This is a genomic window from Streptomyces sp. NPDC042336 (genome assembly GCF_055581985.1).
On the sequence record NZ_JBVJEA010000007.1, the window covers coordinates 109,048 to 222,715 of the forward strand.

At 72.2% G+C, this 113,668-nt stretch carries 98 protein-coding genes and 3 pseudogenes (2 of these 101 running past the window's edge); 55 read left to right on the forward strand and 46 right to left on the reverse strand.

The window, feature by feature from the left end:
• The 3 genes from otnK to ACZ6IM_RS17355 form a co-directional block, all read left to right on the forward strand.
• Positions 1-1,099 carry the 3' portion of a 3-oxo-tetronate kinase gene (gene otnK / locus ACZ6IM_RS17345; RefSeq protein WP_469557356.1) on the forward strand. 185 nt of this gene lie to the left of the window's left edge, so only the last 1,099 of its 1,284 coding nucleotides appear in the window; its start codon lies beyond the left edge, outside the window; it ends in the stop codon at positions 1,097-1,099.
• Positions 1,096-1,740: a class II aldolase/adducin family protein gene (locus ACZ6IM_RS17350; protein WP_052838718.1), complete on the forward strand. Its 645-nt coding sequence runs from the start codon at positions 1,096-1,098 to the stop codon at positions 1,738-1,740. Before otnK ends, ACZ6IM_RS17350 begins: the two co-directional genes overlap by 4 nt.
• A gap of 605 nt (positions 1,741-2,345) precedes the next feature.
• The gene (locus tag ACZ6IM_RS17355; protein WP_469557358.1) at positions 2,346-3,866 is read left to right on the forward strand and encodes a catalase; all 1,521 of its coding nucleotides are present in this window, start codon (positions 2,346-2,348) and stop codon (positions 3,864-3,866) included.
• A 22-nt stretch (positions 3,867-3,888) separates the two neighbouring features.
• Here the strand turns inward: ACZ6IM_RS17355 and ACZ6IM_RS17360 are convergent, their stop codons facing one another.
• Positions 3,889-4,395 carry a cupin domain-containing protein gene (locus ACZ6IM_RS17360; protein ID WP_052838720.1) on the reverse strand — a complete coding sequence of 169 codons (507 nt, stop codon included), beginning with the start codon at positions 4,393-4,395 and terminating at the stop codon, positions 3,889-3,891.
• Between the two features lie 138 nt (positions 4,396-4,533).
• On the opposite strand from ACZ6IM_RS17360, the gene ACZ6IM_RS17365 reads away from it, so the two are divergent.
• The 13 genes from ACZ6IM_RS17365 (at position 4,534) to ACZ6IM_RS17425 (ending at position 17,449) form a co-directional block, all read left to right on the forward strand.
• On the forward strand, positions 4,534-4,983 hold the full coding sequence (locus ACZ6IM_RS17365; protein ID WP_052838721.1) for an RrF2 family transcriptional regulator: 450 nt from the start codon (positions 4,534-4,536) through the stop codon (positions 4,981-4,983).
• Positions 4,980-5,915 (forward strand): DsbA family oxidoreductase, encoded by a 936-nt coding sequence (locus tag ACZ6IM_RS17370; RefSeq protein WP_469557361.1) that lies wholly within the window; start codon positions 4,980-4,982, stop codon positions 5,913-5,915. Before ACZ6IM_RS17365 ends, ACZ6IM_RS17370 begins: the two co-directional genes overlap by 4 nt.
• 465 nt (positions 5,916-6,380) lie before the next feature.
• On the forward strand, positions 6,381-7,952 hold the full coding sequence (locus ACZ6IM_RS17375; RefSeq protein ID WP_469557363.1) for an ABC transporter substrate-binding protein: 1,572 nt from the start codon (positions 6,381-6,383) through the stop codon (positions 7,950-7,952).
• Entirely contained in the window at positions 7,949-8,923 is a 975-nt protein-coding gene (locus tag ACZ6IM_RS17380) for an ABC transporter permease (protein ID WP_469557365.1), read from the forward strand. Before ACZ6IM_RS17375 ends, ACZ6IM_RS17380 begins: the two co-directional genes overlap by 4 nt.
• A gap of 3 nt (positions 8,924-8,926) precedes the next feature.
• Positions 8,927-9,817 carry an ABC transporter permease gene (locus tag ACZ6IM_RS17385; protein WP_469557367.1) on the forward strand — a complete coding sequence of 297 codons (891 nt, stop codon included), beginning with the start codon at positions 8,927-8,929 and terminating at the stop codon, positions 9,815-9,817.
• A complete protein-coding gene (locus ACZ6IM_RS17390; RefSeq protein WP_052838726.1) occupies positions 9,814-10,716 on the forward strand; it encodes an ABC transporter ATP-binding protein in 903 nt (300 codons plus the stop codon). Before ACZ6IM_RS17385 ends, ACZ6IM_RS17390 begins: the two co-directional genes overlap by 4 nt.
• On the forward strand, positions 10,713-11,546 hold the full coding sequence (locus ACZ6IM_RS17395; protein ID WP_469557369.1) for an ABC transporter ATP-binding protein: 834 nt from the start codon (positions 10,713-10,715) through the stop codon (positions 11,544-11,546). Before ACZ6IM_RS17390 ends, ACZ6IM_RS17395 begins: the two co-directional genes overlap by 4 nt.
• Before the next feature lie 103 nt (positions 11,547-11,649).
• Entirely contained in the window at positions 11,650-13,011 is a 1,362-nt protein-coding gene (locus ACZ6IM_RS17400; RefSeq protein ID WP_469557371.1) for an NtaA/DmoA family FMN-dependent monooxygenase, read from the forward strand.
• Positions 13,001-14,041 carry an LLM class flavin-dependent oxidoreductase gene (locus ACZ6IM_RS17405; protein WP_052838729.1) on the forward strand — a complete coding sequence of 347 codons (1,041 nt, stop codon included), beginning with the start codon at positions 13,001-13,003 and terminating at the stop codon, positions 14,039-14,041. Before ACZ6IM_RS17400 ends, ACZ6IM_RS17405 begins: the two co-directional genes overlap by 11 nt.
• A gap of 2 nt (positions 14,042-14,043) precedes the next feature.
• Positions 14,044-14,832, forward strand: a complete 789-nt coding sequence (locus ACZ6IM_RS17410; RefSeq protein ID WP_052838730.1) for a serine aminopeptidase domain-containing protein — start codon at positions 14,044-14,046, stop codon at positions 14,830-14,832.
• A gap of 48 nt (positions 14,833-14,880) precedes the next feature.
• Positions 14,881-15,438 carry an NADPH-dependent FMN reductase gene (ssuE, locus tag ACZ6IM_RS17415; protein WP_052838731.1) on the forward strand — a complete coding sequence of 186 codons (558 nt, stop codon included), beginning with the start codon at positions 14,881-14,883 and terminating at the stop codon, positions 15,436-15,438.
• 185 nt (positions 15,439-15,623) lie between these two features.
• Positions 15,624-16,403, forward strand: a complete 780-nt coding sequence (locus ACZ6IM_RS17420; protein WP_052838732.1) for a hypothetical protein — start codon at positions 15,624-15,626, stop codon at positions 16,401-16,403.
• A 125-nt stretch (positions 16,404-16,528) separates the two neighbouring features.
• Positions 16,529-17,449: an SDR family oxidoreductase gene (locus tag ACZ6IM_RS17425; RefSeq protein WP_052838733.1), complete on the forward strand. Its 921-nt coding sequence runs from the start codon at positions 16,529-16,531 to the stop codon at positions 17,447-17,449.
• Between the two features lie 14 nt (positions 17,450-17,463).
• On the opposite strand, the gene ACZ6IM_RS17430 is transcribed toward ACZ6IM_RS17425, so the two are convergent.
• Entirely contained in the window at positions 17,464-18,753 is a 1,290-nt protein-coding gene (locus tag ACZ6IM_RS17430; RefSeq protein ID WP_469557599.1) for a phosphatase PAP2 family protein, read from the reverse strand.
• Positions 18,754-18,935: 182 nt separating this feature from the next.
• The gene (locus tag ACZ6IM_RS17435; RefSeq protein WP_469557375.1) at positions 18,936-20,009 is read right to left on the reverse strand and encodes an alkene reductase; all 1,074 of its coding nucleotides are present in this window, start codon (positions 20,007-20,009) and stop codon (positions 18,936-18,938) included.
• Between the two features lie 116 nt (positions 20,010-20,125).
• On the opposite strand from ACZ6IM_RS17435, the gene ACZ6IM_RS17440 reads away from it, so the two are divergent.
• Positions 20,126-20,491, forward strand: a complete 366-nt coding sequence (locus ACZ6IM_RS17440) for a MerR family transcriptional regulator (protein WP_052838736.1) — start codon at positions 20,126-20,128, stop codon at positions 20,489-20,491.
• 60 nt (positions 20,492-20,551) lie between these two features.
• Entirely contained in the window at positions 20,552-21,124 is a 573-nt protein-coding gene (locus tag ACZ6IM_RS17445; RefSeq protein ID WP_052838737.1) for a TetR/AcrR family transcriptional regulator, read from the forward strand.
• 38 nt (positions 21,125-21,162) lie between these two features.
• Here the strand turns inward: ACZ6IM_RS17445 and ACZ6IM_RS17450 are convergent, their stop codons facing one another.
• Positions 21,163-23,082 carry a glycoside hydrolase family 9 protein gene (locus ACZ6IM_RS17450; protein WP_469557377.1) on the reverse strand — a complete coding sequence of 640 codons (1,920 nt, stop codon included), beginning with the start codon at positions 23,080-23,082 and terminating at the stop codon, positions 21,163-21,165.
• A gap of 136 nt (positions 23,083-23,218) precedes the next feature.
• Between ACZ6IM_RS17450 and ACZ6IM_RS17455 the strand changes: the two genes are divergently transcribed.
• Positions 23,219-24,436 (forward strand): AAA family ATPase, encoded by a 1,218-nt coding sequence (locus tag ACZ6IM_RS17455; RefSeq protein ID WP_469557379.1) that lies wholly within the window; start codon positions 23,219-23,221, stop codon positions 24,434-24,436.
• 20 nt (positions 24,437-24,456) lie between these two features.
• Complete coding sequence (locus ACZ6IM_RS17460) at positions 24,457-26,103, forward strand: VWA domain-containing protein (protein ID WP_469557381.1); 1,647 nt, start codon at positions 24,457-24,459, stop codon at positions 26,101-26,103.
• A 29-nt stretch (positions 26,104-26,132) separates the two neighbouring features.
• Here ACZ6IM_RS17460 and ACZ6IM_RS17465 read toward each other — a convergent pair whose 3' ends face one another.
• Both ACZ6IM_RS17465 and ACZ6IM_RS17470 read right to left on the reverse strand, forming a co-directional pair.
• On the reverse strand, positions 26,133-26,948 hold the full coding sequence (locus ACZ6IM_RS17465) for an SAM-dependent methyltransferase (RefSeq protein WP_052838741.1): 816 nt from the start codon (positions 26,946-26,948) through the stop codon (positions 26,133-26,135).
• Between the two features lie 56 nt (positions 26,949-27,004).
• Complete coding sequence (locus tag ACZ6IM_RS17470; protein ID WP_052838742.1) at positions 27,005-27,880, reverse strand: helix-turn-helix domain-containing protein; 876 nt, start codon at positions 27,878-27,880, stop codon at positions 27,005-27,007.
• A 330-nt stretch (positions 27,881-28,210) separates the two neighbouring features.
• On the opposite strand from ACZ6IM_RS17470, the gene ACZ6IM_RS17475 reads away from it, so the two are divergent.
• On the forward strand, positions 28,211-28,681 hold the full coding sequence (locus ACZ6IM_RS17475; protein WP_469557383.1) for a hypothetical protein: 471 nt from the start codon (positions 28,211-28,213) through the stop codon (positions 28,679-28,681).
• 21 nt (positions 28,682-28,702) lie between these two features.
• Here ACZ6IM_RS17475 and ACZ6IM_RS17480 read toward each other — a convergent pair whose 3' ends face one another.
• A complete protein-coding gene (locus ACZ6IM_RS17480) occupies positions 28,703-29,812 on the reverse strand; it encodes a glycoside hydrolase family 43 protein (protein WP_469557385.1) in 1,110 nt (369 codons plus the stop codon).
• 254 nt (positions 29,813-30,066) lie between these two features.
• On the opposite strand from ACZ6IM_RS17480, the gene ACZ6IM_RS17485 reads away from it, so the two are divergent.
• Together ACZ6IM_RS17485 and ACZ6IM_RS17490 are read left to right on the forward strand one after the other, a co-directional pair.
• Positions 30,067-31,260 carry a glycoside hydrolase family 64 protein gene (locus ACZ6IM_RS17485; RefSeq protein ID WP_469557387.1) on the forward strand — a complete coding sequence of 398 codons (1,194 nt, stop codon included), beginning with the start codon at positions 30,067-30,069 and terminating at the stop codon, positions 31,258-31,260.
• 100 nt (positions 31,261-31,360) lie between these two features.
• A complete protein-coding gene (locus tag ACZ6IM_RS17490) occupies positions 31,361-32,218 on the forward strand; it encodes a glycoside hydrolase family 16 protein (protein ID WP_052838746.1) in 858 nt (285 codons plus the stop codon).
• 112 nt (positions 32,219-32,330) lie between these two features.
• On the opposite strand, the gene ACZ6IM_RS17495 is transcribed toward ACZ6IM_RS17490, so the two are convergent.
• Together ACZ6IM_RS17495 and ACZ6IM_RS17500 are read right to left on the reverse strand one after the other, a co-directional pair.
• The gene (locus ACZ6IM_RS17495; RefSeq protein ID WP_052838747.1) at positions 32,331-32,477 is read right to left on the reverse strand and encodes a hypothetical protein; all 147 of its coding nucleotides are present in this window, start codon (positions 32,475-32,477) and stop codon (positions 32,331-32,333) included.
• Positions 32,478-32,616: 139 nt separating this feature from the next.
• Entirely contained in the window at positions 32,617-33,168 is a 552-nt protein-coding gene (locus ACZ6IM_RS17500; protein ID WP_052838748.1) for a YciI family protein, read from the reverse strand.
• A 114-nt stretch (positions 33,169-33,282) separates the two neighbouring features.
• Between ACZ6IM_RS17500 and ACZ6IM_RS17505 the strand changes: the two genes are divergently transcribed.
• The 3 genes from ACZ6IM_RS17505 to ACZ6IM_RS17515 all read left to right on the forward strand — a co-directional run bounded on the left by ACZ6IM_RS17505 (position 33,283) and on the right by ACZ6IM_RS17515 (position 36,820).
• Positions 33,283-33,627 carry an STAS domain-containing protein gene (locus ACZ6IM_RS17505; protein ID WP_052838749.1) on the forward strand — a complete coding sequence of 115 codons (345 nt, stop codon included), beginning with the start codon at positions 33,283-33,285 and terminating at the stop codon, positions 33,625-33,627.
• An 89-nt stretch (positions 33,628-33,716) separates the two neighbouring features.
• Positions 33,717-35,966 (forward strand): alpha-N-acetylglucosaminidase, encoded by a 2,250-nt coding sequence (locus tag ACZ6IM_RS17510; RefSeq protein WP_052838750.1) that lies wholly within the window; start codon positions 33,717-33,719, stop codon positions 35,964-35,966.
• A gap of 32 nt (positions 35,967-35,998) precedes the next feature.
• A complete protein-coding gene (locus ACZ6IM_RS17515; RefSeq protein WP_469557391.1) occupies positions 35,999-36,820 on the forward strand; it encodes a glycerophosphodiester phosphodiesterase in 822 nt (273 codons plus the stop codon).
• A gap of 14 nt (positions 36,821-36,834) precedes the next feature.
• On the opposite strand, the gene ACZ6IM_RS17520 is transcribed toward ACZ6IM_RS17515, so the two are convergent.
• The 4 genes from ACZ6IM_RS17520 to ACZ6IM_RS17535 all read right to left on the reverse strand — a co-directional run bounded on the left by ACZ6IM_RS17520 (position 36,835) and on the right by ACZ6IM_RS17535 (position 42,195).
• A complete protein-coding gene (locus ACZ6IM_RS17520; protein ID WP_052843682.1) occupies positions 36,835-39,759 on the reverse strand; it encodes an FAD-binding and (Fe-S)-binding domain-containing protein in 2,925 nt (974 codons plus the stop codon).
• A gap of 89 nt (positions 39,760-39,848) precedes the next feature.
• Positions 39,849-40,256, reverse strand: coding sequence for a RidA family protein (locus tag ACZ6IM_RS17525; protein WP_052843683.1), 408 nt, complete (start codon positions 40,254-40,256; stop codon positions 39,849-39,851).
• On the reverse strand, positions 40,253-41,380 hold the full coding sequence (locus ACZ6IM_RS17530) for a mandelate racemase/muconate lactonizing enzyme family protein (RefSeq protein ID WP_052843684.1): 1,128 nt from the start codon (positions 41,378-41,380) through the stop codon (positions 40,253-40,255). The genes ACZ6IM_RS17525 and ACZ6IM_RS17530 overlap by 4 nt, the downstream gene beginning before the upstream one ends.
• Before the next feature lie 23 nt (positions 41,381-41,403).
• A complete protein-coding gene (locus ACZ6IM_RS17535; RefSeq protein ID WP_469557394.1) occupies positions 41,404-42,195 on the reverse strand; it encodes a creatininase family protein in 792 nt (263 codons plus the stop codon).
• A gap of 41 nt (positions 42,196-42,236) precedes the next feature.
• On the opposite strand from ACZ6IM_RS17535, the gene ACZ6IM_RS17540 reads away from it, so the two are divergent.
• Entirely contained in the window at positions 42,237-43,193 is a 957-nt protein-coding gene (locus ACZ6IM_RS17540) for an ROK family protein (protein WP_469557396.1), read from the forward strand.
• Positions 43,194-43,204: 11 nt separating this feature from the next.
• Here the strand turns inward: ACZ6IM_RS17540 and ACZ6IM_RS17545 are convergent, their stop codons facing one another.
• From ACZ6IM_RS17545 to ACZ6IM_RS17565, 5 genes are read right to left on the reverse strand one after another with little or no spacing between them, the layout of a single operon-like run.
• On the reverse strand, positions 43,205-44,134 hold the full coding sequence (locus ACZ6IM_RS17545; RefSeq protein WP_469557398.1) for an ATP-binding cassette domain-containing protein: 930 nt from the start codon (positions 44,132-44,134) through the stop codon (positions 43,205-43,207).
• Positions 44,131-44,997, reverse strand: a complete 867-nt coding sequence (locus ACZ6IM_RS17550) for an ATP-binding cassette domain-containing protein (RefSeq protein ID WP_052843689.1) — start codon at positions 44,995-44,997, stop codon at positions 44,131-44,133. The genes ACZ6IM_RS17545 and ACZ6IM_RS17550 overlap by 4 nt, the downstream gene beginning before the upstream one ends.
• Positions 44,994-45,908: an ABC transporter permease gene (locus ACZ6IM_RS17555; RefSeq protein ID WP_469557400.1), complete on the reverse strand. Its 915-nt coding sequence runs from the start codon at positions 45,906-45,908 to the stop codon at positions 44,994-44,996. The genes ACZ6IM_RS17550 and ACZ6IM_RS17555 overlap by 4 nt, the downstream gene beginning before the upstream one ends.
• Complete coding sequence (locus ACZ6IM_RS17560; RefSeq protein WP_052843692.1) at positions 45,905-46,897, reverse strand: ABC transporter permease; 993 nt, start codon at positions 46,895-46,897, stop codon at positions 45,905-45,907. Before ACZ6IM_RS17560 ends, ACZ6IM_RS17555 begins: the two co-directional genes overlap by 4 nt.
• A complete protein-coding gene (locus tag ACZ6IM_RS17565; protein WP_052843694.1) occupies positions 46,894-48,471 on the reverse strand; it encodes an ABC transporter substrate-binding protein in 1,578 nt (525 codons plus the stop codon). Before ACZ6IM_RS17565 ends, ACZ6IM_RS17560 begins: the two co-directional genes overlap by 4 nt.
• A 54-nt stretch (positions 48,472-48,525) precedes the next feature.
• On the opposite strand from ACZ6IM_RS17565, the gene ACZ6IM_RS17570 reads away from it, so the two are divergent.
• From ACZ6IM_RS17570 to ACZ6IM_RS17585, 4 genes are all read left to right on the forward strand, one after another.
• Complete coding sequence (locus ACZ6IM_RS17570) at positions 48,526-49,362, forward strand: IclR family transcriptional regulator (protein WP_469557403.1); 837 nt, start codon at positions 48,526-48,528, stop codon at positions 49,360-49,362.
• Complete coding sequence (locus ACZ6IM_RS17575) at positions 49,359-50,420, forward strand: serine hydrolase domain-containing protein (protein WP_052843698.1); 1,062 nt, start codon at positions 49,359-49,361, stop codon at positions 50,418-50,420. Before ACZ6IM_RS17570 ends, ACZ6IM_RS17575 begins: the two co-directional genes overlap by 4 nt.
• A 4-nt stretch (positions 50,421-50,424) precedes the next feature.
• Complete coding sequence (locus tag ACZ6IM_RS17580) at positions 50,425-50,958, forward strand: nucleotide triphosphate diphosphatase NUDT15 (protein WP_469557405.1); 534 nt, start codon at positions 50,425-50,427, stop codon at positions 50,956-50,958.
• A gap of 248 nt (positions 50,959-51,206) precedes the next feature.
• Positions 51,207-52,403, forward strand: coding sequence for a glycoside hydrolase family 64 protein (locus ACZ6IM_RS17585; RefSeq protein ID WP_052843702.1), 1,197 nt, complete (start codon positions 51,207-51,209; stop codon positions 52,401-52,403).
• A 77-nt stretch (positions 52,404-52,480) separates the two neighbouring features.
• Here the strand turns inward: ACZ6IM_RS17585 and ACZ6IM_RS17590 are convergent, their stop codons facing one another.
• From ACZ6IM_RS17590 to ACZ6IM_RS17605, 4 genes are all read right to left on the reverse strand, one after another.
• Positions 52,481-53,920, reverse strand: a complete 1,440-nt coding sequence (locus tag ACZ6IM_RS17590; RefSeq protein WP_052843703.1) for a GH1 family beta-glucosidase — start codon at positions 53,918-53,920, stop codon at positions 52,481-52,483.
• Positions 53,921-53,974: 54 nt separating this feature from the next.
• Positions 53,975-54,898, reverse strand: a complete 924-nt coding sequence (locus ACZ6IM_RS17595; protein ID WP_052843704.1) for a carbohydrate ABC transporter permease — start codon at positions 54,896-54,898, stop codon at positions 53,975-53,977.
• A 12-nt stretch (positions 54,899-54,910) separates the two neighbouring features.
• Positions 54,911-55,906 (reverse strand): carbohydrate ABC transporter permease, encoded by a 996-nt coding sequence (locus ACZ6IM_RS17600; protein WP_052843705.1) that lies wholly within the window; start codon positions 55,904-55,906, stop codon positions 54,911-54,913.
• Positions 55,907-56,010: 104 nt separating this feature from the next.
• Positions 56,011-57,321 carry an ABC transporter substrate-binding protein gene (locus tag ACZ6IM_RS17605; protein ID WP_052843706.1) on the reverse strand — a complete coding sequence of 437 codons (1,311 nt, stop codon included), beginning with the start codon at positions 57,319-57,321 and terminating at the stop codon, positions 56,011-56,013.
• Between the two features lie 336 nt (positions 57,322-57,657).
• Here ACZ6IM_RS17605 and ACZ6IM_RS17610 point away from each other — a divergent pair, with 336 nt between their 5' ends.
• Positions 57,658-58,671 (forward strand): LacI family DNA-binding transcriptional regulator, encoded by a 1,014-nt coding sequence (locus ACZ6IM_RS17610; protein ID WP_052843707.1) that lies wholly within the window; start codon positions 57,658-57,660, stop codon positions 58,669-58,671.
• 146 nt (positions 58,672-58,817) lie between these two features.
• Here the strand turns inward: ACZ6IM_RS17610 and ACZ6IM_RS17615 are convergent, their stop codons facing one another.
• Positions 58,818-59,780, reverse strand: a complete 963-nt coding sequence (locus ACZ6IM_RS17615; protein ID WP_052843708.1) for a zinc-binding dehydrogenase — start codon at positions 59,778-59,780, stop codon at positions 58,818-58,820.
• Between the two features lie 97 nt (positions 59,781-59,877).
• Between ACZ6IM_RS17615 and ACZ6IM_RS17620 the strand changes: the two genes are divergently transcribed.
• The 4 genes from ACZ6IM_RS17620 (at position 59,878) to ACZ6IM_RS17635 (ending at position 62,258) form a co-directional block, all read left to right on the forward strand.
• A complete protein-coding gene (locus ACZ6IM_RS17620; protein ID WP_469557409.1) occupies positions 59,878-60,495 on the forward strand; it encodes a TetR/AcrR family transcriptional regulator in 618 nt (205 codons plus the stop codon).
• 65 nt (positions 60,496-60,560) lie between these two features.
• On the forward strand, positions 60,561-60,764 hold the full coding sequence (locus tag ACZ6IM_RS17625) for a hypothetical protein (protein WP_052843709.1): 204 nt from the start codon (positions 60,561-60,563) through the stop codon (positions 60,762-60,764).
• A gap of 169 nt (positions 60,765-60,933) precedes the next feature.
• Positions 60,934-61,788: a glycerophosphodiester phosphodiesterase gene (locus ACZ6IM_RS17630; RefSeq protein WP_469557411.1), complete on the forward strand. Its 855-nt coding sequence runs from the start codon at positions 60,934-60,936 to the stop codon at positions 61,786-61,788.
• Positions 61,789-61,913: 125 nt separating this feature from the next.
• Positions 61,914-62,258 carry a hypothetical protein gene (locus ACZ6IM_RS17635; protein WP_052840256.1) on the forward strand — a complete coding sequence of 115 codons (345 nt, stop codon included), beginning with the start codon at positions 61,914-61,916 and terminating at the stop codon, positions 62,256-62,258.
• On the opposite strand, the gene ACZ6IM_RS17640 is transcribed toward ACZ6IM_RS17635, so the two are convergent.
• Genes ACZ6IM_RS17640 through ACZ6IM_RS17665 form a run of 6 tightly spaced genes read right to left on the reverse strand, consistent with a single transcriptional unit; the run spans position 62,233 to position 68,757 of the window.
• On the reverse strand, positions 62,233-63,222 hold the full coding sequence (locus tag ACZ6IM_RS17640) for a formylglycine-generating enzyme family protein (protein WP_052840257.1): 990 nt from the start codon (positions 63,220-63,222) through the stop codon (positions 62,233-62,235). The genes ACZ6IM_RS17635 and ACZ6IM_RS17640 overlap by 26 nt on opposite strands.
• Positions 63,223-63,254: 32 nt before the next feature.
• Positions 63,255-64,796: a sulfatase-like hydrolase/transferase gene (locus ACZ6IM_RS17645; RefSeq protein WP_469557414.1), complete on the reverse strand. Its 1,542-nt coding sequence runs from the start codon at positions 64,794-64,796 to the stop codon at positions 63,255-63,257.
• Positions 64,793-65,794 (reverse strand): aliphatic sulfonate ABC transporter substrate-binding protein, encoded by a 1,002-nt coding sequence (locus ACZ6IM_RS17650; RefSeq protein WP_052840258.1) that lies wholly within the window; start codon positions 65,792-65,794, stop codon positions 64,793-64,795. The genes ACZ6IM_RS17645 and ACZ6IM_RS17650 overlap by 4 nt, the downstream gene beginning before the upstream one ends.
• 20 nt (positions 65,795-65,814) lie before the next feature.
• Positions 65,815-66,627 carry an ABC transporter ATP-binding protein gene (locus ACZ6IM_RS17655; protein ID WP_469557416.1) on the reverse strand — a complete coding sequence of 271 codons (813 nt, stop codon included), beginning with the start codon at positions 66,625-66,627 and terminating at the stop codon, positions 65,815-65,817.
• Complete coding sequence (locus tag ACZ6IM_RS17660) at positions 66,624-67,505, reverse strand: ABC transporter permease (protein ID WP_052840260.1); 882 nt, start codon at positions 67,503-67,505, stop codon at positions 66,624-66,626. The genes ACZ6IM_RS17655 and ACZ6IM_RS17660 overlap by 4 nt, the downstream gene beginning before the upstream one ends.
• Positions 67,492-68,757 (reverse strand): ROK family transcriptional regulator, encoded by a 1,266-nt coding sequence (locus ACZ6IM_RS17665; protein ID WP_052840261.1) that lies wholly within the window; start codon positions 68,755-68,757, stop codon positions 67,492-67,494. The genes ACZ6IM_RS17660 and ACZ6IM_RS17665 overlap by 14 nt, the downstream gene beginning before the upstream one ends.
• Positions 68,758-68,994: 237 nt before the next feature.
• Between ACZ6IM_RS17665 and ACZ6IM_RS17670 the strand changes: the two genes are divergently transcribed.
• From ACZ6IM_RS17670 to ACZ6IM_RS17680, 3 genes are all read left to right on the forward strand, one after another.
• Complete coding sequence (locus ACZ6IM_RS17670; RefSeq protein ID WP_469557419.1) at positions 68,995-70,353, forward strand: family 43 glycosylhydrolase; 1,359 nt, start codon at positions 68,995-68,997, stop codon at positions 70,351-70,353.
• Positions 70,354-70,485: 132 nt separating this feature from the next.
• Positions 70,486-72,648, forward strand: coding sequence for a SpoIIE family protein phosphatase (locus ACZ6IM_RS17675; RefSeq protein ID WP_469557421.1), 2,163 nt, complete (start codon positions 70,486-70,488; stop codon positions 72,646-72,648).
• Positions 72,645-73,316 (forward strand): CBS domain-containing protein, encoded by a 672-nt coding sequence (locus ACZ6IM_RS17680; RefSeq protein WP_052840264.1) that lies wholly within the window; start codon positions 72,645-72,647, stop codon positions 73,314-73,316. The genes ACZ6IM_RS17675 and ACZ6IM_RS17680 overlap by 4 nt, the downstream gene beginning before the upstream one ends.
• Before the next feature lie 87 nt (positions 73,317-73,403).
• Here the strand turns inward: ACZ6IM_RS17680 and ACZ6IM_RS17685 are convergent, their stop codons facing one another.
• Positions 73,404-75,641 carry an MMPL family transporter gene (locus ACZ6IM_RS17685; protein WP_469557423.1) on the reverse strand — a complete coding sequence of 746 codons (2,238 nt, stop codon included), beginning with the start codon at positions 75,639-75,641 and terminating at the stop codon, positions 73,404-73,406.
• A gap of 225 nt (positions 75,642-75,866) precedes the next feature.
• Between ACZ6IM_RS17685 and ACZ6IM_RS17690 the strand changes: the two genes are divergently transcribed.
• Positions 75,867-76,601, forward strand: a complete 735-nt coding sequence (locus ACZ6IM_RS17690; RefSeq protein ID WP_469557425.1) for a TetR/AcrR family transcriptional regulator — start codon at positions 75,867-75,869, stop codon at positions 76,599-76,601.
• A gap of 13 nt (positions 76,602-76,614) precedes the next feature.
• Here the strand turns inward: ACZ6IM_RS17690 and ACZ6IM_RS17695 are convergent, their stop codons facing one another.
• Entirely contained in the window at positions 76,615-77,562 is a 948-nt protein-coding gene (locus ACZ6IM_RS17695) for a LysR family transcriptional regulator (protein WP_052840267.1), read from the reverse strand.
• Positions 77,563-77,668: 106 nt separating this feature from the next.
• Here ACZ6IM_RS17695 and ACZ6IM_RS17700 point away from each other — a divergent pair, with 106 nt between their 5' ends.
• Entirely contained in the window at positions 77,669-78,982 is a 1,314-nt protein-coding gene (locus ACZ6IM_RS17700) for an aspartate aminotransferase family protein (RefSeq protein WP_052840268.1), read from the forward strand.
• 55 nt (positions 78,983-79,037) lie between these two features.
• Here ACZ6IM_RS17700 and ACZ6IM_RS17705 read toward each other — a convergent pair whose 3' ends face one another.
• The gene (locus ACZ6IM_RS17705) at positions 79,038-81,257 is read right to left on the reverse strand and encodes an MMPL family transporter (protein WP_052840269.1); all 2,220 of its coding nucleotides are present in this window, start codon (positions 81,255-81,257) and stop codon (positions 79,038-79,040) included.
• 437 nt (positions 81,258-81,694) lie between these two features.
• On the opposite strand from ACZ6IM_RS17705, the pseudogene ACZ6IM_RS17710 reads away from it, so the two are divergent.
• Positions 81,695-81,904 (forward strand): annotated as a pseudogene (locus tag ACZ6IM_RS17710) (MerR family transcriptional regulator); the annotation flags it as partial.
• 205 nt (positions 81,905-82,109) lie between these two features.
• Here the strand turns inward: ACZ6IM_RS17710 and ACZ6IM_RS17715 are convergent.
• Together ACZ6IM_RS17715 and ACZ6IM_RS17720 are read right to left on the reverse strand one after the other, a co-directional pair.
• Positions 82,110-83,209, reverse strand: a pseudogene (locus tag ACZ6IM_RS17715) (winged helix DNA-binding domain-containing protein).
• Positions 83,206-83,628, reverse strand: coding sequence for a VOC family protein (locus ACZ6IM_RS17720; protein WP_052840272.1), 423 nt, complete (start codon positions 83,626-83,628; stop codon positions 83,206-83,208). The pseudogene ACZ6IM_RS17715 and the gene ACZ6IM_RS17720 overlap by 4 nt, the downstream one beginning before the upstream one ends.
• Positions 83,629-83,758: 130 nt before the next feature.
• Here ACZ6IM_RS17720 and ACZ6IM_RS17725 point away from each other — a divergent pair, with 130 nt between their 5' ends.
• Positions 83,759-84,760, forward strand: coding sequence for a helix-turn-helix transcriptional regulator (locus tag ACZ6IM_RS17725; protein WP_469557428.1), 1,002 nt, complete (start codon positions 83,759-83,761; stop codon positions 84,758-84,760).
• A 16-nt stretch (positions 84,761-84,776) separates the two neighbouring features.
• Here ACZ6IM_RS17725 and ACZ6IM_RS17730 read toward each other — a convergent pair whose 3' ends face one another.
• The 4 genes from ACZ6IM_RS17730 to ACZ6IM_RS17745 all read right to left on the reverse strand — a co-directional run bounded on the left by ACZ6IM_RS17730 (position 84,777) and on the right by ACZ6IM_RS17745 (position 91,453).
• Complete coding sequence (locus ACZ6IM_RS17730; RefSeq protein WP_469557601.1) at positions 84,777-85,988, reverse strand: Cmx/CmrA family chloramphenicol efflux MFS transporter; 1,212 nt, start codon at positions 85,986-85,988, stop codon at positions 84,777-84,779.
• Between the two features lie 99 nt (positions 85,989-86,087).
• Complete coding sequence (locus ACZ6IM_RS17735) at positions 86,088-88,382, reverse strand: FdhF/YdeP family oxidoreductase (protein ID WP_052840274.1); 2,295 nt, start codon at positions 88,380-88,382, stop codon at positions 86,088-86,090.
• Positions 88,383-88,424: 42 nt separating this feature from the next.
• The gene (locus tag ACZ6IM_RS17740; protein WP_469557430.1) at positions 88,425-88,943 is read right to left on the reverse strand and encodes an SRPBCC family protein; all 519 of its coding nucleotides are present in this window, start codon (positions 88,941-88,943) and stop codon (positions 88,425-88,427) included.
• Entirely contained in the window at positions 88,940-91,453 is a 2,514-nt protein-coding gene (locus ACZ6IM_RS17745; protein ID WP_469557432.1) for an ATP-dependent Clp protease ATP-binding subunit, read from the reverse strand. Before ACZ6IM_RS17745 ends, ACZ6IM_RS17740 begins: the two co-directional genes overlap by 4 nt.
• 308 nt (positions 91,454-91,761) lie before the next feature.
• Between ACZ6IM_RS17745 and ACZ6IM_RS17750 the strand changes: the two genes are divergently transcribed.
• The 4 genes from ACZ6IM_RS17750 (at position 91,762) to ACZ6IM_RS17765 (ending at position 95,450) form a co-directional block, all read left to right on the forward strand.
• A complete protein-coding gene (locus tag ACZ6IM_RS17750) occupies positions 91,762-92,841 on the forward strand; it encodes a serine hydrolase domain-containing protein (protein ID WP_469557603.1) in 1,080 nt (359 codons plus the stop codon).
• Between the two features lie 70 nt (positions 92,842-92,911).
• Positions 92,912-94,126, forward strand: a complete 1,215-nt coding sequence (locus ACZ6IM_RS17755; protein WP_469557434.1) for an MFS transporter — start codon at positions 92,912-92,914, stop codon at positions 94,124-94,126.
• A gap of 159 nt (positions 94,127-94,285) precedes the next feature.
• Positions 94,286-94,867: a sugar O-acetyltransferase gene (locus tag ACZ6IM_RS17760; RefSeq protein WP_052840280.1), complete on the forward strand. Its 582-nt coding sequence runs from the start codon at positions 94,286-94,288 to the stop codon at positions 94,865-94,867.
• A 10-nt stretch (positions 94,868-94,877) separates the two neighbouring features.
• Positions 94,878-95,450 (forward strand): TetR/AcrR family transcriptional regulator, encoded by a 573-nt coding sequence (locus tag ACZ6IM_RS17765; protein WP_052840281.1) that lies wholly within the window; start codon positions 94,878-94,880, stop codon positions 95,448-95,450.
• A gap of 49 nt (positions 95,451-95,499) precedes the next feature.
• On the opposite strand, the gene ACZ6IM_RS17770 is transcribed toward ACZ6IM_RS17765, so the two are convergent.
• The 4 genes from ACZ6IM_RS17770 to ACZ6IM_RS17785 form a co-directional block, all read right to left on the reverse strand.
• Positions 95,500-96,798 carry a YeeE/YedE family protein gene (locus ACZ6IM_RS17770; RefSeq protein ID WP_469557436.1) on the reverse strand — a complete coding sequence of 433 codons (1,299 nt, stop codon included), beginning with the start codon at positions 96,796-96,798 and terminating at the stop codon, positions 95,500-95,502.
• Positions 96,799-97,096: 298 nt separating this feature from the next.
• Positions 97,097-99,019 carry a molecular chaperone HtpG gene (htpG, locus tag ACZ6IM_RS17775; RefSeq protein WP_469557438.1) on the reverse strand — a complete coding sequence of 641 codons (1,923 nt, stop codon included), beginning with the start codon at positions 99,017-99,019 and terminating at the stop codon, positions 97,097-97,099.
• A gap of 85 nt (positions 99,020-99,104) precedes the next feature.
• Positions 99,105-99,641 (reverse strand): DUF4303 domain-containing protein, encoded by a 537-nt coding sequence (locus tag ACZ6IM_RS17780; RefSeq protein ID WP_052840284.1) that lies wholly within the window; start codon positions 99,639-99,641, stop codon positions 99,105-99,107.
• Positions 99,642-99,721: 80 nt separating this feature from the next.
• Positions 99,722-100,219: a DUF2975 domain-containing protein gene (locus ACZ6IM_RS17785; RefSeq protein WP_052840285.1), complete on the reverse strand. Its 498-nt coding sequence runs from the start codon at positions 100,217-100,219 to the stop codon at positions 99,722-99,724.
• A gap of 182 nt (positions 100,220-100,401) precedes the next feature.
• On the opposite strand from ACZ6IM_RS17785, the gene ACZ6IM_RS17790 reads away from it, so the two are divergent.
• The 7 genes from ACZ6IM_RS17790 to ACZ6IM_RS17820 all read left to right on the forward strand — a co-directional run bounded on the left by ACZ6IM_RS17790 (position 100,402) and on the right by ACZ6IM_RS17820 (position 107,680).
• Positions 100,402-101,274, forward strand: a complete 873-nt coding sequence (locus ACZ6IM_RS17790; RefSeq protein ID WP_469557441.1) for an SGNH/GDSL hydrolase family protein — start codon at positions 100,402-100,404, stop codon at positions 101,272-101,274.
• A gap of 31 nt (positions 101,275-101,305) precedes the next feature.
• Positions 101,306-102,262: a GlxA family transcriptional regulator gene (locus ACZ6IM_RS17795; protein WP_052840287.1), complete on the forward strand. Its 957-nt coding sequence runs from the start codon at positions 101,306-101,308 to the stop codon at positions 102,260-102,262.
• 135 nt (positions 102,263-102,397) lie between these two features.
• Positions 102,398-103,396, forward strand: coding sequence for a type I glyceraldehyde-3-phosphate dehydrogenase (gap, locus tag ACZ6IM_RS17800; protein WP_052840288.1), 999 nt, complete (start codon positions 102,398-102,400; stop codon positions 103,394-103,396).
• Positions 103,397-103,445: 49 nt separating this feature from the next.
• The gene (locus ACZ6IM_RS17805; RefSeq protein ID WP_052840289.1) at positions 103,446-103,943 is read left to right on the forward strand and encodes a peptidylprolyl isomerase; all 498 of its coding nucleotides are present in this window, start codon (positions 103,446-103,448) and stop codon (positions 103,941-103,943) included.
• Positions 103,944-104,092: 149 nt separating this feature from the next.
• Entirely contained in the window at positions 104,093-105,571 is a 1,479-nt protein-coding gene (locus ACZ6IM_RS17810; protein WP_052840290.1) for a glutamate-cysteine ligase family protein, read from the forward strand.
• A gap of 40 nt (positions 105,572-105,611) precedes the next feature.
• Entirely contained in the window at positions 105,612-106,445 is an 834-nt protein-coding gene (locus ACZ6IM_RS17815; RefSeq protein WP_052840291.1) for a class II glutamine amidotransferase, read from the forward strand.
• 296 nt (positions 106,446-106,741) lie between these two features.
• Positions 106,742-107,680: a TauD/TfdA dioxygenase family protein gene (locus tag ACZ6IM_RS17820; protein WP_469557445.1), complete on the forward strand. Its 939-nt coding sequence runs from the start codon at positions 106,742-106,744 to the stop codon at positions 107,678-107,680.
• A 51-nt stretch (positions 107,681-107,731) separates the two neighbouring features.
• Here ACZ6IM_RS17820 and ACZ6IM_RS17825 read toward each other — a convergent pair whose 3' ends face one another.
• The 4 genes and pseudogenes from ACZ6IM_RS17825 to ACZ6IM_RS17840 all read right to left on the reverse strand — a co-directional run bounded on the left by ACZ6IM_RS17825 (position 107,732) and on the right by ACZ6IM_RS17840 (position 112,857).
• Positions 107,732-109,552, reverse strand: coding sequence for a glycoside hydrolase family 2 protein (locus ACZ6IM_RS17825; protein ID WP_052840293.1), 1,821 nt, complete (start codon positions 109,550-109,552; stop codon positions 107,732-107,734).
• Between the two features lie 66 nt (positions 109,553-109,618).
• Complete coding sequence (locus ACZ6IM_RS17830) at positions 109,619-110,518, reverse strand: carbohydrate ABC transporter permease (protein WP_052840294.1); 900 nt, start codon at positions 110,516-110,518, stop codon at positions 109,619-109,621.
• A 2-nt stretch (positions 110,519-110,520) separates the two neighbouring features.
• Positions 110,521-111,462: a carbohydrate ABC transporter permease gene (locus tag ACZ6IM_RS17835; RefSeq protein ID WP_052840295.1), complete on the reverse strand. Its 942-nt coding sequence runs from the start codon at positions 111,460-111,462 to the stop codon at positions 110,521-110,523.
• A gap of 21 nt (positions 111,463-111,483) precedes the next feature.
• Positions 111,484-112,857, reverse strand: a pseudogene (locus ACZ6IM_RS17840) (extracellular solute-binding protein).
• 154 nt (positions 112,858-113,011) lie between these two features.
• Between ACZ6IM_RS17840 and ACZ6IM_RS17845 the strand changes: the two are divergent.
• Positions 113,012-113,668 carry the 5' portion of a LacI family DNA-binding transcriptional regulator gene (locus ACZ6IM_RS17845; RefSeq protein WP_052840297.1) on the forward strand. 387 nt of this gene lie beyond the right edge of the window, so only the first 657 of its 1,044 coding nucleotides appear in the window; it begins with the start codon at positions 113,012-113,014; its stop codon lies beyond the right edge, outside the window.

A 113,668-nucleotide genomic window follows, 5' to 3' on the forward strand; every position in this document is an offset into this window, starting at 1 on the left:
CGTGGCGGAGGCGGTGGAGGACTCGCTCCGGGCACTGCGCGCGCTGCGGGCGATCGGCTGCCGGCGCTTCTATTTCAAGTACTGCTCGACGTTCGACTCCACGCCTCGCGGCAACATCGGACCTGTGGCGGACGCGCTGCTGGCGGAGACCGGCGAGCGGCGCACGGTGGTGGTCCCTTCGTTCCCCGCGACCGGGCGGACCGTGTACCGGGGGCGGCTCTTCGTCCACGACGACCTGCTCGACGAGAGCCCCATGCGCCACCACCCGCTCACCCCGATGCTCGACTCCCGTGTCGACCGGCTGCTGCGGCCGCAGACGGACCACCCGGTCGCCCGTATCGGCCTGGACACGGTCCGGGCCGGTGCGGCCCGTCTCCGCGCGGCCCTGGACGACGAGGCCCACTCCGGGGCGCTGACGGTCGTGGACGCGGTCGACGACGAGGACCTGCGCACCATCGCCGCCGCCACCGAGGACTTCGGCCTGGTGACCGGCGCCGCCGGACTCGCCGTAGGACTGACCGGCCCGCACCCGGACCAGGCGCGCGCACGTGCCGCCTCACGCCCGCGCGACCCCGGGGTCGTCCTCGCGGGCAGCGCCTCGGCCGCGACCCGGGCCCAGGTCGCCCACGCCCTGGGACGGCTGCCGCACCGGCGGCTCGACCTGGCCGGGCTCCGCGCCGACTTCGACACCGCGGTGGCCGGTCTCACCGCCTTCGTGCGCGACAGGTGGGCGAACGACCCCGCCCGGCCGCCCCTGATCTATGCCGTCGCAGCACCCGAGGACGTCGAGACCGACACCCCGGCCGGCGCGGAGCCACCGTCGAGCCTGGTGGAGAGAGCCCTCGCCGCCTGCGCGGGGGCGCTCGTGGACGCCGGGGCACGACGGCTGCTGGTGGCGGGCGGCGAGACGTCGGGAGCCGTCGTCACGGCACTGCGCGCCCGCACGCTCTCCATCGGGGCTCCCATCGCCCCGGGAGTCGCCTGGGCGCGCACCGAGGTGTGCCCGACCGGGGCCACCCACACCGTCGACCTCGCCCTCAAGTCGGGGAACTTCGGCGGCACCGACATCTTCACGCAGGCATGGGAGCAGCTCGTATGACCGCCCTCGCACACGAACTCGTCGCGGCGGCAGCCCACTTGTCCGAGCTCGGACTGAGCCCGGGCTCCTCGGGCAACGTCAGCGCCCGGGACGGCGACCGCGTCCTGGTCACCCCGACCGGTACGGACCTCGCCGCGCTGGATCCCCGGAACCTGTCGGTGCTCGACCTGGACGGCAACCGTCTCGACGGCCCGGCGCCGTCGAAGGAATACCCGCTCCACCTGGCCTTCTACCGGCGCGAGCGCGCCACCCGCGCCGTCGTCCACCTGCACTCGAGGCACGCCGCAGCGGCCTCCTGCCGCGCGCCCTGGTCCGAGCGCAGCGCGCTGCCGCCGCTGACGCCGTACTTCGTCATGCGGGTCGGACAGATACCGCTGCTCCCCTACGCCCCGCCCGGCGACCCCGCGCAGGCCGCGGTCCTGGAGCAGCTCGCCTTCCCCTGCCGCGCCGCGCTGTTGCAGAACCACGGCCCGGTCGTGGCGGGCACGTCCCTGCGCGCGGCGACGGAGGCCGCAGTCGAGGTGGAGGAGGCCTCCGCGCTCCATCTGCTCCTGGGTGACCGGCCGGTACGCCATCTCACCCCGGCCGAGGCGACCGCGCTGGCCCGGAAGTACGGCACCTACTGGGAGCCGGCGCACTGAACCACCGCCGACTCGCCGAAGGCCGCCAGGGTCGCTGCCCGGGGACCGACCGCGCTCGGCCGAGACGGTGGTGACGGCCTCGACTCCGTAGGTGCGGGCCGGGATGTCGAGGCCGTGGCCGACGAGGGTGGCACGCCTCCTCCGCATCCCGCTGCCGCTGCCGCCGGTGACCGTCGGCATGGCCTGGCACCCCGGCGCACCGCCGAGCCGTCCCCGGTCGCTCCGGCCGGCCCGGTCGCTCCCGCCGCCCGCTCCGCTTGCGAGGGCCGGGCGGCGGCGGAGACTGATACGGACGACGGCACTCCGGAGGGTCCTGGACGGATGGGCGAGCACGCGGTGCGTCCCGGCGCCGGAGCGCGGCACGGCCGAGGGGCCGACGGGCACCGACCCGCGTCCGCCCTGCCGGGCCGGCGGCCCCACACGGGCCGGAATGGCGTGGCCGCTCCTGGGCACGCGTGCTGCGGGGACCTAGTGGACCGGGGCTCCGGGCACGGCCCGGGCGTCGGCGGGACCGTTCCGCCGGGCAGGTCGGAGCGGGTCCCGTGCCCCGTGTTCGTGTCGCGCGGTCCCTGGGCGTCAGCCACTCCCCGACGAAAGGCAGTTCCATGACGGACACCCCGCCTGCCACCACCACGGACTCCGGCGCACCGGCGGAGAGCGACGAACACTCGCTCACCGCGGGCCCGGCCGGTCCGGTCCTCCTCCAGGACGCCTACCTCATCGAACAGATGGCGCAGTTCAACCGGGAGCGCATCCCCGAGCGCCAGCCGCACGCGAAGGGCAGTGGCGCGTTCGGCCACTTCGAGGTGACGCACGACGTGAGCGCGTACACCAAGGCGGCCGTCTTCCAGCCGGGCACCCGCACCGAGCTGGTCGCCCGCTTCTCGACCGTCGCCGGTGAGCGCGGCAGCCCGGACACCTGGCGCGACCCGCGCGGCTTCGCGGTGAAGTTCTACACCAGCCAGGGCAACTACGACATGGTCGGCAACAACACGCCGGTGTTCTTCGTCAAGGACCCGATGAAGTTCCAGCACTTCATCCGGTCGCAGAAGCGCCGGGCGGACAGCAACCTGCGCGACCACGACATGCAGTGGGACTTCTGGACCCTCTCGCCGGAGTCCGCGCACCAGGTCACCTGGCTCATGGGGGACCGCGGCATCCCGCGCACCTGGCGCCACATGAACGGCTACACCTCCCACACCTACATGTGGATCAACGCCTCGGGCGAGCGCTACTGGGTGAAGTACCACTTCAAGACGGACCAGGGCATCGAGTTCTTCACCCAGCACGAGGCCGACCAGATGGCCGCGGCCGACACCGACTACCACATGCGGGACCTCTTCGAGCACATCCGCGACGGCGACTTCCCGAGCTGGACGCTGCACGTGCAGGTCATGCCGTACGAGGAGGCCGCGGGCTACCGGTTCAACCCGTTCGACCTGACGAAGGTGTGGCCGCACGGCGACTACCCCCTCATCCCGGTCGGCCGCATGACGCTGGACCGCAACCCGACGGACAACCACGCCGAGATCGAGCAGGCGGCCTTCCAGCCCAACAACCTGGTCCCCGGCATCGGCCCGAGCCCGGACCGCATGCTGCTGGCCCGGCTCTTCTCGTACGCCGACGCCCACCGCTACCGGATCGGCGCGAACTACCAGCAGCTTCCCGTGAACGCCCCGGTGGTCGACGTCCGCACCTACTCCAAGGACGGTGCGATGGCCTACCGCAAGACGACCGACCCGGTCTACGCGCCGAACTCCAAGGGGGGCCCGGCCGCCGACACCGCGCACTTCGGCACGCCGCCCAGCTGGGAGACGGACGGGGCCATCACCCGCACGGCCTACGTCAGCCACGCCGAGGACGACGACTGGGGGCAGCCGGGCACCCTGGTGCGCGAGGTGATGGACGACGCGGCCCGGGACCGGCTGGTCGACAACGTGGTGGACCACCTCCTCAACGAGGTGACCGAACCCGTGCTCCAGCGGGCCTTCGAGTACTGGTCGAACATCGACCGGACCATCGGTGAGCGCATCGCCAAGGGGGTGCGGGCGAAGGCTGGCGAGAAGGACTTCAAGGCCGCCGAGCAGCGCAACCCGGCCCGGGAGTCCATGCAGGGCAAGGCCTGACCGCTCCTGCGGACCCGGCCGGTCAGGCCTCCGCCACCGGAAGCGCGTACAGGCCGGGCAGGTTGACCACGATCGCCTCCTGCGTACTGCGGGCGATGACGACCACCGCCTCGTCGGCGGGGTCGGGATTCTCCTCCCGGTGCGGGACGAACGGGGGGACGAAGACGTAGTCGCCGGGGGAGGTGCGCAGCCGTACCTCCTCGGGCCGGTCTCCCGAGTCGTCCAGGAACACGAACTCGGGATGGCCGCTGACCACGTAGATGGCGGTCTCCGACTCGCCGTGGTGATGGTCGGAGGAGGAGGTCGACGGGGCGACGTGGGTCTGGCCCATCCACAGCTTCTCGGAGCCCACCGCGCGCCCGCTGACGGCCGCGAACCTGCGCATGCCGCCGGTCTGCGCGGTGCCGCCGTCCAGGGCGTCGGCACGGATGTGGTGCAGGCGGCTGCGCAGGGGGGTGACGGCAGGCCCGTGGGCGTGGGGCAGACGGGGGTGGAAGCCCTCGCCGGGGGCTGTCAACGACTCGCTCATGGCGGGGACGCTAGAAGGGCGCCGAAAAGGATGTCAAGAGGTGTCCATTGCCTTTCACCTGCGGCAATGTTGCCGCAATGAAGGTGCGCAGGCGGTGAAGGCCCTGGGCACGGCGGCCGTGTCGGGCATCATGGGCGCATGCATATCTCCGCGAAGGCGGACTACGCCACGCGGGCCCTCCTGGAGCTAGCCCGTGAACCCGCCCGCCCGCTGACCTGTGAGGCCATCGCCTCCTCGCAGCACATCCCGTTCCGTTTCCTGAAGTCCGTCGTGGGCGAGTTGCGCCGGGCCGGTCTGGTCCGCAGCCAGCGCGGCTGCGAGGGCGGTTACTGGCTCGGCCGGCCCGCCGACGAGATCACTCTGCTGGACGTCTCCCGTGTCGTGGACGGCGAGTTGCTCACCCTTCGGGGCGAGGCCGTCGCCGCGCTGGACTATCCCGGTGCCGCGTCACGGCTGCCCGACGTGTGGCGCCGGGTCGAGGCGGACGCGGCGGCCGTTCTCGGCGGCGTGACGGTGGCCTCCCTGCTGCCGGCGGGCGACGCCCTGGCCGTGGCGGGCGAGGCGCCGGCCGGGAAGGGGGCCGCGTGACGGCGGTGCCCGACGGGCCGCCGGCGGCGACGCCGGGGACGACGGAGGTGGTCGAGTACACCGATCCGCTGTGCCCGTGGGCGTGGGGCTCCGAGCCCGTCTTCCGGCGGCTGCGCGCCACTGTGCCCGCCGGGGTCCGGTGGCGGCGCGTGTTCTGCATCCTCTTCGACGAGGACGACGACCCCGCCCCCGATCCCGCCGCGGAGACGGCCTGGTACGCGCGGTACGTCGAGGACGTCGCCCGCCACACCGGCGCCCCCCGGGCGGCTCGGCTGCGCCGGGTGGCGGCGAGTTCGTGGCCGGCCTCGCTCGTCGCCAAGGCCGCGCAGGCCCAGGGGGCGGACGTCGCCGAGCGGGTGCTGCGCCGGCTGCGGGAGACGGTCTTCGTCCTCGGCGAACCGGCCGACACCCATGAACTGGCACTCGCCGCGGTACAGGGGGTCCCGGGCCTGGACCCGGCCCGGCTGGCCGGGGACGCGCTGTCCGACGCCGTACGGGAGCGGGTGCGGGCCGACCGGGACGAGGCGCGGCGGCCGGTGCCCGAGGCCAGGTCGGCACCGGGCGGCTCGCCGCACCCCGGCGCCGCCAAGGAGACCGGGGACGGCGGCTACCGGTACGCGCTGCCGACGGTGCTGGTGCGGGCGCCGGGAGGCCACCGCGTCGTTCCGGGACTGCGCCCCTGTGAGGCGTACGAGACCGCCGTGGGCGAGATGTGCGCGGGGGCGCCGCTGACGGCCGTGCGGCTGTCGCCGGACGAGGCCCTGCTGCGTCACCGGACCCTGACCGGACCCGAGTTGGAGTTGCTGACGGACGACCGGAAGCCCCCGGTACGGGCGGTCCGCATCGAGACGGGCAACGGGCCGCTGTGGCTGCACCCGGAGGAGGCGGCGACCCATCCGGCGACGCGGCCCGGCTCCCCCGCCCTGCGGTGACAACGCTCTGATCTGCGAGGGGAGCCCGTCCCGCCCAATGAGACACCAATTGGTGTCCATTGACAGGCGCTCATGACTGCCCCCAGGATGTGCACCATGCTCACGACGCACCCCGCCGTGGTGTGCCGCTACGTGGACCTGCGGCGCACCTGCAGCGCTCTCTGTCGCTGACCGACCGCCGCGATCGGCCCGGCGGCGCCTGACCTTCCCGTCCGGCACGGCCCGCCGCCGCTGGGCGCAGCCCGCCCGCCGCCCGCGCCATTCGCCTCTCGGCCCTTCGCCGTCCCCTCCCTCCTCCCCCTCGCCCGGGACGCCGCCCGCAGTGCGTCCCGCCGCGCCCCGCCCTGCCCGTCAGCCTCGGCGCGTCCGATCCGACGTCAAGTGTGCCCGGGCGGCCTCACCTTGCCCCGTAGCCACGCCCCGGCCTGCCTGGACCCGGCCGGGGTCCGTCACAGAAAGTACGAGATGCCCGGACGACCCACGCCCCGCCGCCCAGGACCGCAGCGCCGGTCCGGCCGACTGCGTGCCACCGCACTCGGCGCCGCCCTCGCCACCGTGTTCGTCCCCGCCCTCAGCGCGTGCGGCGGTGACGCGGCCTCCGCGAGCGGTGACGCCACCCTCAAGTGGACCTCCACCTATTTCCCCGCGCACTGGGACCCCGTGGTCGGGGGAAGTGGCGCCCAGTTCCGTGAACTCTCCCTGGTGTACGCCTCCTTGACGCGCACGGACGCCGCCGGCAAGGCCGTCCCCGACCTCGCGGAGAGCTGGGAGTACAACGACAAGGGCGACCGGATCACCTTCCACCTGCGCCCGGGGCTGAAGTTCAGCGACGGCGAACCGGTGGACGGCGCGGCCGTCAAGGCGGCCGTCGAACGGGCCCAGAAGCAGAAGAACTCGGCGCTCTTCGGCGACCTCACCTCGATCGAGTCGGTGGACGCCAAGGGACTCGACGCCACCATCAATCTCAATCAAGTCGACTACCAGATACCCCAGTTGCTGGGCCAGCGCGTCCTCCAGATCGCCAGCCCCAAGGCCGCCGCCGCACCGGAGAAGCTGGACCAGAACCCGGTCGGCGCCGGTCCGTTCACCGTCACCCAGATCGTCCCCGGCACCAAGGCGGTGCTCAAGAAGAACCCGGACTACTGGGACGCGGAGAACATCCACATCGACAACGTCGAACTCACCTCCGCGCCCGACGCCTCCACGGTCGTCTCCGGACTGCAGACCGGCGTGTACAACTTCGCGGACATCGCTCCCAGTCAGGCGGACGCCGCGAAGAAGGCCGGCCTCGACGTCTTCGTCCAGCCCGGTTTCAACGCCTCCAACATCAACCTGAACATCAACAAGGCGCCGTTCGACGACGACAAGGTCGTCGACGCCGTACGGCACGCCGTCAACCGCCAGGAGTTCGTCGACAAGCTGACCTTCGGCTACGGCGAGGCGACCAACCAGCCGTTCCCCAAGGGCTACGTGGCCTACGACCCCGAGTCCGAGGACGCCTACCCCTACGACCCCGCCAAGTCGAAGAAGCTGCTCGCCGAGGCCGGTTACCGGGCCGGTGACATCAAGCTCGACCTGGTCGTCCCGGAGGAGGACCCGCAGGCCGAGATCGTGCAGTCGCAGCTGGCGAAGGTGGGCATCACCGTCGCCATCAGGATCGACAAGAACTGGGCCACGCCGTTCTTCGCCAAGGACCTCGCCTTCTCGCTCTACGGCACCACCGGCCGGGACTCCGCGGCCCAGACGCTCACCGCCCACTTCGGACCCGACGGTCCGCTCAACCTCAGCTCCCCCTACGTGCCGGAGGGCTTCGAGGCGGCGGTCGCCAAGGTGCGGCAGACCCCGCTGGACGCACCCGAGTACCCCGAGGTGCTGCGGGCGGCGACGCGGGCCGGGCTGGAGAGCAAGGCCCTGGTCTTCACCTACTCCTCCCCCAACCTCATCGCCAAGAGCAAGTCCGTCTCCGACCTGCCGAAGAACCCCGCCCACATCGACTGGACCGGCGTGACCATCGGCGGCAAGGGAGCGACCCCGTGACGGCCGGCCGGACGCTGGGCCGGGTCCTGGTCACCCTCGCCCGATCGGTGGCGATCTTCGTGCCCGTGTTCCTGGTGGCGACGTTCGTGACCTTCGCGCTGCGCTCGATGAGCGGCCTCAGTCCCGCCCGGATCCAGCTGGGCGAGGAGGCCACGCCCGAGGCGATCGCCCGGGTCGAGGCGCAGTGGGGCCTGGACCGCCCGTTCCTGGTCCAGTACGGCGACTGGATCGGCGGCGTCCTGCACGGGCAGCTCGGTGCGAGCTGGACCAACGGTGCGGACATCTCCACGCTCATCGGTCTGGGTCTCGGCGTCAGTCTCTCCGTCGCGACGTTCGCGCTCGTGATCGGTGTGGTGGTGGGCTTCGCGCTCGGCACGCTCGCGGCGCTGCACCGCACCACGTGGGTGGACCGGGCCGTCACCGGGTTCGTCACGGTGATCTCGGTGATGCCCGCCTTCGTGGTCGGCATCGTGCTGGTCGCCGTGCTCGCCGTGCAGTTGCACCTGTTCCCCTCTGCCGGGTACGTCCCGGCGGAGCAGGGACTCGGGCCGTGGCTCGCGCACATCACGCTGCCGGCCCTGGCGCTGAGCCTCGACGTCGTCGCGGATGTCGCGCGCCAACTGCGTTCCAGTCTCGTCGCCGCCCATCAGGAGAACTACGTGACGGGCGCGGTCGTCCGGGGGCTGAGTCCGCGGCGGATCTTCTTCGTGCACGTGCTGCGCAACGGCCTGGGACCGACGCTCGCCACCCTCGGCCTGAAGTTCCCTTCCCTGGTCGGCGCGTCCGTGGTCACCGAGTGGATCTTCGGGCTGCAGGGCTTCGGGCGGTTCGCCAACGACTCCGCCCAGGCCGGCGACGTACCGGCCGTGCAGGGGGTCCTGGTGGTGTCGATCGCGCTGGTCGTCGCCTTCAACCTCGTCGTCAACCTGGTGCTGGCGCGCGTCACGCCGGCCTCGCAGAGGGGGGTGTGAACCATGGTGCGCCGCGTCCTCGCGCTCACCTCCGGCCGTATCGCCGTCGCCATCCTGACGGCGGTGGCACTGCTCGCGATCCTCGGTCCGCTGCTCGCACCCCAGGACCCGCTGGCCACCAGCGACCACACGCTCGCCGCCGCGTCCGGCGGCCACTGGCTGGGCACGGACTACCTCGGCCGGGACGTGCTGAGCAGGCTCCTCGACGGCTCCCGGGTCAGTGTGCTCGGCGCCCTCCAGGTCGCGCTCACCGCACTGGTCGCAGGGGCGGTTCCCGGGATCCTGTCGGTGTACCTGGGCCGGGTCTTCGAGTGGATCACCCTGCGCCTGGCCGACACGCTGGTGGCCCTGCCGTTCCTGCTGTTCGCCGTCGCCGTGATCGCGTTGCTCGGCAACGGGCTGACGCAGGCGATGCTGGTGACCGGCGTGCTGGTGTCGCCCCTGTTCTACCGGGTGTCCCGCGCCGCCACCCTGGCCGTGGCCCGTTCGCAGTACGTCGAGGCGGCGCTGATCTCCGGCGCCTCGATCGGCTGGGTCGTGCGGCGCCACGTCTGGGCCAAGGTGCTGCCGCCGATCGCGGTGGCCTTCGCCCAGACCATCGGCACCGGCTTCGTCATCGTGTCGAGCCTGACCTTCCTGGGCATCGGCGTGCGGCCGCCGGAGCCGACCTGGGGCGGGCTGCTCGCCTCCGACCTCGGCTATCTCAGCCACCGGCCGTGGGCACCGCTGACCCCGGCGCTGCTGATCATGATCACCGTCTGGGCCGGCAACCTGCTCGCGGACGCGATCCGCGATGTGTCCGGCGAGGCGGGGCGCGCCCTGCTCAAGGGCCGTAGGGCCCGCACCGACCGGACCGAACCCAACGAACCCGCTCCCGCCGGAGGTGCGCGATGACGACGGTGTCCGAGAAGCTCCTGACCCGGGCCGAGGAGACCGGCGCCCTGCCCCCCGCAGATCCACCCGACCCCGCCGGGCCTCTGCTCTCCCTGCGCGACGTGCGGATCGCCGACGGCAGCGACGGGCGCGAGATCGTGCACGGCGTGAGCTTCGACCTCACCCCCGGCAAGGTGGTCGGCATCGTCGGCGAGTCCGGCAGCGGCAAGACCCTCACCTGCCGGGCCGCACTGGGCATCCTGCCCGCCCATTTCGCGGTCACCGGCGGCGCGGTCGAGATCGGCGGCACCGACATCTCGGCTCTCACGCCCGCGCGGTGGACCGCGCTGCGCGGGGCCACCATCGGCGCGGTCTTCCAGGACCCGGCGTCCTACCTCAACCCGTCGCTGCGCGTCGGCAGGCAGATCGCGGAGGTCGTCCGGGTCAAGAAGGGCCTCGGGCGCCGGGCGGCGCGGGAGCGGGTCCTCGCCCTGCTGCGGGCGGTGCACCTGCGGGACCCGGAACTGGTCCACGACCAGTACCCCCACGAGTTGTCCGGGGGCATGCTCCAGCGCGTGCTCATCGCGGCCGCCATCGCCGCCGACCCGCTGATCCTCATCGCCGACGAGGCCACCACGGCGCTGGACGTCACCGTGCAGGCGGAGATCCTCGACCTCCTCGCCGACCTGCGCGACCGCGCGGGACTCGCCCTCGTCGTCGTCTCCCACGACCTGGCGGTGGTGGCCCGGTTGTGCGACGAGGTGCTGGTCATGCGGCAGGGCGAGGTGGTCGAGCAGGGACCGACCCGCACGGTCCTGGACGACCCCCGGCATGCGTACACACGGCTGCTGATCAGCGAGCACGAGCAGTACGGGCTCGAGAAGTTCCTCGGACCGACCGCACCGAAGGAGACGGCGTGACCACCGAGACCCGCCCCGTCCTGGACGTCACCGGGCTCGACGTGCACTACGGTGCGCGGCGCAAGCGCCGCCCGGTCCTGCGCGGCGTCTCGCTGAGCGTCGCTCCGGGTGAGACGGTCGGCCTCATCGGCGAGACGGGCTCGGGCAAGTCCACCCTCGCCCGCAGCGTGCTCGGTCTGGTGCGGCCCACCGCCGGGTCCGTGGTCGTCGACGGCGAGGACGTCACCGCCCACGGCCCCCGCCAGTGGCGCGAGCTGCGCCGCCGCGGGGTGATCCAGTACGTCTTCCAGGATCCGCTGCGCAGCCTCGACCCGGACCTCACCGTCGAGGCGTCGCTGGCCGAACCGCTGCTCGTGCGGGGCACGGCCCGTGAGGAGGCGGCGGCGCGGGTACGGGCCTTCCTGCCCCGCGTGCGGCTGACCGAGGACCTGCTCGGCCGGCTGCCGGGCGAGCTGTCCGGCGGTCAGCGGCAGCGGATCGCGGTGGCCCGCGCCCTGGTCACCGAACCGCGGCTGGTCATCCTCGACGAGCCGGTGAGCGCCCTCGACTCCGCCAACCGGGTCCAGGTCCTGGAGATCCTGAAGGAGCTGCGGGCGAGCGGTGTGGCCCTCGTCTTCATCTCCCACGACCTCGGCTCCGTGGCGGGGATCGCCGACCGCATCGCCGTGCTGTACCGGGGGGAGCTGGTCGAGGTCGGTGCCGCCCGCGACGTCGTGGGCCGTCCGGAGCACCCGTACACGCGGCTGCTGGTCGGCTCGGCGCCGACACTGCGCGGTGCCCCGGCCGACCGGGCCGAACGCGCGGCCCTGCGCGCGCTGCTGCCCGCCTGACGCCCGTGCGCCCCGATGCACCCCCGATGCCCCAGGGGCATCCCGGTGCATCCCGGTGCATCCCAAGTCACCGATGCCACGTCACGACAGACAGGAATCAGTCATGCCCCGAAGGATCCATCTCGCCCTGCACCCCTACGGCGTCGGCGGTCCCGGCCAGCACGGCCTGTGGAAGGACCCGCGCGTCGCCAAGAACGCCAGCATCGACATCAACTACTACATCAAGCAGGCCCAGGCGGCCGAACATGCCCTGTTCGACGCACTGTTCATCGTCGACAGCCAGTTCATCAACGCCACCTACCCGGCGCACTACCTCAACCGGCTGGAGCCGCTCACCCTGCTGTCGGCCGTCGCCACCCACACCCGGCACATCGGCCTGGTGGGCACGGCCAGTTCGACGTACAACTCGCCCTTCAACCTCGCCCGCCGCTTCGCCTCGCTCGACCTCATCAGCGGCGGCCGGGCCGGCTGGAACGTCGTGACCAGCTTCGACACCGGCACCTCGCGCAACTACGGGCTGGACGAGCACCTCGACTACACCACCCGCTACGGCCGTGCCCTGGAGTTCGTGGAGGTCGCCCGCGGACTGTGGGACTCCTACGAGGACGACGCCTTCCCGGCGGACGTGGCGCGCAACGTCTTCCTCGATCCGTCCCGGCTGCACGAACTGAACCACGAGGGCGAGCACTTCAAGGTCGCCGGGCCGCTGAACGTCTCGCGCTCCGCGCAGGGGCAGCCGGTCGTCTTCCAGGCGGGCGTGTCCGAGGAGGGACGCGACCTGGCCGCGCGGGTGGCCGAGGGCATCTACGCGCCGGGCGGATCGCTTGAGCAGGCGCGGGAGTACTACGCCGACATCAAGAAGCGGACCGCCGCGTACGGCCGGGACCCAGAGCACATCAAGATCTTCATCCACGGCGGTCCGGTCGTCGCCGCCACCGACGAGGCGGCCCGGCGCCGGGAGCGGGAGATCTTCGAGGAGGACAACGACTTCGAGCGCCACCTGGCGCTGCTCGGCCGCTCGTTCGGCGCCTACGACTTCAGTGTGCACGACCTGGACGCGCCGTTCCCGGACGTCGCCCATCTCGCCGAGAAGGGGGGCCGCACGGGCGCCGCGAAGATCATCGAGCGGGCGCGGGAGGAGAACCTGACGCTGCGCCAGGTCGCGCAGTCCGTCGCGGAGTTCCGCCGCTCACCCTTCGTCGGCGCGCCCGAGACCGTGGCCGACACCATCGAGCGCTGGTTCGACGCCGGCGCCTTCGACGGGATCAACCTCGCCTTCCGCACCCAGGACGAGCTGGACCTCTTCGTCGACGGTGTGGTGCCGATCCTGCAGAAGCGGGACCTGTTCCGCACCGAGTACGAGGCCGACACGCTGCGCGGCAACCTGGGACTGCCCGTCCCGGCCAACCGGCACACCCTCGAACGCTCCGCCGCACAAGGCCGAGGGGCCCGTCATGACCAGTGAGCGGCCTCGCTTCAGGCTCGGTTTCCTCACCCACGTCCAGGGCCGCGGCACCGGCCTCGCCCGGACCTACCGCAACGCCCAGGATCTCTTCGTGGTCGCCGACGAACTCGGCTTCGACGTCGGCTGGGTGGCCCAGCACCACGTTCCCCTCGGTGGCGGCGGACTGTCCTCGCCGTGGACCTTCCTCGCGCACGCCGCCGCGCGCACCACCCGGATCCGGCTCGGCACGGCCGTCACGGTACTCCCGCTGGAGGACCCGGTCCGTCTCGCCGAGGACGTCGCGACCGTCGACGCGCTCAGCGGCGGCCGGGTGGAACTCGGCGTCGGCAGCGGCTCCGGCGACCTGGAGTACGCCGCCTTCGGACGCGACGTGTCCCGCAAGCGCGAACTGACCAGCGAGCACCTGGACGTCCTGCGACGCGCCCTGAACAACGAGGAGATCGGCGCTCCCGGCTTCCGCGTCCAGCCCGCGGCCGGCGACTTCACCGACCGGATCTGGCAGGGCGTCTTCAGCCGGGACGGAGCGGTGTACGCGGCGGGCGGCGGCTCCCACCTGCTGCTCAACCGGGCCGCCTACGGCCACGACGCGCCCACCGACGAGGTGCAGCGTCCCTGGGCGGACGCCTTCCTCGCCGCCTGGGACCGGCCGCGCAGGCCGCGCATCGGTCTGTCCCGGCTGGTCTTCCCGGCGAAGGACCGCCGTACGGCGCTGCGGCACATCGGTCAGGACGTGCACCGTGCGGCGCTGCGCATGGCGGAGCACGGCGCGTTCCCCAAGGGGCTCGACGCGGACGAGGCGCTGCGGCGCTTCCACGCCTTCCACGGCTCCCCCGAGGAGATCGTCACGGCGTTCCGGCGGGAGCGGGTCCTCCCCCTCGCGACCGATCTGATCACCCAGTTCAACCCCGCAGTGCCCGACCACGACGCCACGGTCCGCGCGCTGGAGCTCATCGCGACCGAGGTGGCACCCGCCCTCGGCTGGAGCCCCGCGCCCCGCGACCAGCCCGCATCCGCCTCCGCAGGAGTCTGACCATGACCGATCACACCGACCACCACGCCCCCGAGGGCCTGCGCACCCGCGGCACGATCGTCGTGGTGCCCGGCCGCGGGGAGACCCGGGCGACCTACGGACGGCTCGCGGCCCGCCTCGCGGCCGACGCCTACCGCGTCCGCGTCGTCGACGCACCGGACCTGGAGGCGGGGGGTCCCGGGGCGCCCTACGGCACTGACGCCGCGCTCACCCGCTTCGGCGCCCTGCTGGCGACGGCGGTCGACGGCACGGCGGGACCCGAGGGTGTCACGGAGCCCGTGGTGCTGCTGGGCGCGGACGCGGGTGCCGCCGCGCTCGCCGCACACCTCGGGCGGACCGGGCGGTTGCCCGGCGGCCGGCGGCCCGACGCCATCGTCCTCGCCGGGCTGCCGGGCCGTACGGCACCCGGCGTGGGCACCTGGGAGGAGGAACTCGACGTACGCACCTCCTGCCCCACGCACCGCGGCACGCTGAGCGCCGACACCGCGGTGCGGCGCGGATCGCTGGGCGAGGCACTCCCCGACCCGCTGCTCACGGCCGCCTACGACGCGGAACTCGACCTGCCCGCGCTCTTCCTGGTCGGCGACGCGGACCCGCTCGCGGACCGCAACGCCCTCGCCCACACGGCCAAGTCCCTGCCCCGGGCCCGTCTGTCGGTGGTCCGGGGCGCCCATCACGACGTCCTCAACGACGTGCAGCACCGGTCCGTGGCCGCCGAGATCGTGACGTTCCTGGAGACCCTGCGCAACGAACTGGTGCCGGTGGTCGCCGTGGAGACGAGCGCCTGGTGAGCACCACGACCGTCCCCTCCCGAACCCCGACCGCGAAAGGGTGACCGCATGGCCGCCGTCCTGTCCGTTTCCGGAAGCCCCTCCCCCACCTCACGCACCGCACGCCTGCTGCGCCACCTGGACGACCGGCTGCGGCTGCACGGCCACGACGTCACACCGCTGGACGTCCGCACCCTGCCCGCGCAGGCGCTGCTGGGCGCCGACTTCCGGCACCCGGCGATCACCGGCGCCGCCGCCCTGTTCGAGCGGGCGGACGGGGTGGTGATCGGGACCCCGGTGTACAAGGCCGCCTACTCGGGGCTGCTCAAGTCGCTGCTCGACCTGCTCCCGCAGTACGCGCTGGCCGGCAAGACGGTGTTCCCGCTGGCCACCGGTGGCAGCACGGCTCATGTCCTGGCCATCGACTACGCGTTGCGCCCCGTGCTCAGCTCGATGGGCGCGCTGCACATCGTCCCCGGCTGGTTCACGCTGGACACGGACATCACCGTCGGCGAAGACGGGGCGACGGTCATCGCACCCGCCGCCGCCGAAGCCCTGGCCCAGGCAACGGACCAGTTCTCGACGGCCCTGGCCGGCACCAGGACCGCACTCGCGTCGACGGGGTGAGCGCCGGGCGGAGGCGGCGGACAAACCCGTCGCGGGGCGCCGGCACCCGCTGCTAGCGTCCGGACCGTGCGTTGAGCCGCTGTGCGGCGGCCCCGGCCGCCGCGGACGGAATGACCGCCCTCCTGTCGATGGGACTTCGAGGGCGGCTCGGCATGTTCCCCGTCAAACAGTCCGGAGGCCCGCACGTGTCCGCACCCCACCCGATGTCCTACGAGGCGTTCGTCGCCCGCGCCACCGCCGACCCCGGCGTCGTCGGTCTCGTCCTCAAGGGGTCCCGCGCCCACGAGGGCATGGTCACCCGGTACTCCGACCACGACCTGTACGTCGTGGTCGCCGACGAGGCGGAGACCGGCCTGGCCGCCCTCGACGGCTTCCGCTCCGCCCGGCTGGATCTGGTCGTCGTGACGGTGGCGGAGTTCGACCGGCTCGGCGGCTGGGAGCGCTACGCGATCGCGCGGGCCCGGGTCCTGCTCGACCGGCTCGGCGGTCGCGTCACGAAGATGGTGGCCGCCAAAGGGCGGCTCGGTGCGGCGCAGGCCTCACGGACGGCGGCCGCCCGGCTCGACGCCTACGCCAACTCCCACTACCGGTCGCTCAAGAACGCCCGGGACGGGCATCCGCTCGCCGCGCGGCTCGACGCGGCGGACAGCCTCGGCTTCCTGCTGGAGCTGCTGTTCGCCCTCGACCGCCGTCCGCGCCCCTACAACAAGTACCTGGCGTGGGAGCTGGACCGGTTCCCCCTCCCAGGCTGGGACACGCGCGACCTGCTCGCGACGCTCGGACGGATCACCGGGTCCGGTGACGTGGAGGCGCAGCGTGAGCTGTTCGGCCGGGTCGAGACCGTGGCGCGCGCGGCGGGACACGCGGCGACGCTGGACGCCTGGGGCGACGACCTCCGGCTGATGCGTCCGGCAGCCCGACACACCGCGGGCGCGCGGCGACGGTGGAGTGACGGCAGTGACTGACATCGCGTGCTACTGTCGATGACAGCGGCTGTCATCGATGGTTCCGGCGCCCTGCGTCCACCGCGCCGCTCCCACACCCGGTGGGGCCGGCAGTCGCCAGGTACGGACATCTCTGGAGGATTCTCATGCGTGTTTTCGTCACCGGCGCCTCCGGCTGGATCGGCTCAGCCGTCGTTCCCGAACTCATCGGAGCGGGACATCAGGTCGTGGGACTCGCGCGTTCGGACGCCTCGGCCGAGGCGCTCACCGCGGCCGGGGCCGACGTGGTCCGCGGCACCCTGGACGACCTCGACGTGCTGCGGAGCGCGGCAGCCGGTTCGGACGGGGTCGTGCACCTGGCCTTCAAGCACGACATCGCGTTCTCGGGCGACTTCAAGGGCGCCGGCGAGGCCGACCGGCGGGCGGTCGAGGTGATCGGCGAGGCGCTCGCGGGCTCCGACCGGCCGTTCACGATCGCGTCCGGGACCCCCGCGATCCCCGGGCACGTGGCGACCGAACGCGACGGCCACGACCCGGACCCGGCCGCGGCGGCCCGGGGCGAAGCCCAGCACGTGCGGGGCGCCACCGCCGAACTCGCCCTCTCCCTGGCGGCCCGCGGGGTCCGCTCCTCCGTGGTGCGGCTGGCGCCGACCAATCACGGCGAGGGGGACAACGGGTTCGTCCCGGCCCTCATCGCAGTCGCCCGCGAGAAGGGTGTATCCGGTTACATCGCGGACGGCTCCAACCGCTGGTCGGCCGCGCACCGTCTGGACTCCGCGCACCTGTTCCGCCTCGCGCTGGAGAAGGCCCCCGCGGGCTCCACCCTGCACGCCGTCGCGGAGGAGGGACTGCCCGTGCGGGACATCGCCGAGGTGATCGGCCGGCAGCTCGGCCTGCCGGTGGTCTCGGTCCCCGCCTCGGACGCGGGCGGCCACTTCAGCTGGCTGGCGGGCCCCCTCGCCGACAACCGCGCGGCCTCCAGCGCCCTGACCCGCGAGCTGCTGGGATGGGAGCCCGTCCAGCCGGGGCTCGTGGAGGATCTCGAGCAGGGGCACTACTTCAAGTAGCCCCGGCCCGGGCGTCAGACCAGTTCGGGCTGCGGTTCCGCGGGGCGCGGCGGCTGCGGCCGCCGCGCCGGCGCGGTCTTCGTCTCCCACCGCCGGGTGGTCCGCGCATAGCCGAGGATCACGGAGACCATCGCGAGGAGCAGCAGCGGCCCGGCGGCCCACGGGTGCCCGGCCATCTCCACCGGCAGGAACCGGTACGCCACCAACAGCACGGCGAACACCGCCGTGCCGTGGGCGACCAGCCCGACGGCCGCGCGGTCCCAGCCCCGCGCGAAGGCGCGCATCGCGGCCTCGACGGTGAGCGCGAACACCACTCCGGCGACGAGGTCGGCGCCGTAGTGGTAGCCGAAGCCGAGGGTCGCGGTGAGGGTGGCGACCAGCCAGAACGCGCCTGCGAACCGCATGGCCCGGGACCCCTTGCGGGAGTGGAGGAAGAGCGTCGTGGCCCACGCCGTGTGCAGGCTGGGCATGCAGTTGCGCGGAGTGATGCCGTCGAACGGGATCGTGTGCGGGGCGCCGCCCGGCGGCAGGGTGTCCGGCCACAGGTTGGCCACCGCCCACTGGCCGCCGTCGGCGCCGTAGGCGAAGACCGGCCCGACGACCGGGAAGATCATGTAGACGGCGGGCCCGAGCAGGCCGATGACGAGGAAGGTGCGCACGAGGTGGTGGCTCGGGAACCGGCGCTCGACCGCCACGTGACGCAGCTGGTACAGCCCGACGAGGGCGGCGGCCAGGGGCAGCTGGCCGTAGACGAGGTGGAGGACGTGGTCACCCACCGGCTCGGTGGCCTCGACGAACCGGCCGACCAGCCACGAGGGGTTGCCCAGCGCCTGGTCGGCGGTGGCCACGTACGGGTCGAGCACCGCCTTGCGTGTCTTCGACGTGATGAGCAGCCAGGTGTCGCCCGTCTTGTGCCCGGCCACCAGGAGCAGCCCGAGGCCGACACCCTTGAGCAGCAGGGCACGCTCACCGCCCCTGCGCCGCGTCACGGCGACGACCGCGCAGCCCAGGACCACCCACAGCGCGCCGTTGCCGAAGTTCATGTCGGCGCCGACCGCCCAGCGCACCAGCAGGAAGACGAGGTCGACGCCGATCGCGGCACCGGCCGCGACCAGGCGCTGCCGCCAGGTCAGGACCACCATCGTCAGGGCGAGGCCGGCGTACAGCAGCGGCCCCGAGTCGGGCGCGAAGACCACTTCTCGCGCCTGCTCGGTGATCGGGCCCCGCACGCCGTAGTGGCGCGCGGCGAATTCCAGGCCGACGAGGAAACCGAGGGTCACCACACCCGCCGCGGTCCACAGCACGGCCCTCGGCCGGCGCGACGCGGCGAGCGGGGAGCCGAGGTCGCTTCGCCCGGGTATTCGTTTTTGGGTGGTTTTCACTTGTTTGGCCCGTTTGCTAGGGGTCGGACAAATAGGTCGCTCGTACGGATCGTCACGAGTTCGAACATGCTAACGGCACCGCTCGACCGACCCCCGGGCCGCCGTCAGGCCGTGTGCTGGTACGCCGGGTAGGTCAGGTAGCCCGCGTCACCGCCCTGGTAGTACGTGGCCTCGTCCACCGGCGCCACCGGCAGACCCGTGCGCAGGCGCTCGACGAGGTCGGGGTTGGCGATGAAGCCGCGGCCGAAGCTGATGAGCTCCGCCCCGAGTCCGAGCCAGTGGTCGGCGTCCTCGCGCCCGGTCTGCTTGGGACCCATCGGGAGCACCGGGTTCATGACGAGCGTGCCCGGCCACAGGCGGCGCAGAGCGATGAGCAGGTCCTCGTCGGCGGTCGCCTCGACGTGGACGTACGCGATCCCGAGGCGCGACAGCTCGGTCAGCAGCTCGGTGTAGAGGTCGAGCACGTCGCTCTCCTCGACGCCCCAGAACGTCCCCGCCGGGGAGAGGCGGATGCCGGTCCGGTCGGCGCCGACGGCCTCGGCGGTAGCGGAGACGGCCTCGACGGCGAAGCGGATCCGGTTGGCCACCGGGCCGCCGTAGCGGTCGGTGCGCAGGTTCGCGTTCGAGGAGAGGAACTGCGAGATGAGGTAGCCGTTGGCGCCGTGCAGCTCGACTCCGTCGAAGCCCGCGTCGACGGCGCGGCGCGCGGCCAGCGCGTAGGAGTGCGCGTGCTCGGGCACTTCGGCGGTCTCCAGGGCACGGGGAACCGGCGCCGGCTGCGGCCTGGTCGGAGTGAACACGTCCCCGACGGCGGCCACGGCCGAGGGCCCGACCGGCTGCATGCCGGTGGTGTCGGGGTGCGAGACGCGGCCGCCGTGCATGATCTGGGCGAAGATCCGTCCGCCGTTGGCGTGCACCGCGGTGGTGACGGGGCGCCACGCGGCCACCTGCTCGTCGGTGTGCAGCCCGGGCGTACCCGGGTTGGACTGCCCGACCAGGCTCGGCTGCACTCCCTCGGAGACGATGAGTCCGGCGGTGGCGCGCTGGGCGTAGTACGTGGCCATCGACGGCGTGGCCAGGCCGCCCTCGGCGGCACGCACACGCGACATCGGGGCCATGACCATCCGGTTGGGCAGCGTCAGGCCGCCGAGCCGGTAACTGTCGAAGAGGGACGCCATGTCAGGACTCCTTCGTGGTCCGCGGGCCCGGATCTCGGGCACGACGGCTACGCTAGAACCTGACACTGACGTCAGAGGCAAGTAAGTGTGCCGCGGATCACAGCAGGGAGCAGCGCATGCGCATCGGGGAAGTGGCGTCGCGGGCCGGGGTCAGCGTCCGGTCGGTGCGCTACTACGAGGACCAGGGGCTGCTGGCCAGCACACGCAGCGCCGGGGGCCAGCGCCAGTACACGGAGCACGAGGTCGAGCGGGTCAGGTTCCTCCAGCGGCTCTACGCCGCGGGCCTCTCCAGCCGCACCATCGCCGAACTGCTGCCCTGCGTGGACGCACCCAGCGAGACCCATTCCGACGCCGCGCTGGAGCGCATGGCTCAGGAGCGGGACCGGCTGACCGAGCACATCGCCGAGCTCATCCGCACCAGGGACGCGCTCAACGCCCTGATGACGGCGGCCCGCGAGTACCGGGACACCCAGTTTGCCTAATCATCTTAGGCAAGCTCATAATCATCCCCGGCTGCCGGACGAGCGATGCGGAGGACGGACGTGGCTCGGGTAGGACTGACGACCGCGGGTCTGATCAGGGCCGGGGCCGAGACGGCCGACGAGATCGGCTTCGAGCGCACCACTCCGACGGAACTGGCCCGGCGGTTCGGCGTCCGCACGGCGAGCCTGTACTCGCACGTGAAGAACGCCCACGACCTCAAGACCGGGATCGCCCTGTTCGCCCTGGAGGAGCTGGCCGACCGGGCCTCCGAGGCGGTGGCCGGCCGGGCGGGCAAGGACGCGCTGACCGCGTTCGCGAACGTCTACCGCGACTACGCCCGTGAACACCCGGGACGTTTCGCCGCCACGCAGTTCCCCCTCGACGCGGAGGCGGCGGCCTCCGGTGCAGGGGTGCGCCACTCCCAGATGTCGCGGGCGATCCTGCGCGGATACCACCTGGCGGAACCCCACCAGACCCATGCGGTGCGGCTGCTGGGCAGCGTCTTCAGCGGCTACGTCAGTCTGGAGGCCGCCGGGGGGTTCAGTCACAGTGCCCCCGACTCGCAGGAGAGCTGGACGGAGATCCTCGACGCGCTGGACGTCCTGCTGCGGACCTGGCCGACCACGCCCTGACGCGAACCCGGAGCGCCGTGGCGGCGTCCCCGCGCGGCTCAGGCCCCGCCGACGGTGAGGGAGAGCGCGTACAGGGCCGTCGAGGTGAAGTCGTCGGCCGGTTCGACCGTCTGCCAGGCCCGCACGTCGTCGACGTAACCGGCGCCGTGGCCGTCGAACCGCGACCACTCCTCGCCGTCCGGGGCGAAGGAGCAGGGGCGGCTCCCGTCGAAGGTGTCCGGTTCCTTCAGCAGGTCCGCGTCGTTGGGCCCGTTGACGACGGCGCCGCGCAGGATGTCGCCGTGGCCGGTGCGGCTCATGGCCAGGTTGGCGACCTGGTGCTGGGGGCAGTGCGGATAGAGGTCGCCCGCGCCCACGACGAAGCTGGTGCCCCAGGCGTTCGCCCCGAGGGCCCAGGCCCGTTGCTGCGCGGCGAAGTCGTCGTACCGGTGGTCGCCGGTGACACGGGCGTACAGTTCGGCGGTCGCGAGCAGGCCGAAGGTGTGGGGCACCGCGTCGAAGTCGCTGGGTATGACGCCCGACCGGAAGGGGTCCTCGGCCGCGCGCTTGCGCCCCGTCTCCACCTGCCGCCTCAGTTCCGCCTCGAGGGCGCTCGCGAGGTCCGCGTCGGGGTCCGCCGAGGTGAGCACGTCGGCGTGGGCGAGGGCGCTGACGTCGGCGGGGCCCAGGGTGCCCCCGCGCTCCTCGCGCAGAGCCGCGCGGGCCCAGGTGGCCGCCTCGTCGCCCCACCCCGAGGCACGCGAGTCGCCCAGGGCCTGAGCGCCGCGGGAGAGTTCGACGGCCGCCCATTCCATGTCGTCGCGCCAGGAGTGCTCCTGGTAGTAGTCCGCGGGCGTGGTGGTGACCAGGGCCCCCACGTCGGGCCGCGTGTCCGCCCGCGCGTAGACGGCGGCCGCCTTGTCCAGCCACCGGCGGGCCTGTTCCGGGTGGTCCTCGGCGTCGGTCTGCGCGGCGAGGGCGAAGGCCGCGCTCACCCGGCCCGCGAGATTGGGGCTGATGGGGTCCCCGGGTTGGTTGGCGCGGAAGACGGGCCGGTACTTGATCAGGTAGTCGGCGTCCCCCGGTCGCACGGTGAGCCGGTCGTCCTCCTCCGGCAGCCGCCACACGTCGTGGTCGCCGCGGACCTCCTTGCCGCCGGACCCCAGACCCACCTGTGCGTAGAGCGTGCCCGTCTCCCCGTCCCACATCCGGTCCAGCCAGCGCAGACCGTGCCGTGCCTCCTCCCGCAGCCCGGGCACCGAGGGGGTGTCGCGGACGGTGCTCAGCATCTGTGCGACCACGTAGGAGGCCGTGTGCGTGAACTTCAGGAAGTCACCCGCGTCGAACCACCCGCCCGAGACGTCCACGGGACCGCCGACCTCGGTCAGTTCCGGGTCGGCCGACGTCCCCTCCGCCGACGACCCCTCGGCGGCCGAGCCGGTGCGGGCCGGCGCGTAGACGTGGGCCCGGTCGTCGGTCAGGTGTGAGGGCACCCGCCCGGTCGCGTCGGCCAGTACGTCCTCCCCGTCCCGCTGGGTGCCGAAGAAGCGCACGGTGTCCGCGCGCAGCGGGTCCAGCAGCTGCCGGGCCGGTGCCACCCGGAAGCGGACCTCCGGGTCCCCGGCCGCACCGGCCAGGCGCAGCCGGTAGGTGCCGGTGCGGTGCAGCGAGGAGAGGTCGATCGTGCGCACGGCGGTGTACGTGCTGTTCCAGTCGCCGAGGGAAGGACCGAGGCTGCCGTGCTCGGCCGTGTCGCCGTGCTCGTCGAGCACCTCGAACTCGGCGTCGGCCAGCGTGTCCCGGTCCCCCATGACATAGGCGAACTTCTTCTCGCCGGACACGTACCCGACCTGGTTGACGCGGATGGCCGCCGGCGCCTCGTCCCGGCCCGCGGAGCACGCGGTGAGGCAGCAGGCCGCCAGGACGGAAGCGGTCGCGGCCGACACGGTGCGGGCCGACGGCGAGCGGAAGTGGTTCATGGTGGACAGTCTCCTCGATGCCACCACCGTGCCGCGGGCCGAGGTGCCGGTGGAAGGAGGAACGACGAAGCGGACGTTTGTGCGGGATAGGCTCTGATCCGCCAGCCCGCCAGGACCGCCACAGGAGGAGTCGGCCATGGGCCCACAGGACCCGCAGCAGGCATCGGTCGCACCGGACACGGCCGAGCGACTCCGGGCGATCGGCGACGAGTTGTCGGACCGCTTCTACGAGCGGGCCGACGTCGTGCGGACCCTGCTGGTGACGCTGCTCGCCGGTCAGCACTCGCTGGTCCTCGGCCCGCCGGGAACGGCCAAGTCCGAGCTGGCCCGGGAACTCACCGGCCGGATCACGGGGGCGTCCTACTGGGAGATCCTGCTGTCCAAGTTCACCGCGCCGACGAGGATGTTCGGGCCCATCGACGTCGCCGCGCTGGCACGCGGGGAGTACCGCCAGGTCTTCGAGGGGCGCGCCACCACCGCGCACGTCGCGTTCATCGACGAGATCTTCAAGTGTTCCACGGCGGCGCTCAACGAGACGCTGGGATATCTCAACGAGCGGATCTACCACCCTGAGAGTGGCGGCGAGCCCGTCCACTGTCCCCTCATCGGCGCGATCACGGCGAGCAACGAGCTGCCCGACGGGGAGGACTCGGCCGCGATCTACGACCGGCTGCTGGTGCGGATCGAGGTCAAGTACCTGGAGGACCCCTCGAACTTCGCCGCTCTCGTCCGCTCCGCCGTCAGCCGTCCGGCGGCGCCGAAGCGGACCACCGTGGACCTGGCGGCGTTGCGGCACGCCGTGGCCGAGGCCGTGCCCGCCGTGGAGGTGCCCGACCCGATCGTGGACGCGGTGTGCACGCTGCGGGCCGCCCTGCGCCGCAAGGAGCTGATCGCCTCCGACCGCCGCTGGCGGCAGGCGGTGGGTCTGCTCCAGGCCTCCGCGTACCTGGACGGGCGCCCCTCGGTCGGTGAGAGCGATCTGTCGGTGCTGACCCATGTGCTGTGGGACTCCCCCGCCCAGCGCCCGACCGTCGAACGCGAGGTGCTGCACCTGGTCAATCCCGACGCCAAGGAGGCCCTCGACCTCGCCGACACCATCGAGGAGCTGGAGACCCAACTGGACGCGATGGCCGGGCAGTCCCGCGAGGCACTCAGCGAGTGGGTCATCAAGAAGGCCCACAACCAGCTGGCCATGGCGGGCAAGCGGCTGGAGAGACTGCGCGAGGAGGCGGTGGTCGCGGGCCGCTCCACCACGGCGATCGACCGGGTCACCGGCCGCCAGCGCGCCGTGCGCGCCCGGGTGCTCACCGAGGCCCTGGGCGTGGACGCGAGCACCGTGCAGGCCCAGCTCTGAGCACCGGGCAGGACGGCAGCGTGAACGAGGACACGGACGTGGACGGCGACGTGGGCGAGGACGGGGCGGCGCGCCGGCTCGGCGTGCTGGCGGACCTGGCCGGGACGTGGCTGGCCCGGTCGGCCGCCGCCACCGTGCGGCACACCGGAGCCGTGGTCGCGGACCGCTTCGACCGCATCGCCTGGCGCGACACCTACGAACAGTCGCCCGCGCTGCGCGAGTTGGCCGGGGAGCTGGCCGAGCGCCACGCGCACACCGACGACCTCCTCACCGACGCCTTCCTGGCCGCGTACAAAGCCGCTCCGCGCCTGCGCGAGCCCACCGGGATGGCCCCCTCCCACCTGGTCAACCACCGCATCGTGACCGCCCTGCTGGAGTCACCGGACTTCGCCGAGCTGCACCGGGAGACGGCCGGCGACCCGTACGCCGCCGCCATGGCCGTGCTGGCCCAGGGCACCGCGCTGCGCCGGATGCTGGACGACTCCCGGCCCGCCCGGGACCGGGACGAGCGGGCGGAGCGGGCCCGGCGGGCAGCGGAGGACGCGGCGGACGCCGTCGCCGGGACACTCCGCCAGGCCGCCGACGAGGCCGACGAGGACGGCACCGTGCCGAGACCGGCGGCCGACGCCGTACGACGGGCGGTCGAGGACGCGGAGGACGCCGCGAGACGAGCCGCTTCCGAGGCCGCCCGGTCGTTCGCGATGGCCGTGCCCGGCGTCCGGGCCGCCGCACGCGGTGCGGTGGCGTCGGCGGCGTCGGCCGCACGGCAGGAGGCGGCCCTGATGCGGGCCTGGGGCGTCGGTTCCGGCGAGCTGGAGCGGATGCCCTTCGACGAGCGCGCCCGGCTGGCCGAGCGCCTGCGCACCGGCCGGCTCGCCGAGTGGGCCGAACTGATCGGCCGTTTCCGGCAGATGGCGGCCGGGGAGCGGGCCCGCAGGGTGGAGAACGCCACCGGGGAGCCGGTCGGGGTCACGCTGGGCGACGACCTCTCCCGGGTCGTCCCGTCCGAGCTGGCGAACCTCGGACTGCCCGGTCTGCGCGCGGTGTTCGCCGCGCGCTACGCCGCCGGGGAGCTGATGCTCTACGACAGCCAGGGGGAGCAGGCCACCGGCCGGGGCGCCGTCATCGCGTGCGTGGACACCTCGCACTCCATGTACGAGGCGGGGCCCGGCGGCATCACCCGGGAGGCGTGGGCGAAGGCGTGCGCGCTGGCCCTGCTGGACCAGGCCCGCCACGCGGGGCGGGACTTCGTCGGCATCGTGTTCTCCGCCGCCGACAAGCTCCGTGTCTTCCGCTTCCCGGCCGACCGGCCCGCCGGTCTGGCCCGCACCCTCGACTTCGCGGAGACCTTCCTCGGCGGCGGCACCAGCTACCAGCGGCCCCTGTCGGCGGCGGGCGAACTGCTCGAGGAGGAGTTCAACGACGCCGCCCGCACCCGCGGCGACATCGTGATGCTCACCGACGACGACTGCGGCGTCACCGAGGCGTGGATGCGGAACTGGAACGACGCCAAGCGCCGGCTGGGCTTCCGGGTCTTCGGCGTGGCCATCGGCGCCCCGCGCGCCGCGGCGGCCGGATCGGTCCTCGCGGCACTGTGCGACAACCTCCGTTCCGTCGAGGACTTCACCGACGTCCATGCCGCCGCGGATCTGTTCCGCGTGATCTGACCCGGCCGCCCGGCACCGCGCGCGGGCCGTCAGGGCTTGCGGGCCACCGCCCCGTACATCGCGATGTCCTCGTCCCGGATGCCCTGTTCCCCAGTGCCGTCCGGACGCCACTTGTGGACCTGGACGATGCCCGGCTCGGTCAGCTCCAGCCCCTCGAAGAACTCGTGGGCCTCGTCGATGGTCCGCAGCCGCATCGGCATGTCGCGGGCCGCGTACTCGCGTGCGACCCGGCCCACCTCCTCGGGGGCGAACTCGGCGGTGCCGATGGTCATGGCCAGGTAGCTGCCCGCGGGCAGGGGCTCCAGGAGGCGGCGGACGATGCCGACAGCGTCGTCCTCGTCCAGGACGAAGTGGACGATCGCGATCACGGTGAGCGCGACGGGCTCGGTCAGGTCCAGCGCCTTGCGGAACTCGTCGGATTCGAGGACGGCTTCGGGGTGCTGGAAGTCCGCCTCGATGTACGTCGTGCGGCCCTCGGGCGTGCTGGACAGCAGCCCCTGCGAGAGGGTGAGGACGATCGGGTCGTTGTCCACGTAGACGACCCGTGAGTCGGGTGCCACCGACTGGGCTATCTCGTGCAGGTTGGGCGAGGTGGGGATGCCGGTGCCGATGTCGAGGAACTGGCGGATGCCCGCCTCCTCGGCCAGCCAGCGCACCGCGCGGTTCATCCAGTCCCGGTTGGCGCGCATGTGGACGGGCAGCGCGGGCCATTCCCGGGCCATCGCGTCACCCGCTTCCCGGTCGGCGGGGTAGTAGTCCTTCCCTCCCAGGATGTAGTCGTAGATCCGGGCCGAGTGCGCGTGCTCGGTGTCGATTCGGTCGGCCGGCCATCCGCTGTCGGACATCGTTCGCCCTCTCCGTCGGGTCGTGCGGTACGGGTCAACTCTCGGTCGCCAGAGCCTCACAGCTCCTTGCGCAGCGCGCCGAGGAGTTCCTCGGTGCCGCGGGCGGGCACCGCCTGGGCGCCCAGGCGGTCCAGGGCCTCGCGGTAGACCACCACGTCGTCGCGCTTGTCCAGGTAGACGGCGCCCACGAGTCCGCCGAGGTAGACGATGTCGGGGAGTTCGGGGGCCCGGAAGCGGAAGAGGTCGAAGGCACCGGCGCGCATGGCGGGGTGCGGCCCCCCGGCGAACGGCATGATCTGGAGGGTCACGTGCGGCAGCCGGCCCACCTCGATCAGATGGTCCACCTGCTGCCGCATCACGTCGGTGCCACCGACGGGCCAGCGCAGGACCGTTTCGTCCATCACCACCCACAGGCGGGGCGGGGAGGGGCGGGTGAGGATCTCCTGGCGCCGCATGCGCAGGTCCACCCGCCGCTCGGTGTCCGCGCAGGACGCGTGCGGGTTGCCGGCGCTCAGCAGGGCCCGCGCGTAGGCCGGGGTCTGCAGCAGTCCGTGCACGAACCCGGTCTCGTAGGCGCGGATGTGCAGGGCCGCCTGCTCCAGGCTCAGGTACGCGGCGAACCAGTCCGGCATGACGTCGCGGTAGGTGTGCCACCAGCCGCGCTTGTTCGCCTCGCGCGCCGACTTCAGGAAGGTGTCGATCTCCTGCTGGTCGCGGACGCCGTAGACCTGGAGCAGCTTCTCCACGTCCGGGAGGCGCAGCCGGGCCACCTTGGCCGCCTCCAGCCGGCGGATCGTGGAGTGGCTCACCCCGATCGCCTCTCCGGCCTGCTCGAACGTGAGACCCGCGCGGGTGCGCAACTCCTCCAGCTGTCTGCCGAGGATCATCCGCAGCACGGAGGGGGCACCGCCCCAGTCGGTCTCCGCGGTCACACCGTCTCCTCTTCGCCGTCCCGCGCCCGGGCCCGGACACGCCAGTCTGTCACGGGCACCGGCCCGCCGCAGGAGGATGCGTCCTGGCAGCTGCAATTTTCAACTTGCCGGTTGCGCACGGTTGTTCACGGGTGACACAGTGACTTCACCGCCCCCTGTCCTTCTCGATCCGTGCTTCTCCACCCGCAGCCCCCCTGTCGCGTCTCTCCACCCCATTTCGCAGCCGATGACCAGGACCGTCCTGTTGGCGACACGTCCCCCACCCTCACGGGACGGTCTCGCACGACAACGTTCTCCTGACGTCCGTCGCGGCCAAAGGACCCACCCCCCATGGACCTGCAGCACACCCGTGATCCACGTCCGTCCGCGGCCATCGTTCGTGACCGCCCGTGCTTGTCCGGCACCGTCCGCCCGTCCCGCCGGCGCCCTCCGGACACCGCCCCGCTCAGCCTCCCCGCCGGACTCCACTCCGGCCTGGGGCACGACGCCGTGGGCACCTCCGCGTCCCACGGCGAACGCATTCTGGCCCGCCTTCCCCGTGCGGGCTGCGTGTTCGCCGACGAGGGACGCTGGTGGTGGATCGTCCCCTCCGGATCCGACATCGGAGTCGCGTGGCCGTCGAGCGCCCAGTACGTCGTCGGCGACCCGTCCTGGACCCGGGCGCGGCCGGGCGCGATGGCGACCGGTCCGCGTCTGGTCCACGGCCCCGACGGCGACTCGCCCTACACCGCGCCCATCCCCTTGTACTTCCTCGTCTGCCGCCTCGCCGGTGTGCCGCCGCGCTGGTCCCTGGCACCCTGAGCGGACGGCGGCGCGAGCGCGCTACTCGAAGAACTTGAGGCTCCAGCCGGTGTCGCTGGTGGGACCCGGGACGTTGGCGCGGCTGTAGGTGGTCCCGCCCCACCAGCAGAAGGTGCCGGTGTACCAGTACCGGTTCTCCCACGCGTACGGCGTCCCCTTGGCGACCGCGTGGAACATCAGCGGGAACCTGGGACCGGCCGGCGGGCTCGTGGCGATGTCGCCGTCGAGCAGCACGAAGCTGTGGTGCCCCGGCCCGTCGACGTACAGGGTGGGGTCCCAGCCGGCCATCATCGTGGCGCGGTGGGACCCGAAGAGGCAGCCGTTGGACTTGTACCAGTCCCACACGTACGTGGGGTCGCCGCCGGCCCGCAGCCTCAGGTCGGCCAGGCAGTACTGGTCGCTCCAGCTGCCGTTGGCGGAGTAGGCGATGTGCAGCTGCCCGTTCGGGTCCTTCACCGGCTCGGGGCCCTCGTTGATGAACGGGTCGCCCACCACCCGCTCCCAGCTCTCGCGCGGCTGCGAGATGACGTACCGCGCGCCGGTCGGCGCGGTCGGGCTGCTCATCCGCGCGATGTAGAGGTTCTGCTCGACGTTGGTGTCACCGGCCCAGCCCGACCAGACGAACCACCGCTGCCCCTCGAAGGTGAACAGGGTGCCGTCGATGGCCCACTTGTCGTCCGGCAGCGCCAGTTTCGTCTCGGCCGCGTACCCGCTGTCGGCGGCGGTGGAGCTGATCACGTACATCCGGTGGGCCGCACCGCGGCCGGCCGAGAAGTAGATGTAGTAGCGGCCGCCGTCCCGCACGATCTCGGGGGCCCACACCTCGCCCCGGCCGCGGGAGTCCGACCAGACCTGCCGGGCGGGCGCCGCCGCCAGCGCGGCCGTGGACGCGGCCTGCCGTACGGCGATGCCGCCCCCGGTGGACTGCACCGAGACGTAGGTGGCGCCGACCCGGATCACGCTCGGGTCGGCGGCCCGCAGACCGGTCCGGTCCGCCCGCGCGGGCCCGGCGGAGGACACCACGAGCAGGAGGGCGACGAGGGCGCCGGACAGCAGGGCGGCGACGGCACCGTGAAGGCGGCGGGGAAGTTTCCCGGTCCCGCTGGCTGGGCTTCCGGTCAGGGGCGGCATGTCCCTCCGCTTCCACGGGCCGTGATGTACATCGATGGAAGTAGGCAGCGGGTCCAGGATCGTAATTGACAGCGGACATGTCAATAACCGCATCGCGACGCCCCCTGCGCGCACGACATCCGGACGTACCGGCCCTTCCCCTGCTTCACCTTCCGAACCTGGAGGGGCTTCTTCCGATTGATTTCGTTCACCTAGTTGACATGCACAGGGAAGGGCTACAACCCTGCAAGTCCCCCCACACCAAGGAGGACCGTGTGCTTTCCCCACGCAAGCTGACGGCGTCCCTGGCCGTCGCGGCGTCGATCGGCGCCCTCGCCGTCGTCGTCGGGCCGGCCGAACCGGCATCGGCGGTACCGGACACCATCCCGCTCACCCTGAAGAACGACTCGGGCAACGCCGAGCAGGTCTACGTCTACGTGATCGGCACCGAACTCGCTTCCGGGAAGCAGGGGTACGCCGACGAGAGCGGCGCCTTCCACGCCTGGCCGGCCGGCGGCGCCCCGCCGGTCCCCGCCCCCGACGCCTCGTTCGAGGGCCCCGCAAACGGCGGGTCAAAGACCGTTCAGCTTCCGAAGTTCTCGGGCCGGGTCTACTTCTCGTACGGCAAGAAGCTCGATTTCCGGCTCGCCGAGGGCGGCCTGGTCCAGCCCGCCGTCCAGAACGCCGACGACCCCAACCACGACACGCTGTTCAACTGGACCGAGTACACGCTCAACGACTCCGGGCTGTGGATCAACTCCACCCAGGTGGACATGTTCTCTGCTCCGTACTCCGTCGGCCTGACGGCGGGTGACGGCTCCACGAAGCAGACCGGTTCGCTGAAGCCCGGCGGGTACCGGGCGGTCGCCGACGGCCTCACCCGGCAGGGCGGCGGCTGGGAGGGTCTGGTCCAGACGCGGGGCGACGGCTCACCGCTGCGCGTCCTGGCCCCCGGGCACGGCATCGGCTCCGGCGACATACCCGCCGACGTGATGGACGACTACATCAACCGCGTCTGGAGCAAGTACGCCACCGAGACGCTGACGGTGACGCCGTTCAAGGAGCAGCCGGACACCAAGTTCCACGGCAGGGTCAACGGCGACAGGATGGACTTCACCGACGGTAGCGGCGCGGTGGTGACCTCCTTCGAGAAGCCGGACTCCGACTCGGTCTTCGGCTGCTACAACAAGCTCGACGCCCCCAACGACCAGGTGCGCGGCCCCATCTCGCGGACCCTGTGCGCCGCGTACAACCGCTCCACGCTGCTCACCAACGCCGAGCAGCCCGACGCCGACGCCTCCGGCTTCTACCAGGACGACGTCACCAACCACTACGCCCGCCTCGTCCACGAGCAGATGCGGGACGGCCAGGCGTACGCGTTCGCCTTCGACGACGTCGGCAACCACGAGTCGCTGGTGCACGACGGCGATCCCAAGGACGCGGCGATCACGCTGGAGTCCTTCGACTGACCGGGCCGGCCCCACCCGCGCCCGAACCGACGCACCACCTTCCCCCCACCACCCGTGCCCGCTCCCCGCTCGTGGGAGCGGGCCCACGAAAGGGAGAGACATGGCCTCCCCACGACTGCTCCGCAGTTGCCTCCTCGCCACCCTGTCCGCCACTCTCGTCGCGGCCGCCGCGGTGACCCCCGCCCAGGCGAAGCACCGGCCGGCGTCCGCCGCGGCGGTGACGTTCTCCGACACCTTCGACGGACCCGCCGGATCCGGCGTCGACGCCGCCAAGTGGCAGCTCGAGACCGGTGACAACGTCAGCAACCATGAGCGGCAGTACTACACGCCCGGCACCGACAACGCGAAGCTCGACGGCCAGGGCAACCTGGTGATCGAGGCCCGCCGCGAGAACCCGGGCAACTACCAGTGCTGGTACGGCACGTGCGAGTACACCTCCGCGCGCCTGAACACCTCCGGCAGGTTCACCGCGACCTACGGCCACGTCGAGGCCCGGATGAAGATCCCGCGCGGGCAGGGCATCTGGCCCGCGTTCTGGATGCTCGGCCAGGACATCGGCGAGGTCGGCTGGCCCAACTCGGGCGAGATCGACGTCATGGAGAACGTCGGCTTCGAGCCGTCCACCGTGCACGGCACCCTCCACGGCCCCGGCTACTCCGGCTCGGGCGGCATCGGCGCGGCCTACACACTGCCGAACGGCGAGGCGTTCGCGGACGCCTTCCACACCTTCGCCGTGGACTGGGCGCCGGACAAGATCACCTGGTCGGTCGACGGCACCGTCTACCAGACCCGCACGCCGGCCGACCTGGGCGGCAAGGAGTGGGTCTTCGACAAGCCGTTCTTCCTCATCCTGAACCTCGCGGTCGGCGGCTACTGGCCGGGCGACCCCGACGGCTCGACCACCTTCCCGCAGCAACTGGTGGTCGACGAGGTGAAGGTGACCACGAGCGACGGCTGACGGCCCCGGGCCCCGCGCCGCATCCGGAGCCCGAAGCGGGCCGCCGCCTTCCCGAGGTGGCGGCCCGCTTCCCCGTTCGGCCGCGAGCCGGGTCCTGGAGCCGCGCTCCGGCTCAGGGGGATGTCGTCCGGGCGACGTCCCCGGCCGCGGCGTCCTCGTCCGGGGCCGCCGGGGGCGGGAAGATCAGGTCTTCGAGCGCGTCCGCGGCGAAGAGGAAGGCCATCATCACGACTGGTAGGAGCAGCGCGAGCAGAATCACAGGACCTCCCGACGGGTCGGTCTGTGGGCTTCGTGGCCCGGCTTCAAGGATGCGCCCGAATGGCGGAACCCGCACGGCGGGAGCGGGCTCTACCCCTTTGCCGAGGCTCGAAACACGCCGGGGGCCGCCGCCTCCCGGTTCAGGACTCGCGTCCGCCGAACTGCCAGGGGTGCACCTCGATCTCGGTGTAACGGTCCGCGCTCAGCAGGGCCCGCGCCGTGTCCGGGTCCGGTGCCCGCACCAGCGCCGCCGTACCCAGCCAGCTGTCGCCGTCGTCGGACAGCAGGGGACCGTACGCGATCAGGTCGTCCCCTCCGGCCGGTACGTCCAGGTCGGCCGCCTCACCGGCGCCCAGGCCGAGCACCAGGAACCTGTCGTCCCCGGTCCGGCCACCGGGGAAGTCCCACATGGTGCGCCCCAGCGTGTTGCGCCACCGGCGCAGCAGCACGTCGCGGTAGACGCCGGCCTGGTAGCCGGGCTCGTCGAAGGCGAACGCCCGGGCGGCGGCGGGACCGGGCAGGTCGAGCACGTGCACGCTGCCCGTGGGCACCTCGCGGTCCCCGGTGAGGGTCGGGCCGCGCGCGATCATCTCCGCGGCGTACCCGTCCATGTAGGACCAGTGCGCTTCGACCAGTTCCTCCCGCAGGGCCAGGGAACCGGTGCGGTCGCGGTGGTAGCAGAAGAATTCCATGCGCTCAGTGTGAGCCACGGGTGCTACCTCTCGTGATCCTTTGGCCAGTCGTTCACGCATATGCAGAACGAATGTGCGGAACCACCTCTGCCCAGGGCATGCCGTTGAGTACGTATGGAACCTCCCATCGAGATCAACCACAGTGACGTCGGGGACTGGACCGTCGTGGAGATCCGCGGCGAGGTGGACGTGTACACCGTGCCGACGATCAAGCAGTACATGATCGAGCGGCTCGCGGACGGTCACCGCCGGTTCGTCGTCGACCTGCGCGCGGTGGCGTTCATCGACTCCATGGGCCTGGGCGTGCTGGTCGGCGCCCTCAAACGGGTCCAGTCGGTGCGCGGCGAACTGAAACTGGTCATCACGGACGCCAATACCAAGCAGCTCTTCGCCCTGACCGGCCTGCGACACGTCTTCCCCATCTACGACTCCGTCTACCAGGCGCGACGAACCTCCTAGCCACGAGCGCACGGCGAGGCGCCCTTGACGGGGTGCTCGCCCGCCCCCATATTCACCAACACCCCGTCAACAACTCCCCAGAGGTGACCGTGAGAAGCCTCAGACCCTGGGCTGCCCTCTGCGCAGCCGTCGCCCTCGCCCTTCTCACCACCACGCTCACCCCCTCCTCCTCCCCCGCGGCGGCGTCCCCGCCGGGCGGAGGGGCCTTCGCCACGTACTCCGCCAGGGCGGCGCTCGCCCGGCTGCTGCCGCGGCACGTCTCGCAGTTCACCCTGATTCCGGCGAGCCGCCCCGCCTCCGGAGACTGGTTCAGCGTCTCCGGCCGCGCCGGCCACGTCCGGGTGCGGGGCACCAGTCCCGCGGTGATCCTCAGCGGCGTCAACTGGTACCTCAAGTACACGGCCAAGGTGGACATCGGCTGGCCCGGGCGCAGCACGGCCAAGCTGCCGCGCACCCTGCCCGCTCCCGACGGTACCGTCCGCCGGCAGGCCTCGGTGCCGCACCGCTTCGCGCTGAACGACACGGACGACGGCTACTCCGGCGCCTACCGCGACTGGGCCTCCTACGAGAAGCAGATCGACCTCCTCGCCCTGCACGGGGCGAACGAGGTCTTCGTCCAGACGGGTGCCGACGCCGTCTACTACGAGACGCTCCAGGAGTTCGGGTATTCGAAGCAGGAGCTGAGGTCCTGGATCCCGGGTCCGGCGCACCAGCCGTGGTGGCTGATGCAGAACATGTCCGGCTTCGCCGGTCCCGTCTCCGAGCGGCTGATCGAGGACCGCGCCGCACTCGGCCGCAGGATCGCGCACCGGTTGCGCGAGCTGGGCATGACCCCCGTACTGCCCGGCTACTACGGCACCGTGCCGCCGGGCTTCACCGACCGCAACCCCGGCGGCACGGTCGTCCCGCAGGGCCAGTGGGTCGGCTTCCAGCGGCCCGACTGGCTGGACCCGCGCACCGATGTGTTCCCCAGGGTCGCCGCCGCGTTCTACCGCCATCAGCGTGAGCTGTTCGGCGACTCCACGATGTACAAGATGGATCTGCTGCACGAGGGCGGCCGGCCAGGCGACGTCCCCATCGGCGAGGCCGCCCAGGCCGTGATGAAGGCGTTGCAGACCGCGCGTCCCGGTGCCGTCTGGACGCTGCTCGGCTGGCAGAACAACCCGTCGACACAGATCATCGACGCCGTCGACAAGGGCAGACTGCTCGTCGTCGACGGGCTCTCCGACCGCTACGACGGCCTCGACCGCGAGACCACCTGGCACGGTGCGCCGTACGCCTTCGGCACCATCCCCAACTTCGGCGGTCACACCACCGCCGGCGCCAACACCGCCGTGTGGGCCGAGCGTTTCGACCGGTGGCGCACCGAACCCGGCAGCGCGCTGGCCGGCATCGCGTACCTGCCGGAAGGCACGGGCGGCAATCCGGTCGCCTACGAACTGTTCACCGAACTGGCCTGGCGCACCGGCCCGGTGGACCACGCGGCCTGGTTCGCCGCGTACGCCGAACGCCGCTACGGCCGACCCGATCCGCACGCGGCCCGGGCCTGGGAGCTGCTGCGCACGGGCCCGTACAGCATGCCGTCCGGCACCTGGAGCGAGGCGCAGGACAGTCTCTTCACCGCCCGGCCGCGGCTGACGGCCACCTCGGCGGCCAGCTGGAGCCCCGGCGCCATGCGCTACGACCCCGGCACGGTGCGCGAGGCGCTGGCCGAGCTGCTGAAGGTCGCACCGGCCCTGCGGACGACCGACGCCTACCGCTTCGACCTGGTCGACGTCGCCCGCCAGGCGCTGGCCAACCGCAGCCGCACGCTGCTCCCCAGGATCAAGGCCGCATACGACGCCGGTGACCTGTCCGGTTTCCGTGCGGGGGCGGCCGAGTGGAGGGACGACATGGCCCTGCTGGACCGACTGCTCGCCACCGACACCCGCTTCCTGCTCGGCCCGTGGCTGGCGCAGGCCAGGTCCTGGGGCCGCACCGAGGCGGAGCGCGACGCCGCCGAGTTCGACGCCCGTTCGATCCTCACCACCTGGGGCCACCGCTCCGGCAGCGACTCGGGCGGCCTGCGGGACTACGCCAACCGGGAGTGGTCCGGGCTGGTCGCCGACTTCTACGCGATGCGCTGGACGACGTACCTCGACTCCCTCGACACCGCGCTGGTCACCGGGCAGCCACCGGCCGCCATCGACTGGTTCGCGCTCGAGAACGCCTGGAACCAGCGGCACGACCGCTATCCCGTCGACCCCTCGGGCGACCCCGTGGCGACGGCCGCCGAGGTGCTCGACGCCCTGCCCGCACCGGTACCGCCGGTGCCGGCCGCGTCCGGGGCTGCGCGGTGAGGCGCGCGAGCGGCAGGGCTGCCGGTGTGGTCGTGGCCGTGCTGGGTGGTCTGGCACTGGCGGCGACGTCGACGACCGCGCAGGCCGCGACCGGACCCGACGTCATCGCCCACCGCGGCTCCTCCGGCATGGCACCCGAGAACACCGCCGCCGCCATCGACCTCGCCGTCCGCCAACGCGCCGACTACGTCGAAATCGACGTCCAGCGCACCAAGGACGGCAAACTCATCAACTTCCACGACTGCACCATGGAACGCACCACCGACATCGAAGACCTCTACCCCGGACGCCCCCGCTACCGCGTCTCCGACTTCACCTGGAACGAACTCCGCCGCCTCGACGCCGGAACCTGGTTCCACGACAACTACACCGGCGAACCCCTCATCACCCTCGACGACGTCATCCACCACATCCAGCACACCCCCACCGGACTCCTCGCCGACATCAGCCCCTGCAGCCAATACGGCACCACCATCGCCACCGACCTCGCCGACACATTGCGGAGCAAACCCCACTACCTCCGCACCGCCCTCGCCCGCAAAAAACTGGCCGTCCAGTCCTTCCAGACCGACGACGCCCGCACCTTCCACACCACCCAGCCCGACATCCCCATCGGCATCCTCGACGCCGACCGCCCCACCGACACCGAACTGACCGAACTCAGCCAATGGGCCGACCAGATCAACCCCCAGCACACCGTCACCGACCAGACCCTCGTCGACCGCGTCCACCAACTCGGCATGGACATCAACGTCTGGACCGTCGACGAACCCGGCGCCATCCGCAAAATGACCGGCCTCGGCGTCGACGGCATCATCACCGACTACCCCCAGACCCTCACCCAGCGGGAGTGACCGGGTGACCCCGTTCAGGGCCGGGTCGCCCGGTCCAGTTCGATCAGGACCGAGTAGTAGGCACGGCCGGTCGCCCGGTCCATGCCGATCTCGCACATGCGGTTGGCGGACAGGTGGGCGTCGTACGGGCGCGAGGTCACCTCGGCGGCCTCCTTCGCCGTCGCCGAGGCCGTCAGCTCCTTGTGCAGCATGCCGCGGTCGCCGGCGAAGGCACAGCATCCGGCGTCGTCCGGGACGACGACCTCGTCGGCGACCGCGCCGGCGACCGCGCGCAGCTGGTCCACGTCGCCGAGGTGCTGCATCGAGCAGGTCGGGTGCAGCACCGCCGAACCGGTCGTACGGCGGATCGTCAGCCGCGGCAGGAGCTCCTCCGCGGCCCACACGACGGAGTCGATCACCTCCAGGCGCCGGTGCAGTTCCCGGTTGGCGTGGGTAAGGTAGGGGACGACCTCGTGCCGGATGCCGAGCGTGCAGGACGAGGCGTCGACGACGAGGGGGATCCTGCCGCCGTCGGTCCAGGCCCAGGCGGCCTCGACGATGCGGTTGGCCATCACGGTGTTGCCGTCCTCGTACCCCTTGGAGTGCCAGATCGTCGAGCAGCAGGTGCCCGCCACGTCGTCGGGGATCCAGACGGGCCGGCCGGCGCGGGCCGAGACGTCGACCACGGCCTGCTGGAGCGAGGGGGTGTCGTCGTCCTCCGGCCCGGCGAAGATCCGGTTGACACAGGCCGGGTAGTAGACGGCGCTTGCTCCCGTGCGGGAGGTGGGCGGCGCGGTGCGGGCGGCGGCGCCCGGGATCTCGGGCAGCCACTCGGGCATCAGATCGGGTCGTACGGCCCTGCGGGCGAGGCCGGTCGCGGCCTCCAGCAACCGGTCACTGATCTTGTCCGCCGCACCGACCGCGAGACGTGCCGACGCCTCCACGGCCCGGAAGCGCCGTGCGGTGAGCGCGGCGATCCGCTCCTCGCGCGGCGAGTGCCTGCGGTGGCGGAAGTCCTTCATCATGGCGCCGGTGTCGATGCCGACCGGGCAGGCGATCGCGCAGGTGGAGTCGCCCGCGCAGGTGTCGACGGCGTCGTAGCCGTAGGAGGCGAGGAGTTGTTCCTCCACGGGTGAACCGTCCGGCTGGCGCAGCATCTCCCTGCGCAGCACGATGCGTTGGCGCGGGGTGGTCGTCAGGTCGTGGCTGGGACAGGTGGGTTCGCAGAAGCCGCACTCGATGCAGGGGTCGGCGAGCGGTTCGATCCCGGGGATCGTCTTGAGCCCGCGCAGATGGGCCTTCGGGTCGCGGTCGAGGACGACCCGGGGCGCCAGCACGCCCTCGGGGTCGATCAGCCGCTTGACGCGCCACATCAACTCGGTGGCCCGGGGCCCCCATTCCCGCTCCAGGAACGGGGCGATGTTGCGTCCGGTGGCGTGCTCCGCCTTCAGGGACCCGTCGAAACGCTCCACGGTCATCCGGCAGAAGTCGTCCATGAACGCGGCGTACCGGTCGACGTCGGAGGGCTTCGACGCGTCGAAGGCGAGCAGGAAGTGCAGGTTGCCGTGGGCGGCGTGACCGGCGACGGCGGCGTCGAAGCCGTGCTCCGCCTGGAGTGCGAGCAACTCCTCGCAGGCGTCGGCCAGCCGGGACGGCGGGACCGCGAAGTCCTCCGTGATCAGGGTGGTGCCGGCCGGGCGGGAGCCGCCGACCGCGGTGACGAAGGCCTTGCGGGCCTTCCAGTAGCCGGAGACGACCTTGCTGTCGCGGGTGAACTCGTTGGTCACCGAGGGGACCGGCGCGACCAGATCCAGCCGTTCGACGACCTCGGCCGCCGCCCGCTCGAAGGCCTCCTGCCCCGCTTCGTCGGGTGCCCGGAACTCCACCAGCAGCGCCGTCGTCCCACGTGGCAGACCGGCCCAGTCGGCCGGTACGCCCCGCACGCTCACCGAGGCGCGCAGCGTGTTGCCGTCCATCAGCTCGACGGCGATCGCCCCGGCCTCGTTGAAGAGGGGTACGGCGGCCGCCGCGGCGGTCAGCGAGGGGAAGAAGAGCAGTCCGCTGGTGACCTTGCGGTCCAGCGGCAGGGTGTCGAAGACGACGTCGGAGATGAACCCGAAGGTGCCCTCGGAGCCGACCATGAGCCCGCGCAGGATCTGGACGGGTGTGGTGCCGTCCAGGAAGGCGTCCAGCCGGTAGCCGTTGGTGTTCTTGATCTCGTACTTGGCCCGGATGCGGGCGGTGAGTTCCCGGTCCGCCTCGATCTCCGCCTTGAGCGCCAGCAGCCCCGCGCACAGCTCCGGCTCGGTCCGCGCCAGCGTCTCGTCCGCGTGAGGGTCGGCCGTGTCGACGACGGTGCCGCTGGGCAGCACGAAGGTCAGTGCGGCGAGGGTCCGGTACGAGTTGCGGGTGGTGCCCGCGGTCATGCCGGAGGCGTTGTTGGCGACGACCCCGCCGACGGTGCAGGCGATCGCGCTGGCCGGGTCGGGCCCCAGGACCCTGCCGTACCGGGCGAGGGTCGCGTTGGCCCGCATGACCGTGGTGCCGGGGCGGATGCGGGCCCGCGCGCCGTCGTCCAGGACCTCGACGCCGGTGAAGTGGCGGCGTACGTCGACGAGGATGTCCTCGCCCTGGGCCTGGCCGTTCAGGCTGGTGCCGGCGGCGCGGAAGACGACCTGGCGGCCGTGGTCGCGGGCGTACGCCAGCACCGCGGCCACCTCGTCGACGGTCTCGGGGAGGACGACGGCCTGCGGGACGAACCGGTAGGGGCTGGCGTCGGAGGCGTACTTCACGAGGTCGGAGATCTTCCCGAGGACCTTGTCCGGGCCCAGCAGCGCGGTCAGGCCGGCCCGCAGCGGTCCGGGGGTGCCCGTGGCCCCCGCGTCGGGCACCCGGTCGGCGGCCGCGACGCGGGCCGTACCGGGACGGAGGCTTTCCGGCCTGGGCTCCAGCAGGGGCATGACGTTCGACTCCCACGGTTTCGATCGGTGCTGATCAGCGTACGACCGCCGGGCTCGCCGGCCCAGGCGGGCCGGCGAGCCCGAGCGGTTCACCCGGGCAGGTCCGGGCCGGGCAGGAGGGCGACCACGTCGATCTCCACGAGGATGTCCATCAGATCGGACCCGACCGTGGTGCGCACCGGGCAGGGTTCCTCGAAGAACTCGCGGTAGGCCGCGTCGTACGCGGCGAAGTCCCGCCTGAGGTGTTGCAGGTGCGCCGTGACCTTCACGACGTCCCGCAGGGACAGGCCCCGCGCGGCGAGGACCGCCTCCACGTTGCTCAGCACCTGCACGGTCTGCGCCGCGACGCCCTCCGGCACGGCGCCGGTGACGGGGTCCTGCGGGCCGAATCCGGCCGTGAACAGGAACCCGCCCGCCACCACACCCTGGGAGTAGGCGCCCGCCGGGCGGGGCGCCCCGGGCGTGTGCACGGCTCGCTTGCCGGTCGGCTCGCTCATCCGGTCAGGTCACCGTCCCGCTCGTTGACGCCCGCGTAGTGGCGGAGTTTGTCCTCGTCCACGCTCACGCCCAGCCCGGGTCCCGACGGCACTCGCAGCCGGCCGTTCTCCAGGTGCAGCGGCTCGATGATGTCGTCCGCGTGCAGGTAGTACATGCTGTCGATGGCCCGCGAGAGGACGGGGGTGCTCGACACCACGGCCAGGTGCGCGGCCGTGGCGATGCCGAGTTCGCCACCGCTGTGCAGGTTCATGCCCAGGCCGAAGGTCTCGCAGTGCGCGGCGAGCGCCTTGGTCGCGGCGATGCCGCCCCACTTGTACACGTCGCCGTGGATGACGTCGACCGCGTTCAGCCGCATGGCGGGGGCGAAGTCCTCGAAGCGGACGACACACATGTTGGTGCACAGCGGGATGCGTACCTTGGCCTTGACCTGGGCCATGCCCTCGATGCCGACGCAGGGGTCCTCCAGGTACTCCAGGTCGAGTTCCTCCAGGGCGATGCCGGCGCGCACCGAGTCGGGGACGGACCAGGCCGCGTTCGGGTCGACGCGCAGGTCGACCCGGGGCAGCGCCTCGCGGACCGCGCGCAGGATGGCCACGTCGCCCGCGCAGTCCTTGGTGCCCTTGAGCTTGACGGCGTCGAAGCCGCCCTCCTCGACGACGCGCACCGCGTGCTCGGCCATGGCCCTGGGCAGGTCGGCCGGGGCCGTCCCCGGCGCGTCGGCGCGGGTGATCAGCGCGGTGATCGGGACCTCGTCGCGCACGGCACCGCCCAGCAGGTCGGTGACGGACTGGCCGGTGGCCTTGCCCATCGCGTCCCAGCAGGCGACGTCGACGGCGGCGATCGCCGCGTAGCCGAGGTAGCCGTAGAAGAAGGGCACCATGTGCTGCTTGCGGTGGAAGCCCTCCAGTGCGAAGGGGCTGGTCCCGATCAGGTCCGGGACCATGTGGCGCACGATGGCGGCGACCGGCGCGCCCCACATCGTCTCGCCCCAGCCCTCGACGCCCGTGTCGGTGCGCACCCGCACGACGGTGCGGGTCTCCCCGGTCTTGGTCTCGAAGGAACTGGTGAAGGGGTTGACGAGTGGGAGGTTGACGACCCACACGTCGACGTCGGTGATCTTCATTTCTGCTCCTCGCATCGTGGGGGTCACCGGCTCGCCGCGTCGAAGGCCCGGATCGCGCGGGCCAGTCCCCGCGCCCGGTCGTCCAGGAGCCGGCCGCCCCGGTCGGCGTCGGCACCGGAGGCGTCGTCGGTGGAGCCGCCGACCCGCTCCCACTCGCCGTGCCGCTCGACGGTCAGGCCGGGGTGCGGCGGGTGGTCGAACAGCGGGGGCGGTTCGACGGGGGTGCGGGCGGGCACGGGGATGCGTACCAGTTCCGGGTGGGCCGCCAGCATGAGGGACGTCTCGAACCATCCGGCGTGCCCCGGGGTGACCTCGGGCCGTCCCGCCGTGTCCTCACCGGCCGTGAGGGTCCAGTATGAGCAGGCGGCGACCGTGACCCGGGCGCGCAGCGCGAACCGCTTCACGGCGAGCCGCATGATCTCGTCGTTGCCGCCGTGGCCGTTGACGACCAGGACGCGGCGGTAGCCGCTGGTCACGAGCGAGTCGAGGACGTCGTCCAGTACGGCGCCCAGGGTCGCCGCGGAGAGCGAGACGGCCGCCGCGAACAGGTGGTGCGGACTGTTCCCGAAGGGCAGCGCGGGCAGCCGCACCACCTCGGGTGCGGAGCCGGCCGGGGATGCGGAGGACGCGCCGGCCCCTTGGTCGAGGAGGGCCAGCGCCCGGTCCACGACCTCCTCCACCAGGAGGGTGTCGGTCCCCATGGGAAGGTGCCCGGCGTGCTGCTCCTGCGAGCCGATGGGCAGCAGGGCGATGCCCTGCTCGCCGGCCCGGCGCACCTCCCGCCAGGTCAGTTCGGTCAGTCTCGATTGGCTCACGGTGCTACCTCTCCGAAACGGGGCCATGGCAGAGTCGGCGCATGGTCCACAAAAGTTCTCCGTTGCGACTGGTCCCGGATGCCGCGGAGCGACCGGCCGCTCCCGGGGCACCGCGGCGGCTGGGGGCCGTCGAGCTGGTGCCCGGCCGGGTCACGGCGGCCGTGCTGTCCATGGCCGGGCGGGTGCTCGACCGCACCGAGGCGTCGTACGACGCGGCCACCGCCTCCCCGGCGGACATCGACGGGGCACTGGCAGAGGTCGCCGGTGTCTTCGCGGCCCAGGAGGTGCAGGGGATCGGGGTGGCCGCCGCGGGGCTGGTGGACCCCCTCACGGGGCTGATCCTGGAGGTCAACGACGTGCCGGCGCTGCACGGCTATCCGGTGACGGAGCGGCTGGGCGCCCTCACCGGGGCCGGGGTGCGCCTGGAGCACCGGGCGCGGCTCCAGGTGCTCGGCGACCGCTGGTTCGGCGCGGGCCGGGGGCGGCGCACCTTCGCCTCGGTGTCGACCGGGGAGGTGCTCGGGGTGGGCGTCCTCTACGACGGTGAGGTGATGGCGCCGCCCGGCGGGCGCAGCGGCGCGCACATGACCGTGTCGGCCAGCGGTGAGCGCTGTACGTGCGGGAACCGGGGCTGCTGGAAGACCCTGGCCACCACCGGCTGGCTGCGGGCCAGGGCACGCGCCGCGGGGCTCGGGGAGGTGTCGCTGGCCGCGCTGGTGGGCGGCGGGGACCCGCTCGCCGGGCAGGTGGTGGAGGAGTACGCGCACAACCTGGCCCTGGGGCTGGTGAACGTGCAGCAGCTCTTCGCGCCGGGCCTGTTCATCCTGCACGGCGAGGCGCGCGACGGCGGTGAGCGTTTCCGCACCGTGGTGGAGGAGCGGCTGCGGGACGCGGTCGCCTTCGCGGGCGCCGAGCAGCCACGGGTGCTGGTCGGCACCGCCGCGGTCGACGACGTGGCCCTCCTGGGCGGCGCGGGCCTGGTGCTGTCGCACCTCTAGCGTGGGGCGGTTCATCGGCTCGGTCCGTCCGTCGGTTCGCCCGTCGGTTCGACCGTCGGTTCGCCTGCCGGGGCGGACGCCCGTGCCGCGGCCCGGCGGCCCCGGCGCGGGTCGAGGACCGGTACGGCGTCGAGCAGCTGCCGCGTGTAGGGGTGGCGTGGGGTGCGCAGGACCGCCGCCGCCGCGCCCACCTCGACCAGGCTCCCCCGGCTCATCACCGCCACCCGGTCGGCCACCTGCGCCACCACGGCGAGGTTGTGCGACACGAAGACGTAGGTGAGGCCCAGCCGCTGTTGCAGGTCCGCCAGGAGGTCGAGGACGGTCGCCTGTACGGAGACGTCCAGCGCGCTGGTCGGCTCGTCGAGCACCAGCAGCCGGGGGTGGAGTGCCAGGGCCCGTGCGATCGAGACGCGCTGGCGCTGGCCGCCGGAGAACTCGTGCGGGTAGCGGTCCTGGATGCCGGCGTCCAGGCCGACGGCCTCGAGGAGTTCCCCGACCCGTTCCCGGTTACGTGCCCGTGCGCGCCGTCCGCGTGCCTCGGGGTCGTGGGTGACCAGCGGTTCGGCGACGATGTCGGTGATGCGCATGCGCGGGTTCATGCTGGAGTAGGGGTCCTGGAGGACGACCTGCATCTGGCGCCGTACACCACGCAGTTGGGACGCGGTGAGGGCGGCGATGTCCTGTCCGTCGAAGCGCACGCTGCCGGCGGTGGGTTCGAGGAGTCCGAGGAGCAGCCGGGTGAGGGTGGTCTTGCCGCAGCCGGACTCGCCGACCAGGGCCAGGGTCTCGCCCTCGTGGACTTCGAGGGACACGTCGTCGACGGCGACGTTCGGGCGCCGGCCGCCGAACTCCTTGCGCAGGCCGGTCAGTTCGAGGATCGGCCGACCGGTCCCGGGCGCGCCTCCGGCCGGGCCGACCGGGCCGGTGGTGTCGGTGCTCATGCCGCCTCCAGTCGCGGGGTGGCCGCCAGCAGCTTGCGGGTGTAGGCGTCGGCCGGACGGTCGAACACGTCGAGGACGTCGCCGGTCTCGACGACCTGGCCCTTGTTCATGACCACGACGCGGTCGGCGGTCTCCGCGACCACGGCGAGGTCGTGGGTGATCAGCACGACGGCCATGTCGTGCTTGTGCTGGAGGGTGACGAGGAGGTCGAGGATCTGACGCTGCACGGTGACGTCCAGGGCGGTGGTCGGCTCGTCGGCGATGAGGACTCGGGGCCGGGCCACCAGCGCGGTGGCGATCATCACGCGCTGGCGCAGGCCGCCGGAGAGTTCGTGCGGGTACTGGCGGTAGCGCAGGGCCGGGTCGGGGATGCCGACCTCGTCGAGGGCGGCCAGCGCGGCCTGCTTGGCCTGGGCACGGGACATGCCGGTGTGGTGCCTGAGCACCTCGGCCACCTGGGCGCCGACGCGCTGGAGCGGATCGAGGCAGGTCATCGGGTCCTGGAAGACCATGGCGATGTCGCGGCCCCGGACCCGGCCGAGGTCCTTCTCGGACAGGCGCAGCAGGTCGCGTCCGTCGAAGCGGATCTCGCCGCTCGCGTAGACGCACGGCGGGCTCGGATTGAGACGCAGGACGGACAGCGCGGTGGCGCTCTTGCCGCTGCCGGACTCCCCCACCACGGCCAGGGTCTCGCCGGCGCGGACGTGCAGGGAGACGTCTTGGACGGCGTGGACGACGGAGCCCTCCAGGCGGAAGTCGACGCTGAGGCCGTCGATCTCCAGGAGCGGCGGCCGCTCCGTGGGCCGCCGGGGCGTTTCGGCCGTGGGCCGGTCGGGGCGGGTGGTCGGTAGGTCGTTGCTCATCGGCGGTAGGCCTTCGGGTCCGCGACGTCCCGCAGGGCGTCGCCGGTGATGTTGATGGCGAGGGAGGTCAGCATCAGCGCGATGCCGGGGAAGACGGCGACCCACCAGGAGGTGCCCAGGTAGAGCTGGCCGTCGGAGAGCATGCCGCCCCAGGTGACCGTCTCCTTGGGGACGCCCAGGCCGAGGTAGCTGAGCGAGGCCTCGGCGACGATGGCGGCGGCCACGTGCAGGGTGCCGATGGTGGCCAGGGGTGCCATCACGTTGGGCAGCAGGTGGCGGCGCATGATGGTGACGTCGGTGACGCCGATCGCGCGGGCCTCGGTGACGAAGTCGCGGGTGCGCAGCGACATCACCTCGGAGCGCACGACGCGGGCGTAGGAGACCCAGCCGGTGAAGCCGAGCACCACGATCACGACCCACAGGCCGGAGCCGAGGAAGCCGACGACGGCGAGGGCCAGCAGGAGTGAGGGGAAGGCGAGCTGGACGTCGGCGAGCCGCATCAGGGTGCGGTCGGCCCAGCCGCCGAAGTATCCGGAGGCGAGGCCCACGACGGTGCCGATGACGCCGGCGAGCAGCGCGGCGCCCGCTCCGACGAGCAGGGAGACCCGGGTGCCGTAGACGACGCGCGAGAGCATGTCGCGGCCGAGCTGGTCGGTGCCGAGGAGGTGGGCGCCGCTGCCGCCGTCCTGCCAGGCGGGGGGCCTCAGCCGCAGCAGGAGGTTCTGGGTGTTGGGGTCGTAGGGGGCGAGCAGGGGTGCGAACAGGGCGGCGACGAGCAGCAGGACGAGTACGGCGAGGGCCACTACGGCGAGCTTGTTGCGCAGCAGGGCGCGCAGGACGACGGAGCCGGAGCCGCCGGACGGCTTCCGCTCGGGGGTCGCGTCGGTCGCGGCCGGTGACATGACGGTCATCGGGACGTCCTCACCCTCGGGTCGAGGAAGCTGTAGGAGAGGTCGACGAGCAGGTTCACCACGACGAAGGTGGCGGCGAAGAACAGGACGGTGGCCTGGACGAGCGGGAAGTCGCGGTTGGAGATCGCCTCGACGGTCAGCTGGCCCACTCCGGGCCAGGAGAAGACCCGTTCGGTGAGGATCGCGCCGCCGAGCAGGTTGCCGACCTCCAGGCCGACGACGGTCACCACGGGCAGCGAGGCGTTGCGCAGTCCGTGCCTGAGCACCACCTGGAGCGGCCCCAATCCCTTGGCGCGGGCGCTGCGGATGTGGTCGCAGGACAGGACGTCGATCAGGGAGGAGCGCAGCAGGCGGGCGACGACGGCCACGGAGTACACGGCGAGGGTGACGGCGGGCAGGACCAGGTTGGCGAGGGTGCCGTAGCCGGAGGCGGGCAGGGCGCGCAGCCAGACGGCGAAGACCAGGATGAGCAGGATGCCGACCCAGAACGGCGGGGTGGACTGGCCGAGCAGGACGCCGGTCATCACGGTGTTGTCGGTGCCCCGGCCGCGGCGCACGGCGGCGAGGATGCCCGCCGGGATCGCGATGACGAGGGTCACCGCGAGGGCGGCGGCGGCCAGTTCGATCGTGGCCGGCAGCCGGTCGGCGAGGATCTCGCTCACGGGCTGGCCGTAGACGAGGGAGTCGCCGAAGTCGAGGTGCAGCAGTCCCCAGAGGTAGTCGAGGTACTGGGAGAACAGGGACTGGTCCAGGCCCAGTGAGTGGCGCAGCACCTGCTCCTGTTCAGCGGTGGCGTCCGGCGGCAGCAGGATCTTCACCGGGTCGCCCGACAGGCGGACGAGGAAGAAGGCGACGGTCGCCGTGCACAGCAGCACGAACAGGGCGGTGAGCAGGCGCTTGGCCGCCCCGCGCAGCAGCCCCGCCCGGTCGGGACGGCGGGTGGGGGCCGCCGCCGGGGCGGGCGGCCTGTCGACGGTGACGGCGCTCATCGGGACACCTCCGCGCTCTCCATGGCGAGGACGCCGGCGGATCCCGGCGTCCAGCGGGGCCGGTCGTTGCGGGCGTAGATGTTGTCGATCTGGTAGAGGAAGACGAAGGGTGCTTCCCGGCGCATCAGCCGTTGCAGGTCCGAGAAGGCCGCTTCGCGCTGCGCGGGGTCCTCGGAGAGTTCCTCGGCGTCGATGAGGCGGTCGGCCTCGGCGGAGTGCCAGCGGCTCTGGCGGCGGTCGCTGCGCACGTTGGACTGGACGATGCTCGCGCCGTCCATCGTCCACACGGTGCTGGCCGCGAGGTAGATCGGGCCGAGCGCACCGCGGTTGTCCGAGGTGAGGCGGGCGGAGTAGGTGCCGGGGTCGAGCAGGTCGACGCGGGCGTCCACCCCGGCCCTGGCGAGGAGCCCGGACAGGGCCTCGGCGACGTTGGCGTCGATGTTGGAGGCGGTGAGCGTGGTGGAGAAGCCGTGCGGGTGACCGGCTTCGGCTAGCAGCCGTCGCGCGGTGTCGACGGAGCGGGTGAAGGGTTTGACGGTGGGGTCGAAGCCGAAGGAGCCGCGCGGGACGAGTGCGGGCGTCTCGGTGGCCTTGCCGCCTAGCACGGCCTTGATGAGCAGCGGCACGTCGACCGCGTGATTGAGCGCCTGGCGCACCCGGCGGTCCTGGAGCGGGCCGCGTTCCAGGGTGTTGAGGGACAGGTAGGCGGTGCGGATGCCGGTGTGGCCGTCGATGGTGACGCCGCCGTAGCCCTCGAGTTGCTGGGCGGCGTCGGGGGTGAGTCCGGCGACGAGGTCCACGCCGCCGCTCTGCAGGGCGGCCAGGGAGGAGGAGGCGTTGGGAGCGGGGCTGAAGACGAGGCCGTCGACGGCCGGGCGTCCGTTCCAGTGGTCGTCGTAGGCGCGCATCCGTAGTTCGTGGTCGCGCTGCCAGCTGGTGAAGGTGAAGGGGCCGGTGCCGACGGGGTGGTCGGCGAAGGCCGCGTCGCCCACCTCGGCGAGGTGGCGTGGCGGTACCACGACGCCGCCGAACAGGGAGAGTTTGGCAGGCAGGATCGGGTCGTGCACGGTGGTGTGCAGGTCGACGGTGAGCCGGTCGACGACGGTGACGCCCTTGACGAAGCGCAGCTCGACGATCGGTGACTTGGTGGCGGGGTCGAGCAGGCGCTCGATGCTGAAGGCCACGGCCCGTGCGTCGCACACCTCGCCGTTGTGGAAGGTCACCCCGGGCCGGAGGGTGAAGCGCCAGGTGTGCGCGTCGGTGGCCTTCCAGGTCAGGGCGAGCCTGGGGTGCAGCCGGTTGTCCCGGCCGCGGGTGGTGAGGGTGTCGAACATGTTGATCAGGACGTTCATCGACACCATGTCGCCCTGCTTCTGCGGGTCCAGGGTCTTCGGGTCGCCCGGCTGGGAGACGCGCAGGACGTTGCCGGCCCGGTCCGCGGCGGCGGTCGTGCCGCACGCGCTCAGGAGCGCGGGAGCGCTGAGGGCTCCGAGCAGCAGACCGCCGGTCCGCAGGACGTGGCGTCGGCTGGGACGGCTGCGGTCCACCGTGCGCCCCTGAAGAGTTCGTTCCATTGAACAACACCTCCGTTCCGTCAGATGGAATGCGGTTGGGTTAAGCTAAGCGACATGGTGAAAGCGGTCAACACCCGGTCGGTCGACCAGGAACTCGCGAAGGGCCCCGTCGACAAGGCGATGGAGGTGCTCGATGCGCTCGTACAGCCCGGTGGCCCCCACCGGTTGGGGGAGATCGCGCGCCGCACAGGGCTGACCAAGCCCACCGTCCACCGGCATCTGCGGACCATGGCGGAGTACGGCTTCGCGGAGCCCGCCGAGGGCGGCAGCTACCGTCCGGGACCCCGGCTGCTGGGCCTGGCGGCAGCGGCCCTGAGCGACAGCCGCGCGCTGGAACTGGCCAGGCCCGTACTGGCCGACCTGCGCCGGCGCACCGGTCACGTCGCCTGCTACGCGGTGCGCCACGCGTCCGACGCCGTGTACCTGGAGCAGTCGGAACCGGCCCGCGAGTACCGGATGAGCGCCCGGCCCGGCCACCGGTCGCCGCTGTACACCTGCGGCGTGGGACTCGCCATGCTCTCCGTGCTGCCGGCCGAGGAGGTTTCGGCGGTCCTGGACGCACCGGACCTGGAGGCGCGCGCGCCGGGCACCCTCACCGACCCGGCCACGCTGCGGGCGGTGCTCGCGCGGGCGGCGCTGAGCGGCTACGCCGTGGACGACGAGTACGACGAGCCGGACGTGCGGTCGGTGGCGGCTCCCGTGCTGGACGCGGAGGGCCGGGCCGTGGGTGCGATCGGCATCGCCGGACTGACCTTCACCCTCGATGCCGGCAGTGTGGAGGTGTTCGGGCCGATGGTGCGGGCCGCCGCGCGCACGGTGTCCGCAGGGCTCGGCGCACGCACCCCCGTACTCGGCGTGGTGGAGCCCGCCCGGGGAGGTGAGCAGGCGTGAGCACCCTGGCCGAACTGCTCGCCGAGGGGCGGGAACGGCGGGTCTTCTCCGGTGCCGCCTGGTCCGTCGGCGGCCCGCAGGGGCCGCTGGACCGGGGCTGGACCGGCACTCGCAGCTGGGACGGGCCGGCACTGGACGGCGAGGACGTGTGGGACCTCGCCTCGGTGACCAAGCCGATCGCCGGGCTCGCGGTCATGGCGCTCGTCGAACGCGGCGCGCTCGGCCTCGACGACACCGTGGGCGCGTACCTCCCGGACTACCGGGGCGGCGACAAGGCGGAGCTGACCGTACGTCAACTCCTCACGCACACCTCGGGGATACCGGGGCAGGTGCCGCTGTACCGCGACCGTCCCACCCGTGCGGCGCTGCTGGAGGCGGTGCGCCTGCTGCCGCTGACCGCGAAGCCGGGCACCCGCGTCCAGTACTCCTCGCAGGGGTTCATCGTCCTCGGCCTGATCGCCGAGGCGGCGGCCGGGGAGCCGCTGGACGCGCTGGTGGAGCGGCTGGTGTGCGCGCCCCTCGGTCTGCGGGACACCGTCTTCTGCCCGGACGCCGGACGCCGGGCACGAGCGGTGGCCACCGAGGACTGCCCCTGGCGCGGCCGCCGGGTCGTGGGCGAGGTCCACGACGAGAACGCGGTGGTGCTCGGCGGGGTCGGCGGCCACGCCGGCCTGTTCTCCACGCTGGCGGACATGGAAGTGCTCGGCGCCGCCCTCGCCGCCGGCGGCCGGCGCCTGCTGCGCCCCGACACCTTCGCACGGATGACGGCCGCCCACACCGACCACCTGGCGCTGCGCCGTGCTCTGGCCTGGCAGGGCCGCGATCCGGTCGACTCGCCCGCCGGTGAGGTGTTCGGCCCGGACTCCTACGGCCACACGGGCTTCACCGGCACCAGTGTCTGGGTCGACCCGGCCACGCGTCGCTACGCCGTGCTCCTCACCAACCGGGTGCACCCGACGCGCGCGGGGGACGGGATCGTCGCCCTGCGCCGCGCGTTCCACGACGCCGCCGCCCGGACACCCCCGGTGGCCGCCGGGGCCCGGCACGGTGTGGAATGAGCCGGTGAGCCCTTCCGCACCGCGCGCCGAGCGCCCCGAACGCACCCGTCCCGCCGCCCAGAGCCTCACCGGCGTCGGCCTCGCCGTCCTTGACCCGGCCGGCCGGGTCCTGCTGGGACTCGGCCACGACGGGCGCTGGGAGCTGCCCGGCGGCAAGGTCGACGCGGGCGAGGACTTCGAGACGGCCGCCGCCCGGGAGCTCGCGGAGGAGACCGGGCTCGTGGCGGAACCCGACCACGTGCGGGTGCTGGCCGTGCTCGTCGACCGCGTGGCCGGGCTGACCCGGGTGACGGCCGCGGCCGTCACCGAGCGGGCGGCCGGGACGCCCCGGGTCACCGAGCCCGACAAGATCGAGTGCTGGGAGTGGTTCGCCCGCGAGTCGGTCCCGTCCGCGCTCTTCCCGCCGTCCGCCGCGGTCCTGGACTGCCTGTGGCCCGGGACGGAGCGGCGGGGCGCGGCAGGGGTGCGGCACTACAAGTTGGCCGGGCCCGTCGTGAAGGGCAGCACCGGCCGGGACGGCTGCGCCGCGCCGCGGTAGGTCCTGCCGTGGAGGCCGCGAGCGGCCCCGGTTCCTCGGGTGCGGGTGGCAGCGGCTGCACGTTCCTCGGGTGCGGGTGGCAGCGGCTGCACGTTCCTCGGGTGCGGGGTGGCAGCGGCCACGACCGGGGCTGCGCCAACCACCTCGTCCCGCCGCATGCATTGACATGAACGCGCCCCGGCGCAACGCTGAGAGCGCTCTCAGAATCGGTACGGACCAATTCCCCCACACCCGCACGGAGGTGGAGAGTGCTCTCCCGACTCAGACACCGTCTGCTCGCCGTGGCCGCGGCCGCAGGCCTGACCGGCGCCCTGCTCACGTTCGGCGCCGCACCGCCCGCGGACGCCGCGGTGCCCGCCACCATCCCCCTGAAGATCACCAACAACTCCAGCCGCGGCGACGCCGTCCACATCTACAACCTGGGCACCTCGCTGACCACCGGTCAGCAGGGCTGGGCGGACGAGAACGGCACCTTCCACGCCTGGCCCGCCGGTGGCAATCCCCCCACCCCCGCACCGGACGCGTCCATCCCCGGACCGGCCGCGGGCCAGACCAAGACCATCCGGATCCCGAAGCTGTCGGGACGCATCTACTTCTCCTACGGCCAGAAGCTGGACTTCCGGCTGACCACCGGCGGCCTGGTCCAGCCCGCTGTCCAGAACCCGAGCGACCCCAACCGCAACATCCTCTTCAACTGGTCCGAGTACACGCTCAACGACGGCGGGCTGTGGCTGAACAGCACCCAGGTCGACATGTTCTCCGCGCCCTACACGGTCGGCGTGCAGCGCGCCGACGGCGGCGTGGTCAGCGCCGGGCAGCTCAAGGCCGGCGGCTACCGCGGGGTGTTCGACGCGCTGCGGGCCCAGCCGGGCTGGGGCGGGCTGGTCCAGACCCGGCCCGACGGCACCGTACTGCGGGCGCTGGCGCCGCTGTACGGAGTGGAGACGGGGGCGCTGCCCGCGTCGGTCATGGACGACTACATCAACCGGGTCTGGCAGAAGTACACGACGACCACGCTCACCGTCACGCCCTTCGGGGACCAGCCGGACACCAAGTACTTCGGGCGTGTCTCGGGCAACGTCATGAACTTCACCAACACCTCCGGCGCGGTCGTCACCAGCTTCCAGAAGCCCGATGCCTCCAGCGTCTTCGGCTGCCACCGGCTCCTGGACGCACCCAACGACCAGGTGCGCGGCCCGATCTCCCGCACCCTGTGCGCCGGCTTCAACCGCTCGACGCTGCTGAGCAACCCCAGCCAGCCCGACCCCTCGGCGGCGGACTTCTACCGGGACTCCGTGACCAACCACTACGCCCGGGTCATCCACGAGCGCATGGCCGACGGGAAGGCGTACGCGTTCGCCTTCGACGACGTCGGCAACCACGAGTCACTGGTGCACGACGGCAATCCGGCCGAGGCGCGGCTCACGCTCGCCCCGCTCGACTGAACCGGCGGCGGGCACGGGTCCGCCCCCGTCCCCCGCCGGTGCCGTCGGCGCGGTGGAGAACGGGGGCGGGCCCACGGTCAGGCGCCGGGGAGTACGCCGGTGCGGGCGACCTCGGCGTACCAGCGGGCGCTCGCCTTGGGGATGCGGGTGCCGGTCGGGTAGTCGACGTAGACGGCGCCGAAGCGCTTGCTGTAGCCGTGCGCCCACTCGAAGTTGTCCAGCAGGGACCACAGGAAGTAGCCGCGCACGTCCGCGCCGTCCAGGATGGCCTGGTGGACGGCGGCCAGGTGGCCGCGTACGTAGGCGATCCGGGCGGGGTCGTTGACCTGCCCCTCGGGGTCGGCGTAGTCGTCGAAGGCGGCACCGTTCTCGGTGATGACCAGCGGCAGCCTCGGGAAGTCGGCGGCCAGCCGGCGCAGCAGGTCGTACAGGCCGCTCGGGTCGACGGCCCAGCCCATGGCGGTGGTGTCGCCGGGCGGCTGGTGGAAGGCGACCCGGTCGGCTCCGGGCCAGGGGCTGTGGGCACTGTTGCCGTGCCCGTCGGAGGTGTGGGTGGCGCTGCCGTCGGTCTCGGAGACGACGGTGGGCGTGTAGTAGTTCACGCCGAGGAAGTCCAGCGGCTGGTGCGCCTGGCGCAGGTCGCCGTCCTGGACGAAGGACCAGTCGGTCAGCTCGGCGGTGTCCTTGAACAGGTCCTCCGGGTAGGCGCCCTTCAGCATGGGGCCGGTGAAGACCCGGTTGGCCAGCGCGTCGATCCGGCGGACCGCATCCGCGTCGCCCTCGCTCCCGCTGAGCGGGCGGACGTGGTGGACGTTGAGGGTGACGGACACCTGGGCGTCGGCGCGGAGGCGGTCGCGCAGCGCCTGGACGGCCAGCCCGTGCGCCAGGTTGAGGTGGTGGGCGGCGCGCAGGGCGGCAACCGGGTCGGTGCGGCCGGGGGCGTGCACGCCGGAGCCGTAGCCGAGGAAGGCGCTGCACCAGGGCTCGTTGAGGGTCGTCCAGGTCTTCACCCGGTCACCGAGGGCGTCGGCGGCGAGGGCCGCGTACTCGGCGAACCGCTCGGCCGTGGCGCGCTCCGGCCAGCCGCCGGCGTCCTCCAGCTCCTGGGGCAGGTCCCAGTGGTAGAGGGTGGCGACGGGCTGGATGCCCTTCTCCAGCAGCTCGTCCACCAGACGCCGGTAGAAGTCCAGACCCTTCTGTACGGCCGGGCCGCGTCCGGTGGGCTGGATCCGGGGCCAGGCGAGGGAGAAGCGGTAGGCGCCCAGGCCGAGTTCGGCCATCAGGGCGACGTCCTCACGCCGGCGGTGGTAGTGGTCGGTGGCGATGTCACCGGTGTCGCCGTTGCGGACCCGGCCGGGGGTGCGGGCGTAGGTGTCCCAGATGGACGGCGTGCGACCGTCCTCCGCGGCGGCCCCCTCGATCTGGTAGGAGGCGGTCGCGGAACCCCAGAGGAAGCCCTTGGGGAAGGTACGGGCGGCGTCCGGGGCGGACGCGGTCTGCTGTGCTGCGGTGACCACGTAAGTCCTTTCGGATGGGGGTGCTTGGAGCGGGCGGGGTGGCGGGGCGGCGGGTCAGCCCTTGACGGCTCCGGCCATGATGCCGCTGACGATCTGGCGGCCGAAGACGATGAACATCGCCAGCAGCGGCAGCGTGCCGAGCAGCGCGCCGGCCATGATGAGCGACTGGTCGCGGACGTAGCCCGCGCTGAGCTGGGTGAGCGCGACGGGGACCGTCGGATTGGTCATGTCGAGGACCACGAACGGCCAGAAGAAGTCGTTCCACGCGTGCACGAACGTGATCATGAACAGGACGGCCATCGCGGGCCGCGCGATGGGCAGCACGATGCTCCAGAAGATCCTGAGCGAGTGCGCCCCGTCCACGCGTCCGGCCTCGACGAGCTCGTCCGGCAGCGCCTCCGTCAGGTACTGCCGCATGAAGAACACGCCCACCGCGCTCACCAGCGTCGGGAAGATGACGGCGGGCAGCTGCTGCGACCAGCCCAGGTCGGCCATCATCATGAACAGCGGCACTACGGCGAGCTGCGGCGGCACCATCATGGTGCCGATCACCAGCATGAGCAGGGCGTTGCGCCCCTTGAACCGCAGCTTGGCGAAGGCGAACCCGGCCAGCGTCGCGAACAGCACCGTGGACAGGGCGATCACCCCGGCCACGATGAGGCTGTTGATCATGGCCTTGCCCATCGCCGCCTCGTCCCAGGCCCGGGCGAGGTTGCTGAACAGGTTCGGGCCGGGCAGGAACGGGGGCGGCGTCTGGCTGACCCGGGTGTTGTCGGTGGACGCGGCCACCATCGTCCAGTACAGCGGGAAGATCGACAGGATCGCCATGATGGCGAGCAGTACGTAGGCGAGGGGGCCGGCGTGGTGCTGGCGGCCGGCGCGCTGGCGCAGCAGCCGGCGGCCGCCGCGGCCGCTCGCCTTCACGGCGGGGGTCCGGGCCGGGGCGTCGGTCCGGGCCGGGAGACTTTGAGTGGTCATGGCGACTCCAGGTCAGGACGTGCGGGAGCGCAGGCGCTTGATGACGCGCTGCACGACGAAGACGAGGACCAGCAGCATGAACATCGCCCAGGCGACGGTCGCCGAGCGGCCCATCTGGTAGTTCTTCCAGCCCTCCTCGTACAGCAGCAGGCCCAGCGTCTGGTACTGGTTGTCCGCGCCGCCGGTGACCCCGTTGGGTCCCTGGCCGAAGATCAGCGGCTCACCGAAGAGCTGGGTGGCGCCGATGGTGGAGAGCACGATGGTGAAGACGATGGTTGAGCGGATCCCGGGCACGGTGACATGGATGAACTGCTGCCACCGGGAAGCGCCGTCGAGGGAGGCCGCCTCGTACCGGTCGGCGGGGATGGCCTGCATCGCGGCCAGGTAGAGCAGCGCGTTGTAGCCGGTCCAGCGCCAGATGACGATGGTGGAGATCGCGATCTGGGCGGGCCACTTGTCGGCCTCCCAGTCCACCGGGTCGATCCCGACCGAGCCGAGCGCCCAGTTGATCATGCCGAAGTCGCGCTCGAAGATCATGGTGAAGACGAGGGCGGCCGCGGCCACCGAAGTGGCGTACGGCACCAGGGAGGCGACCCGGAAGAACAGCGAGGCGCGCATCCGGTAGTTGAGCAGGTGCGCCATGCCGAGCGCCATCATCAACTGCGGCACCGTGGAGATGACGCCGATGGTGATCGTGTTCTGCGTCGCGTTCCAGAACCGTGAGTCGCCCCACAATTCCACGTAGTTGTCGAACGCCACCCACTCCATGACATCGAGGGTGGCCAGCTCCACGTCGTGCAGGGAGATCCACGAGGTGTAGATCAGCGGGTAGAAGCTGAACGCGGCGAAGATGATGAAGAAGGGCGCGACGAACGCGTACGGGGCGCCCTTGATGTCGAGCCGGTGCCAGAGCGCGCCGCGCCGCCGGGCGGTGCTCTCGCCGCCCGCCGGTGGGGTCGGACGCGGAGGCTCGTCCCCGGTCAGGGCCTTGGTGGTGGAGGTGGCCACCGGTCTTCCTTCCTGAGAGCGGATGTGTGAGCCGGGCGCCGGGCCCGCCGGCCAGGACCTGGTCCTGGACGCGGGCGGGCCCGGTCGGCCTCGGGAGCGGAGAGTCAGCCGACCGCCTTCTCGATGCGCTCCCCGGTGGTCCTCCACGCCTCGTCACGCTTGGCGTCGCCCTGCTCGATCAGGGCCAGGCCCTGGGAGAAGGTGTCCTTGATCGTGCCGTCCTTGCGGCCGAGGACCTGCTTGTCCGGGATCTCCTGGGCGGCGGCGCCGAAGATCTGGCCGATCGGGGCGCCGCTGAAGTACTCGGACTTGGCGTTCTTCACCTCGGGGCTGTCCAGCGCCTCGCGCGAGGAGGGGATGTTGCCGATCTCCTTGAAGATGTGGGCCTGCTGCTCGGGCGCGGTGAGCCAGGCGACGAGCTTCTTGGCCTCCTCCTTCACCGGGCTCTGCTCGACCACGCCGAGGAAGGAACCGCCCCAGTTCGCGCCCTTGGGCGCCTTGGCCACGTCCCACTTGCCCTTGTTCGCGTCGCCGGCCTTCTCGCTGATGTGGCTGAGCATCCACGCCGGGCACACGGCGGTGGCGAAGGTGCCGTTGGCCAGGCCCGGGTCCCAACCCGGCTGGAACTGGCGGAGCTTGGCGGTCAGACCGTCCTCGGCCGCGTCGGCGGAGAGGTTCCACGCCTCCTTGACGGCCGGGTTGCTGTCGTAGATCAGCTCGCCCTTGTCGTCGTAGTACTGCTCGGGGTAGCCGTAGACCATGGCGTTGAACAGGCCGCTGGCCGCGTCCATGTAGGCCACGTCGCCGCCCTTGTAGCCCTTCTTGAAGGTGCGGCCGACCTCGACGTACTTGTTCCAGTCGCCCTCCCAGAGCTTGGCGACCTCCTCGCGGTCGGTGGGCAGGCCGGCCTTCTCGAAGTAGTCCTTGCGGTAGCAGACGGCCATCGGGCCGATGTCGGTGCCCAGGCCCAGCACCTTGCCGTCCTCGGTGCTGATCTGGGACTCCTTCCACGGCAGGAAGTGGTCGGTGCCCGAGACCTTGGAGAAGTCCACGAACTTGTCCGCCTGGGTCTCGGTGATCTCCTTGGCCCGGCCGATCTCGATGCCCTGGATGTCCTTCAGGCCCTTGCCCGCGGCGAGCCTGGTCTGCAGGGCGGTGTAGTACGTCTGCTCGTCACCGGCTATCTCGGCCTTGATGTCGACGTCGGGGTTCTCCTTCTCGTACTGCTCGAGAAGGCCCGTCTCCTTGATGCCCATCACCCCGTACATGCCCATGGTGATGGTGACCTTGCCGTCCTTCTTGCCACCGCCGGTGGCCGAGTCGTCGCTGCCGCCGCAGCCGACGACGAGCGCCAGTGCGCCGACGGCCGCGGCCGTCGCCACCGCCCTTCTGCGCAACGAACCGAGAGTGCCCATGGATCTCCTCCTAGCGACGGCGCTGACACATCGGAGTGACGAGTTCTGCGATGACTACTGCGATGGCTACAGCGGCTACAGCGATGAAAGACAGCGGCTCGAACACGGGTTGGGAACGTGCCCAATTCGGTGGGCACGTTCCCACCGGCGCATCGAAGACTCGTGGGAACGGGCCCTGTCTGTCAATAACTTGAAAGCAACTTGTCGCAACCGCCCCTGCGCCGTGTTCGCCTCCCGGAGACCGGGGGGTGCTCCGCCGACCGCGGTGTCTGCAAGAATTGCCGCAGGTCACCTCCGCGGCAGGCAGTGCCGCCGCGGCCGCCGAGGGGGGAGTACATGACCGGCAACCGCCGTCCCACGATCAAAACGGTCGCCGCCCGCGCCGGCGTGGGCCGCACCACGGTCTCCCGCGTCGTCAACGGCTCGGAGCTGGTCAGTGCGGACGCCCGGGCGAGGGTGCTTGCGGCGATCAAGGAACTCAACTACGTTCCCAACTCGGTCGCCCGCGGCCTGGTGACCAACCGCACCAACGCGGTGGCCCTGGTGATCCCGGAGTCGGAGAGCCGACTCGGCTCGGAGCCGTTCTTCGCCGCGCTCATCCGCGGGGTCAGCGGCGCCCTGGCCGAGAGCCGCACCCAGTTGCAGCTGATGCTGGTGCGCGACCAGGCCGAGCGGGACCAGTTGACCGAGTCGGTCGCGACCCGCCGGGTGGACGGCGTGCTGCTGGTCTCCGTGCACTCCGAGGACCGGCTGCCGGGCATGCTCGAGGAGATGGGCCTGCCCACCGTGCTCGCCGGCCGCCGCGACGCGGGCGAGCGGCTGAGCTACGTCAACTCCGACAACGCCGGCGGGGCGGCCGCCGCGGTGCGGCACCTGCTGGGCGGCGGACGGCGCCGGGTCGCCACCATCACCGGACCACTCGACATGGACGTCGGCCGCAGCAGGCTCGCCGGCTGGCGCGCCGCGCACCGGGAGGCCGGCCTGCCCGCCCCGGAACGGCTTGTCGAGGCGGGTGACTTCACCGAGGAGGGCGGCGCGAGGGCCATGCGTTTGCTTCTTGAACGCGCCCCCGACCTGGACGCCGTCTTCGCCGCGTCCGACCTCATGGCGGTCGGTGCCCTGGCCGAACTGCGCCGGCAGAAGCGGCAGGTGCCGGGTGATGTGGCCGTCGTCGGTTTCGAGGACTCCGTCCTGGCCCGCCACACCAACCCGCCGCTGACGACGGTGCGTCAGCCGGTGGAGGAACTGGGCCGGACCATGGCCCGCATCCTCACCGACATCACCCAGCACGGCGCGCCCCGGCAGCAGCTGACGCTGCCGACGGAGCTGGTGGTGCGCGAGTCGTCGTAGGCGCGGCCCCTCCTCGCGGGGACCGCCCGCCCCCGCGCCTGTCCCGGTGCGCGGCTCGCCGGCTTCGAGGCGGCTCCGCGCCCGCCGCCGGGGAGGCTCACCGCCGGGCCGCCTCTTCGAGCACCGGCCGGGCACCGGGACAGATTTCAGGGGACCAGCACGATCCGCCCGAAGACCTCGCCCGCGTCCATCTTGCGGTGTGCCGAGGCCGCCAGGTCCAGGGGCAGCACCTCGTGCACGACGGTCTCGATCTCCCCCCGGCCCGCGGCGGCGAACTGCTCTGCCCGCACCGCCCGCAGGTCGGTCTCCGGGACGGTGGCGGCGCTGAAGGTGGCGAACGACATCGACTTCTGGAAGGACGCCATCAGATGCGTGCCGAAGTCCTCGGGCGGCTGCCCCGCGACGGCGCCGACGACCACCATCCTGCCGTTCGGGGCGAGCCGGGCGAAGAAGGACGGCAGCTCGGCTCCCGCGACGACGTCCACGATGACGTCGAAGGTCTCGGGAGCGTCGGCGCCACCCCTGCCGGAGCGGTCCAGCACGTGGGTCGCGCCGAGCCCGCGCAGCCGCTCGCCGCGGGCGGCCGACGAGGTCGTGACCGCCACCGCCGCGGCACCGCCACGCGCGGCGAGCTGGACCGTCATGATGCCGATGCTGCCCGCCGCGCCCCGCACCAGCACCCTCTCGCCCGCGGTGAAGCGGGCGTGGGCGAGCCCGAAGTGCGCCACCACCCCGGCGCTTCCGAGCGTCACCGCGTCCTGGGCGGTCAGGCCCGCGGGGAGGGGGAGGATGTCGTGCACCGGGGCGGTCGCCTGCTCGGCGCAGCCTCCTCCCACGCCGGTCTGCGCCCACACCCGCCGGCCGGTCCAGGAGGCGTCGACGCCCTCGCCGACGGCCGTCACGGTGCCCACCACCTCGCCGCCGGGGACATGGCCCTCCCGGAATCCGTACGAGGCCAGCGCCCCGCTGCGGATGGCGACGTCGGCGCCGCTCACACCGATCGCCTCCGTCGTGACCAGCACCTCTCCCTCGGCGGGTGCGGGGACGGGAAGGTCGACGACCTCCAGTCCCTCGGGTCCGCCGAACGTCCGGATCACCACTGCCCTCATCTGCCACTCCTTGCTCGCCGGGGCCGCGCGCCACGCGCTGCGGCCGTGCTGTCGGACGCTAACGGACGCCCCCGTCCACTTCGCTAAAGTGAGAGTGGTGACCGACCATCTGCCTCACCCCCTGCGCTCCGACGCCCAGGACAACCGCGAGCGCATCCTCGACGCGGCCCGCGCGCTGTTCGCCGCCGAAGGGCTGCACGTGCCGATGCGGGAGGTCGCCCGGCGGGCCGGCGTGGGTCCCGCCACGCTCTACCGGCGCTTCCCGACCAAACAGGAGCTGGTCACCGAGGCCTTCAGGGACCAGCTGCGCGCGTGCCGGACGATCGTGGACGAGGGCCTGGCCCACCCCGATCCCTGGGCCGGCTTCTGCCTCGTCGTCGAGAAGACCTGTGAGCTGCACGCGCGGCACCTGGGCTTCACCGAGGCGTTCATGGCGGCCTACCCGGACGCGATGGACTTCGCCGCCGCCCGCGCGTACTCGCTGAGGTCCGTCGGTGAACTGGCCCGCCGGGCCAAGGGAAGCGACGGCCTGCGCCCCGACTTCGTGCTGGACGACCTCATCCTCATGATCATGGCCAACCGGGGGATCCAGGCCCTGTCGGCGGCCGCCCGCGTCGCGGCCTCCCGGCGCTTCGCCGCGCTGGTGATCCAGGCGTTCCGGGCCTCCCCGGAGCACGCGCCGCTCCCGCCGGTACCACGGTTGGCGCCCGCGTGAACCCGACTGGCCCAGTCCGGCCCCGGTGAGCGTTTCCCCCCGGGCCCCGGTTCGTTGGGACGGACATGATCAAGAAGCTCGCCTGTGTCTCCGTCATGGCCGCCGCTCTGCTGGTCTCCGCTCCCGTCGCCGAGGCGGCTCCCGTCCCCGGTCCGTCCGCCGGTGTGCCCGGTGGTCCGCTCCTGGACGGTCTCCTGGGATCGCTGGAGGTGGGGCATCCGGCCACCTCGCCGCAGTCGCTCCTCCCCCAGGGCCTCCTCGGCAGGTGAGACGCACGGGACAGGAGGGGGTGATTGCGCGCAATCACCCCCTCCGCCTCCGATGACCGGTTCGGCGCTCTGCTCCACCGGCCCCTTCCGGGCCCGCCAGACGGCGGCAGGCTTCCCGTAACCACCGTCCGGGAGTCTCCAGGGAGTCATTCGATCGTGGGAGGCTCCAGTGAAGTTCGCGAGCAAGAGGCGTGCCGGTGTGGTCGTGGCCGTGCTGGGTGGTCTGGCACTGGCGGCGACGTCGACGACCGCGCAGGCCGCGACCGGACCCGACGTCATCGCCCACCGCGGCTCCTCCGGCATGGCACCCGAGAACACCGCCGCCGCCATCGACCTCGCCGTCCGCCAACGCGCCGACTACGTCGAAATCGACGTCCAGCGCACCAAGGACGGCAAACTCATCAACTTCCACGACTGCACCATGGAACGCACCACCGACATCGAAGACCTCTACCCCGGACGCCCCCGCTACCGCGTCTCCGACTTCACCTGGAACGAACTCCGCCGCCTCGACGCCGGAACCTGGTTCCACGACAACTACACCGGCGAACCCCTCATCACCCTCGACGACGTCATCCACCACATCCAGCACACCCCCACCGGACTCCTCGCCGAAATCAGCCCCTGCAGCCAATACGGCACCACCATCGCCACCGACCTCGCCGACACATTGCGGAGCAAACCCCACTACCTCCGCACCGCCCTCCCCCGCAAAAAACTGGCCGTCCAGTCCTTCCAGACCGACGACGCCCGCACCTTCCACACCACCCAGCCCGACATCCCCATCGGCATCCTCGACGCCGACCGCCCCACCGACACCGAACTGACCGAACTCAGCCAATGGGCCGACCAGATCAACCCCCAGCACACCGTCACCGACCAGACCCTCGTCGACCGCGTCCACCAACTCGGCATGGACATCAACGTCTGGACCGTCGACGAACCCGGCGCCATCCGCAAAATGACCGGCCTCGGCGTCGACGGCATCATCACCGACTACCCCCAGACCCTCACCCAGCGGTAACGGGGCACGGGAAGACCGGCGCTTTGACACACATCGCCATCGGGCGTTGACTGTCCGTACGGCGCAGCGCCATGCCGCTCCGGGGAACCCGGTGATCCAAGCGACCCAGGAAAGCGGCATACGACATGTACGACCAGACACGCGCACAACAGCCCTCGGACCAGGACCAGCGCCGCACCGAGCGCCGTCCCGCGGCACCGGAGGCGCTCCTGCCGCCGGCGGAACGGGACGCGGTCCTGGACCGCCTCCGCAAGGCCATCAACACCTTCGCCGACGCTCCGCACGACGCGCTGGAGGAGGCCGAGGGCGCCTTCGACGACGCCGCGGCCCACCTCGCCGGCGCCCTCGCGGAACGGCGCCGTGCCCTGCACGAGAGCTGGCAGGACCAGGACCCCGAGACGCATGCCGAGGAACTCCGGCTCGCCCTGCGGCAGTACCGCGAGATCACGCAGCGGCTGCTCCGCACCTGACGGCCGCGTCGTTGGCACAGCGGAAGCCGAGGTTGGCGGACGAGGAGTCCGGCGTGTTGGAGGAGCGGGCGGCGACCCGGTAACGGTTGCAGTAGGAGTCGTGGCACAGGTAGGAGCCGCCCCGCAGGACCCGCGCCGTCCCGGTCCCGGGGCCCCGCGGGTCCACCGCCGGTGACTCGGCGTAGTAGGCGGGCGAGAACCAGTCGGAGCACCACTCCCACACGTTGCCCGCGGTGTTCCACAGGCCGTGGCCGTTGGGCCGGTAGGACTTGACCGGTGCGGTGGTGAGGTGCCCGTCCTCGGCCGTGTTGACGTGGGGGAACCGGCCCTGCCAGATGTTGCAGCGCCACCGGCCCCCCGGGGTCAGTTCGTCGCCCCAGGCGTAGCGGCGGCCGGCCAGTCCCCCGCGGGCGGCGTACTCCCACTCGGCCTCGGTGGGCAGACGCTTGCCGGCCCACCGTGCGTAGGCGGTGGCGTCGTTCCAGGAGACGTGGACGACGGGATGGTTCTGCCGGCCGGTGATGTCGGAGCGGGCGCCCTCGGGGCGGCGCCAGTGGGCGCCCCGCACGTTGATCCACCAGGGGGCGCCGGCGGCGTTGCCGAGGACGTCGGCTCCGGGGGCGGCGACCACCAGGTGGAAGACCGCCGAGGAACCGAAGCGCTCGGCGTCGGTCACATGGCCGGTCGCCTTGACGAAGGCGGCGAACTGGGCGTTGGTGACGGCGGTCTCGTCGATGTGGAAGGGCCTCAGACGTACCGTGTGCACGGGTGTCTCGCCGTCGGCCGGACAGCCCTCCCCGAAGGCGTCCCCCATGGCGAACTCCCCGCCCGGCAGGCGCACCTGTCCACGGGTCGAGCGCGGTCCGGCGTCGGCCCCCGTCCGCGCGGGGAACGCGGTGGGCGGGGCGGCCACGGCGGCGGGTGCCGTGGCGGGGGCGCAGCACGGGCGGTGAGTGCTGGTCATGGGTCCTCGAATCGGTCGCGTGCTCGGGCCTGCTACGCCTTGTAGGTGGACTCGTCGAGCCCGCTCAGGGTCGGGTCGTGTCCCACCTCGCCGACGTCGTACATCGACGTCATCCAGTGGTAGAAGTTGTCGCCGCGTTCGCGCAGGACGTCGTAGAGCCGGCGCATCATGCGGCCGCGGACCTCGGCCCGTTCCGGATGCGCGTAGACGTTCTGCAGTTCGTCCGGGTCGGTGTGCAGGTCGTACAGCTCGTTGACGGAGTCGGGGTTGACGACGAGTTTGTAGCGGTCCTCGCGCAGCATGCGCTGGGGGTAGGGGAAGTGGTGGCCGTGGAACTCGCAGACGATGTCCTCGTCCCACTCCACCGTCTCGCCGCGCACCAGGGGCAGCAGGCTGCGCGAGTCGACGGCGGGTTCAGGGTCCAGGCCCGCCAGTTCGAGGATGGTGGCGGTGCAGTCGAGGAGGCTGACGAACTCGTCGCGCACCTGACCGCCGGGTGCGCCCGGTACCCGGAGCAGACCGGGTGTGCGGTAGATGTCCTCGTACATCGCGGGGCCCTTGTCGTGCAGCCGGTGGGAGCCGGTGAACTCCCCGTGGTCGCAGGTGAAGAAGACCGCCGTGTCGTCCACGAGGCCGAGCCGTTCCATGGCCGCCATGACCCGGCCGATCTGCCGGTCGATGAGGGCCACGTAGCCCCAGTAGACGGCGATGAGCTTGCGGGTCGTCTCGATCGGCATCGTGTCGAAGGTCCAGTGCGCGCTGTAGTTGCGCTGGACCGGGGGCTTGCCCTCGAAGGTCTCGGACACCGACCGCGGCAGTTCCACGTCCGCGGGATCGACCAGGTCGAAGTACTCGTCCGGGAGGATGTACGGCAGGTGCGGTCCGAAGAAGTGCAGGGCCAGGAAGAAGGGCCGGTCCTGCTCGTGGGCGTCGGCGGCGTAGTGCTCCAGCCGCTCGATGGCGCGGGTGGCCAGGTAGTGCTCGAAGGTGGCCTCGACCGGCTGGTGCAGCCGGGCCGCCAGCAGGTTGCCGGGGCCGCCGTTGGGCAGGGTGCCGCGCACCCGGTCGCTGATCTCGTACGGGGGGAGTCCGCGTTCGGCGAGGTAGGCGAGGTAGTCCGGGTGGTCGACGGGGTTGTGCCAGCCGGGCAGTTCGGGGCCGTCGAAGCCGTAGTCGGCGGCCGTGCGGCGGTTTCCGGCGTGCCACTTGCCGAACAGGCCGCAGTTGTAACCGTGTTCGCGCAGTGCCCGGGAGAAGGCGAACCGGTCCTCGGCCAGGTCTTCCAGGTAACCGACGTTGCGTTCGTGGTTGGCGAGGAGTTTGTGCCGGAAGGGTGCCTGGCCGGTCAGCAGGCTGGCGCGGGCGGGGGTGCAGATGGCGGTGGGGGTGTACCAGCGGTCGAAGCGGGTTCCCGTGGCGGCCAGTTCGTCGAGTACGGGGGTGTGGGCCAGCGGGTTGCCGTAGGCGCCGAGGGTGTCCGCGCGGTGCTGGTCGGTCATGAGGAAGAGGATGTTCTTCCGGGACGCGCCGGACCGGCTGCCGGTCCCGGTGCCGGGCTGGTTCGCTCGCGTCACTTGCCCGCCCCCGTGAAGAGGTCGCCGGTGTAGTAGGTTTTCGGATCGACGGGCTTCTTGAGCTTGCCGGCGTCGACGAAGTAGTCGTTCATGCCCTCCAGCCATGAGACGACGGTGCCGTCCCGGGTCAGCTTGTCGAGTTCGGCCACGCTGAGCACCTTGTTGTTCGCGGCGTCCGCCTGGACCTGGGCGACGGGGATCTTCAGCTTGCCGGCGGTGAGCTTGATCGCCTCGTCGGTGTGCTCGGAGCGGAACGTCATGGCCTCGCGGAGCACCGCGAGGACCTTCTTGGTCTTCTCCGGCTGGTCGGCCACCACCTTGTTGCCCGCGACGAACGCGGTGGGGAAGGAGACGTCCGCTTCGAAGTCGGCGTTCTTGGCGAGTTCGACCAGGTCGGGCACCTGCTTCTTGATCGTCGCCGCGGCCGGGTACCAGAAGCCCGCTCCGTCGACCTGCCGGGAGGAGAAGGCGGACACGATGGTGGACGGGTCCATCGGGACGACCTTCAGGTCCTCCTTGGTCATCCCGGCCTTCTCCAGGGCGAGCGAGAGGATCATGTCGCCGGAGGTGCCCTCGGGTACGGCGACGGTCTTGCCCTTGAGCTGCCGCATCGAGGTGATGCCCGGCTGGGCCAGGACCCGGTCGGAGTTGCCGAGGGTGTTGATGGCGACGACCTTGGCCTGGCCGGAGGCGGGCAGCCACATGGCGCCGGGGCCTATGTAGCCGAAGTCGAGGTTGTTCGTGCCCAGGGCCTGGATCTGGAGCGGCCCGTTGGTGAAGACCTTGGCGTCCGCCGACAGCCCGTGCTTCTTCCACAGGCCCTTGGCCTCGGCGATGGCGATCAGGCTGGCGCCGTTGAAGTCGTTGATGTATCCGAAGCGCACCTTGTCCGAGGAGCCGCCGGAGGACGAGCCGCCGCCGCACGCGGCGAGCAGCGCCATCGCGGCCACGCCGGCGAGGGTGGTGGTGAGGCTTCTGCGGGTGAGGGCGGGTGACATGGCGGGGAGTCCCTTCCGGGTCATGGCGTCGGGAAGTGGGCACCGGAAAGGGCGGCGGTGCGGCCTTCCTGGTGGTAGACGGAGTGCCACACGCGGTTGCGCAGCGCGGCGAACTCGGGGCTGAGCCGGAAGGCCTCGTCGCGCTCGACGGCGGGGTCGACGTCGACGACGTCGTAGACGCGGCCTGGACGAGCGGCCATCACGACGACGCGGTTGGCCAGGAACACGGCCTCGTCGACGTCGTGGGTGATGAACAGGACCGTGCGCTTGTCCTGGCTCCAGGTCTTCAGCAGCTGCTCCTGGAGCTTGACCCGGGTGAGCGCGTCGAGCGCGCCGAAGGGTTCGTCCATCAGCAGAATCGAGGGGTCGACGGCGTAGGCGCGGGCGATGGCGCAGCGCTGGCGCATGCCACCGGAGAGGGTCTTGGGGAGCGCGTCGGCGAAGCGTTCCAGGCCGACCAGTTCGATGAAGTGCTCCGCCCGGGCCCGGCGTTCGTGTTTCGGCACGCCCGTGGTCCTGAGGCCGAACTCGACGTTCTGACGCACCGTCAGCCAGGGGAAGAGGGCGTACTGCTGGAAGATGACGCCGCGCTCGGGGCCGGGTCCGGACACGGGCGCTCCGTCCACCAGGGCACGGCCCGCCGTGGGGGTCTCCAGTCCGGCGAGGATGTTCATCAGGGTGCTCTTGCCGCAGCCCGAGGGGCCCACGACGGTGACGAGCTCGTGGTCGGCGATGTCGAGGCAGACGTCGTCGAGGGCGGTGAAGGTCTCCCGGCCCAGCGAGAAGGTCTTGGTGACGTGCTGGACGGAGATCTTGGCGGGGGTGCTGGTCATCGGCGTTCCTGCCATCGGGTGAGCCTGCGTTCGGCGAGGAGGAGGACGCGGTCCATGAGGAGACCGAGGATCCCGATCGAGATGAGCCCGACGAAGATGGTCGGGAGGTCGTAGTAGAGCTGGGCGTTCTGCATGCGGTAGCCGAGGCCCTCCTGGGCGGCGATCAGCTCCGCGGCGACCAGGGTGGCCCAGGCCGAGCCGAGGCCGACCCGCATGCCGACGAGGATGAAGGGAGTGGACGCCGGCACCACCACGCGAGCGAAGATGGTGGCGTCGCCCGCGCCCAGTACCCGGGCGGCGTCGATCAGTGTGCGGTCGACGTTCACCACGCCCTGGAAGGTGGAGATCACGCAGGCCAGGAACGCGGCGAGGAAGATGACGAAGATCTTCGGCGTCTCGTCGATGCCCATGGCGACCACGGCCAGCGGGATGATCGCCAGCGGCGGGATGGTGCGGAAGAACTGGATCCAGGGTTCGATCAGGCCGCGCAGGATGCCGTACCAGCCCATCAGGAAGCCCACCGGGACGGCCACGGCCGTGCCCAGGGCGAAGCCGACGAGGACCCGGGTGAGGCTGGCCAGGGCGTCGTCGGCCAGCGTCCCGTCGCTGATCAGCGTGCCGGCGCGGTCGACGACCTCCGGTGGTGTCGGCAGTTTGAAACCTGCGGACGCGAGGGCCCACCAGACGGCGATGCCGAGCGCGACGGACACGGCGTTCAGAGCCAGGGGCACCCCGCGTCGGCCAGAACGCGGTTGCTCCTGCGCGGACTTGGCCCCGCCCGCAGGGTTGTCGCTCGCTTCGGCGCCGGGCGAGGCCCCGGGCCGCTTCTCGGTCCTCGGGTGCCGCTGGCCGGCGCCCCGCTTGTCAAGGACGGACATGGGCGGCTCCTTCGGTGGCGGAGTCGGGTGCATCGGAACGGCCCTTCACGTCGGCGGTTTCGGGGTACCTCGCCAGGAGGGGTGAGCTGTGGAAGACCGCGGCCAGCGCGCCGATGGCGCCGTCGTCGTCGGAGAGCCGGGCGGCGGCGACGACGGGACCGGCCGACGCGGTGGGGAAGATCTCGGCGGCGAGGGTGGCGGCGACCTGTTCCACGAGGACGGGCGCCAGCCGGGTGATCTCGCCGCCGACGACCACCTTCGCCGGGTTCAGCATCATGGTCGCGGCGCCGACCACCCGGCCCAGTGCCCCCGCGGCCTCCCGCAGCACCCGGTCCACGACGGGGTGGGCCCGGCGCACGGCGGCCGCGAGGTCGTCCAGGTTCTCCAGACGCAGGCCGAACTCCCAGCAGGCGGCGAGGATCCCGGGCACCGAGGCCACGGTCTCCAGACAGCCCCGCTTGCCGCAGCGGCAGGGGCGGCCCGCCGGCTCGACGGTCACGTGTCCCAGCTCGCCGGCCAGCCCGGACGATCCCGTCACCAGCTGGCCGCCGACGACGAGACCGCCGCCGACACCGTCCGACAGCCGCACGTACACCAGGTCGGCGACGCTGTCGGCGCCGCTGATCGCCTCGGCGAGGGCGGCGAGGCGGGTGTTGTTGTCGACGATCACCGGGGCGTCGAAGCGTTCGGCGAAGGCCACGTCGACGCCCTCGGGCGCCGGGCGCAGCACGGTGGTCCCGGTGGTCGCGCGAGGCCAGGCCGCCCCCTCGGGGGCCGGGTAGGGGCCGGGTACGCCGATGCCGATGCCCTGCAGCGCCCCGTAGTGGACGCCGGCCTCGCCGCTCAGCCGGTCGACCAGTTCCAGGGCCAGTTCGGTGCGGGTCCGCCAGCTCGCGGTGTCCTCGTACCGGACGGAGCCGGAGACCATGATCTCGTGCGAGGCGTCGGCGACGACGACGTGGACCCGCCGGTGCCCGAAGTCGACGCCCATGAACTGAGCCGACGCCGGGTCGAGCGCCAGCCGTTCGGCCGGCCGCCCGCTGCCCTCGCGGCGGGAGGCGTCGGTGTCCACGACGACGATGGCGCCTCGCTGGAGAAGGTTGCCGGTGATCTCGGAGAGGGTGGTGCGGGACAGGCCCACGACCCGGGCGATCTCGCCCCGGCTCATGGCGCCGTTCTCCTGCAGCGCACGCATGACGCGCTCTTCGTGGGTCCGCCTGACCAGTGCGTGCACTCCGCTGGGCATCTGCATGCCGGTCAAGGTAGGGAGGCGCGATTATTCCGTCAACACTCCGACAGAAAGACGCAATGAAGCGTTCACAATGCCTGGTGGGCCGGGGCATGGATGGGGCGCCGCAACGCGATTATTCGTCCGCCCTGTTGACGTAAATGTGCGGGCGTTCGCATGCTGTGCGCCATGCCCCCGTCACGCGGCTCGTGTGCCGCGCCCCCGGTTCCCGGACGGGGACGACGAAGGAGAACCCGACTGATGACCGATGCCGAGTACGGACTCCGCCGACGATCCCTGCTGGCCGGCGCCGCCGGTGCGGGAGCGGCGTTCACCCTGCCCGCCAGTGCCGCCCAGGCGGCTCCCCCGTCGGCTCCCCCCGCTCCGACGGCGGCCGGGGCGTCCCGGCGGTACCCGCGCAACTGGCCCGACCCCGAGCCGTACGGCGCCGCGGACACCCGGGCCGACCTGTGGCCGCGGGAGGACAACTCGTTCGTCCTCCCGCTGGAGCTTCGCCCTCGTGACGAGGAACGCGGCACGGTCTGGATGCGCGACACCTACGTCAACTGCTTCGTCGTCGACGGCCGCCCGCTGTACGTCGCCACGGGCACCACCCGGGTGCCCGGACTCGATGCCGCCGGCCCCTGGAACGACGGCATCTTCGTCTGGCTGGCCCCCTCCCTCAAGGGCCCGTGGCGGCTGGCCGACACGACCGGCATCCGGCCGGGGGCCGAGCGCGGCAAGGTGTGGTCGCCGGAATTCGCCGGGGAGAACCGGCCCGGCCGCACGGTCGTCGCACCCTGGCAGGAGTACTGGTACGACGAGCAGTTCGGCAAGCGGGGCCAGGCCTGGGCGCCGGAGCTGCACCACTTCCGCGGCACCTGGTACATCGTGGCGTGCATGGGCGACCACTCGCGCAAGGTCGGCTCGTTCATGCTGGTGAGCGAGGGCGGCGTCGAGGGGCCGTACCGGCTGGTCGAGGGGAACCTGGACAAGCCCTTCGGCGACTCGTTCATCGGGGGCCCCAAGTTCATCGAGCCCGGCGCCTACCACCACATCGACGGCGGCCTCTTCTCCGAGGGCGACGACGCCTGGCTCGTGCTGCACAACGACCTGTACGCGAAGTTCCGGGACGACATGGAGGACATCGTCACGACGACGGACCTGCCCCGGTTCCAGCAGACGCCCTACTCCCCCGAGCCGTACCTGGAGGGCGCCTACGTGTTCAAGTACCGGGGCAAGTACCACCTCGTCCACGCCGCCTGGGACCGGACGTCCGTCAACGCCGACGGCACCGTCCGCCAGGCCTACGACGTGCCCGCCGCGGGGCGGGTGCAGTACCAGTACGACGCGATCGTCGCCGTGGCCGACCGGTTCGAGGGCCCGTACTCGAAGCGGTACACCGCGGGTGTCGGCGCCGGTCACAACAACTTCTTCGTCGATCACCGGGGCGGCCTGTGGGCGACGTACTTCCTGAATCCGGCCGCCGGCTACTGGGCGGGTGCCTCGCGTGTCGCGGAGGCCGCGGTGCCCGGCGTCGTACGGCTGGAGTGGACGGGCCCGGCGGACGGCCGGCTGTACGTGCAGCGCCGGCCCGAGGGACCCGGCGAACGGGCCTGAGCAGCGGCGGCGCCCGTGCCTGCGCCTCTCGCATGCCGTCGCGGCGGTACGGGCGTAGTGTCCAGATATGGGTGGTGTTCGGGGTGGCCGGCGTCGGGCGGCCCCGCCGGCGCGGACGCGGGCGGATCGCTGATGAACTCCGCGATGGCCGCCGTGGTGCGGGCGAGCGGTGCGTTCGGGGGAATCCTGTACGTACTGCCACCGGGCGAGGACGCCGTGTGGCAGGTCCTGGTCACGGGGGTCCCGCGGGAGATGGCCGCCCCGTGGCGGCGGGTCGGGCTGGAGGACCCGATGCCCGTGGCGGACGCCGTCCGCGAGCGGCGTCTGGTGTGGGCGGGCGGCCGGGAGGAGATGGCCCGCGAGTACCCGCGGCTGGCGCTCGTCCTGCCGTACGACTTCGGGCTGGCGGCCTCGCCGCTGGTCTCGGACACCGCCGTCCGCGGCGGGCTGGTGCTGCTGTGGTCCGGGAACCATCCCGCGCGGCTGAGCGCCGGTGAGCAGGATGTCATCCGGGCGGGCTGCCGTCGTCTGGGCGACAGCCTGCAGCGGGCGCTCGACCGCGGCGAACCACTGGTTCCGCCGGACCGGCCGCGGACCCTCCCGCCGGCGGCCCCGCGCGCCCCCTCCCCCGCCGTGGCGACCGCGCTGTCCGCGTTCGTGGACCGCCTGCCCGGCGGCTCGTGCGCACTGGACCTGGACGGGCACCTCACCTTCGTCACCCCCGGGGCGGCCGAGCTGCTCGGCGTCGACCGGGCCCTGCTGCTGGGCGCGCTGCCGTGGGAGGCGCTGCCCTGGATGGACGTGCCGCACGTCGAGGACCGCTATCGCGCCGCGCTGGTCAGCCGCAGGCGGCAGGCCTTCACGGTGCTACGACCGCCGCAGACGTGGCTGTCCTTCGAGCTGTACCCGGACGCCACCGGACTGAGCGTGCGCATCACCCGGGGCAGCCCGGACGCGGACGCGTCCCCGTCCCGGTCGGGACGGGCCCCGGGCCCCAGCCGCGCGACCGTGCTCTACCACCTGATGCACCTGGCCTCCACCCTGACCGAGGCCGTCAGCGTGCAGGACGTGGTCGAGCAGACCGCCGACCAGCTGATGCCGGCGCTCGGAGCGCAGGGCATGGTGGTGATGGCCCCGGAGGACGGCCACCTGAAGATCGTCGGGCAGCGCGGCTACCGACCGGAGCTGCTGAGGCACTTCGACGGGACGCCCCTCACCTCGGCGCTCCCCGGCGTCGACGTCATGGCCACGGGCGTCCCGGGATTCTGGACGACCTTCGAGGAGCTGCACGCGGCCTACCCCGCCATGACGCACGAGGACGGTATGGCCGCGTGGGCCCTGCTGCCGCTGATCGCCTCCGGTCGCCCCATCGGCTCGCTCCTGCTCTCCTACCGACGGCCCCACGTCTTCCCGCCGGGCGAACGGGCCGCCCTCACCTCACTGGCGGGACTGGTCGGCCAGGCCCTGGACCGGGCCCGGCTCTACGACGCCAAGCACCACCTCGCCCACCGCCTGCAGTCCGCCCTGCTGCCCCACACCCTCCCCGACGTGCCGGGTCTCAACGTCGCCGCCCGCTACCTCCCGGCCGCCCGGGGTCTGGGCATCGGCGGCGACTTCTACGACGTCATCCGGCTGGACGAGCACACCGCGAGCGTCACCATCGGCGACGTGCAGGGGCACAACGTGGACGCCGCGGCGCTCATGGGGCAGGTCCGCACCGCCGTGCACGCCAACGCCACCGTGGGGGCACCCCCCGACGACGTGCTGGCCCGCACCAACCGGCTGCTCACCGACCTGGACCCCGGTCTGTTCACCAGCTGCGCCTACGTCCACCTCGACCTCGCCACGCACCGCGCCTGCGTGGCGCTCGCGGGGCACCCGCCTCCGCTGCTGCGCCACGCGGACGGGCATGTCGAACCCCTGCACGTGCCGCCCGGTCTGCTGCTGGGCATCGAGCGGGACGCCTGGTACCCCGCGCTGGACTTCCCGCTGCAGCCCGGCAGTGTGCTCGCCCTCTACACCGACGGACTCGTCGAGGCGCCCGGGGTCGACCTCGACGACGCGATCGCGGCCCTCGCCGGGCTCCTGGAGCACGGCGACCCGGAGGACCTGGACGCCATGGCGGACACCCTCATCCGGCACGCGCCCACCCCGGGCGACGACATCGCCCTGGTCCTCGTCGGGCCGCCCGCGCGGGCGGCGGGGCACTCCCGGAGCCACTCGATCGTTTTCACGGGCAAGAAGGACGAACGCCGGTCGAAGCGGGCCGGCAGCGGAGGAGAAGACCCTTCATGAAACACCAGAGGGTGCGCGATCTGATGAGCGACGCCGTGGTCCGCGTGCAGCGGGGCACCCCGTTCAAGGAGATCGCCCACCTGCTGCTGGAGTACGACATCACGGCGGTGCCGGTCGTCGACGGGGAGAACCGCCCGGTGGGGGTGGTGTCGGAGGCCGACCTCCTGCAGAAGATGTGGGGCGGGGAACCGGACGGTTCCCCCGAGCACGCCGAGTGGTCCCGGGCCTCGGCCGCCAAGGCGGGCGCCACGGACGCGGCCGGGCTCATGACCTCACCCGCGCTGTGCGCCCGGGAGAGCTGGAGCGTCGTGGACGCCGCCCGCGTGATGGCGCGGCACCGCATCAAGCGGCTCCTGGTGGTGGACGAGGACGGGCGGCTGGCCGGGGTCGTCAGCCGGAGCGACCTGCTGCGGGTCTTCCTGCGCACGGACCGCGCGATCCGCACCGAGATCATCGAAGAGGCCCTGGTCAAGGCGCTCGGTCTGGCGCCCTCCTCGGTGCAGGTGGATGTGACGCACGGCCATGTCGTGCTCAGCGGCCGGCTCCCGGACCGAGTGTCCGCCCCGCTGCTCGAGGAGCACTGCCGGAGCGTGGACGGCGTCGTCGCCGTGGAGTTCCGGCCGGCCGGCGAGGCCGGCGCCGAGGACCCGGCGGCCGTCGGCTCCTGACCTGCCGCGCGGGCGGCGGACGCCCGCCCGTGCCCGCTTCCCGGGGGAGGGGACGCGGACACGGGCGGAGTAACGGGCCGGAGCGGGTCAGACTCCGGTCGAGTCCTTCACCCCGGACGGCGGGACCGTCGCCGCCGGAGCGGGGACCGGCGCGGGGCCGCCCTCGCTGAGACCGAACCGCCCGTGGAACCTGCGCAGGAAGGGCGGCGCGTACCAGGCGGACCGGCCGAGCAGGCGCATCGCGGCCGGGACGAGGACACCGCGTACGGCGACTGCGTCGATGAGGATGGCCAGTCCACTGCCCAGCCCGAACAGCTGCATGAAGCTGATCTTCGCCGTGCCGAAGGCGAAGAAGCTCACCGCGAGCAGGCAGGCCGCCGCGGTGACGATGCGTCCGGTGTGCCCGAGGCCGTCGGTCACGGCGGTGCGGTTGTCCGCGCCCCGGTCGTGCAGCTCCTTGATCCGGCTGGTGACGAACACCTCGTAGTCCATGGAGAGGCCGAAGGCGATGCAGAACATCAGCACCGTCATGGACGCCTCCATCGGCTGCGGTGTGACGCCGAGCAGCGAGGCCAGGTTGCCGTCCTGGAAGATCCAGGTCATGACGCCGAGGGTCGCGCCCAGGCTGATCACGTTCAGGACGAGCGCGCGCAGCGGCTGTACGACGCTGCCGGTGAACAGGAAGAGCAGGACGAAGGTGGTCAGGGCGACCAGGCCCAGGGCGAGCGGGAGCCGGCCGCTGATGGACTCCTTGGAGTCGACCAGCTCGGCGTCCCCGCCGCCCACCAGCGCCTCGGTCCCGGCGGGCGGGGCGACGGCCCGCACCGCGTCGACCAGTTCCTGGGCCTCGTCCGACCTCGGGGTGAGGCCGCTGACCACGGTGACGCGCTGGGCGTCGGGGCGGCTGAGGGCCGCGTTGCCGGGTCCGGCGGCCGCGGCCCGTCCCTCCACGTAGGTTCCCGTGCCGGTCTCGACGCGGATCACGCCCTGGAGACCGGACAGTTCGGCCGCGTAGGAGCCCAGCGGTGCCTTGTCCACGGAGGCGTCGATGACGACGTGCAGGGCGGCGTCGTCGTCGCCGGCGAACTTCTCCCGCAGCACGGAGGCGACCTGGCGGCTCTGCGCGTCCTCGGGCAGCACGCGTTCGTCGGGGGTGCCCAGGGTGATGCCGAGCAGCGGGCTCGCCGCCACCAGCAGCACGGCCAGCACGGGCAGCGCGGTGAGCGCGGGGCGCCGCATGACGGTGCCGGCCAGCCGTCCCCACAGGGGTGCCCGGGTGGCGGTGCGGGTGCGCCTGGCCCACGGCAGCCGCCCGCTGTTGACCCGGTGGCCCAGGACGACGAACAGGGCCGGCATCACGAAGAGCGTGCCGACGGCGGCGATGGCGACGACGCCGACCCCGGCGTAGCCGAACGAGCGGAGGAAGTACTGCGGGAAGACCAGCAGCGCCGCGAGCGCGACGGCCACCGTGGCGGCCGAGAAGGCGACCGTGTGGCCTGCGGTGCGGACCGTGTGACGGACGGCGTCGTCCACGGTGGAGCCGGTCGCGAGCTGCTCCCGGAACCTGCTGATCATCAGCAGGGCGTAGTCGATGCCCAGGCCGAGACCGAGGGCCGTGGTCAGGTTGGTCGCGGACACGGACACGTCGACGGAGCCGCCGAGCAGGGCGAGTTCGGCGAACGTGCCCGCGATGGCGATGGTCCCGATGGCCAGTGGCAGGAGCGCGGCGACCACGCTGCCGAAGACGACCAGGAGCAGCAGGAGGGTCAGCGGTACGGCGATGGCCTCGGCCAGCACGAGGTCCTTGGGCGTCTGCGTCTCCATGTCGTTGCCGACGGCGGCGCCGCCTCCGGCCCGGACGGTGAGCCCGCCCTCGTGGGCTCCGGTGTAGTCGTCGACGACGGTCCTGGCGTTCTCCCGCTGCTGGGTCTCGTCGCCCTTCACATGGGCGAGGACCAGGGCCTCTCGGCCGTCCTCGGAGCGCAGGGCGGGCTCCTTCGCGTCCCAGTACGCGACCACGTTGTCGAGGTTCGGGTCGTCCCTGAGGTCGGCCACCAGGGCCCGGCCACCGCGTTCGGCGTCCGGCGCGTCGACGCGCGACTCGGGGGCGCGGACCAGCAGGACCAGGTTCGTCTCCCCGCCGAACTTCTCCTCGATGGCCTTCCCGGCCCTGGTGGACTGGGAGGCCGGGTCGTCGTAGCCTCCCCCCTTCAACTCGCCGAACGCGCCGGCACCGACGGCACCCATGAGCGCCACGGCCACGACGGCGACCACGAGTACCAGCCGGGCCCGGCGGATCGCCAGTTCGGCTATGCGTTCAAACACGCACGTTCTCCCTTTTCTTGCGACGAAGCGCGACGAAGCGCGGTGCGGCGATGAAGCGGTGAAGCGGTGAAGGCGACGGAATGCGGCCGGAGTTGCGCGCTCGGGGGCCCGCGCCGCCGCACCACGACGTTAGTGAGACGCCGCGTTGTTTGGCCGTGTGAGATTTACCTAACAGTGTTCGGCTTCTTGACGCCTCATCAGGCCGTGCCGCCCTAGGCTCGCCGCATGACCGCAGACCGGCACCCCACCACGGCTCCCGTCTCCCTCCGCGAGCGGCGCCGGACCGCCGCGGCCCGGGAGATACTCGACGCCGCCGAGCAGCACCTGGGCCAACACGGGCCCGCGGCCCTGTCCCTGCGCGCGGTCGCCCGCGGTCTGGGCATGACCGTGCAGGCGCTCTACCACTACTTCCCGAACCGCGACGCCCTCGTCACCGCCCTGATCACCAAGGCGTACGACGACCTGGCCGACGCGTTGCAGGCCGCCGCCGACAACGTGGGCGAGGACCCCCGCGCACCGCGCCCGGTCGTGGTGGCCGAGGCCTACCGGGACTGGGGCGTCGCGCGTCCGGAGCACTTCCAGCTGCTCTACGGGACGCCCCTGCGGTACTACGCGGCACCCGCCGAGGGCCCGACCACGCAGGCGGTCCGCCGGATGGGCGCGATCTTCCAGCGCGAGCTGTTCGCCGGCTTCACCCCGGCGCAGCTGGCCGCGGCCGACGTCCCCCCGCTCTCGCCCGCGTACCGGGAGCAGCTGGAACGGCTCCCCGTGCACGCCCAGCCAGACCTGCCGGCCGCCGCGGTCGCCCTCTTCCTGAGCGCGTGGGGCCATGTGCACGGGCTGGTCGTCCTGGAGGTGTTCGGGCACACCGCGTTCCTCGGCGACCACCAGGCGGAGGTCTTCCGCACCTCGGTCCGGATGATGCTGGAGGACGTCCACCGCCGGATTCCCGCCGCCTGACGGCGGACGGCTCTCAGGGGAGGCGGTCGTCGTCCCCGTCGGCACGGGAGGGCTCGGGGGCGGACAGGGCCTCGATCTCGGGGTGGTCGCGCAGGGCGGCGATGACCGCGTTCACCGCGGCGCGCCGCGGTGTGCCGTGCCGCACCACGACGGCGACGTTGCGGTGCTGCGGTGGGCTCAGCCGCCGGGTGACGACGGCGTGGTCCGCCGTGACCGCGAGGCCGGGCAGCAGGGCGACCGACCCGGTCGTCTCGACGTGCCGCAGCAGCATGAGGTAGTTGCTGAACCGGCAGGCCACCCGGGGTTCGAACCCCGACTCGCGGCACAGCCGGACGGTCAGGTCCGCCATGTACGACTGCGGCCGGTCGCAGGCCCAGGTCTCCTCCTTGCAGGCCGCGAGGTTCACCGCGGTACGGGAGGCCAGCGGATGGCCGAGCGGCAGCACCAGGACGACCGGGTCGCTGCCGAGCGACATCACTTCCAGGTCCGCGCCCCACGTCAGGCCGGAGTAGTCGGTGGTGGTGACGATGACGTCCGCCTCGCCCGAGCGCAGGGCGGGGCCGCTCTCGTGCGGCTCCATCTCCACGAGTTCCAGGTGCAGGTGCGGATGGGTGGTGGCCAGCCGGTTCGCCGCCGGGACGGCGAGGCTGTAGATCGCGCTCTGGAACACGCCGAGCCGTACGGTCCCGATGGGTTCGTCGTTCAGGGCGCGCAGTTCGGCCTCGACGTCGGCCATCCGGTCCAGGATCTCCCGGCCCCGGCGGGCCAGCAGGAGCCCGGCCGGGGTCAGCCGCACCCGCCGCCCGGTCCGCTCGATCAGCCGGCACCGGGTCTCGGTCTCCAGCACCGCCAGTTGCTGGGAGACGGTCGACGCGCTCAGATGCAGCGTGTCGGCGACCGCCCGGACGGTGCCGAGCGTGTCGAGCTGGCTGAGCAGGTGCAGTCGTCCGGAGTTGAGCACGCGGCGATGGTACGGCGCACACCCCGGTCCTGTACGGTTTTGACGTACAGCAGCGTCGAATCCGTGCGATGGACACGCGCAGCGGTGCGTCCCTACCGTCGGTCGCATGCCTTCCGAGAGTTCCGGCGCCGACCCGGCGCGCCACCTGATCCGCTACTCCGGCCACGCGCCCTTCTCGCCGGAGGTCGTCGTGAGAGCCGCGGGCACCTCCGTGTTCACGGAGAGCGGCCGTGAGCTGCTGGACTTCACGTCCGGCCAGATGAGCGCCATCCTCGGGCACTCCCATCCGGCGATCGTCTCGACGGTGCGCGAGCAGATCGCGCACCTGGACCACCTGCACAGCGGCATGCTCAGTCACCCGGTCGTCGAGCTGGCCCGCCGGCTCGCCGGGACCCTGCCGGAGCCGCTGGAGAAGGCACTGCTGCTGACCACCGGGGCCGAGGCGAACGAGGCCGCGGTACGGATGGCGAAGCTCGTCACCGGCCGCCACGAGATCGTCTCCTTCGCCCGGTCCTGGCACGGCATGACCCAGGCCGCCGCGAACGCCACCTACAGCGCCGGACGCAAGGGCTACGGCCCCGCGGCGCCGGGCAACTTCGCCCTGCCGGTGCCGGACCGCTACCGGCCCTCCGTCATCGGCGCGGACGGCGAGCTGGACTGGCGCCGCCAGCTGGACCTGGGCTTCGAGATGATCGACGCCCAGTCGGTCGGCAGTCTCGCGGCGTGCCTGGTCGAGCCGATCCTCTCCTCGGGCGGCGTCGTCGAGCTGCCGCCGGGCTATCTCGCCGCCCTGGCCGGCAAGTGCCGCGAGCGCGGCATGCTGCTGATCCTGGACGAGGCCCAGACGGGGCTGTGCCGCACCGGCGACTGGTACGCCTTCGAGCACGAGGGTGTCGTCCCGGACATCCTGACGCTGTCCAAGACGCTGGGCGCGGGGCTGCCGCTGGCCGCGGTGCTGACCAGTGCGGAGATCGAGCGGCGGGCGCACGAGCGGGGCTTCCTGTTCTTCACCACCCACGTGAACGACCCGCTGCCCGCCGCGGTGGGCAACACCGTCCTCGACGTCCTGGTCCGCGACCGGCTGGACGAGCGCGCCCGCAAGCTCGGCGCGGCACTGCGCGAGGGCCTCGACGGGCTCGCCGCCCGCCACGAGGTCGTCGGCGACGTCCGCGGCCGGGGGCTGCTGCTGGGCATGGAACTGGTCGGGGACCAGGTACTGGGTGACGGCGGCGCCGACCGCCTCGGCGCCGCCGTCACCCGGCGCTGCTTCGATCTGGGGCTGCACATGAACATCGTCCAGCTCCCGGGGATGGGCGGGATCTTCCGCATCGCGCCCCCGCTGACCGCGAGCGACGAGGAGATCGCCCGCGGCGTGGCCGTCCTCGACCGCGCACTCACCGACGCCGTGTCGGACCTCTAGCGCGAAGGCCCCGGTGGCCTGGGATTCCAGGTCACCGGGGCCGTCCGCGGGGGTGTCAGACCCCGGCCGTCTCCGGCTCACGGGCGGGCTCCGCAGGCGCGGCGGTGTCGCCGAGTTCCCGGTGCAGCTTCTCGCCCTCGACGTCGACGTTCGGCAGGACGCGGTCCAGCCACTTGGGCAGCCACCAGGCCTTGGTGCCGAGCAGGGCGAGCACCGCGGGCACGATGGCCATGCGGACCACGAAGGCGTCGAAGAGCACCGCGATCGCGAGGCCGAAGCCCATCATCTTGATCATGGCGTCGTTCTCCAGGATGAAGCCGGAGAAGACGCTGATCATGATGATCGCTGCCGCCGCGACGACCCGGCCGCCGTGGGTGAAGCCCGTGGTGACGGACTCGGCGGCGGACTGCCCGTGGACGTACGCCTCCCGCATGCGGGTGACGAGGAAGACCTCGTAGTCCATGGCCAGACCGAAAACCACGCCGATCATGAAGATGGGCATCATCGACATGATCGGGCCCGGCTGGTCCACACCGAACACGTCCGCGAGCCAGCCCCACTGGAAGACCGCGACCACCGCGCCGAGCGCCGCGGTCACCGAGAGCAGGAAGCCCAGGGCCGCCTTCAGCGGGACGAGGACCGAGCGGAACACCAGCATCAGGAGCAGGAAGGCGAGCCCGACGACCAGCGCCAGGTAGGGGACGAGCGCGTCGTCCAGGGTCTGCGAGAAGTCGATCGTCATCGCGGTCGCGCCGGTGACCAGCATGGTCGCGCCGGTGTCGGCCTTGATGTCGCCGGACAGCGAGCGGATGTCGTGCACCAGCGACTCGGTGGCGACGTCGCTCGGACCGGTCTTGGGCATCACGGTGAGGACGGCGGTGTCGCCCTCCTTGTTGAAGCTGGCCGGGGTGACCGCGGCCGCCTTCCCCAGTCCGGTGATCCTCTCGCCCACGGTCTCGGCGGCGGCCTTCGGGTCGTCCGCGCCGCGTGCGTCGACGGCGATCATGAACGGACCGTTGAACCCGGCCCCGAAGGACTCGGACAGCATGTCGTAGGCCTTGCGCTGGGTGGTGTCGGGGGCCGAGCTGCCCTCGTCGGGCAGGCCCAGCTCCATGCCGGCGGCCGGTAGGGCGATCACGCCGAGGCCGAGGACCGCGGTCAGCAGGACGGTGACCGGGCGCCGCTGGACGAAGCGGGCCCACCGAGTGCCGAGCTTCGGCTTGCCGGAGACGGCCCGCGCCCCGGCGGGCGCCTTGCGGTCCTTGCGGCTGAGGGCCCGCTTGCCGGCGAAGCCGAGCAGTGCCGGGGTGAGGGTGAGGGCGATCAGCACGGCGATGCCGACGGTGCCCGCGGCGGCCAGGCCCATCTTGGTGAGGATCGGGATGTTGACGATCGCGAGTCCGGCGAGGGCCACGACGACGGTCAGTCCGGCGAAGACGACCGCGGAGCCCGCGGTGCCGACCGCGCGTCCGGCGGCCTCCTCCGGGGCGCGGCCCTCGGCTATCTCGGCCCGGTACCGCGAGACGATGAACAGGGCGTAGTCGATGGCGACCGCGAGGCCGATCATCATGGCGAGGGTGGAGGTCGTCGCGGACAGCTCCAGGGTGCTGCCGAGCGCCCCGATGGCCGAGATGCCGATGCCGACACCGATGATCGCCGAGAGCAGCGGCATGCCCGCCGCGACCAGTGAGCCGAAGGTCAGCAGGAGCACGATCGCGGCGACGCCGATGCCGATCAGCTCGGCGGTGCCGCCCATCTCCTGCTCGGCCACGACCGCGTCGCCGCCGGTCTCGACGGTGTACCCGCCCTGACGCGCGCCGTCGGTGGCGGCGGTGAGCGAGTCCCGGGCCTCGTCGGTCAGCTCCATCGCGTTGACCTTGTAGGTCACGGAGGCGTAGGCGGTGGTGCCGTCCTTGCTGACGGCGTCCGCCTTGAACGGGTCGTCCACCGAGGCGACCTGCGGACCGGCCTTCAGGTCGGCGACCAGGCCCTCGACCCGCTCCTTGCCGGGCGCGTCGGATATCTTCGCCCCCTCGGGGGCACGGATCACGACGCGGGCGGTGGCGCCCTCGGCGCTGGCGGCCGGGAACTGCTCGTCGAGCAGGTCGAACGCCTTCTGGGACTCGGTGCCCGGCATGGAGAAGGAGTCTTCGGGCGGGGCGGGCGCGGCGGACGAGGCGACGCCCGCGCCCACGAGTATGGCCACCCACAGCAGGGCGACGAGGCCGCGGCGCCGGAACGCCCTCCGGCCGAGTCGATAAAGAAACGTAGCCACCTTTTGGACCAATCCGTCGGGTTACGGGCAGGACGAAGACCCGGCACATGGGGGGAAGGCGGACGCGCTGACCGGGGTACACATCCATGCTCGCCCGGAGTTCTCGGCGTTTGATCCGCCCCTGGGTCTGGACTGGCGTACTGCGGCGGGTGTAGTGGGGCCCCGTGCCCCTCACCCCCGGGTGTAGATCACGAAGATGGGTGTACGCCGCATTTCGTTGCCGCGGGCAGCGGACGTCTCTCAGCCGGTGACCGGTGTGGCGTTGCCGCCCGCACCGCGGCGCGGCGCGGCCGACAGCCGTCGGCCGGGCGGTGGTTGACCCTCACCCTGGGGCAGGCCGCGGCATCGGAGTCGCCGGGCGACGCGCCCGGCACGAGGAGGAGTGGGCACGTGGACACGGAGCTGCTGACCATAGGGCGTTCGCGAAGGCCACCCGGCTGTCGCCGCAGGCACGGCGTCTCTACGACGATCCGGGCCTGCTGCCGCCCGCCCGCGTCGACCCGGTCACCGGCTACCGCCGCTACGCCCCCGAACAGGTGGAGCGACCCGGCTCCTGCCCTGGCTGCGACGCCTGCCGGATGCCGCTGGTCCGCATCCGGCACGTGTGCTCACCGGACGCGGCGGCGGCCGGGGAGATCCGCGCCTACCTGCTCTGCTCCGACGGCCTGTCGGCCGTGGTGCCGGGCGAGGAGATCCGCCGGGTGCTCGCCGCACCGGGCGAGCCCGATCGGGCCGTCCGCGAACCGGTGGCGCTCGCCGACGGGTCCGGCGGTCCCGAGAACGTCAGCTGCGTCACTCGCCGACGTCGTCGCCGAGTGACGCCCTCCCCGCCCTGTCCGGCCCACCTGCGGCTCAGGGCGGCGGTTCCCCGACCCTGACCCGGTCGCTGTCTCCGTCGGAGAGGAAGGACGCGAGGGCCCGTCCCTCCTCGGCGACCTCGGCGCGCTCGGTCCGGGTGAGCGGGCGCAGCGGGGTGACGGTCACCGCGCCGCCCTCGACGGTCCAGGTCGCGCGGACCCGGCCGTCGACGAGCACGAACCGGGCACCGGTGACCGACAGCCCGCGGTGCGCGTCGTCGATGACACGGCCGCGGTCCTGGTAGCCGAGGACCGCGTTGTCGAAGGCCGGCAGGAACCGCACGGGGGCAGGGGTGTCCGGGTCGGGTCGCGGCGCGTCGGGAAGGTCCAGCAGTTCCCGGCCCCGCTCGTCGCGGAAGGAGACCAGCTCCCCGCGTACCGCCGCGACCGCGGCCGGCAGCCCCGCGAGCCCGCACCAGGCGCGCAGGTCCGCCGAGGCGGCCGCCCGAACGCGGCCAGATAGCGCCGGACGAGCGCCGCGCCGACCGGATCGGTGCCCGGCGGGGCCTGCGGGTCGACCTCGCGGCCCAGCCAGTGCGCGACCGGGGCGTTGCGCACCCCGGCCCTGGTGCGCCAGAGCCCGCGCGGCGGCAGCTGCACCGTGGGGATCAGCGCGGCGACCAGTATCTCTCCGAGCGGCCGCGTTCCCACGTCCGGCCACCGCCCGGCCACCGCCCGCGCGAGTTCACCCATGGAACGGGGCTCGCCGTCGGCCAGGACCGCCCGGCCCGCCGCCGCGAGCTCGTCGAGGTCGACCCCTTCGAGCTCGCGGCGGTAGGTGCCGAGGACGCGTCCGCGCAGCATGGCGTCGTGCCGTGAGCGCCAGGCCAGGGCATCCTCGGCGGTGACGAGGTGGACGGTGCGGCGCATCAGGTGGGTCCGCACCACCCGACGCCCGGTCAGCAGGTCGTCGAGGTCCCGCGGTGCGAAGCCGCGCAGCCTCGACCACAGTCCGACGAACGGTTCCTGCGGCTCCTGCGCCTGCGTACCGCCGAGGTGCGCGACGGCGTCCGGCACCGGACGGCCGTCGCGGTCGAGCAGCAGCTGCCGGGCGAGCGCCGCCCGGTTCAGCGACCGGGCGTCGAGCACGCTCACGCGTGGTACTCGCTCACCACGTCCAGGACCCAGGTGACGCCGAACCGGTCCCGCAGCATGCCGTACAGGGGTGCCCACTGCGCGGCGCCGAGGGGCCGCAGTACGGTCGCGCCCTCGGCGAGCCTCTCCCAGTACGCGGTGATCTCCTCGGCGCTCTCGCCGCGGACCGAGACGAAGAACGCGTTCTCGCCCTGGTTCCACGGGAGGTCGGCCGGCACGTCGTAGGCCATCACGCTCAGGCCGTCGGCGGTGGCCACCTGGCCGAACATCACCTGGTCGGCCGCGGCGGGGTCCTGGATCTGCCCGGCGTCCTTGTACGTCACCAGGGTCATGTCCCCGCCGAACGCCGCCTGGTAGAAGGTGAGCGCTTCACGGGCGTCGCCGCGGAAGTTCAGGTGGGTCACGGCTTTTGCGGTCACGACAGGCTCCTCGCCATCACGGGGACGGCCCACGGGCGGGCCGCCGCGGGACCTGGTCCGGCCCCGCGGTGCCCACTCTGCTCCGGGTAGCGGCCAGGTTGTGGCCGCTATGTGCGGCAGCATGGGGGTCATGCAGAAGACCTCGGCCCGGCTGCTGTCCCTGCTCTTGCTGCTCCAGGCCCGCCGGGACTGGCCCGGTGCGGTGCTGGCCGAGCGGCTGGAGGTCAGCCCGCGCACCCTGCGCCGCGACGTCGACCGGCTGCGCGAACTGGGCTATCCCGTCCGGGCGGTGAAGGGTCCCGACGGCGGCTACCGTCTGGACGCCGGGGCGCGGTTGCCCCCGCTGCTCTTCGACGACGAGCAGGCGGTCGCGCTCGCCGTCGCGCTGCGCACCGCGGCCGCCACCGGCGCCGGGATCGAGGACGGCGCGGCCCGGGCGCTGGCGACCCTGCGCCAGGTCATGCCCGCCCGGCTGCGGCACCGGATCGACGCGCTCCAGGTCACCTCCGTCGCACGGTCCGCGCCCCGGCCGCAGCCCCAGGCCGGCACCGGTGTCCTGATGGCGCTCAACGCCGCCGTCCAGGCCCGCGAGGTACTGCGCTTCGACCACCTCCCGGCCCACTCCACGGACCCCGCGCCCGAGGCCGTACCGCCCCCGCGCCGGGTGGAGCCGCACCACCTCGTCACCCGGGCCGGGCGCTGGTACCTGGTGGCCTGGGACCTGGAACGCGAGGACTGGCGGGTCTTCCGGGCCGACCGGATCACCCCGCGCACGCCCACCGGCCCCCGCTTCACCCCGAGGGAACTGCCCGGCGGGGACGTGGCCGCCTTCCTGACCGGCCGGTTCCGCGGCTCCGACGGCTCCCCGGACTGGCCCTGCCGCGGCACGGCCGTACTCCACCTGCCCGCCTCCGCGGTCTGCCCGCACGCCGCCGACGGGACCGTCGAGGCGCTCGGTCCCGACCGCTGCCGGCTCACGACGGGCTCCTGGTCGTGGCCGTCGCTCGCCGCCGCTCTCTGCCTCTACGACACCGATGTCGAGGTCGTCGGCCCGCCCGCGCTCAAGGAGGCGTTCGCCCGGCTGGCCGGCCGCTGCGCCAGGGCCGCCGAGGCCGGCGCCGGGCCGCGGTGAGAGCCGGGGCCCGGCGTCACACCCGCTGGGTCCGGTCCACGCCCGCGGTCTCGGTGGCCGGGATGCCGCCGGTCACGACGCGCGACCGGCTGTGCAGCCGCAGGGAGACGGCGACGAAGCAGATCGCGACCAGGGTCATCGCCCCGCCCGCCCAGGCGGTGGCGGCGTACCCGAGGTCCGCGTCGATCACCGTGCCGCCGAGCCAGGGCCCGCCGGTGTTGCCCAGGTTGAACGCGGCGGTCGTCGTCGCGCCCGCGAGGGTGGGCGCGGCACCGGCGACATTGAACATCCGCGCGTTGAGCGCCGGTGCGGTGTAAAACGCGGAGACGCCGAGCAGCAGCGACAGGACGATCACGACGGCGGGGCTGGAGGCGAACAGCGCGAGGGCGGCCAGCAGCACCGTGGACGCGGTGATGCCGGAGAGCAGTACGCCGAACAGGTGCGCGTCGGCGACCCGGCCGCCGATCGTCGTGCCGATCAGCGCGCCGACGCCGAACAGCGCCAGCACGGTCGGCACCCAGCCGTCCGCGAGGCCCGCCACGTCGGTGAGCAGCGGCGCGAGGTAGGAGAAGGCGCAGAACACGCCGCCGGCGGCGAGCGCGGTCACGACGATGGACAGCCAGACCTGGCGGTCCCGGTAGATCGCCAGCTCGCCCCGCAGCCGGGTGCGCCGCTCGGACAGCGGGATGCGCGGGATCAGGGTCACCACGCCGACGAGCGCGACGGCGGACGCGCCGCCCACGGCCCAGAACGCCGACCGCCAGCCCAGGTGCTCGCCGAGGAAGGCGCCCGCCGGGACGCCGAGGACGTTGGCGATGGACAGTCCGCCGATCATCACGGCCATCGCTCGGGCCCGCGCGGTCACCGGCACCATCGCGATGGCCACGGCCGCACCCACCGCCCAGAAGCCGGCGCAGGCCAGGGCGCTGGCGACCCGTGAGACGAAGAGGATCTCGTAGCTCGTCGCGAGCGCGCCCGCGACCTGGCCGACGCCGAACACCGAGATCAGCGCGACCAGCGTGGTCTTGCGGGGCAGGCGCAGGGTCGCCACGGCCAGCAGCGGCGCGCCGACCACCATGCCGATCGCGAACGCCGATATCAGCAGTCCGGCTCGCGGGATCGACACGTCCATGTCGTCGGCGATGGGCGGCAGCAGCCCGGAGAGCATGAACTCGCTGGTGCCGAGCGCGAAGACGGACAGGCCGAGGATGTAGACGGCGAGCGGCATGCGTCCGCCCGCGGGCCGTGGGGAAGAGTCGGGCATGACAGCTGTCAACGGGGCCCCGCTTGCCGCCATTCCCGCGGCGGGGCCCGTCTCACGATGCGGCTACGACGTCGTGCGCTCCAGCCGGACGACGATGCCCTTCGAGGTGGGCTGGTTGCTGATGTCGGCGACGCTGTCCAGCGGGACCAGGACCTGCGTCTCCGGGTAGTACGCGGCGGCGGAGCCGCGGGCGGTGGGGTACGGGACCACCTCGAAGCCCTCGGCGCGCCGCTCGGTGTCGTCGTGCCAGACGCCGACCACGTCGACGCGGTCTCCCGCGGTCAGGGACAGGGCGCTCAGGTCGTCCGGGTTGACCATGACCACTCGGCGGCTGCCGTGGATGCCCCGGTAGCGGTCGTTCAGGGTGTAGGGGATGGTGTTCCACTGGTCGTGGGAGCGCAGGGTCTGCAACAGCAGGTGGCCCTCGGGCACATCGGGCGTGCGCCAGGTGTTGCGGGTGAACATGGCCTTGCCGGTGGCGGTGCGGTAGACGCCCTCGTTGACGGGGTTGGGCAGCCGGATGCCGCCGGGGCGGGACACGCGCCGGTTGAAGTCGTGCAGGCCCGGCACGATCCGGGAGATCCGGTCGCGGATCGCGCTGTAGTCGGCCTCGAACTCCTCCCAGGGCACGTTCCCGGGGCCCGGGCCGAGGGTGCGGCGGGCGAGCCGGCACAGGATGGCGACCTCGCTGAGCAGCAGGGGCGAGGCGGGCTTGAGCCGTCCCCGCGAGGTGTGCACCTCGCTCATCGAGTTCTCCACAGTGACGAACTGCTCGCCGCCCGCCTGGTGGTCGCGTTCGGTACGGCCGAGGGTGGGCAGGATCAGCGCGGTCTGTCCGCAGACGGTGTGCGACCCGTTGAGCTTGGTGGAGACGTGGGCGGTCAGGCGGCAGCTCCGCATGGCCTCCTCGGTGACCGCGCTGTCGGGGGCGGCCCGGACGAAGTTGCCCGCGACGCCGAGGAAGACCTTGATCCGGCCCTCCCGCATCGCCTTGATCGAGTTCACCGAGTCCAGGCCGTGGGCGCGCGGCGGGTCGAAGCCGAACTCGTCGCGCAGGGCGTCCAGGAAGGAGTCCGGCATCTGCTCCCAGATGCCCATCGTGCGGTCGCCCTGCACGTTGCTGTGGCCGCGCACGGGGCAGGCGCCGGCTCCGGCCCGGCCGAGGTTGCCGCGCAGCAGCAGGAAGTTGACGATCTCCCGGATGGTGGGCACGCCGTGCTTGTGCTGGGTGATGCCCATGGCCCAGCAGACGACGACCCGCTTACTGCGCAGCACCTCGTCGCGGACCCGCTCGATCTGTTCGCGGGTCAGACCGGTGGTGGTGACCACGTCGTCCCAGCGGACCTGCCGGGCGTGCTCGGCGAACTCCTCGAAGCCGCTGGTACTGTCGCGGATGAAGGTGTCGTCCAGGACCGTGCCGGGCCGGGCGTCCTCGGCCTCCAGGAGCAGCCGGTTCAGCGCCTGGAACAGGGCGAGGTCGCCGCCGGGCCGGATGTGCAGGAAACGGTCGGCGATCCGGACGCCCCGGCCGATCACCCCGCGCGCCTTCTGCGGGTTCTTGAACCGCAGCAGCCCCGCCTCCGGGAGCGGGTTGACGGCGACGACGCGGGCGCCGTTGCGCTTGGCCTGTTCCAGTGCGGACAGTTGCCGCGGGTGGTTGGTGCCGGGGTTCTGGCCCACCAGGAAGATCAGGTCGGCGTGGTGGAGATCGTCGAGGCTGACGGTGCCCTTGCCGGTGCCGAGGGTCTCGTGCAGGGCGAAGCCGCTCGACTCGTGGCACATGTTGCTGCAGTCGGGCAGGTTGTTGGTGCCGTAGGCCCGGGCGAAGAGCTGGAGGACGAAGGCGGCTTCGTTGCTGACCCGGCCCGAGGTGTAGAAGACCGCCTCGTCGGGGCTGTCGAGCGCCTTCAGTTCCCCGGCGAGCAGGTCGAGGGCGTCGCGCCAGCTGATGGGCTCGTAGTGGTCGGAGCCGGGCCGCTTGACCATCGGCTCGGTGAGGCGTCCCTGCTGGTTCAGCCACAGGTCGGAGCGCCGGGCCAGGTCGGAGACGGAGTGTTCGCGGAAGAAGCCGGCGGTGATCCGACGCGTGGTCGCCTCGTCGTTGATGTGCTTGGCGCCGTTCTCGCAGTACTCGTTGCGGTGCCGGTGGCCGGGTGCGGGGTCCGCCCAGGCGCAGCCCGGGCAGTCGATCCCGTCCACCTGGTTCATGGTCAGCAGGTCCACCGCGGTGTCCTTCGGGGACGTCTGCTCCAGGGAGTACTCCAGTGCGTGCACCACCGCGGGCACACCGGCGGCCCAGGTCTTGGGCGGGGTGACGGTCAGGTCGTCCCGGGGTTCTTCCCTGGGCGGCTTCTTCATCGGGGGATCGCCTCTCGTTCGCCGTGTTTCCGTACGGGGCTCTCAGCCCACGGGCCAGACCGCCACCCGACTGCGCGGCGGCTCCGCTTCCCCGGGCCGCACCTGGCCGCCCCGGATGGTCCCCCGCCAGGCGCCGCTCGCCTCACCGTGTCCTTCGATGTACGCCTTAAAGTGCCCGAGTTCGCGCCGTACGACCCGGTCGGTGGCCCCGGGGACCACGGTGAGCAGGCCCCTGGGACCGCGCGGCTCGGCCGACAGCCGCACGGTCACCGCCGTGCGGTCCTGCCCGGTGGGCCGGAACGTCACCTCGCCCCGGTGGCCGTGGCGTTGCCCGAGGCTGCGCCAGGTCAGGTGCGAGTCGGGCACCTGGTCCACGATCTCGGTCGCAAACTCCCGGCAGACCGGGCCGAGGCCGACGACCCACAGCGTCACGGCCGGCCTGATCTGCTCCACCCGCTTCACGGTGGTCATGAACCGCGGGAAGCACTCGAACTGGGTCCACTGGTCGTACGCGGTGCGCACGGGTACGGCGATCTCGATCGTCTCCTCGACGGTGTTCATGTGCCGCTCGCCTCCGCGGGTCGTGCGCTGCCGGCCTTGTCGACCGTGCAGTGCAGGGAGTCGTCGACCACGTCGGCGACGATGGTGTCGCCGGGGTCGGCCTCGCCGCCCAGCAGCAGGTCGGCGATGCGGTTGTCGAGTTCCGCCTGGATGGTGCGCCGCAGCGGGCGGGCGCCGAACTCCGGCTGGTGGCCGTGGGCGATCAGCAGCTTCTTGGCCGCCTCCGTGACCTTCAGCGTCATGCCCTGGGCGTGCACCCGTCGTTCGCTCTGGGCCAGGAGGTGGTCGACGATCCGGGAGAGGTCGTCCTCGCCGAGGCCGTGGAAGACGATGATGTCGTCGATGCGGTTGAGGAACTCGGGCAGGAACCGGCCCCGCAGTTCCCCCATCAGCTCGTCCTTGAGGTCGGACACGTCGCCCTGGTGGTCGAGGATGCGGTGGGCGCCGATGTTGGACGTCATGATGACCACGCAGTGCCGGAAGTCGACGGTGCGGCCCTGTCCGTCGGTGAGGCGGCCGTCGTCGAGGATCTGCAGCAGTGTGTTGAAGACGTCGGGGTGGGCCTTCTCCACCTCGTCGAACAGGACCACGCTGTAGGGCTGCCGGCGGACCTTCTCGGTGAGCTGGCCGGCCTCCTCGTAGCCGACGTATCCGGGGGGCGCGCCGACGAGCCGGGCGACGGTGTGCTTCTCCTGGAACTCGCTCATGTCGAAGCGGATCATGCGGTTCTCCTCGCCGAACAGCAGCTCGGCGAGGGTCTTGGCCAGCTCGGTCTTGCCGACGCCGGTGGGGCCGAGGAAGAGGAAGGACCCCACGGGACGGTCGGGGTCGCCCATGCCGGCCCGGTTGCGGCGCACCGCCCGCGAGACGGCTGTGACCGCCTCGTCCTGGCCGACGATCCGGGCGTGCATCTCCTCCTCCAGCCGCAGCAGTCGCTCCTTCTCCCCTGCCGTCAGCTGGGACACCGGGATGCCGGTGCGGCGGGAGATCACGTCCGCGATGTCGTCGGCGGTGACGGAGACGACGCCCTCGCGGCGCTCCTCGATGCCCGCGAGTTCGCCCTCCGCCTCGGCGATCTCGCGCTTCAGCTCGCCCGCCCGGTCGTAGTCCTCGGCGGCGACGGCCTGCTCCTGCTCCCGGCGCAGCCGCGCGATGCGGTCCTCGCGGCTGACGACCTCGGTGGAGCGGCTCGCGCTGCGCAGCCGTACCCGGGCGCCCGCCTGGTCCATGACGTCGATCGCCTTGTCGGGCAGGAAGCGGTCGCTGACGTAGCGGTCGGACAGTTCCGCCGCCGCGGTCAGCGCTCCGTCGGCGAAGCGGACCTGGTGGTGCGCCTCGTAGGCGTCGCGCAGGCCCTCCAGGATCTGCACCGTCTCCTCGACCGTGGGCTCGGGGACCATCACGGGCTGGAAGCGGCGTTCGAGGGCCGCGTCCTTCTCGACGTACTTGCGGTACTCGTCGATGGTCGTCGCGCCCACCACGTGCAGTTCGCCGCGCGCGAGTGCGGGCTTGAGCATGTTGCCGGCGTCCATCGAGCCCTCGCCGGTGGCCCCGGCGCCGACGACGGTGTGCAGTTCGTCGATGAACAGGATGATCTCGCCGCGGGCCTGCTGGACGTCCTCGATGACCTTCTTGAGCCGCTCCTCGAACTGTCCCCGGTACTGCGCGCCCGCCACCATGCCGGACAGGTCGAGGGCGACCACCCTCTTGTCCTTCAGCGTGTCCGGGACCTCACCGGCCACGATGCGCTGGGCCAGTCCCTCCACGATGGCGGTCTTGCCGACGCCGGGCTCGCCGATCAGCACCGGGTTGTTCTTGGACCGCCGGGAGAGGATCTCGACGGTCTGCTCGATCTCCTCGGCCCGGCCGACCACGGGGTCGAGTTTCCCGGCCTTCGCGTCGTCGGTCAGGTCCCGTCCGTACTCGTCCAGCGTCGTGGCCGGCTGCCCGGCGCCGTCGCCCGGTGTCCCGCCCGAACGGGCGACCTGCTCGGTGAGCCCCTCCAGCTTGCCGATGTCCTGCCCCTGGGCGCCCAGCAGCCGGGCCGCGCCCGTGTCGCCGTCCGCCAGCAGGGCGCCCAGGATGTGCTCGGGACCGATGTAGGAGACGCCGGACGCCCGGGAGCGGGCGTAGGCGGTGGCCAGGGTGCGCTTGGCGGCCGGGGTGAGGCCCGGCTCGGCGGACGGCTCGCCCGCCTCGCGGGGCAGGATCTGGGCGATCCGGGAGGCGAGCGCGTCGGGGTCGGCACCGGCCCGGGCGAGCAGTCCCCGCGCGGGCTCGACCTTGGTGGCCGCCCACAGCAGGTGCTCCGTGTCCAGATCGGACGTCCCGTCCTCCAGGGCCCGCCGTGCCGCCAGGTTGAGGAGTTCCTGCGAGGACTCGGTCAGCATCCGGCCGACCGGCACGCGCTGCACCGCCGGGGGCGAGGAGGCGGGCGACGTTCCGAAGAACCGGTTGAACAGATCACTGAAGGGATCGGACGCACCGAAACCGAACGACGACATCGACATGACAGCTCCTGGGGCGGTGGCGAGTCGCTTCCACCGAAACCCCCGGGCGGCGGCTCCGCAAGCGGAGCGGCCGCCGCGCGGCGGCCCGGAGGCGTTGTCAGTGGTGGGCGGCATGATTTCGGCCATGACTACTCCCGCAGCAGTGATCGTCGACGCGGCCGCCTACGCCCAGGCGGTCGAGGACGCCGCGCGCGCGGCCGCCGCCTACTACGCGGGCGCCTCCTCCCCGCTGGACGACGACGCCTACGACCGGCTGGCGAGAGGGATCGCCGCGTGGGAGGCCGAGCAAGCGCCTCGCCGCCGCAGTCCTGCTCTCCGCCGCACTCACCGGGGCCCTCGCGCCCGCGGCGGCGGCCCACCCGGCACACCGCCCCGACCCCGTGCAGCGTCAACTGGACCTGCTCACCGCACGCGACGGCGTACCGGGCGCGCTCGCGTACGACGGCAGGACGACCCGCACCTCGGGCGTCGCGGACCTGGACTCGGGCCGGCCGATGGCCGACGAGCGGGGCCGGTTCCGGCTCGCCAGCGACACCAAGGCGTTCACCGCGACCGCGGTGATGCGGCTGGTGGCGGACGGCCGGCTCGGCCTCGACGACCGCGCGGGCTCCTCCATGCCGCAGCTGGCGGACAGCACCATCACCGTACGGCAGTTGCTGAAGCAGACCAGCGGGCTGCCGGAGTACTCGGCGCTGGTGGACTGGACCCGGCCGGGGACGCCCGAGGACTACCTGGCCCTGGCCCTCGACGCGGACCCCGTCTTCGAACCCGGCACCGACTGGGGCTACTCCAACACCAACTACCTGGTCCTCGGCATGGTGATCGACCAGGTGTCCGGGGTCGGCTTCCGCACCTACGTCGAGCGCACGGTCCTGCGCCCGCTGCACCTGGACGACACCTACTGGCCCGCGCCCGGGGAGCTGGACCTGCGCGGCCCGCACGCCCGGAACTACGGCGTCCATCCCGCGCACCCGCAGGACGGCAGGGTGGACGTGACCGAGCTGCCGGGTCACGAGTTCGGCGCGTCCGGCGGCCTCGTGTCCACCCCCGTCGACCTCAACGCCTTCTGGGACGGCCTGTTCGGCGGCCGGCTGCTGCCCGCCTGGGCGGTACGCCTGATGACGCGGGACACCACCGACATCGGCAGCCGCGACGTCTACCCGGCGGGCAGCCGCTACGGGTACGGCCTCGCCTCGGTCCCGCTCAGCTGCGGCGGCGTCTACTGGGGCCATGGCGGCGATCTGCCCGGCGGTTCGGTGGGCGGCGGCCGGGCCACGGGCGGCCGGGGCACCGTGACCGTCTACACCACGACCTGGGCGGCCGAGGGCGACAGCCTGCGTCACCTCCAGGGCGCCGTGGACGCGGCCCTGTGCGCCGAGCGGCGCTGACCCGCGTCCCCTGAGACGGCGGCCGATCAGGAGTGTACGTTCGTACGCCCTGGCGGGTAGGCTCCCGCGCATGACTGTTGACGTACTGCGCCGGCCCGCCCCGGCCGATCGGCGGGCTCGCCTGGCCGTCGCCGTGCTGTTCTTCACCAACGGGGCGCTGTTCGCCAACCTGCTGCCGAGGTATCCGCAGATCAAGGCGGACCTCGGTATCGGGAACGCCGCCTACGGACTGGCCGTTGCGGCGTTCCCGGCGGGGGCCATCACGGCCGGACTCGCGGCCGGGGTCCTGGTGCGCCGGTTCGGTTCGGCGCGGGTCGCGGTCGGCGGCACGCTGCTGACCGGCGTGGGCATCCTCGCCGCCGGCCTCGCGGACTCGGTGGCGGTTTTCGCGGGGGCACTGTTCCTCGCGGGGGCGATGGACGCCTTCACCGACGTCGCGCAGAACGCCCACGGTCTGCGGGTGCAGCGCCGCTACGGACGTTCCATCATCAACTCCTTCCACGCCATCTGGTCCATCGGCGCCGTCACCGGCGGTTCCATGGCCGCCGCCGCGATCGCGCTCGGCGTCTCGCGCGGCCCGCACCTGCTCTTCTCGGCCGTGGTGTTCGCGATCGCGGCGTGCGTCGCCCTGCGCTACTGCCTGCCGGGCCCGGAGACCGAGACGGAACCGGCCGCCGAGACCGGCGCCGAGGACCGCGCGCCGCTGCCGGTGCGGGCCCCGGCGGCTGCCCTGCGCACCGGCTGGGTGCTGGCCGCGCTCGTCCTCATCGCCACGGCCGGCACCCTCGTCGAGGACGCGGGCATGTCCTGGGCCACCCTCTACCTCTCCGACTCACTGCACGCGACGGCGGCGCTGGCCGCGTCCGGGTATGTCGCCCTGGTCGGCGCGCAGTTCGTCGGCCGCATCGTCGGCGACCGGCTGGTGGACCGCTTCGGCCAGCGCGCGGTGGCCCGCTCCGGCGCTCTGATCGCGGCGGTCGGCATGGGCCTGGCGCTGGCCGTGCCGACGGTGCCGGGCACGGTCCTCGGGTTCGCCGCGGCCGGGTTCGGGGTGGCGACGCTGGTACCGGCGGCCATGCACGAGGCCGACGAACTGCCCGGCCTCAAGCCCGGGTCGGGGCTGACCCTCGTCTCCTGGCTGATGCGGCTCGGCTTCCTGCTCTCGCCGCCGGTCGTGGGCCTGGTCGCCGACGCGACGAGCCTGCGGGTGGGCCTGCTGGTGGTGCCGCTCGCGGGGCTCCTCGTGCTCCTGTGCGCGGGAGTGCTCCGGCCCCGGCGCCGCTGAGCCGTACGGCCGCTCCGCACGGCGCCGCTGAGCCGTACGGCCGCTCCGCACGGCGCCGCTGAGCCGTACGGCCGCTCCGCACGGCCCCGCCACGCGGCCACGCCACACGGCCCGTCCAGGAGTGTACGTTCGTACGCTTTGAGGGGTAGGATCGGACGCATGCCGACGGACCACTTCGCGGGCGACTCCCGCACCAATCTCGAACGCATGCTGGCGGGCGACCTCTACATCGCCGACGACCCGGAGATCGCCCGCAGGCAGCAGCAGGCCGTGCGGCTGGCCGCCCGCTACCAGGCGGCCTACGCGGAGGACGCCGAGGCCGCCCGCCCGCTCCTCGCGGAGCTGCTCGGCTCGCTGGGTACCGAGGCCCAGGTGCGGCCGCCGCTGTACGTCGACTACGGCAGCAACATCACCGTCGGGGCGCGCACCTTCGTCAACTACAACCTGACGGCGCTGGACGTCGCGGCGATCACCATCGGCGAGGACTGCCAGATCGGGCCGAACGTCCAGTTGCTGACCCCGACGCATCCCCTGGAGCCCGGCCCCCGGCGGGACAAGCTGGAGGCCGCCCGCCCGATCGTCATCGGCGACAACGTCTGGCTGGGCGGGGGCGCGATCGTGCTGCCGGGCGTGACCATCGGGGACAACGCGGTGATCGGCGCGGGTGCGGTCGTCACCAAGGACGTGCCGGCGAACGTCGTGGCCGTCGGCAACCCCGCCCGGCCGGTACGGAACGTGTGAGTCTTCTCCCATGGCAACCGGACACACGGACCCGCAGCGGCGGGAGCGCATCCTCGCGGCCACCCTGGACCTGATCGCCGAGGAGGGCATCGCCCGCGTCTCCCACCGGCGGATCGCGCAGCGCGCGGGGGTGCCGCTCGGCTCGATGACGTATCACTTCAGCGGCATCGAGCAGCTGCTGCGGGAGGCGTTCGGCCGGTTCACCGACCACATCGTCGCGGTCTTCGACGAGCATCTCGGCGCCGCCGCCGACCGCGACGGGGCCCGGGCGGCGGTGGCCGACCTCGTGCACGAGCTGTCCGAGGACAGCCAGCGGGACCTGGTGCTCACTCAGGAGCTGTACACGCTCGCCGCGCGCCAGCCGGCCTACCGGGAGCTGACCCACGAGTGGATGCGCCGCAGCCGGGTCCACCTGGAGAAGCACTTCGACCCGGACACGGCCCGCCAGCTCGACGCCCTCATCGAGGGCCTGACGCTGCACCGCGCCCTGGCCCGGGAGCCGCACGGCCGCGCCCTCACCCTGGAGGCCATCGCCCGGATCACCACCACGGACCGGCACGCCGGGGGCGGCGACACCCCCTAGCAGCCCGTGCGGCGCGGGCCTGACCCCCGCGCCGCACGGGCATCCCCCGTCAGCAGACGCCGTCGCCCGGCTTGGGGTTGCCCAGGCCGAACAGGGGCCGCAGTTTGAGGCCCACCCAGGTGCCGGCCAGCGCGAAGGCGCCCCAGAGCCAGCCACTGAGGCTGCCCGAGGCGATGCCCGCCAGGTAGGCGCCGATGTTGCAGCCGCCGGCCAGCCGGGCGCCGATGCCCATCAGCACGCCGCCGAGCACCGCCGCGACAGCGGTACGCCAGGGGATGCCCCGGTGCAGCGCCCACGTGCCGCCGAGCGAGGCGGCGACGGCCGCGCCGATCATGATGCCGATGTCGGTGAGGCTGGTCTTGTCGGCGAGCACCGGACCGGCCAGCATCTCGGCGTTGCCGGGCCGCTGCCACCAGGTCCAGTTCTCCGGGTGGCCGCCGAGCGCGCCGACCAGCTCCGAGCCCCACAGGCTGAAGGCGCTGGTGACTCCCCAGGCGCCGCCGGAGACCAGCAGGACGCCCGCGCCGAGCACGGCCAGCGCGAGGGCGCCGACGGCCAGCGGCCAGGAGCCGCGGAAGGCACGGACGGCCGCCCGGCGCGCCGAGGGCACGGCACCCAGCGGCGGCGGGTTGCGGCGGGCCTGGACACGGCGGCTGACCAGCACCACGAGGAGCAGCGCGACGACGGTCACGGCCCAGGAACCGAACCAGCCGATGTGCTCGGACAGCACGACGGGCTCCCAGGCCGGGAGGTCCTTCCACAGGTCGAACTGCCAGGCGGCCAGCGTGGCGCCGGCGACGAAACCGCCCAGGGTCAGCACGATCGAGGTCTGTCCCGAGCCGACCGCGAAGAGGGTGCCCGAGGCGCAGGCGCCGCCGAGCTGCATGCCGATCGCGAAGAGCGCCGACCCGGCGAACAGGCCGACGCCGATGGGTCCGGCGGACGGCGCGGGCTGGGAGCCGAACAGCCCGGTCTCCGTACCGATGACGAGCGCGAACAGGGTGGCCGTGGTGCCGAGGAGCAGGGCGTGCGCCCGCAGCCCGGTGCCGTTGCCGACGGCGACCAGCTGCCGCCAGGCGGAGGTGAAGCCGAACCGGGAGTGGAAGAGGGCGACGCCCAGACCGAGACCGAGCAGGAGCAGCACGCCGGGCTTGGCGCCGTGCGCGGACCACACGTACGCGGTCAGGGCGGCGGCGAGCAGCCCGGACACGGCGAGCGGTGTGCGCCGCACCGGCGGCAGGGGCGGGGCCTCGGGCCGCGCCGAGGAGGTGGGCGAGGGAGCGAACAGCGGGGCGGACGCGCGCGAGGGCGCGGCCGGGGACGACCCGGCAGGGGGTGCGGTGGTCACGGAAGGATCTCCGGGGTGGTGTGCACGGGGACGGCGGGCGCTGGCGGACCGGCGGCGCGGCCGGTCCGGGGGCTCAGCGGCGACAGAGGCCGTCGTCGACGCACCACGCCGAGCACGCGAAGAGCGCGAGGCACAGCAGCGGAGCCGATGCATACATGCGTACGAATATACGGAGGAGTGCGCTCCGGATGCCACGCCGTCTCGCCATGCGGATGGCGGACGGCGTGACATCCGGGTCTTTCCGGCCTTTCCGTGCCCTTCCGTGGACGTCCGTGTCCGTCCGTGTCTTTCCGGCCGGCTACAGGGTGCGCTCCAGGCGGTCCGCCATCAGCTGCACGAACCGGGCGGGCTCCTTGGGCCGGCCGCCCTCGGCGAGCACCGCGAGGGCGTGCAGCAACTCGGCGGTCTCGGTCAGTTCCGCGCGGTCCCGCCGGTCGGTCCAGGCCCGGTTCAGAGTCTTCACCAGCTGGTGCTCGGGGTTGAGTTCGAGGATCCGCTTGGCGCTGGGCACCTCCTGGCCCATCGCCCGGTACATGTTCTCCAGGGCGGGCGTCAGCTCACCCGCGTCGGAGACGACGCAGGCCGGGGAGACGGTGAGGCGGGAGGAGAGGCGGACCTCCTTGACGTCCTCGCCCAGGTGCTCGGTCATCCAGCCGAGCAGTCCGGCGTACTCCTCGCCCTGCTTCTCCTTCTCGGCGTCGCTCTTGTCCTGCTCGGTGCCGGACAGGTCGATCTCGCCCTTGGCCACCGAGCGCAGCGTCTTGCCCTCGTACTCGCCCACCGCGTCGACCCAGACCTCGTCGACGGCGTCGGTGAGCAGGAGGACCTCGACACCCTTGGCGCGGAACGCCTCCATGTGCGGGGAGTTCTCGATGGCCTGCCGGGACTCGCCCGTCATGTAGTAGATGTCGTCCTGCCCGTCCTTCATCCGCTCCACGTAGTCCTTGAGCGACGTGGGCTCGTCGGCGTCGTGGGTGGATGCGAACGAACAGGCGGCGAGGATGGCGTCCCGGTTCTCGGAGTCGGTCACCAGGCCTTCCTTCAGCACCGCGCCGAACTCGCGCCAGAACGTGGCGTAGCGGTCCGGCGCCGACGTCCTGAGGTCCTTGACCGTCGCGAGGACCTTCTTCGTGAGCCGGCGCTGGATCATGCGGATGTGGCGGTCCTGCTGGAGGATCTCTCGGGAGACGTTGAGCGAGAGGTCCTGCGCGTCGACGACGCCCTTGACGAAGCGGAGGTAGGGCGGCAGCAGTTCCTCGCAGTCGTCCATGATGAAGACGCGCTTCACGTAGAGCTGGACGCCGCGCCGGTAGCCCTGGGTGAACAGGTCGTGCGGGGCGTGCGAGGGCACGAAGAGCAGGGCCTGGTACTCGAAGGTGCCCTCCGCCTGGAGCCGGATGGTCTCCAGCGGGTCGCGCCAGTCGTGGGCGATGTGCTTGTACAGCTCGTGGTACTCGTCGTCGGAGACCTCGTCGCGCGGGCGGGCCCACAGGGCCTTCATCGAGTTGAGCGTCTCGGCCTCGCGGGCCTCGGCGCCTTCGCCGTCCGTACCGTCGCCGTCCCCGCCGGGCTCCGGCAGCAGGCGGACCGGCCAGGTGATGAAGTCCGAGTACCGCTTGACGATCTCCTTGATCTTCCACGCGGAGGTGTAGTCGTGGAGCTGGTTGTCGGAGTCGGCCGGCTTGAGGTGCAGCGTCACGGCGGTGCCCTGGGGGGCCTCGTCGAGCCGCTCCAGGGTGTACGTGCCCTCGCCGCGCGAGGTCCACCGGGTGCCCTCGGTCTCGCCGGCGTGCCGGGTGACCAGGGTGACCTCGTCCGCGACCATGAAGGCCGAGTAGAAGCCGACGCCGAACTGGCCGATGAGCCCGTCGGCCCCGGCCGCGTCCTTGGCCTCGCGCAGCTCCCGCAGGAACTTGGCGGTGCCCGAGTTGGCGATCGTGCCGATCAGCTGGGTGACCTCGTCGTACGACATGCCGATGCCGTTGTCCCGCACGGTCAGGGTGCGGGCGTCCTTGTCGATCTCCAGCTCGATGTGCAGGTCGCTCACGTCGGCGTCGGGCGCGTCGTCGCGCAGGGCGGCGAGGCGCAGCTTGTCCAGCGCGTCGGAGGCGTTGGAGACGAGCTCGCGCAGGAACACGTCCTTGTTCGAGTAGACGGAGTGAATCATCAGCTGCAGGAGCTGACGCGCCTCTACCTGGAACTCAAACGTTTCGGTGGTCATGGCTGGTGCGTACCTCACAGGTCCAGAGAATCGTCTGCACTGGTGTGGGCAACTCTAGAACAGCGCGGGCGGCCGTCGCCGCCGGTCAGACGACCTCCGCGCGGGCCTCCGCCGCCCAGTCCGCCAGCGCCTCCGGCGGATTCAGCCGCAGCGTCCGCTCCTCGTCGCCCTCCTCGGACGGCACTTCGACGGTGACGACGACGGCGTGCCGGCCGGCGCCGGTGCCGAAGAGGCCTTCGGCGTCCAGCCGGGCCATGGCCGTCTCCATCGCCCGCAGGCGCAGCTCGAACTCCGCGTCCGCCTCGTCGTCCGGCAGGTCGAAGAGGTCGCCCCGGGCCTCGAAGAGGGGCCGGACCGGTTCCAGGTGCTCCTCGCCGTAGCAGCAGAACGGCGAGTCGGCGTACGACCACTTGAGGTCGAGGGGCGGGCATCCCTGTCGGGCCGACTCGGCGGCCAGGGCCTGCTCGGACCAGGCGGACAGCGCGGGTCCGTAGGCCTCGCCCGAGGTCACCAACGCGCAGTAGTAGAACCGGTGGTCGGGGTGTTGGCGGAACAGGTCGAGCAGGGCCGCGCGGGCCGCGCGGTGGACGGCGTCGGCCAGTTCGGACTCGGTGGGCGGCATGGCGGCGGCTCCGTGGGGGTGTGGGCGAAGGAGCGGAACGGGCGGGACGCGCCTGGCGGCGGGCACCGGCGACGGAGCCGTCACACCACTTGGGCCATCTCGCTGCGCAGCGCGGTCGCCTTGCCCAGCAGGCCGCGCATGACGGCTGCGAGCATGGCGAACACGGCGCCGACACCGACGCACGCGAGCGCGGCGCCCAGCGCGCCGAGCACCTGCATACCGTCGTCGGGCGAGGGGATCTCGGCCACGGCCAGGTGGACGGCGGTCCCGAGCGCCAGCAACGTGGCGACGACCGTGGCCCCGATGACGGTGTCGACCCAGCGGAACGCACGCGGGGTGAAGACGGCGTCGCGCTCGACCATGTCGAGCAGCATCCACACCGCGCCGAGCACGACCTGTACGCAGGCGACTCCGGCGATCGCCACCGTCGCGTAGGGCACGGCGAAGGGTTCGTAGGGCGGGAAGCGGTCGGCCTCGTCGGACGCCGTGGTGGGGATGACGACGATCTGCCCGAAGAGGCCGAGCAGGATCGCTGCGGCGATGCCGGCCCGGAGTGCGGCGATGAGGAGACGATGCATGTATCGATCTTCAATGGGAATCGATCGAAATTCAATCGACTTCGCCGAACGGCCATCGCCGCACCCACTGCGAGAAGTTCCGTCAGCAGCGTTGACTTGGAGTCAACGGCCCTGCACATTACTTAAAAGTAGAACCGCCGGGTAACCCGCTGCCGCCCCTCCTCCCGAAGAAGAGAGAGCACATGCCGAAGCATGCCCTTCGCCGTGTCACGTCCGCGACAGCCGCCGCCGGCGCGCTCGCACTCGGCCTCACCGACGCCACCGCCCACGCCACGCCCGCCACCCTCGACTACGTGGCTCTCGGCGACAGTTACAGCGCCGGCTCGGGCGTCCTGCCCGTCGACCCCACCAACCTGCTCTGTCTGCGCTCGACGGCCAACTACCCCCACGTCATCGCGGCCACCACGGGCGCCCGTCTCAAGGACGTCACCTGCGGCGCCGCCCAGACCGCCCATTTCTCGCAGGCCCAGTACCCGGGCGTCGCCCCCCAGTTGGACGCGCTCGACGCCGGCACGGACCTGGTCACGCTCACCATCGGCGGCAACGACAACAACACCTTCATCAACGCCATCACGGCCTGCGGCACGGCGGGTGTTCTCAGCGGTGGCAAGGGCAGCCCCTGCAAGGACCGCCACGGCACCTCCTTCGACGACCAGATCGAGGCCAACACCTATCCCGCCCTCAAGGACGCGCTCCTAAACGTGCGCGCCAAGGCTCCGCACGCCAGGGTGGCGGCCCTCGGCTACCCGTGGATCACCCCCGCCACCGCCGACCCGTCCTGCTTCGTGAAGTTGCCCGTCGCCGCCGGTGACGTGCCCTACCTGCGCGCCATCCAGGCGCACCTCAACGACGCGGTCCGGCGGGCCGCCGAGGAGACGGGCACCACCTACGTGGACTTCTCCGCGGTCTCCGAGGGCCACGACGCCTGCGAGGCCCGCGGCACCCGCTGGATCGAACCGCTGCTGTTCGGGCAGAGCATCGTTCCCGTGCACCCCAACGCCCTCGGCGAGCGGCGCATGGCCGAGCACACGATGAGCGTCCTCGGCCTGGGCTGACCTCCGGTGACTCGCCGCGTACGCTTTTCCCGTGCCGTCCTCCCGCCTGCGTCGCGTCGCCGTCCTCGTGCTCGAAGGCGCGAAACCGCTCGACGTCGGCATCCCGGCGCAGGTCTTCACCACCCGCGCGAGCATGCCGTACGAGGTACGGGTGTGCGGCGCGGCGCCCGGCCTGGTGACCGGCGGTGACGGCCTGTCCTACCACGTCGCCCACGGCCTCGACGCCCTGGCGTGGGCCGACGTGGTCTTCCTCCCGGGGTACCGGTCCCCCGACGTCGAGGACCCGCCGCGGACCGTGCTCGACGCGCTGACGGCGGCCCACCAGCGGGGAGCGCGGCTCGCCGCCATCTCCACCGGGGCGTTCGCGCTCGCCGCCACGGGCCTGCTCGACGGCAGGCGGGCCACCACCCACTGGCACTACACACGGGCCCTCGCGGCGAAGCATCCGCGCGTGCGGGTCGACGAGAACGTGCTGTTCGTGGACGAGGGCAGCGTCCTGACCTCGGCAGGCGCCGCCTCCGGCATCGACCTGTGCCTGCACATCCTGCGCGGCGACCTCGGGGTGGCCGCGTCGAACCACGCGGCCCGCCGTCTCGTGGCGGCCCCCTACCGCAGCGGCGGCCAGGCCCAGTACGTGCCGCGCAGCGTGCCCGAGCCGCTCGGCGAGCGGTTCGCCGCCACCCGCGAGTGGGCACTGCGCCGGCTCGCCGAGCCGCTCACCCTGGAGGCACTGGCCCGGCACGCGGCGGTGTCGGCGCGCACCCTCTCCCGGCGCTTCGTCGAGGACACCGGGTACACGCCGATGCAATGGATCATGCGGGCGCGCATCGACCTCGCCCGTGAGCTGCTCGAACGCTCCGAGCACGGCGTCGAGCAGATCGCCGCCGACGTGGGACTGGGCACCGGCGCGAACCTGCGGCTGCACTTCCAGCGCATCCTCGGCACCACCCCCAGCGAGTACCGGCGCACCTTCTCCCGGGGCGAATAGCCGAACCACGCCCGGCTCCCCCGGCCTGGCGTGATCCTTGCGAACCGTGGCACTCACGCCGCTGCCGCCCGCACCCGGCGTGCGCGAGCCTGAAGGCGAAGGACACGGTGGCGAAACGAAAGGGACACACCACTCATGACTCGCATCGGCATCAACGGATTCGGCCGCATCGGGCGCAATGTGCTGCGCGCACTGCTCGAACGCGACACGAAGCTCGAGGTCGTCGCCGTCAACGACCTCACCGAGCCCGCCACCCTGGCCCGCCTGCTCGCCTTCGACTCGACGGCCGGCCGGCTCGGCCGCCCGGTGACCGTCGACGGGGACACCCTGGTCGTGGACGGGCACCGCATCAAGGTGCTCGCCGAGCGCGAGCCCGCCCGGCTGCCGTGGGCCGAGCTGGGCGTCGACATCGTGCTGGAATCGACCGGCCGCTTCACCTCGGCCGAGGCCGCCCGCGCCCACCTGACCGCGGGTGCCCGGAAGGTCCTGGTCAGCGCACCGTCCAGCGGCGCCGACGTGACGCTCGCCTACGGCGTGAACACCGACGCCTACGACCCGGCCGCGCACACGGTCGTCTCCAACGCCTCCTGCACCACCAACGCCCTCGCGCCGCTCGCCGCCGTCCTCGACGAGCTGGCCGGCATCGAGCACGGCTTCATGACCACGGTGCACGCCTACACCCAGGAGCAGAACCTCCAGGACGGCCCGCACCGCGACGCGCGCCGGGCCCGCGCCGCCGGGGTGAACATCGTGCCGACCACGACGGGCGCCGCCAAGGCGATCGGCCTGGTCCTGCCGGGCCTCGACGGCAAGCTGTCGGGCGACTCGATCCGCGTGCCGGTCCCGGTGGGCTCGATCGTCGAGCTGAACACGACCGTCGCCCGCGACGTGACCCGCGAGGACGTCCTGGCCGCCTACCGCGCCGCCGCCGACGGTCCGCTCGCCGGGGTGCTGGAGTACTCGGAGGACCCGCTGGTCTCCTCCGACATCACCGGCAACCCGGCCTCGTCGATCTTCGACTCGGCGCTGACCCGCGTGGACGGCCGGCACGTCAAGGTGGTCGCCTGGTACGACAACGAATGGGGCTTCTCGAACCGGGTGATCGACACCCTCGGACTGCTCGCCACACGCTGAACGGGCAGCCGGTTCGGCATCACCAGGGGTCACAGGTCACAATGGTGCGATGAGCAATTCCAAGGTTTACTTCGACATCGACATCGACGGCCAGGATGCGGGCCGCATCGTCTTCGAGGTCTTCGAGGACGTCACCCCCAAGACCGCCAAGAACTTCATCGAGCTGGCCACCGGCGAGCACGGTTTCGGCTACGCGGGTTCCCCGTTCCACCGCGTGATCCCGCAGTTCATGCTCCAGGGCGGTGACTTCACCGCGGGCAACGGCACCGGGGGCAAGAGCATCTACGGCGAGAAGTTCGCGGACGAGAACTTCCAGCTCAAGCACACCGAGCCGTACCTCCTCTCCATGGCGAACGCGGGTCCGAACACCAACGGCTCGCAGTTCTTCATCACCACCGTCCCCACCCCCTGGCTGGACGGCAAGCACGTCGTCTTCGGCAAGGTCGTCGAGGGCACGGACGTGGTGGACAAGGTCGAGGGCTACGGCTCCTCCCCGGCGGGCAAGACCTCCAAGAAGATCACGGTGCGCGCGTCCGGCAAGCTGTAGGGCCGCTCGGGCCCACGAGGACCTGAACCGACGGGGGTCCATCGCACACGGTGCGGTGGGCCCCCGCTCCGTTCCGTCTGGTGGGGTGCGCCGGGTGGTGCGACGCTGGGGTGGAGGAGCGTCCGCGGAAGGCAACCCCGGGAGGACCGATGGGACGGGACGTCCCGGCGCTGGTCTTCACGCGCGAGGACCGCCGCCGGTACCGGATCAAGATGCAGGAGTGCCTGGAGGCCTTCGCGCAGATGCTGCGCGAGTCACGGTTCGAGACCGAGCGGCCCCAGGTCGGCCTCGAGATCGAACTGAACCTGGTCGACGACCGCGGCGAACCTGCCATGCGCAACAGTGACGCCCTCGAAGCGATCGCGGACCCTGCCTGGTCCACCGAGCTGGGCCGGTTCAACCTGGAGATCAACATCCCTCCCCGGCGGCTGACCGCGGGCGGCCCGGACGCCTGGGAGACCGAGATCCGCGCCGCCCTGAACCACGCCGAGGACCGCGCCGCGTCGGTCGGCGCCCATCTGATCATGGTCGGCACCCTGCCCACACTGCGCCAGTCCGACGTGGGCGAGGCGGCCCTGTCGGAGAACCCGCGCTACCGGCTGCTCAACGACCAGGTGTTCGCCGCCCGGGGCGAGGACCTGCACATCGAGGTGGACGGCGTCGACCGCCTGCGGACCTACGCGGACACGATCACGCCGGAGGCCGCCTGCACCAGCACCCAGTTCCACCTCCAAGTCGCCCCGGAGGAGTTCGCGGACTACTGGAACGCCGCCCAGGCCATCGCCGGTGTCCAGGTCGCCCTCGCGGCCAACTCGCCCTTCCTGCTCGGCAAGGAACTGTGGCACGAGAGCCGCATCCCGCTGTTCGAGCAGGCCACCGACACCCGGCCGCAGGAGATCAAGGCCCAGGGGGTCAGGCCCCGGGTGTGGTTCGGGGAGCGCTGGATCAACAGCGTCTTCGACCTCTTCGAGGAGAACCTCCGCTACTTCCCGGCGCTGCTGCCCCTGTGCGACGAGCAGGACCCCGCCGAGACCCTCGACCGCGGCGACATCCCGGAACTGGGCGAGCTGACCCTCCACAACGGCACCATCTACCGCTGGAACCGGCCCGTCTACGCGGTCGCCCACGACAAGCCGCACGTCCGCGTGGAGAACCGGGTCCTGCCCGCCGGCCCGACGGTCGCCGACACCCTCGCCAACGGCGCCTTCTACTACGGGCTCACCCGCGCCCTGGTGGAGGAGGAACGGCCGGTGTGGTCGCGGATGTCCTTCTCGGTCGCCGAGGACAACCTGCACACCGCCGCCCGGCACGGCATCGAGGCACACCTGTACTGGCCCGGAGTGGGCGAGGTGACGGTGCCCGAACTCGTCCTGCGCCGGCTGCTGCCGCTGGCGCACCGGGGACTGGAGCTGTCGGGCATGGACTCCGCCTGGCGGGAGCCGCTGCTCGGCATCATCGAGCAGCGCTGCGTCACCGGCCGCAACGGCGCGGTCTGGCAGAAGGAGATGTTCCACCACATCGACGCCACCGCCCGGCCCGGCCGCCACGAGGCGCTGCGCCGGATGACCCAGCAGTACATGGACTACATGCATCTCAACGCCCCGGTCCACACCTGGCCGGTCGACTGACGTCCGGGGCGCCACAGGCCACTAGGGAGGCGACGGAGCGATGTGCCGATGGCTCGCCTACTCGGGGACACCCGTACTCCTGGAGTCCCTTCTCTACCAGCCCGAGCACTCGCTCATCGACCAGAGCCTGCATGCCCGCATGGGCGTCGAGACGACGAACGGGGACGGGTTCGGCGTCGGCTGGTTCGGGCCGGAGATGCAGACACCCGCGATCGTCCGGGAGGTCGGACCGGCCTGGAGCAACCGCAACCTGCGGGAGATCGCGGGCCATGTCCGCTCCCCCCTGTTCTTCGCGCACATCCGGGCCTCGACGGGCAGCCCCGTGCAGCAGACCAACTGCCATCCCTTCCGCCACGGCCGCTGGATGTGGATGCACAACGGCGCGATCGCCGAGTTCCACCGGCTGCGCCGGGACCTGGCGCTGGCCGTCGATCCGCACCTGTTCCTCGACATCGAGGGGTCGACGGACTCGGAGATGATGTTCTACCTGGCGCTCACGCTCGGCCTTCAGGACGACCCTCCCGCCGCCGTGGCCCGGATGGCGGGGCTGGTGGAGGAGATCGGCCACGAGCACGGCGTGGAGTTCCCGCTGCAGATGACGGTGGCCGTGACCGAGGGACGCCGCCTGTGGGTCTTCCGCTATTCCAGCCAGGCCCAGTCCCGGTCGCTCTACTACAGCAGCCGGGTGGAGAGCCTGCGCGCGCTGCATCCCTCGTTGCCCTTCCTCAAGGATGCCTCCGACAGCACCCGCCTGATCGTGTCGGAGCCCCTGGGCGACCTGCCCGGGGTGTGGAACAAGGTGCCCGAGAGCAGCTACGGCGTCGTCCAGCCGGAGGGGGACGCCCTGCTCCCCTTCGTTCCCCGCCAGCCGTGAGCCGGTTGACACGGACGGGCGAAGATCACACAATCGGTGACATGACCACATACCGGTTCGGCACCATCGCGGAGTGTCCCCGCGTGCCCGAGCGGACCGGATGTGAGCGCTCCGGCCTTTAACGGCCCTCTTCGCACCGACCGTCCGACGCCCGTCGCGTCGTAGCCGTCGGCATTGCCTCCGGGTCCACGACCCGTCGCACCCGTAGCACCCTCGTTTCCCCGGCCGTCCGGCGGTGACCTCGCGCACCCCCCGGCCGGATGTCACGCGTACCGTCTCTCCAGGGGAGGACTCCCATGTCCGTCACGTCCGTCGGTCCGAGCACCGTCCTGCGCGAAGCGCGCATCCCGGGGGACGGGATCTACGAGGGCCGGCGCACCCTGCGCCGGCTGCCCGAGGGCTGGCGGGACCGGCCCTACGAACACTTCGAGGTCGTCCCGCAGGCGCGCACCATCGGCGCCGAACTCCGGGGCGTCGACCTCTCGCGTCCGCTCATCCCGGTGCTGCGGGAGGAGTTGAACCGCGCCCTGCTGGAGTGGAAGGTGCTGTTCTTCCGCGCCCAGCACCTCACCTCCGAGCAGCAGCGCGACTTCGCCCGGAACTGGGGCGAGTTGGAGACCAACCCGCTGCTCGCCGCCGGTTCCAGCGACGACGTCGTCCGGTTCGCCAAGGGCGCCGGGGCCGCACCGACGTACGAGAACGTGTGGCACACCGACGTCACCTTCCGCGAGCGCCCCGCGCTCGGCGCCGTGCTCCAGCTGCGCGAGGTCCCGCCGTTCGGCGGCGACACGATGTGGGCGGACATGGCGGCTGCCTACGACAACCTGCCCCGGGAGGTGAAGGACCGCGTCGACGGTGCGCGCGCCGTGCACGACTTCATCCCGGGTTTCGCACGGTTCTACGGACCCGAGCGGCTGCTGCCGCACCAGGACCTGTTCCCGCCCGTGGAGCACCCGGTCGTCCGCACGCATCCGGAGACGGGGCGGCGCCTGCTGTTCGTCAACACGTCCTTCACCACGCACATCACCGGCATGGACCGCGACGAGAGCGACCGGCTGCTGCGGTTCCTGTTCCAGCAGGCGCACGTGCCCGAGTACCAGGTGCGCTGGCGCTGGCAGCCCGGCGACATCGCCTTCTGGGACAACCGGGCCACGCAGCACTACGCGGTGGGCGACTACGGGTCCGAGCGGCGGGTCGCCGAGCGGGTCGCCATCGAGGGCGACCGGCCCTTCTGATCCCGCGCGTCCGGGGCCGGAGGCGGCAGGGCACCTCCGGCCCCGGCCCCGCTATGCCTCCGGCTCCTCTATGGCCGCCGGGCGCAGCTGGGCTGCGCGGACCCGGGCGACGTCGAGCTTCTCGCCCCGGTCGAAGCGGTAGATGCCGTTCTGCTCCTGGAAGACGTCGGTCAACTGGGTGTAGCAGTAGCCGAACATGTCACGGTCGCCGAGCAGGACCCCGGTGAGTCCACTGAACCGCTCGTGGAACTCGTCCTCGTTCCGCACGCGTTCCCCGTAGCCCCAGGAGACGGTGCGGTCCTCGCCCGAGCGGTCGGCGGCCGCCTCGGGGTCCCACCAGATGCCGCCGAACTCGCTGACGAAGTACGGCTGGCCCCGGTAGGGCTGGGAGTAGGCGGCACCGCTCTCGTGCGCGTTGACGTAGGGCGCGTCCTTGGCGAGACCGGACATCAACTGCCGGAAGGCGGCGGGGTCCTGCTCGTAGTTGTGGGAGTCGTAGATGTCCGTCTCGGCGACCCGGTGGGCGTACCCGGAGGCGTCAACGACCGGGCGGGTGGTGTCCATGGCCTTGGTGGCCAGGAACATCGCGCGGGTCACGTCGTCGAGCTGGGTCATGCGGTCGTGCAGCTTCTGGTACGTCTCGTTGAGCGGGCACCAGCCGATGATCGAGGGGTGTGAGTAGTCGCGCTCCAGCGCCTCCAGCCACTGGGCGACGTAGGAGGCGTCGGGCTTCTGGTTGTCGCCCGAGGAGCCGCCCGTCTCGCAGCCCCAGTCGCCGAACTCGCCCCACACCAGGTAGCCGAGGCGGTCGGCGTGGTGGAGGAAGCGCTCCTCGAAGACCTTCTGGTGCAGCCGGGCACCGTTGAAGCCGGCCGCCATCGCCAGCTCGATGTCCCGCACCAGGGCCTCGTCGCTCGGCGCGGTCATCAGCCCGTCCGGGTACCAGCCCTGGTCGAGGACGAGCCGCTGGAAGACCGGACGCCCGTTGAGCAGGACGGCCTTGCCGCGCAGGCCGACGGCACGCAGTCCGGCGTAGCTCTCGGCACTGTCGACCACCTCTCCGGCGGCGTCGAGCAGCTCCAGGCGCAGGTCGTACAGGTGCGGGTCCTCGGGTCCCCACTCGCGCCGCCGGTCGTCCGGCACCGGCAGGTGCAGACGCGGGGCGAGGTCGAGGTCGGCGCGCGCCTCGGCGCGGCTCACCTCGCCGTCGGCGTCGCTGAGGACCGCGCGTACCCGGTGTCCCGGGCGGTTGCCGGACAGGGGCAGTTCGAGGTGGAAGGCTGAGCCGGCCAGGTCGGGGGTGATCCGGGGGCGGCGCAGGTGCGTGACGGGGACGGGCTCCAGCCAGACGGTCTGCCAGATGCCGGTCACCCGGGTGTAGTTGCAGTCGTGGTTGGCGTACTGGACCGCCTGCTTGCCGCGCGCCTGCGGGCCGGACCTGGGGTCGCGGGCCCGCACGGTGATCACGACCTCCTCCTCCGCCCCGGCGATGTCGCCGAGGTCGGCGGTGAAGGGGGTGAAGCCGCCGCGGTGCCGGGCGACCTCCTTGCCGTCGGCCCACACGGTGGTGTCGTGGTCGACGGCGCCGAAGTGCAGCAGGACGCGGCGTCCGGCCCAGGCGGCGGGCAGGGTGAGGGCCCGCCGGTACCAGACGGCCTCCAGGAAGTCGGTGTCCCCGATGCCGGACAGCTCGGACTCGGGCGGGAAGGGGACGAGGATTTCCTCACGCAGCTCGCGGTCGAGCAACCCGCGTTCGAGGCCGCTGTCCCCGCGGTCGGTCTCGAACTGCCATGCACCGTTCAGGTTGAGCCAGTCGGGGCGCACGAACTGCGGTCGCGGGTACTCCGGGCGCGGTACGGAGTGAGTGGGCACACATGCTCCAGTCGATCGGTGGGCCGGGCGCGCGAACGCCGAGCCCGTGGGTACAGCTGGTCGGGTTCAGGAACCGCCGAGGCCGGTGGTGGCGACGGAGTTGACGATGCGGCGCTGGAAGAGGAGGAAGACCACGATCAGCGGCAGCGCGGCCAGCAGGGCGGAGGCCATGGACTGGGCGTACTGGATGCCGTAGGCGTCCTTGACGGTGGCCAGGCCCACCGGGAGGGTCATCAGGTCGGGGTCGTTGGTGACGATGAACGGCCACATGAAGTTGTTCCAGGCGCCGATGAAGACGAAGATCGCCACCGCGGCCACGATCGGCCGTGAGAGCGGCAGGACGATCGACCGGAAGACCCGCAGCTCGGATGCCCCGTCAATCCGGGCCGCCTCCTCCAGCTCCCTGGGGATGGCGTCGAAGAACCGCTTGAGGATGAACACCATCATCGGCGCGACGACCTGCGGCAGGATGACCGCCGCGTAGGTGTCGACCAGGTTGAACAGGGTCATCTGGTCGAACAGCGGCACGACGAGCAGTTGCGGAGGGACCATGATGGCGGCCACGGTGACGCCGAGCAGCGCTCGGCGGCCGCGGAAGGTGCCGCGGGAGAAGCCGTAGGCCGCGAGGGTGGAGACCGCGACGGTGATGAGCGTGACCAGGCCGGCGATCAGGAAGCTGTTGAAGGCCCAGACGGTGACGTGCCCGCGTTCCAGTATCTGCTGGTAGGCGTCCAGGGTGAAGGCGCCCTTGAACGGGGACAGCCCGGTGGTGTTGATGTCCTCCTCGCTCTGCACCGAGGTGATGACCGCCCAGACGAACGGCAGCAGCCAGACGACGGCGAGGACGACGAGCGCGGTCCCGGCCAGGACGCGGGGCAGTCTTCCGTGGCCGAGGAGCAGGGGCGAGCCGGCCGCCTCGCGGGGTGGACGGCGCCGGGAACGGAGGGCGGTGGCGGTGGCGGACACGGTCAGTCCTCCCGGCGGAAGAGGCGGAGCTGCACGAGCGAGACGAGGACGATCAGGGCGAAGAAGAGGTACGAGACGGCGGAGGCGTAGCCGAGGCGGTAGCCGGTGAAGCCGACGTCGTAGACGTACTCGAGGACGGGCCGGGTGGAGCCGTTGGGTCCGCCCTTGGTGAGGATGTAGATCTGGTCGAACACCTTGAGGGAGGCCAGGACCTGGAGCATGGCCACCAGGCCGGTGGTCCGGCGCAGCTGCGGCAGCGTGATGGACCACAGGCGGCGCCAGGCGCCGGCCCCGTCGAGCGCCGCCGCCTCGTCGAAGGTGGTGGGCAGGGACTGGAGCGCCGCGAGGTAGAGCAGGAAGTTGAAGCCCACCGTCCACCAGACGGTGAGGGCGGCCACCGACCACATGGCGACGGACTCGTCGGACAGCCAGCCGACGGGTGCCATGCCGAGGGTGTCCAGGAGCTGGTTGGCCATGCCCAGTTCCGGCTGGTAGAGCCAGGTCCAGATCATGGTCACGACGGTCACGGGCAGCAGGTACGGGGCGAAGAACGACAGGCGCCACGCCCACTGCCCGGCGAGCCCGCTGTGCACCAGCAGGGCCATCGCGAGCGCGACCAGCACCAGCGGAACGCTGGAGATGACGGTGAAGAAGACGGTGTTGCCGAGGCTGCTCCACACGTCCGGGTCGCCGAACGCCTCGGTGTAGTTGTCGAAGCCGACGAAGCTCGTGTCGCGCAGGGCGAGCGAGCTGTCGGTGAAGCTCATCCAGAGCCCCTGCACGATCGGCCAGACCATGAAGAGGCCGAACACCAGCAGGAACGGCAGGACGAACACGAGCCCGTTGCCGGTGCGTATGCGGCCGAGGGCGGTGCGGCGGCCGCCCGGGGGAACCGCGGGCGGGGTGGTCCGCTCCTCGGCGCCGAGGGGTGCGGTGGTGGTCACGTCGGTCACTCCTGTCGCTGGTCAGGCCACCGGGTTGGGCTGGCGCAGCAGCGAGTCCGCCTCGCGGACCATCTGCCGCACCGCCTTCTCGGGGGTGGTGTTGCCCAGCAGCGCCGACTGGAGCGGCTGGCACATCCGGTTCTAGAAGTTCGAACCGGCGCCCGCGAACCAGTTGGGCGGGTCGAGGACCGCCACCTTCGCGGCGTCGGCGTAGGAGGACTGGGGTTCGAGGGCGGCGTACTGCGGCTTCGCGAGGACGGGCCGGTACGCGGGGATGTGGCCGGCGCTCGCCCAGGTGAGGCTCTGCTTGAGGATCTGGGCGACGTACCGGTGGGCCTCGCGGCGCCGGGCCGGGTCGGGGCTGTCCTGGTGCGGGAGGACGAAGCTGTGGCTGTCGGTGTAGACGGCCGGCTTGTCGAAGACCTGCGGGAAGGGCGCGGCGCCCAGCTCCAGGCCGGACTTCTTCAGCGTCGGCAGCTCCCACTCGCCGAGCATCGCCATGCCGCCGCGTCCACTGCTGAAGGCGGCCAGCGCGCCGTTGTAGTCCAGGTTGTTGGGGTTGGTCTTCCCGTCGAAGAGGCGCGTCATGAGGGTGACGACGCGTACGGCGGCGTCGACGTCGATCTTCGCGGGGCCGCCGTCGGGCAGGTCGAACGCGGCGCCGGTCTGCGCGTAGAGGCCGGCGAACAGACGCCAGTCCTGTGCCGTGTCGGTGACGTGGCCGAACAGGATGCCCGACTCCCCGGTCGCCGCTGCCAGGGCCTTGCCGGCCTCCAGCAGGGCCTCGGGCGAGCCCATGGGCGCCAGTTCGCCGGAGGGGTCCAGGAGCCCGGCCCGCTCGGCGGCCTTCTTGTCGTAGAACACGATGAAGGGGTGGACGTCCAGCGGGATCGCGTAGACGGTCCCCTCGTGCCGGGTGCGCGACCACACGGCCGGGGTGAAGTCCTTCTCCGTCACTCCGTACTCGGCGAGCAGGTCCAGGTCGAAGGCGTCCACCAGGCCGCCGGGCGCGTAGCCCGCCAGCCGGGACAGGTGCATGGCGGCCACGTCGGAGGCCCGGCCGCCGGCCGCGGACATGGCGAGCTTGGTGTAGTACGACGGCCCCCAGTCCAGGATCGTACGGTCGACGTCGAAGCCCTTGGCTCCCCCGGCCCCCTTGGACACGGCCTCGATCATGTCGTCCATGAGCATGCCGTCGCCGCCCTGGAAGAGGTCCCAGACGCTCAGCGCGGACGCCCCCGAGGCCGAGGCCGGTGAGGTGCAGCCGGACAGCGGGCCCGCGGCGAGCAGGGCTCCCGCTCCGGCCATGGCGTTGCGCAGCAGCCGACGGCGGCTGGGGCGGCGCACCGGGTCGGACACGGCCAACGCCCCCTGGGCAGGCAAACGGGAACTCATCGCGGACCTTTCGACGGCCGGAGCTCATGCGGTGGCTAGTTTTTACATCGATGTACATTGGCTGTAAAGAGCCGGGGGAAAGTGGACCTGTACCGAAGCCCTCCCTGTACCGGGACATAGACTCGGGCAGCGCGGAAGAGGCAGGGAGGTCTCGGTGGCACGGCCCAGGATCAAGGACGTCGCACGTCACGCGGGCGTCTCGGAGAAGACGGTGTCCAATGTCATCAACGACTACGCCCATGTCTCCGACCGGACCAGGCAGGTGGTGCGCGAGGCCATCGAACACCTCGGCTACCGGGTCAACCTGGCCGGCCGTCATCTGCGCAAGGGCAGAACCGGCATCATCGCGCTGGTCGTCCCGGAGCTGGACATACCGTACTTCGCGGAGCTGGCCCGGCATGTCATCCGCGAGGCCGAGGAGCGGTCCCTGACGGTCCTGATCCACCAGTCCGGGGCGGACCGTGCCCACGAGCTGGCGGCGCTGGCCGGGTTCGGCTCCACGTTCGTGGACGGGATCATCCTCAGTCCGCTGGCGCTCACCGCCGACGACCTGCGGGACCGCACGGGTTTCCCGCCCACGGTGCTGCTCGGGGAGCTGCTGGAGGAGGGCGCGGACCACGTGGCCATCGACAACGAGAGCGCCGCGCGCGAGGCGACCCGCCATCTGCTCGGGCTCGGGCGCCGCAGCATCCTCGCCGTGGGCGGGCGCGACGACTCGGGTCTGGGGACGGCCGAGGCCCGCACCCGGGGCTACCGTGCCGCGCTGGCGGAGGCGGGCATCGCCTACGATCCGGCCGCACTGCTGCCGGTC

Bases quoted from the DNA above. Each gene is read 5' to 3' on its own strand.
- ACZ6IM_RS17390 (WP_052838726.1), top strand. From the start codon at position 9,814: ATGACGACGGTGTCCGAGAAGCTCCTGACCCGGGCCGAGGAGACCGGC.
- ACZ6IM_RS17375 (WP_469557363.1), top strand. From the start codon at position 6,381: ATGCCCGGACGACCCACGCCCCGCCGCCCAGGACCGCAGCGCCGGTCC.
- ACZ6IM_RS17565 (WP_052843694.1), bottom strand. From the start codon at position 48,471: ATGGAACGAACTCTTCAGGGGCGCACGGTGGACCGCAGCCGTCCCAGC.
- ACZ6IM_RS17365 (WP_052838721.1), top strand. From the start codon at position 4,534: ATGCATATCTCCGCGAAGGCGGACTACGCCACGCGGGCCCTCCTGGAG.
- ACZ6IM_RS17735 (WP_052840274.1), bottom strand. From the start codon at position 88,382: ATGAAGAAGCCGCCCAGGGAAGAACCCCGGGACGACCTGACCGTCACC.
- ACZ6IM_RS17525 (WP_052843683.1), bottom strand. From the start codon at position 40,256: ATGAGCGAGCCGACCGGCAAGCGAGCCGTGCACACGCCCGGGGCGCCC.
- ACZ6IM_RS17475 (WP_469557383.1), top strand. From the start codon at position 28,211: ATGGACCTGCAGCACACCCGTGATCCACGTCCGTCCGCGGCCATCGTT.
- ACZ6IM_RS17540 (WP_469557396.1), top strand. From the start codon at position 42,237: ATGGTCCACAAAAGTTCTCCGTTGCGACTGGTCCCGGATGCCGCGGAG.
- ACZ6IM_RS17545 (WP_469557398.1), bottom strand. From the start codon at position 44,134: ATGAGCACCGACACCACCGGCCCGGTCGGCCCGGCCGGAGGCGCGCCC.
- ACZ6IM_RS17610 (WP_052843707.1), top strand. From the start codon at position 57,658: ATGACCGGCAACCGCCGTCCCACGATCAAAACGGTCGCCGCCCGCGCC.
- ACZ6IM_RS17435 (WP_469557375.1), bottom strand. From the start codon at position 20,009: ATGGCGTCCCTCTTCGACAGTTACCGGCTCGGCGGCCTGACGCTGCCC.
- ACZ6IM_RS17425 (WP_052838733.1), top strand. From the start codon at position 16,529: ATGCGTGTTTTCGTCACCGGCGCCTCCGGCTGGATCGGCTCAGCCGTC.
- ACZ6IM_RS17400 (WP_469557371.1), top strand. From the start codon at position 11,650: ATGCCCCGAAGGATCCATCTCGCCCTGCACCCCTACGGCGTCGGCGGT.
- ACZ6IM_RS17670 (WP_469557419.1), top strand. From the start codon at position 68,995: ATGACCGATGCCGAGTACGGACTCCGCCGACGATCCCTGCTGGCCGGC.
- ACZ6IM_RS17625 (WP_052843709.1), top strand. From the start codon at position 60,561: ATGATCAAGAAGCTCGCCTGTGTCTCCGTCATGGCCGCCGCTCTGCTG.
- htpG (WP_469557438.1), bottom strand. From the start codon at position 99,019: ATGACCACCGAAACGTTTGAGTTCCAGGTAGAGGCGCGTCAGCTCCTG.
- ACZ6IM_RS17560 (WP_052843692.1), bottom strand. From the start codon at position 46,897: ATGAGCGCCGTCACCGTCGACAGGCCGCCCGCCCCGGCGGCGGCCCCC.
- ACZ6IM_RS17745 (WP_469557432.1), bottom strand. From the start codon at position 91,453: ATGTCGATGTCGTCGTTCGGTTTCGGTGCGTCCGATCCCTTCAGTGAT.
- ACZ6IM_RS17635 (WP_052840256.1), top strand. From the start codon at position 61,914: ATGTACGACCAGACACGCGCACAACAGCCCTCGGACCAGGACCAGCGC.
- ACZ6IM_RS17640 (WP_052840257.1), bottom strand. From the start codon at position 63,222: ATGACCAGCACTCACCGCCCGTGCTGCGCCCCCGCCACGGCACCCGCC.
- ACZ6IM_RS17455 (WP_469557379.1), top strand. From the start codon at position 23,219: ATGGGCCCACAGGACCCGCAGCAGGCATCGGTCGCACCGGACACGGCC.
- ACZ6IM_RS17650 (WP_052840258.1), bottom strand. From the start codon at position 65,794: ATGTCACCCGCCCTCACCCGCAGAAGCCTCACCACCACCCTCGCCGGC.
- ACZ6IM_RS17490 (WP_052838746.1), top strand. From the start codon at position 31,361: ATGGCCTCCCCACGACTGCTCCGCAGTTGCCTCCTCGCCACCCTGTCC.
- ACZ6IM_RS17655 (WP_469557416.1), bottom strand. From the start codon at position 66,627: ATGACCAGCACCCCCGCCAAGATCTCCGTCCAGCACGTCACCAAGACC.
- ACZ6IM_RS17615 (WP_052843708.1), bottom strand. From the start codon at position 59,780: ATGAGGGCAGTGGTGATCCGGACGTTCGGCGGACCCGAGGGACTGGAG.
- ACZ6IM_RS17410 (WP_052838730.1), top strand. From the start codon at position 14,044: ATGACCGATCACACCGACCACCACGCCCCCGAGGGCCTGCGCACCCGC.
- ssuE (WP_052838731.1), top strand. From the start codon at position 14,881: ATGGCCGCCGTCCTGTCCGTTTCCGGAAGCCCCTCCCCCACCTCACGC.
- ACZ6IM_RS17595 (WP_052843704.1), bottom strand. From the start codon at position 54,898: ATGACCACTCAAAGTCTCCCGGCCCGGACCGACGCCCCGGCCCGGACC.
- ACZ6IM_RS17820 (WP_469557445.1), top strand. From the start codon at position 106,742: ATGTCCGTCACGTCCGTCGGTCCGAGCACCGTCCTGCGCGAAGCGCGC.
- ACZ6IM_RS17605 (WP_052843706.1), bottom strand. From the start codon at position 57,321: ATGGGCACTCTCGGTTCGTTGCGCAGAAGGGCGGTGGCGACGGCCGCG.
- ACZ6IM_RS17385 (WP_469557367.1), top strand. From the start codon at position 8,927: ATGGTGCGCCGCGTCCTCGCGCTCACCTCCGGCCGTATCGCCGTCGCC.
- ACZ6IM_RS17760 (WP_052840280.1), top strand. From the start codon at position 94,286: ATGCCGACGGACCACTTCGCGGGCGACTCCCGCACCAATCTCGAACGC.
- ACZ6IM_RS17805 (WP_052840289.1), top strand. From the start codon at position 103,446: ATGAGCAATTCCAAGGTTTACTTCGACATCGACATCGACGGCCAGGAT.
- ACZ6IM_RS17520 (WP_052843682.1), bottom strand. From the start codon at position 39,759: ATGCCCCTGCTGGAGCCCAGGCCGGAAAGCCTCCGTCCCGGTACGGCC.
- ACZ6IM_RS17440 (WP_052838736.1), top strand. From the start codon at position 20,126: ATGCGCATCGGGGAAGTGGCGTCGCGGGCCGGGGTCAGCGTCCGGTCG.
- ACZ6IM_RS17480 (WP_469557385.1), bottom strand. From the start codon at position 29,812: ATGCCGCCCCTGACCGGAAGCCCAGCCAGCGGGACCGGGAAACTTCCC.
- ACZ6IM_RS17505 (WP_052838749.1), top strand. From the start codon at position 33,283: ATGGAACCTCCCATCGAGATCAACCACAGTGACGTCGGGGACTGGACC.
- ACZ6IM_RS17665 (WP_052840261.1), bottom strand. From the start codon at position 68,757: ATGCAGATGCCCAGCGGAGTGCACGCACTGGTCAGGCGGACCCACGAA.
- ACZ6IM_RS17360 (WP_052838720.1), bottom strand. From the start codon at position 4,395: ATGAGCGAGTCGTTGACAGCCCCCGGCGAGGGCTTCCACCCCCGTCTG.
- ACZ6IM_RS17450 (WP_469557377.1), bottom strand. From the start codon at position 23,082: ATGAACCACTTCCGCTCGCCGTCGGCCCGCACCGTGTCGGCCGCGACC.
- ACZ6IM_RS17755 (WP_469557434.1), top strand. From the start codon at position 92,912: ATGACTGTTGACGTACTGCGCCGGCCCGCCCCGGCCGATCGGCGGGCT.
- ACZ6IM_RS17355 (WP_469557358.1), top strand. From the start codon at position 2,346: ATGACGGACACCCCGCCTGCCACCACCACGGACTCCGGCGCACCGGCG.
- ACZ6IM_RS17680 (WP_052840264.1), top strand. From the start codon at position 72,645: ATGAAACACCAGAGGGTGCGCGATCTGATGAGCGACGCCGTGGTCCGC.
- ACZ6IM_RS17785 (WP_052840285.1), bottom strand. From the start codon at position 100,219: ATGCATCGTCTCCTCATCGCCGCACTCCGGGCCGGCATCGCCGCAGCG.
- ACZ6IM_RS17675 (WP_469557421.1), top strand. From the start codon at position 70,486: ATGAACTCCGCGATGGCCGCCGTGGTGCGGGCGAGCGGTGCGTTCGGG.
- ACZ6IM_RS17810 (WP_052840290.1), top strand. From the start codon at position 104,093: ATGGGACGGGACGTCCCGGCGCTGGTCTTCACGCGCGAGGACCGCCGC.
- ACZ6IM_RS17780 (WP_052840284.1), bottom strand. From the start codon at position 99,641: ATGCCGCCCACCGAGTCCGAACTGGCCGACGCCGTCCACCGCGCGGCC.
- ACZ6IM_RS17740 (WP_469557430.1), bottom strand. From the start codon at position 88,943: ATGAACACCGTCGAGGAGACGATCGAGATCGCCGTACCCGTGCGCACC.
- ACZ6IM_RS17815 (WP_052840291.1), top strand. From the start codon at position 105,612: ATGTGCCGATGGCTCGCCTACTCGGGGACACCCGTACTCCTGGAGTCC.
- ACZ6IM_RS17765 (WP_052840281.1), top strand. From the start codon at position 94,878: ATGGCAACCGGACACACGGACCCGCAGCGGCGGGAGCGCATCCTCGCG.
- ACZ6IM_RS17500 (WP_052838748.1), bottom strand. From the start codon at position 33,168: ATGGAATTCTTCTGCTACCACCGCGACCGCACCGGTTCCCTGGCCCTG.
- gap (WP_052840288.1), top strand. From the start codon at position 102,398: ATGACTCGCATCGGCATCAACGGATTCGGCCGCATCGGGCGCAATGTG.
- ACZ6IM_RS17700 (WP_052840268.1), top strand. From the start codon at position 77,669: ATGCCTTCCGAGAGTTCCGGCGCCGACCCGGCGCGCCACCTGATCCGC.
- ACZ6IM_RS17730 (WP_469557601.1), bottom strand. From the start codon at position 85,988: ATGCCGCTCGCCGTCTACATCCTCGGCCTGTCCGTCTTCGCGCTCGGC.
- ACZ6IM_RS17405 (WP_052838729.1), top strand. From the start codon at position 13,001: ATGACCAGTGAGCGGCCTCGCTTCAGGCTCGGTTTCCTCACCCACGTC.
- ACZ6IM_RS17570 (WP_469557403.1), top strand. From the start codon at position 48,526: ATGGTGAAAGCGGTCAACACCCGGTCGGTCGACCAGGAACTCGCGAAG.
- ACZ6IM_RS17550 (WP_052843689.1), bottom strand. From the start codon at position 44,997: ATGAGCAACGACCTACCGACCACCCGCCCCGACCGGCCCACGGCCGAA.
- ACZ6IM_RS17660 (WP_052840260.1), bottom strand. From the start codon at position 67,505: ATGTCCGTCCTTGACAAGCGGGGCGCCGGCCAGCGGCACCCGAGGACC.
- ACZ6IM_RS17690 (WP_469557425.1), top strand. From the start codon at position 75,867: ATGACCGCAGACCGGCACCCCACCACGGCTCCCGTCTCCCTCCGCGAG.
- ACZ6IM_RS17555 (WP_469557400.1), bottom strand. From the start codon at position 45,908: ATGACCGTCATGTCACCGGCCGCGACCGACGCGACCCCCGAGCGGAAG.
- ACZ6IM_RS17725 (WP_469557428.1), top strand. From the start codon at position 83,759: ATGCAGAAGACCTCGGCCCGGCTGCTGTCCCTGCTCTTGCTGCTCCAG.
- ACZ6IM_RS17465 (WP_052838741.1), bottom strand. From the start codon at position 26,948: ATGTCCGACAGCGGATGGCCGGCCGACCGAATCGACACCGAGCACGCG.
- ACZ6IM_RS17350 (WP_052838718.1), top strand. From the start codon at position 1,096: ATGACCGCCCTCGCACACGAACTCGTCGCGGCGGCAGCCCACTTGTCC.
- ACZ6IM_RS17530 (WP_052843684.1), bottom strand. From the start codon at position 41,380: ATGAAGATCACCGACGTCGACGTGTGGGTCGTCAACCTCCCACTCGTC.
- ACZ6IM_RS17790 (WP_469557441.1), top strand. From the start codon at position 100,402: ATGCCGAAGCATGCCCTTCGCCGTGTCACGTCCGCGACAGCCGCCGCC.